The 91972-nt window shown below is 71.4% G+C and carries 86 protein-coding genes and 1 riboswitch (1 of these 87 cut by a window edge); of the genes, 58 read left to right on the top strand and 28 right to left on the bottom strand.

All coding sequences use genetic code 11. The annotated features are described in order from the left end of the window. From AC1DW8_RS01760 to AC1DW8_RS01750, 3 genes are all read left to right on the top strand, one after another. Window positions 1-954 (top strand): ABC transporter ATP-binding protein (locus tag AC1DW8_RS01760; RefSeq protein WP_478091419.1); only part of this gene is annotated, 954 nt, incomplete at its 5' end. Continuing rightward, window positions 944-1663, top strand: a complete 720-nt coding sequence (locus AC1DW8_RS01755) for an ABC transporter ATP-binding protein (RefSeq protein WP_056757316.1) — start codon at window positions 944-946, stop codon at window positions 1661-1663. The genes AC1DW8_RS01760 and AC1DW8_RS01755, both read left to right, overlap by 11 nt. A 192-nt stretch (window positions 1664-1855) precedes the next feature. Beyond that, on the top strand, window positions 1856-2437 hold the full coding sequence (locus tag AC1DW8_RS01750) for a GNAT family N-acetyltransferase (RefSeq protein WP_235508750.1): 582 nt from the start codon (window positions 1856-1858) through the stop codon (window positions 2435-2437). Window positions 2438-2465: 28 nt separating this feature from the next. Here AC1DW8_RS01750 and AC1DW8_RS01745 read toward each other — a convergent pair whose 3' ends face one another. Continuing rightward, on the bottom strand, window positions 2466-2903 hold the full coding sequence (locus AC1DW8_RS01745) for a hotdog fold thioesterase (RefSeq protein ID WP_478091416.1): 438 nt from the start codon (window positions 2901-2903) through the stop codon (window positions 2466-2468). Window positions 2904-2980: 77 nt separating this feature from the next. On the opposite strand from AC1DW8_RS01745, the gene polA reads away from it, so the two are divergent. The 3 genes from polA (at window position 2981) to AC1DW8_RS01730 (ending at window position 9153) form a co-directional block, all read left to right on the top strand. Then, window positions 2981-5656, top strand: a complete 2676-nt coding sequence (gene polA / locus AC1DW8_RS01740) for a DNA polymerase I (protein ID WP_056776605.1) — start codon at window positions 2981-2983, stop codon at window positions 5654-5656. Window positions 5657-5851: 195 nt separating this feature from the next. Further along, window positions 5852-6466 carry a hypothetical protein gene (locus AC1DW8_RS01735; protein ID WP_056776608.1) on the top strand — a complete coding sequence of 205 codons (615 nt, stop codon included), beginning with the start codon at window positions 5852-5854 and terminating at the stop codon, window positions 6464-6466. Next, complete coding sequence (locus AC1DW8_RS01730; RefSeq protein ID WP_478091413.1) at window positions 6463-9153, top strand: hypothetical protein; 2691 nt, start codon at window positions 6463-6465, stop codon at window positions 9151-9153. The genes AC1DW8_RS01735 and AC1DW8_RS01730 overlap by 4 nt, the downstream gene beginning before the upstream one ends. Before the next feature lie 98 nt (window positions 9154-9251). Here the strand turns inward: AC1DW8_RS01730 and AC1DW8_RS01725 are convergent, their stop codons facing one another. Further along, window positions 9252-10073: a class I SAM-dependent methyltransferase gene (locus tag AC1DW8_RS01725; protein WP_056776614.1), complete on the bottom strand. Its 822-nt coding sequence runs from the start codon at window positions 10071-10073 to the stop codon at window positions 9252-9254. A gap of 172 nt (window positions 10074-10245) precedes the next feature. Between AC1DW8_RS01725 and rpsA the strand changes: the two genes are divergently transcribed. The 24 genes from rpsA (at window position 10246) to AC1DW8_RS01605 (ending at window position 36006) form a co-directional block, all read left to right on the top strand. Further along, on the top strand, window positions 10246-11757 hold the full coding sequence (gene rpsA / locus AC1DW8_RS01720; protein ID WP_056776617.1) for a 30S ribosomal protein S1: 1512 nt from the start codon (window positions 10246-10248) through the stop codon (window positions 11755-11757). A 284-nt stretch (window positions 11758-12041) separates the two neighbouring features. Beyond that, a riboswitch (SAM riboswitch) is annotated at window positions 12042-12154 on the top strand. 33 nt (window positions 12155-12187) lie between these two features. Continuing rightward, complete coding sequence (locus AC1DW8_RS01715) at window positions 12188-12271, top strand: putative leader peptide (RefSeq protein WP_369791901.1); 84 nt, start codon at window positions 12188-12190, stop codon at window positions 12269-12271. Window positions 12272-12428: 157 nt separating this feature from the next. Continuing rightward, entirely contained in the window at window positions 12429-13508 is a 1080-nt protein-coding gene (locus AC1DW8_RS01710) for an amino acid ABC transporter permease (RefSeq protein WP_056776620.1), read from the top strand. Continuing rightward, window positions 13505-14266 (top strand): amino acid ABC transporter ATP-binding protein, encoded by a 762-nt coding sequence (locus tag AC1DW8_RS01705; protein ID WP_056776622.1) that lies wholly within the window; start codon window positions 13505-13507, stop codon window positions 14264-14266. Before AC1DW8_RS01710 ends, AC1DW8_RS01705 begins: the two co-directional genes overlap by 4 nt. A gap of 86 nt (window positions 14267-14352) precedes the next feature. Continuing rightward, window positions 14353-15357: an ABC transporter substrate-binding protein gene (locus tag AC1DW8_RS01700; protein WP_056776625.1), complete on the top strand. Its 1005-nt coding sequence runs from the start codon at window positions 14353-14355 to the stop codon at window positions 15355-15357. A gap of 30 nt (window positions 15358-15387) precedes the next feature. After that, window positions 15388-16419: an ABC transporter substrate-binding protein gene (locus tag AC1DW8_RS01695; RefSeq protein WP_056776628.1), complete on the top strand. Its 1032-nt coding sequence runs from the start codon at window positions 15388-15390 to the stop codon at window positions 16417-16419. Between the two features lie 9 nt (window positions 16420-16428). Then, window positions 16429-17601 carry an NADPH-dependent FMN reductase gene (ssuE, locus tag AC1DW8_RS01690; protein ID WP_478091406.1) on the top strand — a complete coding sequence of 391 codons (1173 nt, stop codon included), beginning with the start codon at window positions 16429-16431 and terminating at the stop codon, window positions 17599-17601. Beyond that, window positions 17598-19538: an FAD/NAD(P)-binding protein gene (locus AC1DW8_RS01685; RefSeq protein WP_478091404.1), complete on the top strand. Its 1941-nt coding sequence runs from the start codon at window positions 17598-17600 to the stop codon at window positions 19536-19538. The genes ssuE and AC1DW8_RS01685 overlap by 4 nt, the downstream gene beginning before the upstream one ends. Beyond that, window positions 19528-20664: an LLM class flavin-dependent oxidoreductase gene (locus tag AC1DW8_RS01680; RefSeq protein ID WP_478091402.1), complete on the top strand. Its 1137-nt coding sequence runs from the start codon at window positions 19528-19530 to the stop codon at window positions 20662-20664. The genes AC1DW8_RS01685 and AC1DW8_RS01680 overlap by 11 nt, the downstream gene beginning before the upstream one ends. Beyond that, window positions 20661-21431 carry a DUF1684 domain-containing protein gene (locus tag AC1DW8_RS01675; RefSeq protein ID WP_056826964.1) on the top strand — a complete coding sequence of 257 codons (771 nt, stop codon included), beginning with the start codon at window positions 20661-20663 and terminating at the stop codon, window positions 21429-21431. Before AC1DW8_RS01680 ends, AC1DW8_RS01675 begins: the two co-directional genes overlap by 4 nt. Beyond that, on the top strand, window positions 21428-22486 hold the full coding sequence (locus AC1DW8_RS01670; protein ID WP_478091399.1) for an LLM class flavin-dependent oxidoreductase: 1059 nt from the start codon (window positions 21428-21430) through the stop codon (window positions 22484-22486). Before AC1DW8_RS01675 ends, AC1DW8_RS01670 begins: the two co-directional genes overlap by 4 nt. Window positions 22487-22532: 46 nt before the next feature. Then, complete coding sequence (locus AC1DW8_RS01665) at window positions 22533-23495, top strand: carbohydrate ABC transporter permease (protein ID WP_442273621.1); 963 nt, start codon at window positions 22533-22535, stop codon at window positions 23493-23495. Then, entirely contained in the window at window positions 23492-24424 is a 933-nt protein-coding gene (locus AC1DW8_RS01660; RefSeq protein ID WP_056776650.1) for a carbohydrate ABC transporter permease, read from the top strand. The genes AC1DW8_RS01665 and AC1DW8_RS01660 overlap by 4 nt, the downstream gene beginning before the upstream one ends. 68 nt (window positions 24425-24492) lie before the next feature. Next, window positions 24493-25794 (top strand): ABC transporter substrate-binding protein, encoded by a 1302-nt coding sequence (locus tag AC1DW8_RS01655; protein WP_478091396.1) that lies wholly within the window; start codon window positions 24493-24495, stop codon window positions 25792-25794. Window positions 25795-25949: 155 nt separating this feature from the next. Further along, on the top strand, window positions 25950-27065 hold the full coding sequence (locus tag AC1DW8_RS01650) for an ABC transporter ATP-binding protein (protein WP_478091394.1): 1116 nt from the start codon (window positions 25950-25952) through the stop codon (window positions 27063-27065). Window positions 27066-27067: 2 nt separating this feature from the next. Then, window positions 27068-27949, top strand: coding sequence for a glycerophosphodiester phosphodiesterase family protein (locus AC1DW8_RS01645; RefSeq protein WP_478091392.1), 882 nt, complete (start codon window positions 27068-27070; stop codon window positions 27947-27949). A 249-nt stretch (window positions 27950-28198) separates the two neighbouring features. Further along, window positions 28199-28861 (top strand): TetR/AcrR family transcriptional regulator, encoded by a 663-nt coding sequence (locus tag AC1DW8_RS01640; RefSeq protein ID WP_082619829.1) that lies wholly within the window; start codon window positions 28199-28201, stop codon window positions 28859-28861. A 2-nt stretch (window positions 28862-28863) separates the two neighbouring features. Next, window positions 28864-29325: a PPOX class F420-dependent oxidoreductase gene (locus AC1DW8_RS01635; RefSeq protein WP_478091390.1), complete on the top strand. Its 462-nt coding sequence runs from the start codon at window positions 28864-28866 to the stop codon at window positions 29323-29325. A gap of 8 nt (window positions 29326-29333) precedes the next feature. Then, window positions 29334-30542 (top strand): dephospho-CoA kinase, encoded by a 1209-nt coding sequence (coaE, locus tag AC1DW8_RS01630; protein ID WP_478091388.1) that lies wholly within the window; start codon window positions 29334-29336, stop codon window positions 30540-30542. Between the two features lie 44 nt (window positions 30543-30586). Further along, a complete protein-coding gene (locus tag AC1DW8_RS01625) occupies window positions 30587-31636 on the top strand; it encodes a lipoate--protein ligase family protein (protein ID WP_056826970.1) in 1050 nt (349 codons plus the stop codon). 77 nt (window positions 31637-31713) lie between these two features. After that, window positions 31714-32097, top strand: coding sequence for a YciI family protein (locus AC1DW8_RS01620; RefSeq protein ID WP_056776671.1), 384 nt, complete (start codon window positions 31714-31716; stop codon window positions 32095-32097). A 40-nt stretch (window positions 32098-32137) separates the two neighbouring features. Next, window positions 32138-34252, top strand: coding sequence for an excinuclease ABC subunit UvrB (uvrB, locus tag AC1DW8_RS01615; RefSeq protein ID WP_056776673.1), 2115 nt, complete (start codon window positions 32138-32140; stop codon window positions 34250-34252). Window positions 34253-34323: 71 nt separating this feature from the next. Next, window positions 34324-34668 (top strand): MmcQ/YjbR family DNA-binding protein, encoded by a 345-nt coding sequence (locus AC1DW8_RS01610; protein WP_478091385.1) that lies wholly within the window; start codon window positions 34324-34326, stop codon window positions 34666-34668. A gap of 222 nt (window positions 34669-34890) precedes the next feature. After that, window positions 34891-36006 carry a TerC family protein gene (locus AC1DW8_RS01605; protein WP_478091383.1) on the top strand — a complete coding sequence of 372 codons (1116 nt, stop codon included), beginning with the start codon at window positions 34891-34893 and terminating at the stop codon, window positions 36004-36006. Window positions 36007-36127: 121 nt separating this feature from the next. Here AC1DW8_RS01605 and AC1DW8_RS01600 read toward each other — a convergent pair whose 3' ends face one another. Beyond that, window positions 36128-36574, bottom strand: coding sequence for a VOC family protein (locus AC1DW8_RS01600; protein ID WP_478091381.1), 447 nt, complete (start codon window positions 36572-36574; stop codon window positions 36128-36130). A gap of 150 nt (window positions 36575-36724) precedes the next feature. Here AC1DW8_RS01600 and AC1DW8_RS01595 point away from each other — a divergent pair, with 150 nt between their 5' ends. Next, window positions 36725-37654: an NHL repeat-containing protein gene (locus AC1DW8_RS01595; RefSeq protein WP_056776683.1), complete on the top strand. Its 930-nt coding sequence runs from the start codon at window positions 36725-36727 to the stop codon at window positions 37652-37654. Window positions 37655-37792: 138 nt separating this feature from the next. On the opposite strand, the gene AC1DW8_RS01590 is transcribed toward AC1DW8_RS01595, so the two are convergent. From AC1DW8_RS01590 to AC1DW8_RS01570, 5 genes are read right to left on the bottom strand one after another with little or no spacing between them, the layout of a single operon-like run. Then, window positions 37793-39166, bottom strand: a complete 1374-nt coding sequence (locus AC1DW8_RS01590; RefSeq protein WP_478091379.1) for an MFS transporter — start codon at window positions 39164-39166, stop codon at window positions 37793-37795. A gap of 57 nt (window positions 39167-39223) precedes the next feature. After that, entirely contained in the window at window positions 39224-40099 is an 876-nt protein-coding gene (locus AC1DW8_RS01585; protein WP_056776686.1) for an EamA family transporter, read from the bottom strand. Next, window positions 40096-40890, bottom strand: coding sequence for a C40 family peptidase (locus tag AC1DW8_RS01580; RefSeq protein WP_478091375.1), 795 nt, complete (start codon window positions 40888-40890; stop codon window positions 40096-40098). Before AC1DW8_RS01580 ends, AC1DW8_RS01585 begins: the two co-directional genes overlap by 4 nt. Window positions 40891-40924: 34 nt before the next feature. Then, window positions 40925-41488 (bottom strand): hypothetical protein, encoded by a 564-nt coding sequence (locus AC1DW8_RS01575; RefSeq protein WP_478091373.1) that lies wholly within the window; start codon window positions 41486-41488, stop codon window positions 40925-40927. Next, on the bottom strand, window positions 41488-42666 hold the full coding sequence (locus AC1DW8_RS01570; protein WP_478091368.1) for a C39 family peptidase: 1179 nt from the start codon (window positions 42664-42666) through the stop codon (window positions 41488-41490). The genes AC1DW8_RS01575 and AC1DW8_RS01570 overlap by 1 nt, the downstream gene beginning before the upstream one ends. Window positions 42667-42804: 138 nt before the next feature. On the opposite strand from AC1DW8_RS01570, the gene AC1DW8_RS01565 reads away from it, so the two are divergent. From AC1DW8_RS01565 to AC1DW8_RS01555, 3 genes are all read left to right on the top strand, one after another. Next, a complete protein-coding gene (locus AC1DW8_RS01565) occupies window positions 42805-43122 on the top strand; it encodes a hypothetical protein (protein ID WP_056776698.1) in 318 nt (105 codons plus the stop codon). A gap of 189 nt (window positions 43123-43311) precedes the next feature. Further along, complete coding sequence (locus AC1DW8_RS01560) at window positions 43312-44970, top strand: NAD(P)/FAD-dependent oxidoreductase (RefSeq protein WP_056777733.1); 1659 nt, start codon at window positions 43312-43314, stop codon at window positions 44968-44970. Between the two features lie 19 nt (window positions 44971-44989). Beyond that, a complete protein-coding gene (locus tag AC1DW8_RS01555) occupies window positions 44990-46393 on the top strand; it encodes an ATP-binding protein (RefSeq protein ID WP_056776701.1) in 1404 nt (467 codons plus the stop codon). An 85-nt stretch (window positions 46394-46478) separates the two neighbouring features. Here the strand turns inward: AC1DW8_RS01555 and AC1DW8_RS01550 are convergent, their stop codons facing one another. Genes AC1DW8_RS01550 through AC1DW8_RS01540 form a run of 3 tightly spaced genes read right to left on the bottom strand, consistent with a single transcriptional unit; the run spans window position 46479 to window position 49716 of the window. Next, on the bottom strand, window positions 46479-47165 hold the full coding sequence (locus tag AC1DW8_RS01550) for an MBL fold metallo-hydrolase (protein WP_478091364.1): 687 nt from the start codon (window positions 47163-47165) through the stop codon (window positions 46479-46481). Between the two features lie 2 nt (window positions 47166-47167). Beyond that, window positions 47168-47869: a maleylpyruvate isomerase family mycothiol-dependent enzyme gene (locus AC1DW8_RS01545; protein ID WP_478091362.1), complete on the bottom strand. Its 702-nt coding sequence runs from the start codon at window positions 47867-47869 to the stop codon at window positions 47168-47170. Further along, a complete protein-coding gene (locus tag AC1DW8_RS01540; RefSeq protein WP_056776710.1) occupies window positions 47866-49716 on the bottom strand; it encodes a glycoside hydrolase family 15 protein in 1851 nt (616 codons plus the stop codon). The genes AC1DW8_RS01545 and AC1DW8_RS01540 overlap by 4 nt, the downstream gene beginning before the upstream one ends. A 127-nt stretch (window positions 49717-49843) precedes the next feature. On the opposite strand from AC1DW8_RS01540, the gene uvrA reads away from it, so the two are divergent. From uvrA to AC1DW8_RS01485, 11 genes are all read left to right on the top strand, one after another. Continuing rightward, entirely contained in the window at window positions 49844-53011 is a 3168-nt protein-coding gene (gene uvrA, locus AC1DW8_RS01535; protein WP_478091359.1) for an excinuclease ABC subunit UvrA, read from the top strand. Then, window positions 53008-53607, top strand: coding sequence for a Rieske (2Fe-2S) protein (locus AC1DW8_RS01530; RefSeq protein WP_478091357.1), 600 nt, complete (start codon window positions 53008-53010; stop codon window positions 53605-53607). The genes uvrA and AC1DW8_RS01530 overlap by 4 nt, the downstream gene beginning before the upstream one ends. Window positions 53608-53771: 164 nt before the next feature. Continuing rightward, a complete protein-coding gene (gene uvrC, locus AC1DW8_RS01525) occupies window positions 53772-55823 on the top strand; it encodes an excinuclease ABC subunit UvrC (protein ID WP_442273594.1) in 2052 nt (683 codons plus the stop codon). Continuing rightward, entirely contained in the window at window positions 55820-56737 is a 918-nt protein-coding gene (gene rapZ / locus AC1DW8_RS01520) for an RNase adapter RapZ (RefSeq protein WP_056776719.1), read from the top strand. Before uvrC ends, rapZ begins: the two co-directional genes overlap by 4 nt. Window positions 56738-56751: 14 nt before the next feature. Further along, entirely contained in the window at window positions 56752-57720 is a 969-nt protein-coding gene (locus AC1DW8_RS01515; RefSeq protein WP_056777740.1) for a gluconeogenesis factor YvcK family protein, read from the top strand. Between the two features lie 78 nt (window positions 57721-57798). Then, window positions 57799-58779: a DNA-binding protein WhiA gene (whiA, locus tag AC1DW8_RS01510; protein WP_028785583.1), complete on the top strand. Its 981-nt coding sequence runs from the start codon at window positions 57799-57801 to the stop codon at window positions 58777-58779. A 201-nt stretch (window positions 58780-58980) separates the two neighbouring features. Further along, the gene (gap, locus tag AC1DW8_RS01505; RefSeq protein WP_056776721.1) at window positions 58981-59985 is read left to right on the top strand and encodes a type I glyceraldehyde-3-phosphate dehydrogenase; all 1005 of its coding nucleotides are present in this window, start codon (window positions 58981-58983) and stop codon (window positions 59983-59985) included. 105 nt (window positions 59986-60090) lie between these two features. Next, window positions 60091-61299, top strand: a complete 1209-nt coding sequence (locus tag AC1DW8_RS01500; protein WP_056826980.1) for a phosphoglycerate kinase — start codon at window positions 60091-60093, stop codon at window positions 61297-61299. After that, window positions 61299-62111, top strand: coding sequence for a triose-phosphate isomerase (gene tpiA, locus AC1DW8_RS01495; RefSeq protein ID WP_478091353.1), 813 nt, complete (start codon window positions 61299-61301; stop codon window positions 62109-62111). Before AC1DW8_RS01500 ends, tpiA begins: the two co-directional genes overlap by 1 nt. Window positions 62112-62257: 146 nt before the next feature. Continuing rightward, window positions 62258-62503 (top strand): preprotein translocase subunit SecG, encoded by a 246-nt coding sequence (gene secG, locus AC1DW8_RS01490; protein WP_020144105.1) that lies wholly within the window; start codon window positions 62258-62260, stop codon window positions 62501-62503. A gap of 12 nt (window positions 62504-62515) precedes the next feature. Beyond that, entirely contained in the window at window positions 62516-62866 is a 351-nt protein-coding gene (locus AC1DW8_RS01485; RefSeq protein WP_081633871.1) for an RNA polymerase-binding protein RbpA, read from the top strand. A gap of 107 nt (window positions 62867-62973) precedes the next feature. On the opposite strand, the gene pgl is transcribed toward AC1DW8_RS01485, so the two are convergent. From pgl to tkt, 6 genes are read right to left on the bottom strand one after another with little or no spacing between them, the layout of a single operon-like run. Next, window positions 62974-63708 (bottom strand): 6-phosphogluconolactonase, encoded by a 735-nt coding sequence (gene pgl / locus AC1DW8_RS01480; RefSeq protein WP_056826982.1) that lies wholly within the window; start codon window positions 63706-63708, stop codon window positions 62974-62976. After that, window positions 63705-65150 carry a glucose-6-phosphate dehydrogenase assembly protein OpcA gene (gene opcA, locus AC1DW8_RS01475; RefSeq protein ID WP_200959166.1) on the bottom strand — a complete coding sequence of 482 codons (1446 nt, stop codon included), beginning with the start codon at window positions 65148-65150 and terminating at the stop codon, window positions 63705-63707. The genes pgl and opcA overlap by 4 nt, the downstream gene beginning before the upstream one ends. Beyond that, entirely contained in the window at window positions 65147-66688 is a 1542-nt protein-coding gene (gene zwf / locus AC1DW8_RS01470) for a glucose-6-phosphate dehydrogenase (protein WP_478091350.1), read from the bottom strand. Before zwf ends, opcA begins: the two co-directional genes overlap by 4 nt. Then, complete coding sequence (locus tag AC1DW8_RS01465) at window positions 66685-68325, bottom strand: glucose-6-phosphate isomerase (RefSeq protein WP_478091348.1); 1641 nt, start codon at window positions 68323-68325, stop codon at window positions 66685-66687. Before AC1DW8_RS01465 ends, zwf begins: the two co-directional genes overlap by 4 nt. Then, on the bottom strand, window positions 68322-69434 hold the full coding sequence (gene tal / locus AC1DW8_RS01460) for a transaldolase (RefSeq protein ID WP_056827044.1): 1113 nt from the start codon (window positions 69432-69434) through the stop codon (window positions 68322-68324). Before tal ends, AC1DW8_RS01465 begins: the two co-directional genes overlap by 4 nt. A 5-nt stretch (window positions 69435-69439) precedes the next feature. Then, the gene (gene tkt / locus AC1DW8_RS01455) at window positions 69440-71803 is read right to left on the bottom strand and encodes a transketolase (RefSeq protein ID WP_056826984.1); all 2364 of its coding nucleotides are present in this window, start codon (window positions 71801-71803) and stop codon (window positions 69440-69442) included. A gap of 189 nt (window positions 71804-71992) precedes the next feature. Here tkt and AC1DW8_RS01450 point away from each other — a divergent pair, with 189 nt between their 5' ends. Continuing rightward, complete coding sequence (locus AC1DW8_RS01450; RefSeq protein ID WP_478091345.1) at window positions 71993-72967, top strand: heme o synthase; 975 nt, start codon at window positions 71993-71995, stop codon at window positions 72965-72967. A 40-nt stretch (window positions 72968-73007) separates the two neighbouring features. Here AC1DW8_RS01450 and AC1DW8_RS01445 read toward each other — a convergent pair whose 3' ends face one another. From AC1DW8_RS01445 to AC1DW8_RS01415, 7 genes are all read right to left on the bottom strand, one after another. Further along, entirely contained in the window at window positions 73008-74021 is a 1014-nt protein-coding gene (locus tag AC1DW8_RS01445) for an NUDIX hydrolase (protein WP_478091343.1), read from the bottom strand. Between the two features lie 9 nt (window positions 74022-74030). Then, on the bottom strand, window positions 74031-75071 hold the full coding sequence (locus AC1DW8_RS01440) for a sensor histidine kinase (protein WP_478091342.1): 1041 nt from the start codon (window positions 75069-75071) through the stop codon (window positions 74031-74033). Beyond that, window positions 75068-75775 carry a response regulator transcription factor gene (locus AC1DW8_RS01435; protein ID WP_478091341.1) on the bottom strand — a complete coding sequence of 236 codons (708 nt, stop codon included), beginning with the start codon at window positions 75773-75775 and terminating at the stop codon, window positions 75068-75070. The genes AC1DW8_RS01440 and AC1DW8_RS01435 overlap by 4 nt, the downstream gene beginning before the upstream one ends. A gap of 76 nt (window positions 75776-75851) precedes the next feature. Further along, window positions 75852-76781 (bottom strand): COX15/CtaA family protein, encoded by a 930-nt coding sequence (locus AC1DW8_RS01430; protein ID WP_056826988.1) that lies wholly within the window; start codon window positions 76779-76781, stop codon window positions 75852-75854. Between the two features lie 142 nt (window positions 76782-76923). Next, the gene (locus tag AC1DW8_RS01425) at window positions 76924-77406 is read right to left on the bottom strand and encodes a DUF2231 domain-containing protein (RefSeq protein WP_056776754.1); all 483 of its coding nucleotides are present in this window, start codon (window positions 77404-77406) and stop codon (window positions 76924-76926) included. 143 nt (window positions 77407-77549) lie between these two features. Further along, a complete protein-coding gene (locus tag AC1DW8_RS01420) occupies window positions 77550-78329 on the bottom strand; it encodes an ABC transporter permease (protein WP_478091339.1) in 780 nt (259 codons plus the stop codon). Beyond that, window positions 78326-79036, bottom strand: coding sequence for an ABC transporter ATP-binding protein (locus AC1DW8_RS01415; protein WP_478091336.1), 711 nt, complete (start codon window positions 79034-79036; stop codon window positions 78326-78328). The genes AC1DW8_RS01420 and AC1DW8_RS01415 overlap by 4 nt, the downstream gene beginning before the upstream one ends. Before the next feature lie 140 nt (window positions 79037-79176). Between AC1DW8_RS01415 and AC1DW8_RS01410 the strand changes: the two genes are divergently transcribed. Genes AC1DW8_RS01410 through AC1DW8_RS01365 form a run of 10 tightly spaced genes read left to right on the top strand, consistent with a single transcriptional unit; the run spans window position 79177 to window position 87900 of the window. Then, complete coding sequence (locus AC1DW8_RS01410; RefSeq protein WP_056776764.1) at window positions 79177-79842, top strand: phosphatidylserine decarboxylase; 666 nt, start codon at window positions 79177-79179, stop codon at window positions 79840-79842. Then, window positions 79839-80780 (top strand): CDP-alcohol phosphatidyltransferase family protein, encoded by a 942-nt coding sequence (locus tag AC1DW8_RS01405; protein ID WP_056826991.1) that lies wholly within the window; start codon window positions 79839-79841, stop codon window positions 80778-80780. Before AC1DW8_RS01410 ends, AC1DW8_RS01405 begins: the two co-directional genes overlap by 4 nt. A 44-nt stretch (window positions 80781-80824) precedes the next feature. Next, entirely contained in the window at window positions 80825-81649 is an 825-nt protein-coding gene (locus AC1DW8_RS01400; protein ID WP_478091333.1) for a helix-turn-helix transcriptional regulator, read from the top strand. Then, on the top strand, window positions 81646-83067 hold the full coding sequence (gene sufB / locus AC1DW8_RS01395) for a Fe-S cluster assembly protein SufB (RefSeq protein WP_020144124.1): 1422 nt from the start codon (window positions 81646-81648) through the stop codon (window positions 83065-83067). The genes AC1DW8_RS01400 and sufB overlap by 4 nt, the downstream gene beginning before the upstream one ends. Window positions 83068-83075: 8 nt before the next feature. Continuing rightward, window positions 83076-84359 (top strand): Fe-S cluster assembly protein SufD, encoded by a 1284-nt coding sequence (gene sufD, locus AC1DW8_RS01390; RefSeq protein WP_478091438.1) that lies wholly within the window; start codon window positions 83076-83078, stop codon window positions 84357-84359. 3 nt (window positions 84360-84362) lie between these two features. Next, window positions 84363-85139 (top strand): Fe-S cluster assembly ATPase SufC, encoded by a 777-nt coding sequence (gene sufC / locus AC1DW8_RS01385; RefSeq protein ID WP_478091330.1) that lies wholly within the window; start codon window positions 84363-84365, stop codon window positions 85137-85139. Between the two features lie 5 nt (window positions 85140-85144). After that, entirely contained in the window at window positions 85145-86449 is a 1305-nt protein-coding gene (locus AC1DW8_RS01380; RefSeq protein ID WP_478091328.1) for a SufS family cysteine desulfurase, read from the top strand. After that, the gene (gene sufU / locus AC1DW8_RS01375) at window positions 86449-86931 is read left to right on the top strand and encodes a Fe-S cluster assembly sulfur transfer protein SufU (protein WP_056776777.1); all 483 of its coding nucleotides are present in this window, start codon (window positions 86449-86451) and stop codon (window positions 86929-86931) included. The genes AC1DW8_RS01380 and sufU overlap by 1 nt, the downstream gene beginning before the upstream one ends. After that, on the top strand, window positions 86928-87254 hold the full coding sequence (locus tag AC1DW8_RS01370; protein WP_020144129.1) for a metal-sulfur cluster assembly factor: 327 nt from the start codon (window positions 86928-86930) through the stop codon (window positions 87252-87254). The genes sufU and AC1DW8_RS01370 overlap by 4 nt, the downstream gene beginning before the upstream one ends. A gap of 19 nt (window positions 87255-87273) precedes the next feature. Next, on the top strand, window positions 87274-87900 hold the full coding sequence (locus AC1DW8_RS01365) for an acVLRF1 family peptidyl-tRNA hydrolase (protein ID WP_056776780.1): 627 nt from the start codon (window positions 87274-87276) through the stop codon (window positions 87898-87900). Here the strand turns inward: AC1DW8_RS01365 and ypfJ are convergent. Beyond that, window positions 87893-88849, bottom strand: coding sequence for a KPN_02809 family neutral zinc metallopeptidase (gene ypfJ / locus AC1DW8_RS01360; protein ID WP_056826993.1), 957 nt, complete (start codon window positions 88847-88849; stop codon window positions 87893-87895). The genes AC1DW8_RS01365 and ypfJ overlap by 8 nt on opposite strands. Before the next feature lie 127 nt (window positions 88850-88976). Next, window positions 88977-89960, bottom strand: a complete 984-nt coding sequence (locus tag AC1DW8_RS01355; RefSeq protein WP_478091324.1) for a helix-turn-helix transcriptional regulator — start codon at window positions 89958-89960, stop codon at window positions 88977-88979. Window positions 89961-90109: 149 nt separating this feature from the next. Here AC1DW8_RS01355 and AC1DW8_RS01350 point away from each other — a divergent pair, with 149 nt between their 5' ends. Further along, window positions 90110-90868: a DinB family protein gene (locus AC1DW8_RS01350; protein ID WP_478091322.1), complete on the top strand. Its 759-nt coding sequence runs from the start codon at window positions 90110-90112 to the stop codon at window positions 90866-90868. A 19-nt stretch (window positions 90869-90887) separates the two neighbouring features. Here the strand turns inward: AC1DW8_RS01350 and AC1DW8_RS01345 are convergent, their stop codons facing one another. Then, window positions 90888-91241, bottom strand: coding sequence for a VOC family protein (locus AC1DW8_RS01345; RefSeq protein ID WP_056776794.1), 354 nt, complete (start codon window positions 91239-91241; stop codon window positions 90888-90890). A 41-nt stretch (window positions 91242-91282) separates the two neighbouring features. Beyond that, complete coding sequence (locus AC1DW8_RS01340; RefSeq protein ID WP_056776796.1) at window positions 91283-91585, bottom strand: helix-turn-helix domain-containing protein; 303 nt, start codon at window positions 91583-91585, stop codon at window positions 91283-91285. Window positions 91586-91660: 75 nt separating this feature from the next. Between AC1DW8_RS01340 and map the strand changes: the two genes are divergently transcribed. After that, a protein-coding gene (gene map, locus AC1DW8_RS01335; protein ID WP_478091318.1) for a type I methionyl aminopeptidase crosses the window boundary here: on the top strand, window positions 91661-91972 show its start. Its footprint extends 471 nt past the window's final position; the window shows 312 of its 783 coding nt (coding positions 1-312); its start codon is at window positions 91661-91663; its stop codon lies off the right edge, out of view.

The raw sequence follows: 91972 nt of genomic DNA, 5'->3' as shown, positions 1-91972 counted from the left end.
GCCCCGGCCGGCCCCGCCGGCCCGGCCGGCCCCGCCGGCACGAGTGCCGGCACGAGCTCTKGTCGAGCCGAACCGACGGGCGAGCGCACGCTCGCCGACCCGGCCGACGAGGTCACGGAGATCAACCCCGACGTCGACATCGCCCCCGAGGACATCGGCGTCCCCGTCGTGTCCGAGGGTGAGCGACTGCTCGAGGTCGACGAGGTCACCCTCCGCTTCGGCGGCGTCGTGGCCCTCAACGAGGTGAGCTTCCACATCAACAAGGGCGAGATCCTCGGTCTCATCGGTCCCAACGGTGCCGGCAAGACGACGTGCTTCAACGTCATGACCGGCGTCTACCAGCCCACCTCGGGTGGGGTCCGCTACCTCGGCAAGCCGCTGGGCAAGCGCAAGAAGTACCAGATCACCAAGCTGGGCATCGCGCGCACGTTCCAGAACATCCGTCTCTTCGCCAACATGACGGCGCTCGAGAACGTCCTCGTCGGGGTCGACGCGCACCACTCGACCGGTGTCGTCTCGGCGATGTTCCGGCTGCCGAAGCACCGCAGGGAGGAGGCGCAGGGCTACGCCCGCGCCCTCGAGCTGCTGACGTTCATGGGGCTCGACGGCAAGGCCGACGAGCTGGCCCGCAACCTCCCGTACGGCGACCAGCGTCGCCTCGAGATCGCGCGTGCCCTGGCCACGAGCCCGCAGCTGCTGTGCCTCGACGAGCCGGCGGCCGGCTTCAACCCGGCCGAGAAGGCCAAGCTCATGGAGCTGATCCGCACGATCCGCGACCAGGGCTACACGGTCCTGCTCATCGAGCACGACATGAAGCTCGTCATGGGCGTGACCGACCGGATCGTCGTGCTCGAGTTCGGCCGCAAGATCGCCGAGGGCTCGCCCGCGGAGATCCGCGACAACCCGGCGGTCATCGCCGCCTACCTGGGAGTTGATGAGGAAGATGCTTCTTGAGGTCAACGGCCTGTGCGTCAACTACGGACGCATCGAGGCCATCCGCGACATCAGCTTCACGGTCGAGGAGGGTGAGATCGTCACCCTCATCGGGGCCAACGGCGCCGGCAAGACGACGACCATGAAGACGGTCTCCGGGCTGCGCCCGGTGCGCGCCGGCTCGGTCGTCTTCGACGGCAAGGACATCACGCACATGCCGTCGCACGAGCGGCCGGTCCTCGGCATCTCGCAGTCGCCCGAGGGCCGTGGGTGCTTCGTCGGCATGACCGTCATGGAGAACCTCGAGATGGGCACCTACGCCCGTCCGGACCGCAAGAGCAAGGCCGTCAAGGACGACCTCGAGCGCGTCTTCGAGCTCTTCCCGCGGCTCAAGGAGCGCAGCAACCAGGCTGCCGGCTCGATGTCGGGTGGCGAGCAGCAGATGCTGGCCATGGGCCGGGCGCTCATGGCCAAGCCGAAGCTGCTGCTCCTCGACGAGCCGTCGATGGGTCTCGCGCCGAAGCTGATCAAGCAGATCTTCGACATCGTGACGGAGATCAACAGCCAGGGCACCACGGTGCTGCTCGTCGAGCAGAACGCCGCGCAGGCGCTCAAGCGGTCGCACCGCGCCTACATCCTCGAGACGGGCGAGATCGTCCGTGAGGGTACGGGCAAGGACCTCGCGGACGACCCGGCCGTCAAGGCTGCCTACCTCGGCGGCGACGTCTAGGGGAGCCTCCCGGCGACGGTCGGCACGGCGTTCCGCGGAGGGAGCGCCGGCCACGGAATCCGAAGGCGGGGCGTCACGACCACGGTCGTGGCGCCCCGTCCGCTTGCTGTGGACCTTCGCGTTGCTCTTCCGCCGCGACCTCGTTGGTCGTAGTGTCTGCCGGGTGACCTCGGGGCAGGAACGGGAGGGATGATGGGTCGAGCACTGGTCTCGGTGCAGCGGGTCGACGAGGGCCTGCACTCGCAGTTCATCGAGCTGTGGATCACGCACCGGATCGAGGGTGGCACCACCCCGGAAGCGGCCCAGCGGCTGGCGCTCGACGGAACCCTGCGAAATGCCTTGCAGCGCAATGACATCTGCACGTTCATCGCGTCCGTCGACGGACGGCCCGCCGGCTACGTCGTCCTCGCCGACTCGACGCGGAGCCTCCTCGTCGACTCTCCGTGCGTCTCGATCGACATGCTCTTCGTCCACCCCGACTTCCGCCGTCAGGGCGTCGGACGGTCGCTGCTCACGGCCGCGGGCCGCTACGCCGACCGCCAGGGCTGCGAGCACCTGGCCAGCTCGGTGCCTGCGGGGGACCGCGAGGCCAACCGCTTCTTCGCCCGGCTCGGGTTCGCGCCCGAGACCGTGCGACGCGTCGCGACGTCCGCGACGATGCAGCGCAAGCTGGCCGGGGAGCCGCGGCCCCAGCGGGTCTCGCTCGACCTGCTCCAGCGCCGTCGTGACCTGCGCGCGCGGGCGCCGCGGCACGACCCGAAGATCGCCGGCTGAGCCCTTCCCCGGGCGGGCGCGCCGGGCCTCAGGCCCCCGGCGCCGCGTCGCGCAGCAGGCAGGTGATGCGTGACGTGCAGACGCGCTTGCCCTTCTCGTCGGTGACGACGACGTCGTAGCTGACGAGGGTGCGGCCGGCGCTCAGCAGCGTCGCCGTCCCCGTCACGATGCCCGAGCGCGCGGCCCGGTGGTGCGTCGCGTTGATGTCGAGCCCGACGGCCACGCGGCCCGGGCCGGCGTGGATCTGTGCGCCGATGGAACCGAGGGTCTCGGCGAGCACGACGCTGGCGCCGCCGTGGAGCAGCCCGTACGGCTGGGTGTTGCCGGCGACGGGCATCGTCGCGACGAGGCGCTCGGGGGAGACCTCGGTCATCTCGATGTTCATCCGCTCGATGAGGGTCCCCTCGGCCATCGACCGCATGTCGTCGAGGGTCTGGCCGGGCGCCTGCGTCGAAGAGTCAGTCATGCCCGGATCGTATGCCGCCCTCCCGCGCACCCGGTGCCCCGGCTTACCCCGTCGGTGGCCGCCACTAGGGTTGCCGTGTGAGCCGACTTCTCCTCCTCGACGGACACTCGCTGGCCTACCGCGCGTTCTTCGCGCTCCCCGCCGAGAACTTCTCGACGAGCACGGGGCAGCACACGAACGCCGTCTACGGCTTCACCTCGATGCTCATCAACATGCTGCGCGACGAGGAGCCGACGCACGTCGTCGTGGCCTTCGACAAGGCCCGCCAGTCGTTCCGCACCGACGAGTACGCCGAGTACAAGGCGGGCCGGGCGCGCACGCCCGACGAGTTCCAGGGCCAGATCCCGCTCGTGAAGGAGATCCTCGACGCGCTCCGCATCCGCTACGTCGAGCTCGACGGCTACGAGGCCGACGACATCATCGCGACGTTCGCGACGCAGGCCGAGGCCCAGGACATCGACGTCCTCATCTGCTCGGGCGACCGCGACACCTTCCAGCTCGTCTCCGACAAGGTGACGATCCTCTACCCGATCCGCGGCGTGTCCGAGGTGTCGCGGATGGGCCCGACCCAGGTCGAGGAGAAGTACGGCGTCCCCCCGACCCGCTACAGCGACCTCGCCGCCATGGTCGGCGAGACCTCCGACAACCTCCCGGGCGTGCCCGGTGTCGGCCCCAAGACCGCGGCCAAGTGGATCACCCAGTACGGCGACCTCGACGGCATCGTCGCGAGCATCGACAAGATCCCGGGCAAGGCGGGGCAGTCGCTGCGCGACCACCTCGACCAGGTCCTGCGCAACCGCCGGCTCAACCAGCTCGTCAAGGACAGCCCCGTCGGGGTCGAGGTCGAGGACCTCCAGCGCTCCCAGTGGAGCCGCGAGGAGGTGCACACGGTCTTCGACGGGCTCGAGTTCCGCGTGCTGCGCGACCGCCTCTTCGCCACCGTCGAGGCCGCGGCCCCCGAGGCCGAGGAGGGTTTCGAGGTCGACGGTGAGGTCGTCGCGCCCGAGGCCGTGCCGGCCTGGGTGGCCGCGCACCTCGCGTCCGACCAGCGCGCGGGGCTCTCCGTGGCCGGCACGTGGGCCCGGGGGACCGGTGACGCGAGCGGCGTCGCGGTGGCCGCGCCCGACGGCAGCGCCGCATGGATCGACCTGCAGACCCTGACCCCCGAGGGCGAGGCCGCCCTCGGCGACTGGCTCGAGGACGCGGCCCGACCCAAGGCCATGCACGACGCCAAGGGGCCGATCGAGGCGCTCGGCGCCCGCGGCTGGACGCTCGGAGGGCTGACGAGCGACACCCAGCTCGCGGCATACCTCGTCAAGCCCGACCAGCGCACCTACCACCTCGACGACCTCGTGCTGCGCAACCTGCATCGTGAGCTGAGCGGTGCCGCGCCGACCGACGGCCAGGGCATGCTCGACTTCGGCGGCGACGCCGACGAGGTGGCCGCCCAGAAGGAGATGGTGCGCGCGACCGCCGTGCGCGACCTCGCCGAGGTCCTCGACGAGCAGGTCGCCGCCACCGGGGGCGAGCAGCTGCTCGCCGAGGTCGAGATCCCGCTCGTCGGGGTGCTCGCCGGCATGGAGCGCACCGGCATCGCCGTCGACGTGGCCGGGCTCGATTCCCTCGAGGGCGACTTCGCCGCCAAGGTCACCCAGGCGCAGGAGGACGCGTGGGACGCCATCGAGCGCCGTGACGTCAACCTCGGGTCGCCGAAGCAGCTGCAGGAGGTCCTCTTCGGCCAGCTCAACCTGCCCAAGACGAAGAAGACGAAGACCGGGTGGACGACCGACGCCGACGCGCTGTCCGACCTCTACGCCAAGACCGAGCACCCGTTCCTCGAGGCGCTGCTGCGCCACCGCGACGCCGCTCGCCTGCGGGTCACGGTCGAGGGCCTGCAGAAGTCGGTGGCCGACGACGGGCGCATCCACACGACCTACCTGCAGACCATCGCCGCCACGGGGCGGCTCAGCTCGACCGAGCCCAACCTCCAGAACGTCCCGATCCGCACCGAGGAGGGGCGGCGCATCCGCGAGCTCTTCGTCGTCGGTGAGGGCTACGAGGCGCTCATGTCGGCCGACTACTCCCAGATCGAGATGCGCGTCATGGCTCACCTCTCCGGCGACGAGGGCCTCATCGAGGCCTTCCGCACCGGCGAGGACCTCCACAACTTCGTCGGCTCCAAGGTGTTCGGGGTCGAGCCCGACGACGTCACGTCGGCCATGCGCTCCAAGGTCAAGGCCATGTCCTACGGCCTCGCCTACGGCCTGTCGGCCTTCGGGCTGTCCAAGCAGCTGACCATCAGCACCGAGGAGGCCCGCGGCCTCATGGACGGCTACTTCGAGCGGTTCGGCGGCGTCAGCGACTACCTCAAGGAGGTCGTCGCCGAGGCGCGCGGGACCGGCTACACCGCGACGATGTTCGGCCGCCGGCGCTACCTGCCCGACCTGACGTCCGACAACCGCCAGCGCCGCGAGATGGCCGAGCGGATGGCCCTCAACGCCCCGATCCAGGGCTCGGCCGCCGACATCATGAAGGTCGCCATGATCGGGGTCGACCGTGCGCTCACCGACGCGGGCGCGACGTCGCGGGTGCTGCTCCAGGTGCACGACGAGCTCGTCCTCGAGATCGCCGCGGGCGAGCGTGACGACGTCGAGAAGCTCGTGCGTCACGAGATGGGGCACGCCGCCGAGCTCGACGTGCCGCTCGACGTCAACGTCGGCGTCGGTCACTCCTGGCACGACGCGGCCCACTGACCACGCGGGCCCGAGCCGGCGTCGTCCGACGGGATTCGGGGACGTGTACCCACGTGGCGGTGTCCGTTAGGTCACGTTCTGGCAACGGGGACGTGGTGTCCACCACTTGACACACCACGGACCCCGCCGCGCCTGCATACTGCTCGGTAACTTGCACCCGTCATCGGAGACGGGTGCTTTTACTGTGAGGTGGACATGGTCAGAAGCCTGGTCACAGGTCTGTGTCTCGCCGTTTTTGCGGCGGTCATCATCGGACTGAGCAACCTGCTCGGTCTCGACCTCGAGCACGTCGCCCTTCTCGGCGCAGCTCTCGGCGGTGTTCTCGGGCTCGTCCCGCACCGTCCAGCCTGGGGCAAGGTGGCGGGTTTCCTCGCCGGCTTCCTCCTGGCCTGGCTCGGCTTCGCGCTGCGTGCCGCCGTCCTCCCGGACTCGTCCGCGGGGCGCGCCGTCGCGGCCTTCGTCGTCGTGGCGCTCATCGCCGTCGTCGCCGCTGTGAGCGGTGGCCGTCTCCCGCTGTGGAGCGGGCTGCTCGGGGCTGCCTCGATCGTCGGCGCCTACGAGTCGGTCTACACCAACGCACCCTCGCAGTTCCTCACCGAGTCGCCCGCGGCTGCCACCACGGTGCTCCTCGCCGTGGGCCTGGGCTATCTCGCCACGAACCTGCTTGCAGCACAGTCGGAACCGCACGCGTCCGCGCGGCCGCGTCCGGCCGTCGATGCGAGGCGTACGGAGCGGGCCCAGCGCGACCAGCGCGACGACTCCTCCAGCACCACAGACCTCGATGAACTCGTGACGGGAGCAGCACAGTGAGCAAGCGGACCCTCGCCACCATCGTCGCCGGCCTGGCGACCATGCCCACCCTGCTGCTGCTGGCAGCGTCGCCTGCGGCTGCCGCCGGGGACGGCTCGGTCCAGGTCTCCAATACCGAGACGGTGCAGGCCTACCTCGACGCGACGGGCAAGGTGGACGTCGCCCGTGTCTACGAACAGGTGGCCATGAAGGGCCGCGGCACCGTCGACCTGCAGAACCCCATCGAGACCCAGGGCCTGCGCAACCTCGACGGCTTCAGCGGGTTCGACGTCAAGGACGGCGTCATGGTCGGCAGCTACGACGTCGACGGCGAGCAGCAGCTGCGCACCGTCAGCGACTTCACGAAGAAGCTTCCGCTCGAGGTCCAGGCCACGTACACCCTGGACGGCCAGCCCGTCGAGCCCGGTGACCTCCTCGGCCGCAGCGGCCGTCTCGAGGTGCGCTACACGGTCAAGAACGTCACGGGCTCCTCCCAGGTCGTCACCTTCGACGACGGGACGGGCAAGCAGGCGTCGGCCACGGAAGACGTCGTCATCCCCATGGTGGGCTCGCTCACCACGACGCTGCCGGGCACCTTCACGAACGTCAGCTCGAAGGAGGCCAACCTCGCCGGTGACGGCCGCGGTGGCACCAAGCTGACCTTCACGATGACCTTGTTCGGACCCATCGGGACCCCGACCGCGACGTTCGGCTACGCCGCCGACATCGTCGACGGGACGCTGCCCAAGGCCTCCGTCTCGGCCCTCCCGGTCAGCCCGCTCGACAGCCCCTCCTTCAAGGGCGGCGCCGAGAGCTACAAGGGCGGTGCCACGACCGGTGCCACCCTGACGGCCGGTGCGACCGAGATCGACACGAACCTCCTCAAGCTCCGTGATGGCGCGGGCACGCTCCTCGCGGGGCTGATCCAGCTGCGCGATGGTGCCAAGAAGCTCGACGCGGGGATGGGCGCACAGGCGCTGCCCGGCTCGCGCGAGCTCGCCACAGGCGCAGGCCAGCTCAAGGACGGCACGTCCAAGCTGCGCTCGGGAGCGGGCGACGCGAAGGCAGGCTCGGCCAAGCTGGCCGACGGGGCGACCCAGGTCGCGGACGGCAACCAGCAGCTGGACGCTGGCGCGCAGAAGCTGAGCGGTGGCGCCGCTCAGGTCGACGACGGAGCCGGTCAGGTGGCCGGTGGTCTGCACCTCGTCGGCGAGAACGCGCCGGCCCTGCTCGACGGTCTCGCGCAGGTCGCTGACGGTCTCGACCAGGTCGATGCCGGTCTCACCCAGCTCTACGACGGCGTCGGTGCGCTGCCGGAGCAGGCGAAGCCGCTGCACGCGGGCATCGCGAAGCTGCGCGCCGGGCTGGGTGACAAGGGCCAGACCGGAACCCTCATCGACGGCGTCGACCAGATCCGCGGTGGCGTGGCTGAGGCCACCAAGGCCGGTGGGAGCCTCGACCAGCTCAAGGGCGGGGTCGACCAGTCCAAGGGCGGGGTCGACCAGTCCAAGGGTGGGGTCGACCAGTCCAAGGGCGGGGTCGACCAGGTCCGAGCCGGCCTCCAGGACGCCTTGAAGCCGGGCGGCGGCATCGACCAGCTGGACGGTGGAGTGGCGCTGGCCAAGACCACCGACTGTGGCGCGGTGTGCAAGGGGATCCTCGGCCAGGTGCAGGCAGGAATCGGAGACCTTCGGACGAAGACGACGGCCGCGTCCGGCGGGCTCGGCGCGGTGTCGGACGGTCTGGATCAGGTCTCCGGTGGCCTCGGTCAGGTGTCCACGGGCCTGGGACAGGTGTCGGGTGGTCTGGGTCTGCTCAAGGGCAAGCTGAGCGACGCGGCCCTCGGGCTCGCGAAGGTCGAGTGCGGCCTGAGCAACACGACGCTCAAGGGGATCTGTGACCCCAAGGTGCCGGGCCTGCTCGAGGGCGTCGACCTCGTCGACGCCGGCGTGTCGACGCTCGTCGACGGGGTTGTCACCAAGGTCCAGGGCGGCATCGGCAGCCCGACCGACACGGCCAAGAACAAGACGCTGCGTGGTGGTGTCAACGACCTCCAGTACGGCGTGGACCTCCTCGGTCTCGGTGGGCTCGACCTGCTCGATGCCATCGACCAGCTCACGGTCGGTGCCGACCAGGTGCACGGTGGCACGTCCCAGGTGGCCAAGGGCGCCAAGGACCTCGGTGCGGGCGCCTCGAAGCTCGCCGACGGATCGAGCCAGGTCGCCACGGGTGCGGGCCAGCTCGATGCCGGCGTCGGCAAGCTCGCGGACGGCGCGGGGCAGCTCGACGACGGTGCGGGCAAGCTCAGTGACGGTGCCGGCCAGCTCTCCGACGGTCTCGCCGACGCGGCGGACGGAACGAGCCAGCTCGCGGCCGGTCTGACCGACGCGGCGGCCGGTGCGCCCCAGCTCAAGGACGGCGCGCAGCGTCTCTCCGACGAGGGCACGAAGAAGCTCGTCGCTGCCGGCAAGGCCACGGCCGCCGACTACGGCGAGAAGTACGCCCTCATCGAGGTCGGTGCCCAGCGCGCCAAGGCCGAGGGGATGGCCTACGGCGCGCCCACAGGCGCCATGGGCGCCACGGCGTACTCGTACGAGCTCGCCGGTGTCGACGGGCAGGGCTCAGCGAACCTGGGTCGGGCCGCAGCGGCGGCCGGTGTGTTCGGTCTTGCCGGAGGCGCGGTTCTCCTGAGGCGCCGCTTCCTCTGACCGCAGAGCGACGACGGCGGCCACGGATCCCTTCGGGGTCCGTGGCCGTCGTCGTGCATCCGGTGCATCCGGTGCACGGTCGTCGCGGGTGGCCGTCGTCAGTCGGGCTTGCGGCAGACGAAGATCGCCGTGCCGGGGATGACGCGTCCGCGCAGGGGAGACCATCCGCCCCACGGCTCGTCGTGCCCCTCCGGCCACGCGGGCTCGACGAGGTCGACGAGGACGAGCCCGGCCGCCGTGATCTCCCGTACCCGGTCGCCCACCGTGCGGTGGTGCTCGACGTAGGTCGCGTGGCCCTCGTCGTCCTGCTCGACGTAGGGCGTGCGGTCGAAGTAGGAGTGGCGCGCCGTCAGCCCGGCCGGCCCCGGGTCGTCGGGGAAGGCCCACCGCACCGGGTGGGTCGTCGAGAAGACGAAGCGCCCACCGGGGCGCAGCACGCGGGCGGCCTCCGCCATGACGACGTCGGAGTCCGCGACGAAGGGCACGACGCCGTATGCCGTGAAGACGGTGTCGAAGGACGCGTCGGCGAAGGGGAGGGCGCGTCCGTCGCACTGGGCGAACGGCACGCGGGTGGCCGCGTCGGGGCTGTCGCCGAGCGCTGCGTTGACGGCCACGCCGGTGGCGACCATGCCGGCCGACAGGTCGGTGGCCACGACGGTCGCGCCGTGGGCCGCGAGCCAGCGGGAGCACTGCCCCGAGCCGGCGCCGATCTCGAGCACGACCTGGCCGGCCGGGTCGCCGAGGAGCCGCGCCTCCTCCTCGCGCAACCGCTCCGGCCCCCAGACGAAGTCCGTGTCGCCGAGGAACGACCCGTGCTCGACGTAGTACGACGCCGCCTCGCCGTCCCACCACGTGCGGTTCGCGGCGGCGGTCTCGTCCGGGGGAGCGGGACGGCGGGTGGCCTCGGTGGGCGTGCTCACGGCATACGTGCTCTCTTTTGACCGGCTGGTGACAGCGCGGATAGGATTGCCGAGCACACCCGTGTGCGCACGATCAATGTTGCACCTGTCCACAAGGCATCGAGGCGCGGGCCGTCAGGTCCACCGCCCCGAGGTCCCCAATCTAACTGTCCACAATCGGAGTTCCTACTACATGACTGCCAACACGGTCGAGAAGACCGCGCCTGAGATCGCCATCAACGACATCGGCTCTCAGGAAGACATCCTTGCGGCGATCGACGCCACCATCAAGGACTTCAACGACGGCGACATCGTCGAGGGTCGCATCGTCAAGGTCGACCGGGACGAGGTCCTGCTCGACATCGGCTACAAGACCGAGGGCGTCATCCCCTCGCGCGAGCTGTCCATCAAGCACGACGTCGACCCGGGCGAGATCGTCAAGGTCGGTGACGAGGTCGAGGCCCTCGTCCTCCAGAAGGAGGACAAGGAAGGCCGTCTGATCCTGTCCAAGAAGCGTGCGCAGTACGAGCGCGCCTGGGGCACGATCGAGAAGGTCAAGGAGGAGGACGGCGTCGTCACCGGCACCGTCATCGAGGTCGTCAAGGGTGGTCTCATCCTCGACATCGGCCTCCGCGGCTTCCTGCCCGCCTCGCTCGTCGAGATGCGTCGTGTCCGCGACCTCCAGCCGTACGTCGGCAAGGAGATCGAGGCCAAGATCATCGAGCTCGACAAGAACCGCAACAACGTGGTCCTGTCGCGCCGTGCCTGGCTCGAGCAGACGCAGTCCGAGGTGCGCACGACGTTCCTCAAGGAGCTCCAGAAGGGCCAGGTCCGTTCGGGCGTCGTGTCCTCCATCGTCAACTTCGGTGCGTTCGTGGACCTCGGCGGCGTCGACGGTCTCGTCCACGTCTCGGAGCTGTCGTGGAAGCACATCGACCACCCGTCCGAGGTCGTCGAGGTCGGCACCGAGGTCACCGTCGAGGTGCTCGACGTCGACATGGACCGTGAGCGTGTCTCCCTGTCGCTGAAGGCGACGCAGGAGGACCCGTGGCAGCACTTCGCTCGCACGCACGCCATCGGCCAGGTCGTCCCCGGCAAGGTCACCAAGCTCGTCCCCTTCGGTGCGTTCGTGCGCGTCGAGGACGGCATCGAGGGCCTCGTCCACATCTCCGAGCTGGCCGAGCGCCACGTGGAGCTGCCGGAGCAGGTCGTCAACGTCGGCGACGAGATCTTCGTCAAGGTCATCGACATCGACCTCGAGCGTCGTCGCATCTCGCTGTCGCTCAAGCAGGCCAACGACCAGGCCGTCGCGGCGTCGGAGTTCGACCCGACCCTCTACGGCATGGCCGCCGAGTACGACGAGCAGGGCAACTACAAGTACCCCGAGGGCTTCGACCCGGAGACGAACGAGTGGCTCGAGGGCTTCGACGCCCAGCGCGAGAAGTGGGAGCGTCAGTACGCCGACGCCCACGCTCGCTGGGAGGCCCACAAGGCCCAGGTCGACGCCGCGACGAAGGCCGACGCCGAGGCTGCGGCCAACGCCGGCTCCGCGACGTCGTACTCGTCCGCGACCGGTGACGTCGCCGAGGCCGGCGACGCCGACCGCAGCGAGCGCGCCCCGCGCAACGCCCCGGCCCCGGTCGAGGGCACGCTGGCTTCGGACGAGGCGCTTGCTGCGCTTCGTGAGAAGCTGACGGGCAACTGACGCCAGTCACTGCTTGGAGCGACACGCTCTGAAAGAGCCCCGGACCCTGTGGGTCCGGGGCTCTTTCGTGTCCGCTGTCTCAGGATGCAAGAAGGCTTCAGGTTTATTTCCGACTGAATTACTAGGAATTGATTGGCCGAAGCATCGCGGTGATCACACGAATGATGTTGTGGCACATGGCAATTCGCTCGACAGGCGGTGCGGGGTAGAAGCCCCAAGCAGGGGAGAATGCGCCCATATCGGCGATTGACGGGGCGTCGGCGGGCTTCGTAGTGTCATCGACAGGTCAAGAGTTCCAGTGCCAAGCCCCGGCTCGCTGGACAGCAACCCTCCACCGCGGCGGGGTGCTCCGGGTGAGGACCAGGCCGTCGCCAGCAGGCGACGGCAAGCGCGGACTCGAAGTGGTCGGGTCCAGGACCGAGGAGCCGACATGGCGCGCACGACGAGCACCCACCTCGTGCTCCGCCGCCACGTCGACCTGCTCCGCGTGTCCAGCGCGCTCTGTCGTCCCTGACGACGTCCTGGCCGCCGAGACCTCGGCCGGCCGGTCGGCGCCCGGCCCAACGGTGACCCCGGGGGGCCCGGACGCCAGCACGCACCCACGCGGCCGCCGCCGCTCCCCGCCACCCGTTCGGTGACGGGTGCCCGAGCCATCCCTCCAGGAGCCTCACGTGCCATCCCTCTCCACGGTCCGGCGCTCAGCGCCGCCGACCACCACATCGTCATCGTCGTCCTCGCCGCCTTCGCCGGCCGAGCCCACGGCGGGAGCGTCGACGTCCGCCCTCTCGGCCGCCCCGGCGCGGGCAACCCACTCGGTCCCGCCGTCCGGAGGCGGGCCGGTCCTCACCGTCGTCCCGCGCCGCAACCCGTGGACGTGGGTCGGCGTCGCCGGCGTCGGCCTGCTCCTGGCGATGTTCGTCAACGGCCTCGTCACCAACCCCGGCTGGGACTGGGCGACCTTCGGTCGCTACTTCGCCACCGAGACCGTCATCCGGGCTCTCGGCACGACGATCCAGCTCACCGTCCTCGGGACCGTGGCCGGCTTCGCCCTGGGGCTCGTCCTCGCGGCCATGCGACTGTCGTCCAACGCGTTCCTGCGGACCGTCGCGTGGGCCTACATCTGGGCGTTCCGGTCGATCCCGCTCATCGTCCAGCTGCTCTTCTGGTTCAACATCGCCTACCTCTACCAGACGATCAGCGTCGGGCTGCCGTTCGGGCCGTCCTTCGGCAGCGTCGAGACCAACGACCTCTTCGGGGCCCTCGGCGCCGCGGTGCTCGGGCTCGCCCTGCACCAGGCGGCCTACGCGGCCGAGATCATCCGCGGCGGCATCCTCTCCGTCGACGAGGGGCAACGCGAGGCGGCCTCGGCGCTCGGCATCCCGCGGCGCCGCCAGTTCGCGAGGATCGTCCTGCCGCAGGCGATGCGCTCGATCCTGCCCAACGCCGCCAACGAGGTGATCAGCCTCTTCAAGGGCACCTCGATCGTCTCCGTGCTCGCGATCCCGGAGCTCTTCTACCAGGTGCAGGTGATCTACGGCCGCAACTCCCGGGTCGTGCCGCTGCTCCTCGTGGCGACGGTCTGGTACATCATCCTCACGACGCTCCTGTCGATCGGGCAGTACTACGTCGAGCGGCACTTCGCCCGAGGCAGCGCCCGGTCGCTGCCGCCCACACCGCTCCAGCGGCTCCGGGCCCGGTGGGCCGGCATCGCGACCCAGGCAGCGCGTCGTCCCGAGGAGGTCGCCCGATGACCGCCGCCGTCGACCTCCGCGGCGTCACGAAGTCGTTCGGGGCCCACCGGGTGCTCGACGACGTCGACCTCGAGCTGGCGGAGGGCACCGTCACGGTCGTCCTCGGACCGTCGGGGTCGGGCAAGTCCACGCTGCTGCGCACCATCAACCACCTGGAGAAGATCGACCGGGGTCAGGTGCGCGTCAACGGGACGCTCATCGGCTACCGGCAGGTGGGTGACCGCCTCCACGAGCTGCCCGAGCGCGACATCCTGCGCCAGCGCAGCCGCATCGGCTTCGTCTTCCAGCAGTTCAACCTCTTCCCGCACCTCACCGTCCTCGAGAACGTCGTCGAGGCGCCGGTGTCGGCGCAGCGCCGCAAGCGCTCCGAGGTCGAGGTCGAGGCCAGGGCGCTGCTGGAGCGAGTCGGTCTGGCGGACAAGGCGGCTGCCTACCCACGTCAGCTCTCCGGTGGTCAGCAGCAGCGGGTCGCCATCGCCCGAGCCCTCGCGCTCCAGCCCGACGTCATCCTCTTCGACGAGCCGACGTCGGCTCTCGACCCGGAGCTCGTCGGCGAGGTCCTCGCCGTCATCAAGGAGCTCGCCCGCGACGGGGCCACTCTCGTCGTCGTCACGCACGAGGTCGGCTTCGCCCGCGAGGTCGCCGACACCGTCGTCTTCCTCGACGGCGGCCGCGTCGTCGAGCAGGGACCGCCCGAGCAGGTCATCGACCACCCTGCCCACGAACGCACGCGAGCCTTCCTCGACCGCGTCCTCTGACCGCACGCCACCACCCCACCCCCAACCCCTCCGGCCGTACCGGCCACCCATGACTCGCACCCCCCCGGGTGCCGAGAGGAGTCCTCATGCCCGCACGTCCCCACCCCGTCCACCGCCCGACGACGTATGCCGTCACGGTCGTCGCCGTCGCCGCCGCGGTCGCGCTCAGCGCCTGCTCCGGAGCCGCCGAGGCCAGCTCGGGCGCGGCGGCCGGCTCGATCGCGCCGGCGGGCCCGGCCGTCAACACCTCGCCGGACCAGAAGCGCATCACCGCCACCACGGACGAGAAGGCCGCGGCCCTGCTGCCCGCCGCCATCCGAGAGCGGGGCACGATCACGGCCGCCAACGCCGGGGCGGGTGGCGGCACGCCCCCGCTCGTCTTCACCGCCGACGACGACAAGACCGTCATCGGCGTCGAGGTCGACCTCGCGCACCTCTTCGCCGACAAGCTCGGCCTCGAGGTCGAGACGCCGGCGACGAGCTGGGAGAACGTCTTCCTCGGGATCGACTCGGGGCGCTACGACGTCGCCCTGACCAACGTCACGGTCACGGAGGAGCGCAAGGAGAAGTACGACTTCGCGACGTACCGCAAGGACGACCTCGCCTTCGAGGCGCCGAAGGGCGGCACGTGGAAGGTGACGAGCGGCAGGGACATCGCCGGCAAGACCATCGCCGTCGGGTCCGGCACCAACCAGGAGAAGATCCTGCTCGACTGGAACGAGGCCAACGTCAAGGCGGGCCTCGCGCCCGCCGAGGTGAAGTACTTCCAGTCGCAGACGGACTACTACCTGGCCCTGTCGTCGCACCGGATCGACGCGTACTTCGGCCCGAACCCGAGCGTCGCCTACCACGTCGCCACGGCCGGCCAGACCGAGGCCATCGGCCATTTCTCCGGTGCCGGTGACTCCCTCCAGGGACTCATCGCCGTGCTGACGAAGAAGGGCTCGGGTCTCGCCGCGCCCTACGCCGCCGCCATCAACTCGGCGATCGCCGACGGCAGCTACGCGAGGGTCCTCAAGCGCTGGAACCTGAGCACCGAGGGCCTCGAGAAGTCCGAGATCAACCCGCCCGGCCTGCCCAAGACCGACTGAGCCCCCAACCCAGCCAGGAGACGAATCACCATGCACCACAGCAAGACCCACGCGCCTGCTCGTCGCCGTGCGCTTGTCGTCGCGGCCGCCGTCCTGTCGACGGTCGGTGTGCTCGGAGCCTGCGCGGACCCGGTCAGCACCGGGACGACGCAGGTGGACCCCAAGGCTCTCGGCGACTCGAAGGTCCTCCCGGTCTCCTTCGACACCTCGGCCGGCGCCAAGCGCCCGGAGGGCACCCTGCACCCTGAGATCGCGGCGACCCTGCCGGCCGACGTCAGGGCCAGGGGCACCCTGGTCATCGGCAGCGGCGGCGCGGGCGGCGGCATACCTCCTCTGGCGTTCACGGCCGACGACAACAAGACCCCGATCGGGGTGGAGGTCGACGTGGCCCACCTCGTCGCGGACATCCTCGGCCTCAAGCCCGACGTGCAGACGACGAGCTGGGAGAACCTCTTCATCGGCATCGACTCGGGCAAGTACCAGGTCGCGATCTCCAACGTCGGCGTCTCGGAGGAGCGCAAGGAGAAGTACGACTTCGCGACGTACCGTCTCGGGCTGCACGCGTTCGAGGCCAGGAAGGCCTCGACGCTGCAGGTGCGGGGGCCTGCCGACGTCTCGGGCCAGAAGGTGGCCGTCGGGTCGGGCACCCTGCAGGAGGCGATCCTGCTGCGCTGGAACGAGGAGAACGAGAAGGCCGGACGGCCCCCCGCTGAGCTCGTCTACTACCAGGGCACGACGGAGTACTACCTCGCCCTCGACTCCGGACGCATCGACCTCTACCTCGGCCCGAACCCCACCGCGACGTACCACGTCGTCACGGCCGGCAAGACGCAGATCGTCGGCACCGTGTCGTCGAGCTTCCCGATCCCCGGGAAGGTCGGGGTCCTGACGAAGAAGGGCAACGGCCTGGCCACGCCCATCTCGGACGCCATCAACGCCGCCATCGCGGACGGCAGCTACAGCAAGGTCCTCGCCCGCTGGGGCCTCACCGCCGAGGCGGTGCCGGCCTCCGAGGTCAACCCGGCAGGGCTGCCCAAGCCGACCGAGACCTCGGACCAGTGAGGGACTGACATGGCCACCATCGTCACCCTCGCCTCGAGCCCGTCCGCGGCGTCCCGCACGGATGCCGTCCTCGGCCACATCGAACGCCGTCTCACGGTCCGCGGCCACGACGTCCAGCGCGTCGTCATCCGTGACCTGCCCGCCGAGGCGCTGCTGCGCGCCGACGTGGCTGATCCGCAGATCGCCGCCGTCGTGGCGCAGATCGAGGCGGCCGACGCGGTCGTCGTCACGACGCCCGTCTACAAGGCGGCCTACACCGGGCTGCTCAAGACGCTGCTCGACGTGCTCCCGCAGTACGCGTTGCGCGGCAAGTCGGTGCTCCCCGTCGCCACCGGCGGCAGCGCGGCCCACGTGCTCGCGGTCGACTACGCGCTTCGGCCGGTCCTCGTCTCGCTCGGCGCCGAGCACGTCACCCAGGGCTGGTTCGTGCTCGCCTCCGACGTGCAGGTCTTTCCCGCCGACGGGGGCGTGCTGCTCTCGGAGGCCGCCTCCCGAGCCCTGCACCAGGTGACGGAGTCGTTCCTGTCGCACGTCGCACGGCACCGACGCGGCGAGGTGCCCGCCCTCGACGACGACGTCGTGCTGCGGGTGTCCCCGCACGACGACGTCGCGGCCCCGCTGCTCGAGGACCTCGTCGTCGAGTACGGCACGCGCTACGGCCGGTCGACGCCGCACACGCAGCTGACGGAGGTCCCGGTCAGCGACTTCGAGGGACCCCACGGGGCCTTCGTCGTCATCCTGCGTGGCGGGCAGACGATCGCCGGCGGTGCGATCCGCCGCTACGACGACACCACGGCCGAGGTGAAGCGGGTCTGGACCAACTCCCAGTTCCGGCGGCAGGGGCTCGCCCGCCGCGTCCTTCTCGAGCTCGAGAAGGCCGCGGCGGGCCTGGGCTACCGGAGGATCCACCTCACCACGGGTCCGCGCCAGCCGGAGGCCCGTGCCCTCTACCTCGCGTCCGGCTACCTGCCGGCCTTTGACCTGCACGCCGACCCGGAGTCGATCGGCCCGCACGCCTTCGACAAGGAGCTGCCGGCCGGCACCGTCCGATCCGCCTCAGCCGCAGGCGGACCGGGCCCGGCGAGCGTCGACAGCGCCGCGCCGACCGCGCCCGACGGGGCGGCCGGGGCGGCCGGGGCGGCCGCGGGTCTGGGCTCCTACCGGGACTGGGGCGCGGCGTGACCGACCGACGGATCGTCGTCGTGGGCGCCGGACCACGGGCGCTCGGCCTCGTCGAGCGCATCGGCGCCAATGCCCGCGTGGTGGGCAGCCCGAGGGAGCGGGTGCAGGTGCACGTCGTCGACCCGCACCCGCCCGGCGGCGGCCGCATCTGGCGGTCGGCGCAGTCGCCCCTGCTCTGGATGAACTCCGAGGCGCAGGACGTCACGGTCTTCACCGACGCGTCCGTCACGTGCGAGGGCCCGGTCGTGCCCGGGCCGTCCCTCGCCGAGTGGGCGGCCGGCCCCGACGCGAGCGCAGCCGCCGGGGCCCTGTCGGCGCGTGACTTCGCGCCGCGCGTCGTCCAGGCCGACTACCTCGAGTGGGCATGGCGACGAGTCGTCTCGACCCTGCCGGAGCACGTCACCGTCCACGCCCATGCGGACCGGGCTGTCGAGCTGCACGGGACCGGCGCCGAGGGTGGACACCAGCAGGTCACCCTCGCTCGTGGTGCGGTGCTCGAGGGCGACATCGTCGTGCTCGCCCAGGGCTATCTCGACCAGGCGCCCGCACCGGACGAGCAGCGGCTGCTCGACGACGCCGCGTCACGGGGGCTCACCTACGTCCCGCCGGGTCACACGGCCGACCTCGAGCTCGAGGGCCTGCGCCCGGGCGAGCCCGTCGTCGTCCGCGGCATGGGTCTGGCCTTCATCGACCTCGTCGTCCTCCTCGGCGAGGGCCGCGGCGGCACCTTCACCGGCGAGGGCACGCAGCTGACCTACCACCCGAGCGGACGCGAGCCGGTCCTGCACGTCGGGTCCCGTCGTGGCGTGCCGTACCACGGCAAGCTCGGCTACGAGGTGCGAGCGGCCGCCTCCGGACCGGCGCCCTTGCGACACCTGACCCGTGAGCGCCTCACGGCCCTCGGTGCGGGCACGGCGGCCCTCGACTACCGCACCCAGGTCTGGCCCCTCGTCGTGCTCGAGCTCGCGGTGGCGCACTACCGCCGGCTCTTCGAGGCCCATCCCGAGCGCACACGGGGCACCTTCGACGCGCTCGAGCGCGCCCTGGTCACGGCCGACGTGACCAGCGGTGAGCTCACGGCCGTCGCCCTGACGCACCTCGCAGACCCCGAGGACGTCTTCGACATCGAGCGGATCGACCGCCCCCTCCGTGCTGTCATCGACCAGGCCACGCGGGCCGCCGACGTCGAGCGCGTCGTCGCCGAGCACATCCGCCGCGACGTCGTCCGGCGCGCCGACGCGTCGCGATCGAGCGACCGCGCCGTCTTCGACACGCTGCTCGGGGTGTATGCCGCCCTGGCGGAGCTCGTCGTGTCGGGTCGCCTCCTCGACGAGGACCGGGTGCGCCACGTCGAGGGCCACTTCCACGGGCTCTTCTCGTTCCTCGCGAGCGGTCCGCCGCCTCGCCGCCTCGCCGAGCTGCTCGCGCTGCACCGGGCCGGCGTCGTCCGCTTCCTCGGCCCCGACCTCGAGCTCACGATCGAGGAGGGTGCCTTCGTCGGGAGATCCGGAGAGCGCGTGGTGCGGGCGCGGGCCGCCGTGGACGCACGGCTGCCCCGCCCCGACAGCGCCCTCGTCACCGACCCCCTCGTCGCAGGCCTGCTGGCCGGGGGCGAGCTGCGCTCGCGACCCGTCACGGCCGCCGACGGAACAGCCCTCGGCGCGGGGCAGCTCGTCGCCGACGCCCGGGCGCGCGCCGTCCGCGCCGACGGCACCGTGCACCCACGCCGGTACCTCCTCGGGCCCGCCGTCTCTGGCTCCGCCGGCGCCGGAGGCTTCTCCCGGCCCCGCTTCAACGGCCCCGGCTTCCGCCAGAACGACGCCGTCGCCCGGGACCTGCTCACCGTCGCCGTGAGCGACCGAGCCACCGCCCGCCTCCGACTCGCCCCGCACCCCGTTCCCACCACGAGAGACAAGGACCACCGCCATGCCAGTTGAGTTCCTCGGCATCGCCGCCAACCACGACGGCACGGAGACGAGAGCCCGCAGCGCCGGCGCCCTCGACCTGCCGTATGCCGTCAAGCTCGCCCGAGCCCACGAGGACAACGGGTGGGACCGCGTCCTCTTCGCCTACCACTCCGGATCGCCCGACCCCGCCCAGGTCGCCGCGCACGTCGCGGCCCACACCGAGCGGCTCAACCTCGTCGTCGCGCACCGACCCAACACTGCCTACCCGACCCTGACGGCCAAGACCTTCGCCACGCTCGACCACATCAGCAACGGTCGGTTCGAGGTCCACGTCATCACCGGCGGCAGCACGGCGGACCAGTCCGCCGAGGGTGACCACCTCGACAAGGACGCCCGCTACGCCCGCACCCGGGAGTTCATCCGGATCCTCAAGCAGGCGTGGACGAGCAACGAGCCGTTCGACTTCGACGGCGAGCACTACCGGTTCGAGAACTTCCTCGCGGACATCAAGCCGCTCCAGACCCCGCGCCCACGGATCTCGTTCGGCGGGTCGAGCCCGGCGGCATACGCCGTCGGTGCGCAGGAGGCGGACGTCTTCGCCCTCTGGGGCGAGCCGCTCGCCGGGACGGCGGAGCAGATCGAGACGATCCGCGCCGCTGCCGCTGCCGCCGGGCGCGCGCTCCCGACGATCCAGGTCGCATTCCGACCGATCCTCGGTGCCACGGACGAGCTGGCCTGGGAGAAGGCCGAGCGCACGCTCGGCGACATCCACGCGCTCCAGGCCGAAGGAGCCTCCGTCTCGCGGGGCCGACTGCGCCGCAGCGGGTCCCGGCCCGAGAACGCCGGCTCGCAGCGGCTGCTCGCGGCCGCGGAGGCGGGGGAGCGCCACGACCGCGCCCTCTGGACCGCGACGTCTGCCGCGACCGCTGGCGGCGGCAACTCCACGGCCCTCGTCGGCACGCCCGAGACCGTTGCCGCGGCGCTGCTCGACTACTACGACCTCGGCGTGCGGATCTTCTCCGCCCGCGGCTACCACCTCTACGACGATGCCGTGGACGTCGGGCGGCACGTCATCCCGCTCGTGCGCGAGGAGGTCGCGCGTCGGGAGGCAGCGACCGCGGCGACGACGCCTGCCGACCACGAGGCCGTCGCGTGAGCGCCCGGGACGAGTGGCTCGCGTGGCGCGCCGCTCGCGAGGGCGACCTCGCCCAGGAGCACGGCTGGCTCTCGCTGACCGGCTTCGCGTGGCTGCCGGACCGGCCGACGAGCCTGCCCGGTCTCCCCGGCCTCTGGTGGACGGACGCCTCCGCTGCCCACGTCGAGGCGACCGCGAGCGAGGGGCTGCGCGTCGACGGCGAGCCCGTCGCCGGGCGGGCCACGACGGACGTCGAGGAGGCAGGGTCGCGGCTCTGGGTGCAGCACGGCGAGCGCGTCGTCGAGCTGCTCCGGAGGGGCGGGCGGCTCGCGGTGCGCACCCGGGACCCGCGGGCCACGACGCGCCGGGACTTCGCCGGTGTGCCGACGTGGGAGCACGATCCGGACTGGGTGCGCCCCGGACGGTTCACGGCCGCCGACCCCCCGGCGCGGGTGGAGGTGCGCACCGCCCGTGACGACCTCGTCCAGCACTCCACGGTCGTCGGCACCGTCGACGTCGACATCGACGGCGTGCGCCACCGGCTCAGCGCGGTCGGCGCCGGAGAGGGCCTCGGACTCCTCTTCCACGACACGACGAACGGCTCGCTCTCGGCGCCCTGGCGCACCGTCACGACGTCGTCCCCGGACCCCGACGGCAACGTCGTCGTCGACTTCAACCGGGCCGTCAACCTCCCCTTCGCCTTCACGGCGTACGGCACGTGTCCGGGGCCGGTCACGGGCAACCGGATCGCCGTGCCCGTCACAGCGGGTGAGAAGCGGCCGGCATGAGGTTCTGCACGTACACGTTGCTCGACACGAGCTCCGACCCCGTCACCGGGGTCGCCCGCTCCCAGACGGAGGCCTTCGAGCACGTCGCGCGCCAGGCCGAGTGGGCCGAGGAGCTCGGCTTCGACGCGTTCGGGGTGGGGGAGCGGCACGCCCAGCGCTTCGTCTCGTCCTCGCCGCCCGTCGTCCTCGCGCACGTCGCGGCGCGGACGTCCCGCATCCGACTCATGACGACCGTGACGGTGCTCTCGCTCGTCGACCCCGTCCGCGTCGCCGAGGACTACGCGACGCTCGACCACCTGAGCGGTGGGCGGCTCGACGTCGTCATCGGCAAGGGCAACGACCCCGACCAGAACGCCCTCTTCGGCTACGACCTCGACGGCCAGTGGGAGCGCAACGCCGAGAAGTACGAGCTGTTGCGACGGCTGTGGCGCGAGGACCGGGTCACGTGGTCGGGACGCTTCCGTCCCCCGCTCGTCGACGCGAGGACCCAGCCGCGGCCGCTCCAGCAGCCCATCCCCGTCTGGCACGGCTCGGCGAGCTCGACCGAGTCGACCGAGCTCGCCGCGCGCTGGGGCGACCCGCTCTTCTCCGCCAACGGCTTCCACCCCTTGGAGACCTACGCCGCCCTCGTGCGGCACTACCGCGAGCGGTGGGAGGTGCACGGCCACGACCCGGCCGACGCGGTCGTCGGTACCGGATTCCTCGGGCTCCTCGTCGCCGACACGACACAGGAGGCGCTGCGCCTCTACGAGCCGGCGTTCGAGGCGTTGCGGCGCTCGCCGGGTGCCGCGCACAACCGCCTGCCCTTCTCGACGCTGGAGGAGTACGCCCGCGACGGCTCCGCGTTGATCGGCTCGCCGGCCGAGGTCGTCGACAAGATCGGGCGCTACCGGGAGGCCTTCGGCCACGAGCTCTCCGGTGTCTCGCTCGACGTGCCGGGCCTGCCGGAGAGCGTGACCCGGCGCAGCGTCGAGCGGTTCTTCGCGGACGTGGCCCCGGTCGTGCGACGCGAGCACCCGTCGCGACAGGAGTTCAGACACGCGTTGAATGCCTGACGCACCAAAGCCGCAATCGGTGCACCTGCGCGGCTAGGTTTGCCGGGTGCAGTCATCGGTGACCCAACCCCAGAGCGCCACGCCCGGGTCCGGGGGACCCCCGCCCGAGGTGGGTCCACCCCCGCGACGGTCGAGCGGGCGGGCCTGGGAGTGGTCGCTCGCGGCGCTCCTGCTGCTGCCCAACCTCGTGCTGCTCATCGTCTTCACGTACCGCCCGCTGCTCGACAACATCAGGCTGTCGTTCACCGACTGGAACATCTCCTCGCCCATCGCCAACCCCGTGGGCCTGTCGAACTACATCGAGTGGTTCGGGCGTGACGACACGAAGATCATCCTGCGCAACACCCTCGTCTTCACCGTCGCCACCGTCGGCATCTCCATGGCGGTCGGGCTCGGCCTCGCCCTGCTGCTCGACCAGAAGCTCAAGGGGCGCAACATCGTCCGCTCGGTCGTCTTCGCGCCGTTCGTCATCTCGGGCGCCGCGATCGGCATCGCCTTCCAGTTCGTCTTCGACCCGCAGTTCGGCCTCGTCCGCGACCTGCTCGCGCGGATCGGTGTCGCCTCGCCCGACTTCTACCAGCAGCCCGGATGGGCGCTCTTCATGGTGACCGTCACCTACATCTGGAAGAACCTCGGCTACACCTTCGTCATCTACCTCGCCGCCCTGCAGGGGCGGCGCGCCGACCTCGACGAGGCGGCCGAGATCGACGGCGCCACTGCGTGGACCCGTTTCCGACGCGTCCTCATGCCCCAGCTGCGCCCGACGACGTTCTTCCTGTCGATCACGGTGCTGCTCAGCTCGGTCCAGGTCTTCGACATCATCAACGTCATGACCCGGGGCGGCCCGCAGGGCAACGGCACGACCACCCTCGTCTACCAGGTCTACCAGGAGACGTTCGTCAACCAGCGCGCCGGCTACGGCGCCACCGTCGCCACCGTCATGTTCGTCATCCTGCTCGCCGTCACGGTGGTCCAGGTGCGCTTCATGGACAGGGGGAAGCAGGCATGAGCACGTCCACCATCGTCGGGACCCGCGACGACGAGCAGGTCCCGCCGACCGGCGGGCAGCGACGGCGGCGACGCACGTCGCACCAAGTCGAGGCCTCGGCGCACCACCGCGGACCGATGTGGACCGCAGCGGGCTACGCCGGCATGGTCCTCGTCGTCCTCGTCATCGCCGTCCCGCTCTTCTGGATCCTGCTCACCTCGTTCAAGGAGCGCGGTGACATCTACGTCCGGCCGGCCCAGTGGTGGCCGGACCCGGCGACGGGCCAGAACTACAGCGAGCTGACGACCCGCATCCCGTTCTTCGACTACGTCCGCAACTCGGTCATCATCACGTCGGCGACCTCGGTCGCCAAGATCGTGCTCGGCGTCATCAGCGCGTACGCCCTGTCGCTGCTGCGCTTCCCGGGACGCTCGGTCGTCTTCCTCGTCGTCATCGCAGCACTCATGGTGCCCAACCAGATCACCGTGATCAGCAACTACGCCCTCGTGGCGCAGCTCGGCTGGCGCAACACCTTCCAGGGCATCATCATCCCGCTCGCGGGCGTCGCCTTCGGCACCTTCCTCATGCGCAACCAGTTCCTCAGCCTGCCCGGCGAGATCATCGAGGCCGCGCGCCTCGACGGCGCGGGACCGATGAAGCTGCTGTGGCGCGTCGTCATGCCGATGTCGTGGCCGACCCTCGTGGCCTTCGCGCTCATCACCGTGGTCAACGAGTGGAACGAGTACCTCTGGCCGTTCCTCATGTCCGACGACGAGACGACGGCGCCGTTGCCGGTCGGCCTGACGTTCCTCCAGAACAACGACGGCGTCACGAACTGGGGGCCGGTCATGGCGGGCACCGTCCTGGCCATGCTGCCGATCCTCGTCCTCTTCCTCTTCCTCCAGCGACAGATGATCAAGGGCCTCACGGCGGGGGCCGTGAAGAGCTGAACCCGGCTCTGCCGCATACCGATCCATCCCCACGACCCCACCCACCACCACAGGGAAAGGCACCATCCATGAACGAGTTCTCACGTCGAGGCTTCCTCGGCCTCGCCGGCGCAGCCGGCGTCGCCGGTCTCGCGGCCTGCGCGGGCACCGGCACGTCCCCGACGACGGGCGGCGGTGGCGGCTCGAGCAACACCATCGAGTTCTGGAGCAACCACCCGGGCAACAGCAAGCCGGTCGAGCAGGAGATCATCAAGGCCTTCGAGGCGGCCAACTCGGGCCTCAAGGTCAAGCTCGTCGACGCCGGCAAGAACTACGAGGAGGTCGCGCAGAAGTTCAACGCCTCGCTCGCCGGCGGCTCGCTGCCCGACGTCGTCGTCGTCTCGGACGTCACGTGGTTCAACTTCGCGCTCAACAAGCAGCTGAGCCCGCTCGACGAGCTGCTCTCGACGGCCAAGATCGAGACGAGCGACTACGTCGACGCGCTCTACAACGACTACAACCTCGACGACAAGCACTACGCGCTGCCGTTCTCCCGGTCGACCCCGCTCTTCTACTACAACAAGGACCTCTGGAAGGCGGCCGGTCTCGAGGACCGCGGCCCGAAGGACTGGGACGAGTTCCTCACGTGGGCACCGAAGCTCAAGGCGGCCGCCGGCTCGGACAAGATCGTCATGGAGCTGCCCGACGGCTCGAACTACCTCGACTGGGTCTTCCAGAACATCGTGTGGGGCTACGGCGGTGCCTACTCGAAGGAGTGGACGCCGACCTTCTCGGACCCCAACACGGTCAAGGCCGGCACCTACCTGCAGAACCTCGCCAAGGACGGCTACCTCAAGCTGTCCAAGGACCCCGCTCCCGACTTCACGGCCGGCATCGTCGGCTGCAGCATGATGTCGACCGGTTCGCTCGGCGGCGTGTCCAAGGACGCGAAGTTCTCGGTGGGCACGGCGTTCCTGCCCGGTGACGGCAACTGCCCGACGGGCGGTGCAGGCGTCGGCATCCCGGCCAACATCTCCGACGACCGCAAGAAGAACGCGCTGAAGTTCATCGAGTTCCTCACCAACGCCCAGAACACCGTCACCTTCACGCAGGCCACCGGCTACATGCCCGTGCGCAAGTCGGCCGTGGACCTGCCGGAGGAGAAGGCGTTCCTCGAGAAGAACCCCAACGCCAAGACGGCGATCGAGCAGCTGCCCAAGACGCGGTCGCAGGACAACGTCCGCGTGCTGCTGCCCGGCGGTGGCGCCCGGATCGGCAAGGGCCTCGACCAGATCGTCCAGGGCCAGGACGTCGCGACGATCTTCAAGGGCCTCGACGCCGAGAGCCAGCAGGTCTTCGACTCGCAGATCAAGAGCAAGCTCGGCGCCTGACGCGCTGCCGCACCACCCCGGTCGTATGCCGTCCGGCAGGCCCCGCACGGACCTGCCGGACGGATCCGGAGTGACGTGGGAGGTGGCGAGCACGCTCGCGCCCTCCCACGTCCCCGGCTCCGGACCCCGAACCAGAACGACCCGAGAGGCCACCGATGGCAACCGTGTACTTCGACGAGGCGACTCGTCGGTTCTCCAAGGACGACGCCGCCCCGGCGGTCGACGGCATCACGCTCGACATCGCCGACGGTGAGTTCCTCGTCCTCGTCGGCCCCTCGGGCTGCGGCAAGTCGACGACCCTGCGGATGCTCGCGGGTCTCGAGCCGGTCGACGGCGGGCGCATCCTCGTCGACGGTCACGACCAGAAGGGGGTGCGCCCGCGTGACCGGGACATCGCCATGGTCTTCCAGAGCTACGCGCTCTACCCGAACATGTCGGCTGCGCAGAACATGGCCTTCGCCCTCGACAACGCGAAGGTGAGCAAGGCCGAGACGAGGCAGCGGGTCGCCGAGGCCGCCAAGATCCTCGAGCTCGAGCCGCTCCTCGACCGCAAGCCCGGCCAGATGTCGGGCGGTCAGCGCCAGCGCGTCGCCATGGGACGCGCGATCGTGCGCAACCCCAAGGTCTTCTGCATGGACGAGCCGCTGTCCAACCTCGACGCCAAGCTGCGCGTCTCCACCCGCTCGCAGATCGCGGGTCTGCAGCGAAGGCTCGGCATCACGACGGTCTACGTCACCCACGACCAGGTCGAGGCGATGACGATGGGCCATCGGGTCGCGGTGCTGCGCGACGGGAGGCTCCAGCAGGTCGACACGCCGGAGCGGCTCTACGACCACCCGGTCAACACCTTCGTCGCGGCCTTCATCGGCTCGCCGGCCATCACGCTCGTCGAGTCCGAGGTGCGCGAGGGCGTGGCGCGGGTCCACGGCGTCCCGGTGCCCCTGGACCGTGCGGTCGCCGGTCGCGCGGGGGAGAAGGTCGTCGTCGGGCTGCGCCCGGAGTCGTGGCACGTCGTGGAGACGCCCGCCGGCGGAAGCCGGGACGGGGCCGACCCGTCCGCCCTCGGGCTCACCGTCGAGCTCGTCGAGTCGCTGGGCTCGGAGTCGTTCGTCTACGGCCGCCCGGTCGGCGCCGACGAGGGCGCCGACCGCGTCACCGTCCGCCTCGACAAGCGCACCCACCTGACGGTCGGTGACACCGTGCACGTCGAGCCCAACCGTGGCGAGGTCCACCTCTTCGATGCTGCCTCCGGCGAGCGGATCGAGGCCTGAGCATGGCGTCTGGCCCCGGTCCCTGGGCCTCGGGCCGCTTCGACGTCGAGGGGCATCGCGGCGCCAAGGGGCTCGTCGTCGAGAACACGCTGGCCAGCTTCGCCGCTGCCTACGACGCCGGGGTGACCGGCGTCGAGCTCGATGTCCGGCTCACCGCCGACGGGAAGGTCGTCGTCTGGCACGACCCGGTGCTGCTGCCGCCCAAGTGCCGGCCGACCGGTCCGGACCTCGTCGGCGCCCGGGTCGCCGAGCTGACCCTCGAGCAGCTGCGCACGGTGGACGTCGGCAGCCAGACGCTCGCCGGCTTCCCGGAGCAGCGACCGTCGCCGGGCGCCCACATCTCGACGTTGGACGAGGTGCTCGCCCACGGGATCGAGCGCGCGCCCGACGTGTGGTGGACCATCGAGCTCAAGGTCAACCCGCTCGACCCGGGGGAGTCCGCCGGACGGCGTCGACTCCTCGAGGGGGTCCTGGCGAGCGTCCACCAGGCCGGCCTCGAACGGCAGTGCTTCATGCACTCGTTCGACTGGGCCGTGCTCGAGCTCTCGGCAGAGCTCGCGCCCGACGTCATCCGCTCAGCCCTCGTCGAGGCCTCGGTGACGTGGGTCCCGGGCAGCCCGTGGACGGGCAGCGTCAGGGTGGGGGAGTCGCACGACGACGTGTGTGCCGGTGCCGCCGCCGTCGGGGCGGGCGTCATCTCGCCCGAGCACGTGCTCGTCGACGCGGACTTCGTCCAGCGCGCGCACGCCGCCGGACTCGCCGTGCTGCCGTGGACGGTCAACGAGCCGGCGCGGATGGTCGAGCTCGTCGAGGCGGGAGTCGACGGCCTCGTGTCGGACTACCCCGACCGCGCCGTCTCCGTGCTGGCGCCGACGCCTGCCTGACCGGGTGGGCCGACGCGGTCCGGCCACGTGCCGTAGCGAGGGGCCGGACCCCGTGGTCCGGCCCCTCGCTCCCCCTCCGGTGCCCCTCCGGGGCGGGAGCCGTGGCGCCCGTGGCACACTCGTGCGGTCGACAGGCGCCGATGTCGACGCTGTCACCGTCCGGTGCAGCAGCTGGGTGGGGACCCCTGGACCCCACCCATTCGCTAGAACGCCGTTCCAGCGAACTCATGATGCGTTCGAAGGGCTCCGATGTCAACAGACCGGGCGTACGACAACAGCTCGCGTGCGGAAGCAGCCCTGGCCACCCGGCGCCGGATCATCGAGGCCGCGGGCGAGATGCTCCTGCGCGACGGCTACCACGCCATGTCGGTGAGCGCGCTCGCCGCGAACGCCGGGGTCAGCGCGCAGACCGTCTACAACGCCATCGGCGGCAAGGCGGCCGTCGTCAAGGCGGTCTACGACGTGCTCCTCGTCGGTGACGACGCGCCCGTCGCGATGCAGGACCGGCCGGAGTTCCGCGCCATGTCGACGGCCCCCGACCGCGAGGGCTTCGTCCGGGCCTACGCCGCGTTGTGCGCGACGATCTACGAGCGGGTCGGACCGCTTCTCGGCGTGCTCCTGGCCCAGGGCGCCGGCGGCGACACGGGCTTGCAGGACTTCGTCGCGACGATCGACCGCGAGCGTCGGGCCGGCAACACGAACGCCCTCAACGCCCTCGAGGCGGCTCACGGGCTGCCGCCGCAGCTCGACCGCGAGCGGTTCATCGACATCGTCTGGACCGTGACCTCGCCGGAGATCTACGACCGTTTCGTGCGACGCTGCGGGTGGACCCACGCGATGTATGCCGCCTGGCTGGCCGAGGCGGTCGTCGCGATCTTCGACCGCGCCAGCAGCGCCGAGCAGGAGGACTGACGATGCCCCGCCAGATCGCGAGCAACACCGAGGTCGACCGCGACGCGATGCTCGACTTCGTCCGTCCGCGCCACTCGATGGTGCTCATGACGCAACGCGCCGACGGGCGGCCGCAGGCCTCGCCGGTCACGGGCGGCGTCGACGAGCAGGGACGCATCGTCATCTCGACCTACCCCGAGCGCGCCAAGACGACGAACGCCCGACGCCGACCGCAGGTCAGCGTCCTCGTCCTGTCCGACGACTTCGGCGGCGAGTGGGTGCAGGTCGACGGCGACTGCGAGGTCATCGACCTGCCGGACTCCGTCGAGCCCCTCGTCGACTACTTCCGCGCCATCTCGGGCGAGCACCCCGACTGGGACGAGTACTGCCAGGCGATGCGCGACCAGGGCAAGTCCCTGCTTCGAGTCACGCCCACCCGATGGGGTCCGGTCGCCAAGGGCGGCTTCCCCGCCCGCCTCGCCTGAGGTCGCCCGTGCTGCGCGTCGGAGTCACCGGAGGGATCGGGTCGGGCAAGTCCACGGTGTCGCGACGGCTGGCCGAGCTGGGCGCCCACGTCATCGACGCGGACGCGGTCGCCCGCGAGGTCGTCGAGCCGGGGGAGCCCACCCTGCAACGGATCCGGGCGCGCTTCGGGGACGCGGTCGTCCGTGACGACGGGAGCCTCGACCGGGCTGCCCTGGCCGCGATCGTCTTCCCCGACCGCGAGGCCCTCGACGCGCTCGACGCCATCACCGGACCCGCGATCGCGGCCCGCGTCGCAGAACGTCGGGCCGCCGCTCCTGACGACACCGTCTCCGTCTACGACATGCCCCTCCTCGTCGAGCGCGGGCTCTGGGTGCACGAGCACCTCACCGTCGTCGTCGAGACCGACGTCGAGACGCGGGTGCGCCGGCTCGTCGGAGAGCGTGGCCTGGACGAGACGGACGCCCGGCACCGCATCGCCGCCCAGGCGACCGACGCCCAGCGCCGTGCGGTCGCCGACGTCGTGCTCGACAACTCCGGCACGCCCGACGACCTCGCGCGCGCCGTGGACGCCCTCTGGCACGAGCGGCTCGTGCCCTACGAGGGCAACCTCGTGACCGGCACCCGGTCACGCCGGCCGGACCTCGCGCGCGAGTGCGTCGTCGACCCCCGCGCGGACTGGGAGCCACGCGCCGAGCGGGTCGTCGCCCGTCTCGCTGCGGCGCTCGCGCCCACCGGCGTCGCCACCGAGGTGTCGCACATCGGCTCCACGTCCGTGCCGGGACTCCTCGCCAAGGACGTCATCGACGTCCAGGTCGGGCTACGCCACCTCGCCGACGCCGACCGGGACGATGTGCTGCGGGCGCTCCGGGACGTCGGCTACGTCTTCTCCCACGGCATCCACAGCGACACGCCCCAGCCGGTCGGGTCCGACCCGGCCGGATGGACCAAGCGTTTCCTCGGCGGCTGCGACCCGGGCAGCCACGTCCACGTCCACGTGCGCGAGCACGGCTCCGCGGGCTGGCGATTCGCGCTCCTGTTCCGCGACTGGCTGCGCCACGAGCCCGCCGAGCGGGACGCGTATGCCACGGAGAAGCACCGGCTGCTCGGCCTGCACGAGGCCACCTCGGACTACGTCGTGGCCAAGGAGGCATGGTTCGAGGGCGCGTGGCAGCGCGCGACGGACTGGGCCGAGCGCACCGGCTGGCAGCCGCGGTAGGGAGCTACCGGCATACGCAGGGGGCGCTCGGTGTTGAGCGTGACATGCGTGGTGAGTACAAGGTCCCCGGTGGAAAGCTCGTGGCGGTCGACCTCGAGGAGGTGGACGGCAGACTCGCCCGGGTGAGCGTGTCCGGCGACTTCTTCCTCGAGCCCGACGAGGCGCTCGGCGACATCAACGCAGCGCTGACGGGCATGTCCGTGGACGCCGGTGTCGAGCAGCTGGCCGGCGCCGTCACGGGCGCCCTCGCCGCCGACGTGTCGCTCATCGGCTTCACGGCCGAGTCGATCGGCATCGCGATCCGCCGTGCCCTCGGCAAGGCGACGGGGTGGGACGACCACGCCTTCGACGTCATCCCGGCGCGCGTGCTCGACCCAGCGCTGCACGTCGCGCTCGACGAGGTCATCGCCCGCGAGGTCGCGGCGGGGGAGCGGCCGCCGACGCTGCGCTTCTGGGACTGGGACAGCCCACTCGTCGTCATCGGCTCGTTCCAGTCGGTCCGCAACGAGGTCGACCCCGACGGGGCCGAACGCCACGGCATCGACGTCGTGCGGCGCGTCTCCGGGGGCGGCGCCATGTTCATGGAGCCCGGCAACACCATCACGTACTCGCTCGTCGTGCCCACCTCCCTCGTCGAGGGACTGAGCTTCGAGCGGTCCTACTCCTTCCTCGACGAGTGGGTCATCGAGGCACTCGCCGACGTCGGCGTGACGGCCCACTTCGTGCCGCTCAACGACATCGCGAGCGACCACGGCAAGATCGGCGGCGCCGCGCAGAAGCGCTTCGCGTCGGGCGCGGTCCTGCACCACGTGACGATGGCCTACGACATCGACGCGGACAAGATGCTCGAGGTGCTGCGGATCGGCCGCGAGAAGATGAGCGACAAGGGCACGAAGTCGGCCAACAAGCGCGTCGACCCGATGCGCTCGCAGACCGGGATGACGCGGGACGCGATCCTCGAGTCGTTCGCGGCGTCGTTCGCCCGGCGCTACCGGACGACGGTCTCCGACTACACCGACGCCGAGCTCGCCGAGGCCCAGCGTCTCGTCGACGAGAAGTTCGCGACCCCGGGGTGGACCCACCGCGTCCCGTGATGTCGAGACCGGCGTGTCCGCTCCGACGTCCCTCCCGAGGCGGCAGACTGGCCGCCCGCGAACCGAAGGGACATCCCATGAAGTACGTCATCCTCATCCACTCCAACCCGCAGCCCTGGGGCCACCCGACGGGTGCCTTCATGCCCGAGGCGCTCGCCCGCCCGCAGGAGGAGCGCGACGCTGGTGGTGCGGCCTTCGACGCGATGCTCGAGGAGCTGTCGAAGAGCGGTGAGCTCAAGGGCGGTGAGGCGCTCGGCGCCCCCGCCTCGGCACGGATCTACCGCTGGTCGGAGAGCGGGACCGTCTCGACGGACGGGCCGTACGCCGAGAGCAAGGAGCACCTCGCGGGCTTCTTCCTGCTCGACGTGGCGTCCCGGGAGCGCGCGGAGGAGCTCGCCGTGAACTTCGCGGGGCCGGGCGACACCGTCGAGCTCCGCCCCGCCTACGTCTGGGAGGAGTAGGCGAGTGGGCGCTGTCGGTCGTGCGACGTACGGTTGAGCCATGCGTCCCACGACCGACCTCCAGCGCACGGTGGCACCCTTCGAGGTGATCTCCGAGTACACCCCGAGCGGTGACCAGCCCACGGCGATCGCCGAGCTCGCGAAGCGCGTCCGGGCCGGCGACACCGACACCGTGCTGCTCGGTGCCACCGGCACCGGCAAGTCGGCGACGACGGCCTGGCTCATCGAGCAGGTCCAGCGGCCGACCCTCGTCATGGCGCCCAACAAGACGCTCGCCGCGCAGCTGGCCAACGAGTTCCGCGAGCTGCTGCCCAACAACGCCGTCGAGTACTTCGTCAGCTACTACGACTACTACCAGCCCGAGGCGTACATCCCGCAGACGGACACCTACATCGAGAAGGACAGCTCGGTCAACGACGAGGTCGAGCGGCTGCGGCACTCGGCGACCAACTCGCTGCTGACCCGGCGTGACGTCATCGTCGTCGCCTCGGTGTCGTGCATCTACGGCCTCGGCACGCCCCAGGAGTACGTCGACCGGATGGCCCGGCTCAAGGTCGGCCAGGAGGTCGTGCGCGACGACCTGCTCCGGCGCTTCGTCGAGATGCAGTACACCCGCAACGACCTCGCCTTCACCCGCGGCACCTTCCGCGTCAGGGGCGACACCGTCGAGATCATCCCCGTCTACGAGGAGCTCGCGATCCGCATCGAGTTCTTCGGCGACGAGATCGAGCGCATCTACACCCTGCACCCCGTGACCGGCGAGGTTGTCAACGAGGAGCAGGAGATGTACGTCTTCCCGGCGTCGCACTACGTCGCCGGCCCCGAGCGGATGGAGCGGGCGATCCGCGGCATCGAGCTCGAGCTCGAGGACCAGCTGGCCCTCTTCGAGAAGCAGGGCAAGCTCCTCGAGGCCCAGCGCCTGCGCATGCGCACGACCTACGACCTCGAGATGATGCGGCAGGTCGGCTTCTGCAACGGCATCGAGAACTACAGCCGCCACATCGACGGCCGCACGTCCGGCTCCGCTCCCAACTGCCTCATCGACTACTTCCCGGAGGACTTCCTCCTCGTCCTCGACGAGTCGCACCAGACGGTGCCGCAGATCGGCGCGATGTACGAAGGCGACATGTCCCGCAAGCGGATGCTCGTCGAGCACGGCTTCCGTCTCCCGAGCGCCATGGACAACCGGCCGCTGAAGTGGGAGGAGTTCCTCGAGCGCATCGGGCAGACGGTCTACCTCTCGGCGACACCGGGGGAGTACGAGCTGGCCAAGTCCGGACCGCCGGTCGAGCAGATCATCCGACCCACCGGTCTCATCGACCCCGAGGTCGTGCTCAAGCCGACCAAGGGCCAGATCGACGACCTCATGCACGAGATCCAGGAGCGCACCAAGCGCAACGAGCGCGTCCTCGTCACGACCCTGACGAAGAAGATGGCCGAGGACCTCACCGACTACCTCCTCGACAAGGGCATCCGGGTCCGCTACCTCCACAGCGACATCGACACGCTGCGGCGGGTCGAGCTGCTCCGCGAGCTGCGCAGCGGCGTCTTCGACGTCCTCGTCGGCATCAACCTGCTCCGCGAGGGCCTCGACCTGCCCGAGGTCTCGCTCGTCTCGATCCTCGACGCGGACAAGGAGGGCTTCCTCCGCTCGGCCCGGTCCCTCATCCAGACGATCGGACGCGCGGCCCGAAACGTGTCCGGCCAGGTGCACATGTACGCCGACAAGATCACTCCGTCGATGGAGCAGGCCCTCGACGAGACCAACCGGCGCCGCGAGAAGCAGATCGCCTACAACACCGAGCACGGCATCGACCCGACGCCGCTGCGCAAGAAGATCGCCGACATCACCGACCTGCTCGAGCGTGAGGACGCCGACACGCAGGAGCTGCTCGGCTCCGGGCGCATGCAGTCCCGCGGCAAGAGCGGCGCCGGTCGTGGCGCCATGGCCGCCGACGTCGGGGTGTCCGCCGGTGGCACGACCAACCGCCCGGCCGACATGGCGGCGGCCGACCTCGCCGGGCTCATCCAGGAGCTCACGACCCAGATGCACCAGGCGGCGACCGAGCTGCACTTCGAGCTCGCCGCGCGCCTGCGCGACGAGATCGGCGACCTCAAGAAGGAGCTGCGGCAGATGAGTGCCGCGACGCGGTGATGTCCCGTGATGGCTCGGTGTCGGCTCGGTGACGGCTCGGTGACGGCCCCGTGGTGACCCAGGGTTCCGGCGTGGCGGCACGGCTCCGCGCGGCCGCCCTCGCGCTGCCCGGGGCGTGGGAGGACTCGCCGTGGGACGGCGACACCGTCGCCAAGGTCGGCTACAAGATCTTCGTCTTCCTCGGCGACGACTCGATCGGGGTCAAGAGCGCCCGCAGCCGCACCGAGGCCGACGAGTGGCTGCTCCGCTACCCCGACGACGCCTCGGTCATGGCCTACATCGGCCGGCACGGATGGAACACCCTGCGCACGACGGGGGCGATCGACCCCGACGAGCTCCTCGAGGCGATCGAGACCTCCTACGAGATCGTCGTCTCGGGCCTGCCGCGCGGCAGGCGCCCCGGGACGGTCGGCTGAGCGCCATGCGACCCGCCACCCGTCGTGCTCACGGGGCGGACCGATTTGAGGAGCGCCGCTCGGAGTGAAAGACTCAGGCGTTCACGGAGGGGAGTATCCCCGACACGACGGGCTCGTCATCACGGAGTGGGTCTCACCGCCGCTCCCGGTCCCGTCGGTCCGGCACCACGCCGGGCGGGAGAGACCTCCGGTTACTGCTCTGGTGACCGGAAGGTTGTGCCCATGAACGTTCCCGTGTGGGGTTGGTTCCTCACCATCGGTCTGATGACCGTGTTCCTCGCCGTCGACGTCTTCGTCATCGCACGACGACCCCACGTCCCGTCGATGGCCGAGGCCGGCAGGCACCTGGCCTTCTTCGTCGCCCTCGCCGTGCTCTTCGGACTCTTCATCTGGTTCGAGTGGGGCGGGCAGTACGCCGGGGAGTTCTACGCCGGTTGGCTCACCGAGTACTCGTTGTCCGTCGACAACCTCTTCGTCTTCCTGCTCATCATGGGCAGCTTCAAGGTGCCGAAGAAGCTCCAGCAGTCGGCGCTCATGGTCGGAATCGTCATCGCGATCATCCTGCGCGGCATCTTCATCGGGCTCGGCGCCGTCGTCATCAACGCGTACGCGTGGGTCTTCTACATCTTCGGCGCCTTCCTCGTCTACACGGCGATCAAGCTCGCGACCGGCGGGGAGAGCGACGACGACGAGTACCACGAGAACCGCTTCCTGCTCTGGGTCGAGAAGCGCTTCCCGGCGACCAAGGAGTGGCACGGCACGAGCCTGACGGTGATCGAGAACGGCAAGCGCCTCATCACCCCGATGCTCATCGTCATCCTGGCCCTGGGTACGACCGACCTGCTCTTCGCACTCGACTCGATCCCGGCGATCTACGGCCTGACCAACGAGCCGTACCTCGTCCTGACGGCCAACATCTTCGCCCTGATGGGACTGCGTCAGCTCTACTTCCTCATCGGCGGCCTGCTCAAGAAGCTCGTCTACCTCAGCATCGGCCTCGCGGTCCTGCTCGCCTTCATCGGCGTCAAGCTCGTCATGCACGCGATGCACGAGAACAATTTGCCGTTCATCAACGGCGGCCAGCCGATCGAGAGCGTCCCCGACATCCCGATCATCGTCTCGCTCGGTGCGATCGTCCTGATCCTCGGCGTCACCACCGTCGCGAGCCTCTGGAAGTCCAGCCGGGACGCGAAGCTCGAGGCCGCGAACTGCACTGCCGCCGTCGACGGCGTCGCGGAGGGCGACACCGAGGCTCCCGACGTGGCCCGGGACGCCTCCGCCGGGCGCCCGGCCGAGGAAGGCATGACCACTCCCCGCGCCAGGCACGACCAGCGCTGACGTATGCCGTCACGACGCGCCGTCGACCACCCGGCCGGCGGGCGCGTCACGTCGGGGCGCCCGGACGCCTCCTCCGTCGTGCATTGGCAGCGCCCCTGCGTCGACGGGAAGGACGCGGGCATCACGTGTCCTTGAGCTCCTGGGCCAGCATGACGATGATGCCGCTGGGTCCGCGGACGTAGGTCAGCGTGTAGACGTCCTCGTAGGTCGCCACGCCGCGCAGCGGATGGCACCCGTGCCGTGCAGCAATCGCGAGAGCCTCGTCGATGTCGTCGATGTCGTCGACCGAGAAGGCGACCCGGTGCATCCCGATCTCGTTGGGCAGGGTGGGCGTCGTCGCGATGGCGATGGGGTGGATGTACTCGAAGAGCTCGAGGCGACCATGCCCGTCCGGCGTCTGGAGCATGGCGATCCTGGCGTGGTTGCCATCGAGTCCCACGGCGGTGTCGGTCCACTCGCCGCTGACCGTGTCCCGACCGACCACCGTCAGTCCGAGGTCGGTGAAGAAGGCGATCGCCGCCTCCAGGTCGTCCACCGCGATGCCGACGTTCTCGAGCTTGATGGGCATGATGCGACGGTACCGAGGCGCGCTGTCGCGATCGTCGCGCCGAGCCCGCGATACCGAGATCGAGGCGTTCGTTCCCGCCCGTGGGCGTTGGCCGCGGGTAGGGTCCGAGCATCGGGGGAAGAGGTCCTCCGACGACGACAGGGGAACCTCATGAGGACACGACTGCGCACCGCCGCCGCTGGGCTCGCGCTGACGCTCGCATCGACGCTCGGCGTCGTCGCCGCATCGCCGGCCACGGCTGCCGACCCGGTCGGCTTCGCCAAGGTCAGCAGCTGCGCCGACCCGCAGCTCAACGCGTTCGACAACTGGTCGGGCCACACGCTCGGCGCCTACAAGGACACCAACTGGGTGCCGCAGGGGATGACGTACGACTCCGCCGGCGACTACCTGTACGTCTCGATGTACCACCGTGACGCCGCCGAGGTGCCGCGCGTCGTCGTCTACAAGCGCTCGACGTCCGCGTGGGTCAAGACCATCGAGCTGAGCGGCGTTCCCAAGACGGGACATGCAGGCGGTCTCACGATCGGGCGCGGCAACCTCTACGTCGCCGACAGCGTCGGCGGTGCGCGGATCTACCGCATCCCGATCGACCGCATCCGTGCCGTGCCCGCCGGCACGCGCAAGGCCGTCGGCTACGCCGCGCGATACACCTTGAACAGCCTGACGCGGGCGTCGTACGTCGACTACGACGGTGGCTCCCTCTTCGTCGGCGACTTCTACAACAACGTCATGCGTCGCTACCCGACGTCCGCCGCGGGCGTCGTGACGCTGACCCCCAACGCGTCCTACTCCACCCCGACCATCGTCCAGGGCGTGCAGGTCACGAGCAGCCGATTCGTCTTCAGCCGCTCGTGGGGTCGGGACAACCTGAGCAAGGTCACGACGCAGGTGCGGTCGACGGGTGCGCGCACGAGCCACAACACGCTGCCGATGATGGAAGGGATCGTCTGGGCGCCGCAGTCGGCGGGCTCCTCGGTCAACCGTCTCTACTCCGTCTTCGAGTCGACGTCCAAGGAGTACGCCGACTCCAACTGCCGCACCCACGCCATCTGGAGTGCCTCCAGCGGCTACATCCTCTGACCTGCGGCGCGTCCCCCCTGTCGCCGTCCGCACGTGTGACAGGGGGGAGGCGCCGGTTCCGGAGTCGGCCGAGGCCCCCAAGGACGACAGCCGTCCGACCGCTCCGACAGCCCCGACAGCCCCGACAGCCCGGAGTCGTCAGCGGACGCGGTGGGCGACGACCCAGCCGAGCAGGGCGGGGACGGCCATGACGGCGAAGACGGCGGCATACGCCCCGGGGACGGCCGAGCCGGCCCCGGCGAAGACGATGGCCGAGAGGGCGATCGCCGTCGCGGCCCCCGACGAGTCGCCGATCTGCAGGGCCGAGCTGACGAAACCCTGCTCGGTGGACCCGGCGCGCGAGAGAGCCTGGGCCGTCACGCGTGGGTAGAGGGTCCCGATCCCGAGGCCGACGACGGGGAAGAGCGCGATGACGACCCACGTCGGCGCGTCGAGCGCCACGGCACCAGCGAGGGCGAGGAGGGCGAGGGCGATCGCGGCGAGGGAGACGGCTGCCGTGCGACCGATCTCGAAACGGCGGTCCCACCGGCCCTGGACCCACGACCCGGCGAACCACGTGACACCCGTGACGGTGAGGGCGACGCCGGCGAGGCTGGGGCTGAGGCCGTCGCGTTCGGTCAGCAGGCGCGGCAGGTAGACCTCGGCGCCGCTGAACGCGGCGAAGGCGAGGGCACGCAGCGCGACATCGGTCGGCAGCCCCCGGGCGGCCCGCAACGTCCCGCGCGGCGTGAGCGGCAGCAGGGTGAGGCCCACGACGACGAGGGCGATCACGGCCAGGGTGATGCCCCACGGGTCGAGCCGGTCGGCGACCGCGTTGAGACCGAGCACGGCGACGGCGAGCACGACCGACGCGGCGATCGACCGCCACCGCCACGGCACGTCGACGACGTCCTGCCGCAGTCCCGTGATGATGCGGCCGAGCAGCACGGCTGCCACGACGAGGACGACGAGGGCCAGCCCGAAGACCCAGCGCCAGCCGATCGTCTGGGTGATGAGGCCGGCCACGAAGGGGCCGGCGATCGACGGCACGACCCAGGCGGCCGAGAAGCCGGCGAGGATCGCCGTGTGCAGCCGCTGCGGGTAGACCCGGGTCACGAGGACGTAGAGCGCGGTGCTCGTCATGCCTGCCCCGAGGCCCTGCACGACACGGGCGGCCACGAGCAGTCCCATCGACGGAGCCAGACCCGCGACGACGAGACCGGCGGCGAAGAGCACCAGCCCGATGAGCAGGGGCGGCCGGGGTCCGCGACGGTCGGCGAGGTTGCCGGACCACACGATGCTGACGATCCCCGATGCGAGCGTGGCCGTGAAGGCCATGGCATACAGGGACGCGCCGTCGAGCTCGCGGGCGATCGTCGGCATGACGGTCGTCAGGGCGAGTGCCTCGAAGGCGTGCAGGGAGACGAGGGCGATGACGCCGATGGTCGTGGCCCGCAGCGCGGGGGCCAGGATGCCGCCGCCTGCGTCGGGGACGGCCGCGTCGGTGTCAGGGCGCATCGTGCTCGAGGTCATCCGGCGACGGTAGGACCTCACGTGGACTTGAGGTCAAGCGGAAGGCGCCGTGGCGCATCAGCCCGGGCCCATCGCGGCGTCCGGTGACTCGGGACGCGACTGGGCGCCGAGGACGATGACGCTGGCGAGGACGACGAGCGCCATACCGGCCACCTGCCCTCGGTCGAGCACCTGGTCGAGGACGACGAACCCCGCGAGGGCTGCGACGACGGGCTCGAGGCTGAGCAGGATGCCGAACACCCGTTGCGCGAGATGGCGCAGGGCGACGAGCTCGAGGGAGTAGGGCAGCACGGAGGACAGGACGGCGATGCCGAGACCGAGCGCGACGTCCCGCGGCGTCCAGCGGTCGACCGACGTCAGCCCGAGCGGCGCGACCGCGACCGTCGACACGATGAGGGCGAGGGCGAGCCCGTCGAGCCCCCCGAAGGCCTTCCCGGTGCGCTGGCTGAGGACGATGTAGGCCGCCCAGAAGACGCCCGCGAGCGCCGCGAAACCGACGCCCACGAGGTCGAGCCGGTCCCACGACGTGTGCAGCACGCCGGAGACGAGCACGACGCCGAGGGCTGCCGCGGCGACCGCCAGGACGTCCCGCGGCCGACGGCTCAGCGCGGCCGCGAGGCCCAGCGGGCCGAGGAACTCGATCGTCACGGCCACGCCGATGGGAAGGTGGGCCAGGGAGGCGTAGAACGAGGTGTTCATCGCCGCGAGCGCCAGCCCGAAGAGCACGACGGTGCCCCAGTCGGACCGGCTGCGACCGCGCCACGCAGGCCGCGCGACGGCATACAGGATGACCATCGCGAAGAAGAGGCGAAGCAGCACCGAGCCGGGTGCCCCGATGCGGGGGACGAGCGTGGCGGCGAAGGCGCCACCGAACTGGACGGAGACGACACCGCCGAGGACGAGCAGGGGAGCGCTGCGGTGGTCGACGCTCACGGCATCGGCAGGCGCCCGGCGGCGACGAGGGTGGCGAGGCGGTCGGCGGGCAGGTCCTCCTCGACGAGCACGCCTCCGGTCTCCGAGGCGTGGACCATCCGCCCGGGTCGCACGACGATGCCCACGTGGTGGATCCGCCTGCCCGGCCGGGCGAAGAAGTAGAGGTCGCCCGCCTGCACGGCGTCGACCTCGACCGGCGTCGCGAGCTCCGCCTGGGCGTACGCGTCGCGGGCCACGACGACCCCGAGGAGGCGCCACGTGTGCAGCACGAGACCAGAGCAGTCGAAGCCGAGGGGGGACACGCCGGACCACAGGTAGGGCAGCCCGAGATGGCGGCGGGCCTCGGCGACGGACGGGTGCGTGTCGTCACGGTCCGCCCCGGCGGACGCGTCGATGACGGCCGTCGGCCCCTCCACGAGGGTCTCGGCCGCCGGCGTCAGGTGCGCCGAGGGCACCCACCCCGGGTAGCCGCGGTCGTCCTTGGGGGAGAGCTGCCACGGTGCCACGACGTGGGACCACGTGCCCGACTCGTTGGTCTCGGTCACGACGACGGGCTCCCCGGCCAGCAGCTGCGACTCGACCCGGCCGTGCAGGCCGAGCCTTCCGTCGCCGGACTCGTCGTCGGCGGGGCGTGCGTCGAGCGCGGCGAGCCACGCCGCGGCATCGGGCTCGTCGGCGACGACGGGCGCGTCGACGGGGCGCGGGCTCCCCGGGCTGGACCAGACCGTCGTCACGGGGACGCGGACGAGGTGGGTGGCGGTGACGGCGTGGACGGCGACGGACGAGCTCACGCCCGTCATCCTCGCACCCGGCTCCCGGCCTCGCTCACGCCGGCCAGGCGCTGGACCCCGCGACGTGAACGGGCCGACCGTCGACGGTCACCTCCCACACGAGGTGCTCCGGTGTCCGCTCCCACGTGAGGACCGGCTCGGCCGTGCGGGCGCCCTCGCCGGCACCGGTGGCAGCCATCGCCGTGGCGGTGATGGTCGTCGGGTCGGTCCAGAGGAGCGCCGGCGGGCACGACTCGAGGTCGCCCTCGTGACGCTGGAACGTCGACCACCGGCGTACGCGTGCAGCGGGCTCGCGGCCGTCGGCGCCTTCCGTGCGTGGCGGAGACGTCGCGACGTCGACGAGCGCGAAACCGACGAGGCGCTCGCCGGCGGTGACGGGCACGAACCAGCGCCCGACCTCGGCCACGGGGTCGGCCGACGCGCCTGGCGGAGCCGGTGCCCGGACCGACACCGGGCGGCCGATGACGCCCCGAAGGTGCACGAGTGGACCGACCCGGCTCGCGTCCGCGACGAGCTGCTGGGTCGCCGCCCGGGCGCGCTCGGCGAGACTCGACCCGTCGTCGGGTGTCTCGCCCGGCCGGTCGGCGTCGCGCTCCATCAGGCCAGTGTGACCTGCGCGGTGAAGGTGCGGCGGTAGGTCGTCACGTCGAAGTTCTCCCACCGCGTGACGACGCCGGAGCTCGGCGGCCACGGGTCGAAGACGGTGAGCCCACGGTCCGTGGCCGTCAGCAGCAGCCACCCCGTCTCGGAGTAGCCGACGACGGTGCGCGAGTGGCCCGGCACGAAGCTGACGAGCGGCCGGTTGGCGTTGATCTCGTTGACGAAACGCGAGAACGGGTTCGTCGTGAACATCGTCGCGTCGAGGGCGTTGCTGCTGAGCCGCTCGAGGACCGTGACGACGAGTGCGTCGTTCGCGTAGGGCAGACCCGTCGGGCTCGACGGCGTGCCGAGACCGAGCTCGGCGGCGACCCGCACCTGGTCGTACTCGTAGCGGTAGAAGTCGAGCAGCATCTGCACGCTCGCGGCGACGCACCACACGTTGGTCTGCTGGCCCCGCAGCTCGTAGCAGACCTGGTGGTCGCTGTTGCGCGTGGTGTAGTGCAGGTCCCGGCGCCGCGTGCGCAGCAGGATGTCGACGGTGTCGACGACGGAGATCGTGAAGCGGTCCCGGTCGAGGCGCTCGACGAGCCGCGACAGCTCGCCGACCGCGGTGTCGTAGCGCGCGGCCCGGGACTCGCGAGCCTTCGCGGTGAGGCTGCCGAGGAAGGACCAGCGCTCGAAGTCGGCCGGCGGCGCGCCGCGCTCGCGCTTGCTCGCCGGCGGCACGACCTCCCACGTGTGCAGCTCGAGCATCGCGACCTCGCGCCCCTCGCGCCGGAGCTGGAGGGCGAGCTTCGGGTGGCTGTAGTCCACGAAGCGCACCTCGTCGACCTCCACCTGCGTGCCGTCGTTCTGCTTGGCGAGCACCTCGAGGGCCTGTTCGACGAGGCGCTCGGGCTCCCAGACGGCATCGGGCGAGGCGGCGACGAGGACGGCGCCCATCGCGGGGCTCGCCGCGACGTCGAGGTAGCCGCGAGCCTTCCTGCCCCCGAGACGGGCCCGCCAGAAGAGGACGTCTCCCGACAGGTCGTGCACCGGGGTCGCTGCCGACTCGACCTCCGCGCCCGAGAGCGAGCGCGGGAGCGCGTCGACGCTGAGCAGCAGGCTGGCGTGGGTGGCGGCGAGCGCGACGTAGCGCTCGGACTCCTGGCTGACGACAGGGGTGGTGACGGACATGGGTGACTCCTTCGCACGGGTGCCGGTCAGTGGCCGGCGGTCCGCTGCCTGATACCTCCCTGTCTCTTCCCTCACGAATCGGTGTGGACCTCGGTGAGGTACTGGTCCGCGGGCTCCCGGAGCCGTACCGTCAGGAGTATGGAAGAGCGAATCACCCTGGAGGGATTCGATCCCCCGAAGAACCGCCGTCACGGCCCCGACGGCGACCTCGTCGACGTCCAGGGCTGGCTCCACGCCCCCGTCGACTGGATCGGTGGCCCGCGCCTGGAGCGAGCCTGGCGCGAACGCCACGGCCGCTCGCGCCTCGGCGTCGGCCTCTCCGTCGCGGGCAACCCGCGGCGCCACCTCCTGCTGACCAACGTCCCGCCGGACCTCGACTTCCTCCGGTCCGAGCTCGAGTCGCTCATCGCGGAGTTCGACCCCGACGCGACGTCGGACCTCGAGGACGCCCAGTAGCCGGACGGCCAGTAGCCGGACGGCCCGTGGCCGCGACCCGGGTGCCGCCCGAGGCCACTGGCCACCGGTTCGCGTGTGCCCGGTTCGTGACACCCTGCGCCGGTCCGCCCGTCTCGTCCCGCTCACCTCGACGGGGTGAACCGCCCCAACTCGCCCCCGCGCGCCGGATCCCGCTCGTACGCTGAGCGCGTGGCGAGACCCGCGATCATCACCGTGGACGACGACGCGCCGGTCTCGGCCGCGATCGCCAGGGACCTGCGGGCCCGCTACGGCGCCGAGCACCGCATCCTGCGCGCCTCCTCCGGGGCCGAGGCGCTCGACCTCGTGGCCCGCCTCGTCCTGCGCGGCCAGCCCCTCGCGCTCGTCGCGTCCGACCAGCGGATGCCCGGGATGACGGGCATCGAGCTGCTGGCCCGGGTGCGGGTCGACGTCCCGGACGCCAAGCTCCTGCTGCTCACGGCGTACGCCGACACGGACGTCGCGATCTCGGCCATCAACGACATCGGGCTCGACCACTACCTCCTCAAGCCGTGGGACCCGCCCGAGGACCGGCTCTACCCCGTCGTCGACGACCTGCTCTCCGACTGGCACAACGCCCACCCGGAGCGCGGGTTCGACGTCCGCGTCGTGGGCCACCGGTGGTCCGAGGCGAGCCACCTCGTCAAGACGTTCCTCGCCAACAACCACGTGCCGTACGTCTGGCTCGACGTGGAGCGCGACGAGGAGGGGGCTCACCTGCGCGACCTCGCGGGCGCCGGGCCGGAGGACCTCCCGCTCGTCCTCGTCCCCGACGGCGACACCCTCCGCGCCCCGACAACGGTCGCCGTCGCGTCGGCCTTGGGGCTGCGCACCCAGGCCGAGCGCGCCCTCTACGACCTCTGCATCGTCGGCGGCGGACCGGCAGGGCTCGCCGCCGCGGTCTACGCCGCGTCCGAGGGCCTGAGCACCGTGGTCGTCGAGCACGACGCCCCCGGCGGGCAGGCCGGGCAGAGCGCGGCGATCGAGAACTACCTCGGCTTCCCGCGTGGCCTCTCCGGTGCCGACCTCGCGCAGCGGGCGATCACCCAGGCCCGCCGCTTCGGCGCCGAGATGGTGCTCGCCCGGGACGTCATGGCGCTCGAGCAGCGCGGACCGGTCCGTGCCGTCCGCCTCGACGGAGCCGACGACATCGAGGCGCGCAGCGTCGTCCTCGCGACCGGCGTGTCCTACCGACGCCTCGACGCCCGTGGCATCGACGCCCTCTCGGGACGTGGCGTGCACTACGGGTCCAACGCCGGCCAGGCGGCGGCGTGTGCGGGGGACGAGGTCTACGTCGTCGGCGCCGCCAACTCGGCCGGCCAGGCGGTGCTCAACCTCGCCCGCCACGCCAGGCGCGTCACACTCGTCGTCCGCGGCGAGTCGCTCGAGGCGAGCATGTCGCAGTACCTCGTCACGCGGATCCGCGCCGACGAGCGCATCCGCGTCCTGTGTCGCACCGAGGTCGTCGGCGCGGACGGCGACGGCCACCTGGAGCGGCTGACCCTCTCGGACCGGCACACCGGCGCCACGACGGAGGTCGAGGCCGCCTGGCTCTTCGTCTACATCGGCGCTTCGCCGCGCACCGACTGGCTCGGCGCCGACGTCGCACGTGACGAGCACGGCTTCGTCGTCACCGGCCACGACCTCGTCACCGGGCAGCAGGCGCACGGCTGGCCGTTGTCCCGCCCACCGTTCGCCCTGGAGACGAGCCTGCCTGGGGTCTTCGCGGCGGGCGACGTGCGCTCGGACTCGATGAAGCGCGTCGCGTCCGCCGTCGGCGAGGGCTCGATGTCGGTCTACTTCGTCCACCGCTACCTCGCCACGATCTGACCGGCAGACGGGACCCGCGATGCTCGAGCTCTCCGACCTCCGCACGGTGCCGCTCTTCGACGGACTGGACGACGACCAGCTGCTGCAGCTGCTCGACGGCGGCGCCGAGGTGCCGATCGTCCCCGGCGAGGTGGTCTGGCTGGAGGGTGACCGGGCCGACTTCTGGTGGGTCGTCGTGGACGGGACGCTCGACCTCTCGCGTCACATCGGGCGAGAGGACGTCGTCGTCGGCCGCATGGACGTACCGGGTCGCTGGGCCGGTGGGTTCCGGGCCTGGGACGAGCACGGGGTCTACCTCGCGACGGCCCGTGGCGTCGCGCCCGGGCGGCTGTTGCGGGTCCCGGCCGAGCGCCTCCACGAGCTCGCGAACGTGTGGTTCCCCTTCGCCGCGCACCTCGTCGCCGGCCTCTACGGCACGGCGCGGTCGATCGAGGCGACGGCCCGCCAGCGCAGCGGGCTCGTCACGCTCGGGACGCTCGCGGCCGGGCTGGCCCACGAGATCAACAACCCCGCGGCTGCCGCGGCCCGGTCGTCCGCCGAGCTGGAGCACGCCTGCGACGGTCTGCTCGATGCCCTGCGCCAGATGGCGACGGCCGGCCTGACCGCGACCCAGTTCGGTGAGCTCGACGCGCTGCGCCGCGAGCTCGTGCCGCCGACGACGTTGCCCGACCCGCTCGAGACGGCCGACCGCGAGGAGGACCTGGGGGAGTGGCTCGACCGGGCCGGGGTCGAGCGGCCGTGGGAGCTCGCCGCGTCCCTCGTCTCCGCCGGCGCCGACGTCGGCTGGGTCGAGCGGGCCGCCGCCGCGGCACCGTCCCACGGGCTCGGCGCCTGTCTCGGCTGGGTGGCCCGCACCATCGACGTCTCATCGCTCCTCGGCGAGGTGCGCGAGTCGACCCGCCGCGTGTCCGAGCTCGTCGCCGGCATCAAGTCCTACTCGCAGATGGACCGCGCCTCGCACCAGCGGGTCGACGTCCGAGAGGGGCTCGAGAGCACCCTGCTCGTCATGGGTCCTCGGCTCCGTCCGGGCATCACGGTGGTGCGCGACTGGGGCGCTGACGTGCCGCTCGTCGACGGGATGCCGGGCGAGCTCAACCAGGTCTGGACCAACCTCGTCGACAACGCCGTCGACGCCATGGACGGCGTCGGCACCCTCACCGTCACGACGCGCCTCGACGCGGAGTCCGTCGTCGTCGAGGTCGCGGACACCGGCGCGGGGATGAGCCCGGAGGTGCAGCAGCGCGCGTTCGAGGCGTTCTACACGACCAAGGACGTCGGCCGCGGGACCGGCCTCGGCCTCGACATCGCCCACCGCATCGTCGTCGATCGCCACGGCGGGGCGATCGAGATCGAGTCACGGCCGGGCGACACCCGCATGCGCGTGCGCCTCCCGGTCCACGCCGCCCACGCTCCCGCGCCCTGACCACCGGGCCGGCGGGACGGCATACGCCATCGCGTCGTCAGCGTGTGGTCACCGATGGCGTATGCCGTCACGCCGCGTCAGGCGGTCACCAGCCGCGGGCGCGCCACTCGCCCAGGTGCGGCCGCTCCGCGCCGAGGGTGGAGTCGTCGCCGTGGCCGGGGTAGAACCACGTGTCGTCGTCGTAGACGTCGAAGACGCGGGTCGTGACGTCCTCGATGAGCGAGTCGAAGCTCTGCCCGGGGTTCTTCGTGTTGCCGATGCCGCCGGGGAACAGGCTGTCGCCGGTGAAGAGGTGGGTGCGCCCGCCCGGCGCGGGGTCGGCGTAGGCGAGCGCGATCGACCCCGGCGTGTGTCCCCGCAGGTGGACGACGTCGAGGGTCACGTCGCCGACGGACACGGTGTCGGCCTGGCCGACGCGCTCGTCGACCGGCACGGGCAGCGCGTCGGCGTCGTCGGCGCCGGCGACGGTGCGGGCGCCCGTCGCCGCGACGACCTCGGCGAGCGCACCGACGTGGTCGTGGTGCTGGTGCGTCGTGACGACGGTGTCGAGGCCGCCGCTTCCGGTGGACACGAGCTCGAGCAGTCGCTCGGGCTCCGCCGCCGCGTCGACGAGCAGCTGCGCCCCGGTGGCGCGACAGGTCAGCAGGTAGGCGTTGTTGCCGAAGCCGCCGACCTCGAGCTTGCGGATCGTGAGGTCGGGCAGCTCCCGGACGCCGGCCGGCCCGCCCGCGGTGACGTGACCGGAGTAGGCGTCAGGGGGCGTGTGCGTCATCGTCAGCCTCCGAAGGGCAGGGTCGGGACGGGGCCGTCGAAGGTCACGCCGTCGGTGTGTCCGCGGGCGAGCCACAGAAGCACGTCGGCGGCTGACCCGGTCACCCGCGTCACACCGTCACCGAGGACGTGCTCGTCGCCCTCGGCCGTCACGACGTGCAGCGACGGGGGAGCCTCGTCGTGCGCGAGGCGGTTGGCGGCGTCGCGCAGGAAGAGCGACACGACCTCCGGCGGGGCGCTCGCGAAGGTGTAGCCGGCGTCGAGGTCGACGTGGTGGTAGACGACCTCGCGCAGCCGCATGAACGGGACCATCCCGACCGGGATCGGGAAGCCGCCCGGGGTGCGCTCGACGCGGACCTCGGCGTGCTCGGGGCGGAGGGCCTCGAGCCGCTCGGCGAGGCGGGCCGCCGTGTCGCGGATGTCGGTCGCGTGGTCGTGCGCCGACCGTCGGGCGCCGCGCTCGATGTCGGTGTCACGCGACTCGACGTCGTCGTACATCGTGTCGGCGGTGCCGGTCAGCGCGACGTCGCACACGCGCGCGAGGGCGTCGGCGTTGCGAGCGAGGTGCGCGAGCACGTGGCCGCGCGACCAGCCCGCGCAGAGCGACGGCGCGAGCACCGCGTCGTTGCGGAAGGAGGCCGCCGTCGAGGCGACCCTGTCGGTCTCGGCCGCGACGAGCGCGGGTGTCACGTCGGCGTGCCTCATGCCGTGGCCCTCCCGGGTTGCTTCTCCGTCTCCGAGTCGGACGCCGCGCCCGAGGCCCTGGCGAGGGCGAGGGCGGCGCCGACGAGCGTCAGGTGCGAGAACGCCTGCGGGAAGTTGCCCACCATGCGCTTCGCGATCGGGTCGTACTCCTCGGAGAGCAGTCCGACGTCGTTGGTCAGGCCCACGAGCCGGTCCATCAGCTCGGTGGCCTCCGTCGTCATACCCGCCTTCGCGTAGGCGGTCACGAGCCAGAAGGAGCACGCCAGGAAGGGGTGCTCGTCGCCCGCGAGACCGTCGACCCCCGTGTCGGTGCGGTAGCGCATCACGAGTCCCTCGCGCAGCAGGTCGGACTCGACGGCGGCGATGGTGCCGAGCATCCGCGGGTCGTCACCGTCGACGAAGCCGATCGACGAGAGCGTGAGCAGGGACGCGTCGACCTCGGTGGTGTCGTAGTGCTGGACGAAGGTGTTGCGCTCGGTGTCGAAGCCCTTCGTCATGACCTCCTCGCGCACCTGGTCGCGCAGCTCGCGCCAGTGCTCGACGGGCCCCTCGACGCCGTGCTGCTCGACGGCGCGGATCGCACGGTCGAAGGCGGCCCACACCATGACGCGCGAGTGGGTGAAGTGCCGCAGCGGGCCCCGGATCTCCCAGAGGCCGTTGTCGGCCTCCTCCCAGTGCTGGGCGAGGTGGTTGACGAGCGCCCGCTGCAGGTGCCAGGAGTCGTCGTTCTCCTCGAGTCCCTTCGACCGCGCGTGGTCGAGCGAGATCATCACCTCGCCGAGCACGTCGGTCTGGCGCTGCTCGACGGCCGCGTTGCCGACGCGCACGGGGCGCGACCCGGCATACCCGGGCAGGTGCTCGAGCACCCGCTCGGGGAGGTCACGGCCGCCGTCGACGCGGTACATGATCTGCATGTCCTCGGGGTCACCGGCGACGGCGCGCAGCAACCACGCCCGCCACAGCTCGGTCTCCTCGACGTAGCCGCAGCCGAGGAGGGCCTCGAGCGTCAGCGCGGCGTCGCGCAGCCAGCAGAAGCGATAGTCCCAGTTGCGCTCGCCCCCGAACTCCTCCGGCAGCGACGTCGTGGCGGCGGCGACGATCCCACCGGTCGACTGGTGGGTCAGGCCGCGCAGCACGAGCAGCGAGCGCGTGACCGCGTCCTCGTAGGGGCCGGCGTAGTCGCTGCGGGAGGCGTACTCCTCGCTCAGCGCGATCGTCTCGTCGATCCGGGCGCGGACCCGCAGCGGCGGCGGAATCTCCTCGTGGCTGCGGAACCACGTCGTCGAGAAGGTGAACGTCTGCCCGGCGACGACGTCGAACTCGTCGACGTGGTGGCCGTCCTGGGCGTGGGGGAGCCGCGCGCCGCGCAGGACGAGCATGTCGGGGCCGGCGATGGCCGTGATGATCTCGTCGGTGTGGTCCTCGCGGTCCTCGGTGTGGCGCATCACCCACGGGCGGGTGCGGCCGTAGTTGAAGCGCACCGTCCACTCGTGGACCATCCGGACCGTGCCCTCGACGCCCTCGATGCGGCGCAGGAGGTCGGAGCGACCGTCGCCGAGCGGCATGACGTCGGTGACGCGGACCCGGCCGGTGGGCGTCTCGTGGATCGTCTCGAGGACGAACGAGTTGCCGACGTAGCGGCGGGTCGTGACCGCGTCCGGGTCGACCGGCGTGATGAGCCAGCGACCGTGGTCCGGCGTGCCGAGCAGCGCCGAGAAGCAGGCGCGCGAGTCGAAACGGGGGAGGCACAGCCAGTCGACGGAGCCCTTGCGGCTCACGAGGGCGGCGGTGCCGAGGTCGCCGAGCACGGCGTAGTCCTCGATCGGGGTGGGCACGGGCTCACTCATGACTGCGAGTATGCCGTCCTGCCGGGTCCGGCGCTCCCGTCGCCCGGGCGTGTGGCGGGGTGGGTACGTCCGAGTCATGTCCAGCCTTGAGCCGCCGATGGGGGGACTGTCGGTCACCCCACCTAGCATGTTGCGCGTGACTGCTACGCCCACCGGCAACGCCCATTCCCTCGTCGTCCGCGGCGCGCGCGAGCACAACCTGCGCGACGTGTCCGTCGACCTCCCACGCGACAGCCTCATCGTCTTCACCGGGCTCTCGGGGTCGGGCAAGTCGAGCCTCGCGTTCGACACGATCTTCGCGGAGGGGCAGCGTCGCTACGTCGAGTCGCTGTCGGCGTACGCCCGGCAGTTCCTCGGGCAGATGGACAAGCCCGACGTCGACTTCATCGAGGGCCTCTCGCCCGCGGTCTCCATCGACCAGAAGTCGACCAACCGCAACCCGCGCTCGACCGTCGGCACCATCACCGAGGTCTACGACTACCTGCGCCTGCTCTTCGCCCGCGCGGGCCGGCCGCACTGCCCCGTCTGCGGTGAGCCCGTCACCCGGCAGTCGCCGCAGCAGATCGTCGACCAGCTCCTGACCCTCGAGGACCGCACCCGCTTCCAGGTGCTCGCGCCCGTCGTGCAGGGCCGCAAGGGCGAGTTCGTCGACCTCTTCGCCGAGCTCCAGACGAAGGGCTTCTCGCGCGCCCGGGTCGACGGCGAGGTCGTGTCCCTCGCCGAGCCCCCCGCCCTCGAGAAGCAGAAGAAGCACACGATCGAGGTCGTCGTCGACCGCCTCGTCGCCAAGGGCGACGACGCCGGCTCGAAGCGTCGCCTCACCGACTCCGTCGAGACGGCCCTCGGCCTCGCCGGCGGCGTGGTCATCATCGACTTCGTCGACCGCGACGCCAAGGACAAGGACCGCGAGCGCCGCTTCTCCGAGAAGATGGCCTGCCCCAACAACCACCCGCTCGGCATGGACGAGATCCAGCCGCGCTCGTTCTCCTTCAACTCGCCGTTCGGCGCCTGCACCGAGTGCACCGGCATCGGCACCGAGCTCGAGGTCGACCCCGAGCTCGTCGTGCCCGACGACGACCTGTCGCTCGCCGAGGGCGCCATCGCCCCCTGGGCGCAGGGGTCGGGCTCGGCCGAGTACTTCCAGCGCGTCATGGGCGCGCTCGGCGAGGACATGAAGTTCTCGATGGACGCGCCGTTCCGGGCGCTGCCGGCCCGCGCCAAGGAGGCGCTGCTGCACGGCCAGAACTACAAGGTCCACGTCAAGTACAAGAACCGCTACGGCCGCGACCGCTCCTACACGACCGGCTTCGAGGGCGTCGTGCCCTTCATCAAGCGCCGCCACTCCGAGACCGACTCCGAGTGGAGCCGCGACCGCTACGAGGGCTTCATGCGCGAGGTCCCGTGCCCGGTCTGCAAGGGCGCGCGCCTCAAGCCCGAGTCCTTGGCCGTGCTCGTCGGTGGCAAGAACATCTCCGAGGTCTGCGGGCTCGCCATCAACGAGGCGGCCGGCTTCCTCGACACCGTCGACTTCACGGCGCGCGAGAAGCAGATCGCCGAGCGCGTCATCAAGGAGATCGACGCGCGGCTCGGCTTCCTGCTCGACGTCGGCCTCGACTACCTCTCGCTCGACCGCCCCGCCGGCACCCTGTCCGGTGGCGAGGCCCAGCGCATCCGGCTCGCGACCCAGATCGGCTCCGGCCTCGTCGGGGTGCTCTACGTCCTCGACGAGCCCTCGATCGGCCTGCACCAGCGCGACAACCACCGCCTCATCGAGACGCTGACGCGCCTGCGTGACCTCGGCAACACGCTCATCGTCGTCGAGCACGACGAGGACACCATCGCGACGGCCGACTGGGTCGTCGACATCGGCCCGGGTGCCGGTGAGCACGGCGGCCACGTCGTGCACTCCGGCACCGTCAAGGGACTGCTCGAGCATCCCGACTCGCTGACCGGCATGTACCTCTCGGGCCGTCGCGAGATCCCGTCTCCCGACGTGCGCCGCGGCCACGACGGACGCCAGATCACCGTCAACGGCGCCCGCGAGAACAACCTCCAGAACGTCTCGGTGAACTTCCCGCTCGGCAACCTCGTGGCCGTCACCGGCGTGTCGGGCTCCGGCAAGTCGACGCTCGTCAACGACATCCTCTACAACGTCCTCGCCAACAAGCTCAACGGTGCCCGCCACGTGCCCGGACGGCACAAGTCCGTCACGGGCCTCGACCATCTCGACAAGGTCGTGCACGTCGACCAGAGCCCGATCGGGCGCACCCCCCGGTCGAACCCCGCGACCTACACCGGCGTCTTCGACAACATGCGCAAGCTCTTTGCCGAGACGACGGAGGCCAAGGTGCGCGGCTACCAGCCGGGCCGGTTCTCCTTCAACGTCAAGGGCGGCCGCTGTGACGCGTGCTCCGGCGACGGCACGATCAAGATCGAGATGAACTTCCTGCCCGACGTCTACGTCCCGTGCGAGGTGTGCCACGGGGCCCGGTACAACCGGGAGACGCTCGAGGTGCACTTCAAGGGCAAGACGATCGCGGACGTGCTCGACATGCCGATCGAGGAGGCCGCCACGTTCTTCGAGGCGGTCCCCGCGATCGCGCGTCACCTCAAGACCCTCAACGACGTCGGCCTGGGCTACGTGCGCCTCGGCCAGCCGGCGCCGACCCTCTCCGGTGGTGAGGCCCAGCGCGTCAAGCTCGCCAGCGAGCTGCAGAAGCGCTCCACCGGACGCACCATCTACGTCCTCGACGAGCCGACCACCGGCCTGCACTTCGAGGACATCCGCAAGCTCCTCGACGTGCTCCAGGGCCTCGTCGACAAGGGCAACACCGTCATCGTCATCGAGCACAACCTCGACGTCATCAAGAACGCCGACTGGATCATCGACATGGGGCCCGAGGGCGGCTCCGGCGGTGGCATGGTCATCGCGGAGGGCACGCCCGAGGACGTCGCCGAGGTGGCCGCCAGCCACACCGGCCGGTTCCTCAAGCCGATCCTCGAGCGGACGGCCCGCACGACGAGCCGCGGCCCGGCACGCACCCGCGCGAAGAAGGCCCCGGCCTCTGCGGGCGCGGCGGGCTCGGCCGGCTCACAGCGCGCTGACGGCGCGGGCACATCGACGGCGCGCACCGTGAAGGCACAGACGACGACGAAGGCAACGAAGGCAGCCACGGCACCGAAGGCGAGCGGACGCGCAGGAGGAGGTGCCACCACCGCCGCTGCGAAGAAGACCACGTCGAGCACCACCGTGAGCAAGACGAGGTCGACCACGACCCGGAAGAGGAACGCATGACCGAGCGCACGCACTCCAGCACCACCGAGCCGACCAGCAGCACGAGCACCTCCGACACTCCGCCCACCACTCCGTCCGTCCTCCCAGCCGCCGGGCCATCCACCGGCCCGTCCACCGGCACCGCCGAGCCGAGCCTCGGCGACCGCATCTCCGTGCTCACCGACCGCCGCGGCGTCCTCCGGGTCGCCGGGGTCGTCGTCGGGGCCGGGGCGCTGGCTGCCTGCAGCAGCCCGCCCGTCCCGACGGCTCCGGCCGACTCGTCGTCGAGCAGCGCTGCGGCGGCTCCGTCCTCCGGGGCGAGCTCGGCCGCCGCCGGTGGCACCCCGACGTCCGAGATCCCCGTCGGCGGCGGCAAGATCTTCGCCGACACCAAGACCGTCGTCACCCAGCCGGCGGCCGGCACGTTCAAGGCGTTCGACGCGGTGTGCCCCCACCAGGGCTGCACCGTCGCCTCCGTCGAGGGCGGCCAGATCATCTGCCCCTGTCACCAGAGCCACTTCGACGCCACGACCGGCGACCGCGTGTCCGGCCCGGCACCCACCGGCCTGACCGCCAAGACCATCACCGTCACCGGTGACACGTTCACCGTCAGCTGAGCGTCACCTGCTGTCGTATGCCGCCCGGTCGGTGCCCCCTCGGCGCCCGGCCGGGCGTCGTGCGTCCGGGCCCAGCACCCTCCGGGCGCGGTCACGGATCCGCCGACACGGCATACGCGAGGACGCCCTGCGGCGGCGTCGGCGGGCCGACATAGGGTGGGAACGTGGCGGACCCGACGACCTACCGACCCAAGCCGGGAGAGATCCCGACCGACCCGGGCGTCTACCGTTTCCGCGACGCGCACGGCCGGGTCATCTACGTCGGCAAGGCCAAGTCGCTGCGCCCGCGGCTGTCGTCCTACTTCCAGGACATCACGGCCCTGCACCCGCGCACCGCGACGATGGTCACGACGGCGAGCTCGGTCGAGTGGACCGTCGTGCGCACCGAGGTCGAGGCCCTGCAGCTCGAGTACTCCTGGATCAAGGAGTTCGACCCGCGCTTCAACGTCAAGTACCGCGACGACAAGTCCTACCCCTTCCTCGCTGTGACGATGGGCGAGGAGTTCCCGCGGGCCCAGGTCATGCGCGGCGCCAAGCGCAAGGGCACTCGCTACTTCGGGCCCTACGGCCATGCCTGGGCGATCCGCGAGACCCTCGACCTGCTGCTGCGGGTCTTCCCCCTGCGCACGTGCTCGTCCGGCGTGTTCAAGCGCGCGACGGCGAGCGGTCGACCGTGCCTGCTCGGCTACATCGACAAGTGCTCGGCCCCGTGCGTCGGCCGCGTCACCCCCGAGGAGCACCGGGCCATCGCCGAGGACTTCTGCGACTTCATGGGCGGCAACACGACGCGCTTCGCGAAGCGCCTCGAGACGCGCATGAAGGAAGCGGCCGCGGAGCTCGACTTCGAGCAGGCCGCCCGGCTGCGCGACGACATCGGGGCCCTGACCAAGGCGCTCGAGAAGCAGGCCGTCGTCCTCGGTGACGCCACCGACGCCGACGTCTTCGCCCTCGCCGACGACGACCTCGAGGCCGCGGTCCAGGTCTTCCACGTCCGGGGTGGACGCATCCGCGGCCAGCGGGGCTGGGTCGTCGAGAAGGAGAGCGAGGACATCCCGACCCTCGTCGAGCACCTGCTGCTGCAGGTCTACGGCGACGCCGAGCGCGACGCGATCCCGCGCGAGGTGCTCGTCCCGAGCCTGCCGGCCGACCCCGAGGCCGTCACCGAGTGGCTGTCGTCGGTGCGCGGCTCCGCGGTCAGCGTCCGCGTGCCGCAACGCGGCGACAAGCGCACCTTGAGCGAGACGGTCCGGCGCAACGCCGAGCAGTCGCTGGCCCGGCACAAGGTGGCCCGCGCCGGCGACCTGACGCTGCGCAGCAAGGCGCTGCAGGAGCTGCAGGACTACCTCGGCCTCGACGACGCACCGCTGCGCATCGAGTGCTACGACGTCAGCCACGTCCAGGGCACCAACGTCGTCGCGTCGATGGTCGTCTTCGAGGACGGACTCGCCCGCAAGAGCGAGTACCGCCGCTTCATCGTCCGGGGCGCGGCCACCGAGGACGGCGAGCCGGTCACCGTCGACGACACCGCCGCGATGCGCGAGGTGCTGACCCGCCGGTTCCGGCGCTACCTCGAGGACGCCGAGGGAGCGGGCGACCTCGACCTCTCGACGGGGGTCGTCGGCGGGGCGACCGACGGCGCGGCCGGCCCCGACGCGACGGGTCCGTCGGACGACGACGGGCCGTCCGCCTCCGGTCCGATCGACCCTGAGACCGGACGGCCTCGACGGTTCGCCTACCCACCCAGCCTCGTCGTCGTCGACGGCGGCCTGCCGCAGGTCAACGCCGCCCAGGCCGTGCTCGACGAGCTCGGCATCGAGGAGGTCGCGCTCGTCGGGCTCGCCAAGCGCCTCGAGGAGGTGTGGGTCCCGCGCGACGACCACCCGGTCATCCTGCCCCGCACCAGCGAAGGGCTCTACCTGCTCCAGCGGCTGCGCGACGAGGCCCACCGCTTCGCGATCACCTTCCACCGGCAGCGGCGGTCCAAGGCGATGACGACCTCCCAGCTCGACGGCATACCCGGGCTCGGCGCGAGCCGTCAGAAGGCGCTGCTGCGCCACTTCGGTTCGGTCAAACGCCTTCGCGCGGCGGACACAACGGACATCATGGCCGTACCCGGCTTCGGCCGGTCGCTTGCTTCGGCCGTCGTCAACCACTTGGCTGAGGGAGCACCCCAGGAGCCAGCCGTGAACCTCACGACGGGAGAAGTGCTCGAATGACCGCCGACACCAGGCGCACACCGCAGACGCCCTTGGCCGATGCTCCGATCGTCATCGTCACCGGGATGAGCGGGGCCGGACGCAGCACGACCGCCAACGTCCTCGAGGACCTCGGGTGGCTCGTCGTCGACAACCTGCCACCGCAGCTGCTCACGCACCTCGCCGAGCTGCGCGACGAGGCCCGCGCCCAGCACCCCGAGGCCCACCTCCAGCAGGTCGCCGTCGTCGTCGACGTGCGCTCGCGTGGCTGGTTCGCCCAGCTCGAGGGCGCCATCGGTGCGGCCCGCGAGCGCGGCGAGCGTCCCAGCCTCGTCTTCCTCGACGCCACCGACGAGGCGCTCGTCCGCCGCTTCGAGAGCGTGCGCCGACCGCACCCGCTCCAGGGCGAGGGTCGGCTCCTCGACGGCATCCAGCGCGAGCGCGAGCTGCTCCTCGACCTGCGCTCGTCGGCTGACGTCGTCATCGACAGCTCGGGCCTCAACGTCCACCAGCTGAGCGCCAAGCTCTCCTCGCTCTTCGCGGGCGACCGGCGCGTCCAGCTGCGCATCGCGGTCATGTCGTTCGGCTTCAAGTACGGCCTGCCGCTCGACGCCGACGTCGTCTTCGACATGCGCTTCCTGCCCAACCCCTACTGGGTGCCCGAGCTGCGGGCGCTGACCGGGCGCGACACTCCCGTCAGCGAGTTCGTCATGAAGCAGGAGGGCGCCGACGAGTTCCTCGACCGCGCCGGTGACCTGCTCGACACGATGATCGACGGCTACGTCCGCGAGGGGCGCCGCTACGTCACCGTGGCCGTCGGCTGCACCGGCGGCAAGCACCGGTCCGTCGCGATCGCGGAGGCGCTGAGCGGGCGGCTCGGCGGCCGGGACCGCGTCGACACGTTCGTCGTCCACCGCGACCTGGGTCGGGAGTGACCGGGACGACTGCGGTGACGACCCAGCGACTGCCCCTCGGTTCCTCGCACCACCGGCGCATCGTCGCGCTCGGTGGTGGTCACGGCCTGGCCGCGGCGCTGACCGCGCTGCGGCTGCTCACCGACAACGTCACCGCCGTCGTCACCGTCGCCGACGACGGCGGGTCGAGCGGGCGGCTCCGCGAGGAGTTCGACGTGCTGCCCCCCGGCGACCTGCGGATGGCGCTCTCGGCGCTGTGCGACGACAGCGACTGGGGCCACACCTGGCGCGACGTGCTCCAGCACCGTTTCGCCGGCACGGGGGACCTCAAGGGCCACGCGCTCGGCAACCTCATGATCGTCTCGATCTGGGAGCTGCTCGGCGACACGGTGCAGGGGCTCGACCTCGTGGGGCGTCTGCTCGGCGCGCGGGGCCGGGTGCTGCCGATGGCGGCCGAGCCGCTCGAGATCGTGGCCGAGATCCGCGGCCACGACCCGGCCCGCCCCGATGCCACGGTCGACGTGCGCGGACAGCACCGCGTCGCGTCGTCGCCGGGCATCGTGTCGTCGATCGGCATCGTGCCGACGTGTCCGGAGCCCTGCCACGAGGCGCTCTCCGCCGTCCGCGACGCCGACTGGGTCATGCTCGGACCCGGGTCGTGGTTCACGTCCGTCATGCCGCACCTGCTCGTGCCCGACCTCGTCGACGCACTCGTCTCGACGCCGGCCAAGCGACTGCTCAACCTCAACCTCGAGGTGCACAAGGGGGAGACCCGCGACTTCCGGGCCGAGGACCACCTCGCGTCCTTCGCCGCCAACGCTCCCGACCTCCGGCTCGACGTCGTGCTCGCCGACCCGAGCGTCGTCCCCGACGGTGCGTCGCTGCGGGCGGCGGCCGCCGAGCTCGGGGCCGAGCTCGTCGTCGCGCCGGTGGCGGCCCGGGGCGAGCCCGGGGTCCACGACCCGCTGCGGCTCGCGGCGGCGCTGCGCGACGTCATCTCCTGAGCTCGTGGCGCTGCCGTTCGCAGAGCGGGCCGGGGCTCCGGCGCGAGGGTGCTTGATCAGGGTGGCAGGATGTCGCCCATGGCCATGACAGCAAAGGTGAAGGACGAGCTCTCACGCCTCGAGGTGACCAAACCCTGCTGTCGCAAGGCCGAGGTCTCGACGATGCTCCGCTTCGCCGGCGGGCTGCACATCATCGGGGGACAGATCGTCGTCGAGGCCGAGCTCGACACCGCGAACGCCGCACGTCGCCTGCGCCGCAACATCGCCGAGGTCTACGGGCACAAGAGCGACGTGCTCGTCCTCGCCGCCGGCGGTCTGCGTCGTGGCTCGCGCTACGTCGTCCGGGTCGTCGAGGAGGGCGCCACCCTCGCCCGGCAGACCGGGCTCATCGACACGCGCGGGCGTCCCGTCCGCGGCCTGCCGCCCAAGGTGGTCAGCGCCGCGACGTGCGACTCCGAGGCCGCTTGGCGGGGCGCGTTCCTCGCGCACGGCTCGCTCACCGAGCCGGGGCGCTCGTCGGCGCTCGAGGTGACGTGCCCCGGTCCCGAGGCCGCCCTCGCCCTCGTCGGCGCCGCACGCCGCCTCGGCATCCAGGCCAAGGCCCGCGAGGTCCGCGGCGTCGACCGGGTCGTCATCCGTGACGGCGACGCCATCGGCGCGATGCTGACGCGTCTCGGGGCCCACGACGCCGTCATGGCGTGGGAGGAGCGGCGGATGCGCCGCGAGGTGCGGGCCACGGCCAACCGCCTGGCCAACTTCGACGACGCCAACCTGCGCCGCTCCGCACGGGCCGCCGTCGCTGCCGGGGCCCGGGTCGAGCGCGCCATGGAGCTGCTCGGCGAGGAGATCCCCGACCACCTGCGTGAGGCCGGGGTGCTCCGTCTCGAGCACAAGCAGGCCAGCCTCGAGGAGCTCGGCCAGCTGGCCAAGCCGCCGATGACCAAGGACGCCGTGGCCGGTCGCATCCGGCGCCTGCTCGCCATGGCCGACAAGCGGGCCGAGGAGCTCGGGGTCGCCGGCACCGACGCCAACCTCACGGCCGACATGCTCGAGAGCTGAACCGGGGCGTCCGACGCCGTCGCTCGGGTGCCCGCGCGGCGGGGGCGGCGCGTGCTGAGCGCGTGCTCACCAAGCCCTGAGACTGCCGCTTCGGCGTCGCAGGCTACGCACTAGGGTGTGGTGTGATCGAGGTCGCAACGGGGCGGCCCAAGGTCTGGCATTTTCGTCCGACACACAGTCTCACCGAAGAGGTGCACAGCAGTGACCGTTCGCGTTGGTATCAACGGCTTTGGCCGCATCGGCCGCAACTTCTTCCGCGCCATCGTGGCGTCCGGAGCCGACATCGAGGTCGTGGCCACCAACGACCTCATGGACAACAAGACCCTCGCCCACCTGCTCAAGTACGACTCGATCCTGGGCCGTTTCCCCGGTGAGGTCACCTACGACGACACGTCGATCATCGTCGACGGCAAGGCCATCCGTGTCTTCGAGGAGCGCGACCCCGCCAACATCGACTGGGCCGGCGTCGGCGCCGACATCATCGTCGAGTCCACCGGCTTCTTCACCGACGCCCAGAAGGCCAAGGCCCACATCGACGGTGGCGCCAAGAAGGTCATCATCTCGGCCCCGGCCAAGAACGAGGACATCACGATCGTGATGGGCGTCAACCACGAGCTCTACGACCCCGCCGCACACACGGTGATCTCCAACGCCTCGTGCACGACGAACTGCCTCGCGCCGATGGCCAAGGCCCTCAACGACGAGTTCGGCATCGTCAAGGGCCTCATGACGACCATCCACGCCTACACGCAGGACCAGAACCTCCAGGACGCCCCGCACAAGGACCTCCGTCGGGCCCGCGCCGCCGCCCTCAACATCGTCCCGACCACGACCGGCGCTGCCAAGGCCGTCGCCCTCGTGCTGCCCGAGCTCAAGGGCAAGCTCGACGGCTACGCGCTCCGCGTGCCGGTGCCGACCGGCTCGGCCACCGACCTGACCTTCGAGGCCGGTCGCGAGACGACCGTCGAAGAGGTCAACGCCGCCGTCAAGGCGGCCGCCGAGGGCCCGATGAAGGGCTTCCTCGTCTACACCGAGGACGAGATCGTCTCCAAGGACATCGAGACCGACCCCGCCTCGTGCATCTTCGACGCCGGTCTCACCAAGGTCATCGGCAACCAGGTCAAGGTCGTCGGCTGGTACGACAACGAGTGGGGCTACTCCAACCGCCTCGTCGACCTCGTCGCGCTCGTCGGCTCGTCGCTCTGAGCCACTCGGCCACCGCCCCCGGCGCTCTCCCGAGCACCCCGGGCGGTGGCCGCACCCTTGTCACCCGTGCCCGCCCCATTCCCAACTGACGAAGAGGCATCCCGCGTGAAGACCACCAGCGATCTCGGGGACCTGCGCGGCAAGCGCGTCCTCGTCCGGTCCGACCTCAACGTGCCGCTCGACGGCGCGACGATCACCGACGACGGCCGCATCCGCGCCTCGGCCCCGACGATCAAGGGCCTGGCCGACGCCGGCGCCCGCGTCATCGTCTGCGCCCACCTCGGCCGCCCCAAGGGCGCCCCGGAGGCCAAGTACTCCCTCGCGCCGGTCGCGCAGCGACTCAGCGAGGTGCTCGGCACCGACGTCGTCTTCGCCGACGACACCGTCGGTGACGACGCCAAGGCCAAGGCGGCGGCGCTCCAGGACGGCCAGGTGCTGCTCCTCGAGAACCTCCGCTTCAACGCCGGCGAGACCGCCAAGACCGACGACGAGCGTGCCGGCTTCGCGGCCGAGCTCGCTTCTCTCGCCGACGTCTTCGTCTCCGACGGCTTCGGGGTCGTGCACCGCAAGCAGGCCTCCGTCTACGACGTCGCGCGCCTGCTGCCGCACGCCACGGGCGACCTCGTCTCCACCGAGGTCGACGTCCTGCGCCGCCTGACGAAGGACCCCGAGCGCCCGTATGCCGTCGTCCTCGGTGGCGCGAAGGTGTCCGACAAGCTCGGCGTCATCGGCAACCTCCTCGGCACGGCGGACCGTCTCCTCATCGGTGGCGGCATGGTCTTCACCTTCCTCGCCGCGCAGGGTCACGAGGTCGGCAAGAGCCTGCTCGAGGCCGACCAGATCGACACGGTCAAGGGCTACCTCGAGCGGGCCGCGAAGGAGGGCGTCGAGATCGTGCTTCCGGTCGACGTCGTCGCCGCCGACGCGTTCAGCGCCGACGCGGCCCACGAGGTCGTCTCGGCCGACGCCATCCCGGCCGACCGGATGGGCCTCGACATCGGGCCCGCGTCGAGCGCGCTCTTCGCCGAGAAGCTCGCCGACTGCCGCACCGTCTTCTGGAACGGCCCGATGGGCGCCTTCGAGATGGAGCCCTACGCGGCCGGCACCAAGGCGCTGGCCCAGGCGCTCGTCGAGATCACCGCCCAGGGCGCCCTCACCGTCGTCGGTGGCGGCGACTCCGCCGCGGCGGTGCGCCAGCTCGGCTTCGCCGACTCCGACTTCGGCCACATCTCCACCGGCGGCGGCGCCAGCCTCGAGTACCTCGAGGGCAAGGAGCTGCCCGGACTCACCGTGCTCGAGGAGGGAGACGCCTGATGGCCAAGGACACCAAGCAGGTCGGGCGCGTCCCGCTCATGGCCGGCAACTGGAAGATGAACCTCGACCACCTCCAGGCGACGCACCTCGTGCAGAAGCTCGACTGGACGCTGCGCGACGCGAAGCACGACCACGCGGCCGTCGAGGTCGCCGTGCTGCCGCCCTTCACCGACCTGCGCTCGGTCCAGACGCTCATCGAGGGCGACAAGCTCGACCTCAGGTACGGCGCGCAGGACCTGTCGCCGCACACCTCGGGTGCCTACACCGGTGACATCTCGGGCGCCTTCCTCGCCAAGCTCGGCTGCACGTACGTCACCGTCGGGCACAGCGAGCGGCGCGAGGGCCACGGCGAGACCGACGCCCTCGTCAACGCCAAGGTCAAGGCGGCCTACGCCCACGGCCTGACACCGATCCTCTGCTGCGGCGAGGCGCTCGACGTGCGCAAGGAGGGCCGCCAGGTCGAGCACGTCGTCGCCCAGCTGCGCGAGAACCTCGACGGGGTGACCAAGGAGCAGGCGTCATCGGTCGTCATCGCCTACGAGCCCATCTGGGCCATCGGCACGGGCGAGGTCGCCACGCCCGACGACGCGCAGGAGGTCTGCGCGGCCATCCGCACGCTGCTCGCCGAGCTCTACAGCGGCGACGTCGCCGACGGCGTACGCGTCCTCTACGGCGGCAGCGTCAAGTCGGGCAACGTCGCCGCGATCATGGCCCAGGAGGACGTCGACGGCGCCCTCGTCGGTGGTGCGTCGATCGACCCGACGGAGTTCGCGTCGATCTGTCGCTACCGCGACCACGTCGGCACGTCCTGATACCTTCCCTTCGGCCGGACGGATCCCACGGGGCCGTTCGGCCGAAGGGCCCTCGGGCAGGTATCCTTACCCGAGCCCCGGAACACGCGGGGGAGTGGCCGTCCGGCCCGACGACCCCCGAGATCCCGACGATTTGGAGTGACCACGTGGATGCGGTTCGCATCGTGCTTCAGGTCCTGCTGGTGCTGTCCAGCATGGTCCTGACCCTCTTCATCCTGCTGCACAAGGGCAAGGGTGGCGGCCTGTCCGACATGTTCGGCGGGGGCATGTCCACGTCGCTCGGTGGCTCATCGGTCGCCGAGCGCAACCTCGACCGCTTCACGGTGGCCGTGGCGCTCGTCTGGGCGACGGCGATCATCGGTCTGGGCCTCCTGGCCCGTTTCGCGAGCTGAGAGAAGGAACAGATGGCCAGCGGTAACGCCATTCGTGGAAGCCGGGTCGGCGCCGGCCCGATGGGCGAGGCGGAGCGCGGCGACGCCGCCCCTCGCGTCCACATCTCCTACTGGTGCTCCAACGGGCACGAGACCCGTCCGAGCTTCGCCGAGGAGCCCGGCATGGTCCTGCCCGAGACGTGGGACTGCCCGCGATGCGGGTTCCCGGCCGGCCAGGACAAGGACAACCCCCCGGCCCCGCCGAAGGTCGAGCCCTACAAGACGCACCTGGCCTACGTGAAGGAGCGTCGCAGCGACGCCGACGGCGCCGCCATCCTCGACGAGGCCCTGAGCACGCTGCGCGAACGCGGCCTCATCCAGTGACCCCTCGGGTCACCGGTGGGTGACCTGACGACGAAGGGCCCGGGAGATCCTCCCGGGCCCTTCGTCGTGTCGTATGCCGTCCGGTGCCGCGCGGACGGCCGCGTCGGTCAGTCGAGGGCCGAGGCCGCGTCGGCGTCGACGAGCCACAGGGTCGCGTCCGTGCCGGCAGGTCCGGCCGCGGGGACGTCCCAGCGGTCCGCACCCGGGACGAGCGCGGTCTCGACCGCCTCGGCCTTGTCGGCTCCGGACACGAGGAACCACACCTCGTGGGAGCGCTCGAAGCACTCGAAGGTGAGGCTCACCCGGTCCGGTGGCGGCTTCGGCGAGTCGTGCACGGCGATCGCGATCGCGTCGGTCACTCGCTGGGCCGGGTGGTGCGGGAAGAGCGAGGCGACGTGACCGTCCGGGCCGACGCCGAAGAGCACGACGTCCCACGCCTTCTGGCCGTGCTCGCGGATCGTGCGGGCGTAGGCCACGGCGCTGGCCTCGGCGCTCTCCGAGGCGTCGGGACCGGCCACCCGGTGCACCTTCGCCGGGTCGAGTCCCAGCGCGCTGAGACCCGCCTCGTCGTTCTGGGTGTCGTTGCGGTCGGGGTCACCCGCCGGCAGGTAGCGCTCGTCGCCCCACCACACGCGTACCCGTGACCAGTCGACGGCCGAGCGGCCCGGCGTCGTCAGGACGGAGGCGATGATCGCCGATCCCATGGACCCGCCGGTGAGAGCCACCTGGGCCTCGGGATTGCGGGTCTGGGCGTCGATCAACGCGGTGACGAACCGGGCCGCGGCGGCGTCGGCCAGGGACTGCTTGTCCGGGTGGACGACGACGCGCGGCTCGGCGGTCACGAGGTCGCCGTCCCGCTCGCCGCCTTCGTGGCCGTGGTGGCCTTGCGAGCCGTCGCCTTGCGGGTGCCCGCCGTCGTCCGCGACGCGGCCTTCGTCGTGCTCTGGGCCGCGCCCGTCTTCGACGCACCCTTCGTCGCGGCGCTCCGGGTGGCCGACGTCGCGGCCGCCTTCGTCGTCGCCCGCTTGGCGGTGGCTTGCTTGGCAGTGGCCCGCTTGGCAGTCGCTGGCTTGGTCGGGGACGCCGTCCTGGCCGCCGTCGTGGCCGGGCTCGTCGACTCGGTCCCGGCCGCCTTCTTCCGGTTCTTGGCGGCTTGCTTCTCGCGGGGCGTCCGCTTGCCGGCGAGCTTGCGGACGGTGGCCGCGTGCACGTCGGCGGTCTCGGCGTGCTCGGGCGCCGGGGGAGCGGTGATCATCGCGCTGGCCTCCTGCGCCGACTCGTCGCGGCCGAGGCGGGCCGCGAGGCGACGCGACTCGGCGGGATCCGGAGCCTTGCCTGCCTTGGCCGCTGCGGCCGCGGTGAGGCGCACCGGCTGGAGCGCCGGGATGCCGTGCAGGAGCGAGTCCTCGTAGGCGTCGTCGGGGTCGAGGCGGCGCAGCTCGTCGGCCAGGCACTCGGGTAGTTCGCGTCGCGGCAGGCTGATCCGCCGGTCGGGCTGACCGGTCTGCGAGAGGGTGGCGACGTCGTCGCCGGGACGCACGAGGTCGATCGGACCGCTCTTGCGCTCGAGCCGCACCGAGCTGATCCCCGAGCCACGCGGTGTCGAGACCCGGTGCACGGGCACCTTGAGCCGCCGCGAGAGCCAGCCCGCGAGGAGGTCGGACGACGGCGAGTCGGGCGCACCGCTCACGACGGCGCCGGTGATCGGCTCGTAGGGCGGCTGGTCGAGCGCGGCCGCGAGCAGACCGCGCCAGCGGGTCAGCCGCGTCCATGCGATGTCGGTGTCGCCCGGCGCGTAGTTCGCCGCACGCTTCTTGAGCATGAGTCGCGGGTTGTGGTGCTCGGCGGCGTCGGTGATCCGACGCTGGGCCATCGCCCCGATGGGGTCCTTGGCGACGTCCGCGGGCGCCTGACCGGGCCACCACGCCACGATGGGGGAGTCGGGCAGCAGCAGCGGCACGACGACGCTCGGGCCGTGGTTGGCGAGCGCGCCGTAGAGCCGGAGCACGACGATCTCGCTCGCGCCTGCGTCACCGCCGAGGCGGATCTGCGCGTCGAGGCGGTTCTTGCCCCGCCGGTCGCCGGGGATGACGACGATGATGCGGCAGGGGTGCTGGCGGCTCGCCTGGTTGGCGACCTCGATGGCGTGCCCGGCGTCGGTGTCCTCGACGACGACGACGAGCGTCAGCACCCGCCCCAGGGCCAGCGCGCCGACCTCGTTGCGCAGGCGCACGAGGGTCTTGCTGATCCCCGTTGTCGTGGTGTCGGTCAGGTCGCGGATCACGGCATCCTCCACGTTCGTCCGTCGCGTTCGAGCATGTGGTCCGCCGAGGGTGGACCCCAGGTGCCTGCGGGATACTGCTCCGGCTTGCCGGCCTTGGCCCAGTGCTTCATGAGCGGGTCGAGGATGCGCCAGGACGACTCGACCTCCTCGTGCCGTGGGAAGAGCGGCGGGTCACCGAGCAGCACGTCGAGGATGAGGCGTTCGTACGCCTCGGGCGAGGCCTCGGTGAACGACGAGCCGTAGCCGAAGTCCATCGTGACGTCGCGGACCTCCATCTGGGCGCCTGGCACCTTGGAACCGAAGCGGAGCGTGATCCCCTCGTCGGGCTGCACCCGGATGACGATGGCGTTCTGGCCGAGCTCCTCCGTGGCGGTGTGCTCGAAAGGCAGGTGCGGCGCCCGCTTGAAGACGACCGCGATCTCGGTCACGCGCTTGCCGAGACGCTTGCCCGTGCGGAGGTAGAACGGGACTCCGGCCCAGCGGCGGGTGTCGACCTCGAGCGTCACCGCGGCGAAGGTCTCGGTGACCGACTTCGGGTCGACGCCGTCCTCGTCGAGGTAGCCGACGACCTCTTCGGCCCCCTGCCAGCCACCGGCGTACTGCCCCCGAGCGGCGCCCTTGTCGAGGTCTGCAGGGAGGCGGACCGCCGAGAGCACCTTCTCCTTCTCGGCGCGAAGGTCCTTGGCGTCGAAGGAGACCGGCTCCTCCATGGCCGTGAGAGCCAGGAGCTGGAGCAGGTGGTTCTGGATGACGTCGCGAGCCGCGCCGATGCCGTCGTAGTAGCCAGCCCGACCCGCGATGCCGATGTCCTCGGCCATGGTGATCTGCACGTGGTCGACGTAGTTCGCGTTCCAGACCGGCTCGAAGAGCTGGTTGGCGAAGCGCAGGGCGAGGAGGTTCTGGACCGTCTCCTTGCCGAGGTAGTGGTCGATGCGGAACACGGAGTCGGCGGGGAAGACGCCCTCGACGATCTCGTTGAGCTGCTGGGCGCTCTTGAGGTCGTGACCGAACGGCTTCTCGATGATGACCCGTCGCCAGCTGTCGCCCTCGGCGGTCGTCAGGCCGCATCGCTGGAGCTGTTCGCAGACCGTCGCGAAGAAGCCCGGCGGGATCGAGAGGTAGAAGGCGTGGTTGCCGCCGGTGCCGCGGTCCTGGTCGAGCTCCTCGACCGTCTTGGCGAGAAGGTCGAACGCCGCAGGGTCATCGAACGTGCCTGGCACGAAACGGAATCCTTCGGACAGGTTGCGCCACACGTCCTCGCTGAAAGGGGTGCGGGCGTGCTGCTTGACGGCGTCGTGGACCACTTGGCCGAAGTCCTGGGCGGCCCAGTCGCGCCGCGCGAAGCCGATGAGCGAGAAGCCCGGCGGCAGCAGTCCGCGGTTGGCGAGGTCGTAGATCGCCGGCATCAGCTTCTTGCGGGCGAGGTCGCCGGTCACCCCGAACAGCACGAGACCGCACGGTCCCGCGATACGGGGGATGCGCTTGTCCTCGGCGGTGCGCAGCGGGTTGTTCCCGTGCGCGATGCGTGCCGGGCTCATCCGCGACCTCCCGCCAAGAGCACCGCGCGCAGCTGCGCGAGCCCTGCGTCGTGGTCGGTCAGGTGCAGCTGCAGCACGGGACGACCGTGGTCGGCGAGGACGGCGGCGTCGCCGCCCGCCTGCGAGGCGATGAAGTCACCGAAGGTGAACTCGCGTCCGGGGATCGCGAGGTCCTCCTTGGGTGCCGTCGTGATCTGGAGGTAGACGCCCACCGCCGGGCCGCCCTTGTGGAACTGGCCGGTCGAGTGCAGGAAGCGCGGGCCCCAGCCGAACGTCGTCGGACGCTCCGTACGACGGGCGAGCGGGACGCGGCACTCGGCGAGGTCGGCGTCGGCCAGCCGGTCGAGGTAGGCCATGACGGCGACGTAGCCGTGCTCCGGGTCGAGCTGCGCGAAGAGCGCGTCGAGGGCCGCGGGCACGGTCCGTGCGTCGCCGAGCCAGTCGCCCGACCCACCGAGCGTGCGGATCTCGATGGCGCCGTCCGTCGCGGCGGGGTCCGTGCTCGAGCCGGTTCCCTGGTCGAGCAGGGCGCGGGCGGCCTTCTTGGCGCTCTCGACGTCGGGCTGGTCGAAGGGGTTGATGCCGAGCAGGCGCCCGGCGACGGCGGTGGCCACCTCCCACAGGAGCAGCTGGGCACCCAGGGCGCCGCCCACGCGTACCTCCGACGCGACGTCGCCCGACGGGGCCGCCTCGCTGTCGGCGTCCACGAGACGAGCCACGGTGACGTCGGCCGCGGGCCAGGCCACCTCGGGGTCCTCGTCCCCACCGGCGACGACCGGCAGGACGCCGGTGCCGTTCTTGCCGGTGGACTCGGCGATGAGCTGCTCGGCCCAGTCGGCGAACCCGACGATGCCGGAGCCGTCGTCGACGAGAACGAGCTTGTCGCGCAGGGGGTCGGTGCCCCCCATGGCGGCGCCGAGGCGCAGACCGGGGTTGGCGTCGTCGTCGGCGGCCAGCAGGTCGGCGACGGACTCGGCCTCGTCGAGGAGGGCCTCGACGTCGACGCCGGCGAGGCCGCTCGGCACGAGACCGAAGGCGGTCAGCGCCGAGTAGCGGCCACCGACGTCGGGGTCGGCGTTGACGACGCGGTAGCCCTTGGCGCGGGACTCCTTGTCGAGCGGGCTGCCCGGGTCGGTGACGATGACGATGCGCGACGCGGGGTCGATGCCGGCGTCGGCGAACGCCTGCTCGTAGGCACGGCGCTGGGAGTCGGTCTCGACCGTGGAGCCGGACTTGCTCGAGACGACGACCACGGTGTGGTCGAGGTCGTCGCCGAGGGCACGCCGGACGTAGTCGGGGTCGGACGAGTCGAGCACGACGAGCGGCTTGCCGGCCGTGGCGCAGATGACCTCCGGCGCGAGCGAGGAGCCGCCCATGCCGCAGAGCACGACGTGGGTCAGGCCCTGCTCGGCAAAGGAGTCGCGCAACGCCGCGATCTCGCCGACGAGGGGGCGCGAGGATCGCGGGAGGCCCACCCAGGACAGGCGGACCCGCGACTCGGACTCGGCGTCAGGACCCCACAGCGTGGCGTCCCGGGCGAAGAGGCGGCTCGCGACGGAGTCGTCGACGAGGCTCGGCACGTGCCTCCCGATCGCGTCCGCCGCTGCTCCTGCTGCGCTGACGGACAGCGAGCTCATGCCGTCACCTTCTCCATCTCCGCGGTGACGCCGTCCAACAGCTCGCCCCACGCCTTCTCGAACTTGTCGACGCCCTCGGTCTCGAGCAGGTCGACGACCTCGTTGTACGAGACACCGACGCCCTCGAGGTCGTCGAGCACGTTGCCGGCCAGCTCGTAGCCGCCGGTCACCGTGTCGCCGTGGATGTCGCCGTGGTCGGCGGTCGCCTCGAGCGTCTTGCCGGGCATCGTGTTGACGACGTCGGCGGCGACGAGCTCGGTGACGTACATCGTGTCGGGGTAGGCCGGGTCCTTGACGCCGGTCGACGCCCAGAGCGGGCGCTGCACGTTGGCGCCGGCCTCGGCGAGCGAGCCCCAGCGCGGCGTCGAGAAGACCTCCTCGAAGGCCTGGTAGGCGAGGCGGGCGTTGGCGAGGCCGGCCTTGCCCTTGAGGGCGCGGGCCTCGTCGGTGCCGATGGCGTCGAGCCGCTTGTCGATCTCGGTGTCGACGCGGGAGACGAAGAACGAGGCGACCGAGTGGATCGTCGACAGGTCGTGCCCGTTGGCGTGCGCCTTCTCGAGGCCCTCGAGGTAGGCGTTCATGACGGCGCGGTAGCGCTCGAGGGAGAAGATCAGCGTCACGTTGACGCTGATGCCCTCGGCGATGGTGGCCGTGATCGCCGGGAGGCCGGCCTTCGTCGCGGGGATCTTGATGAGGACGTTCGGGCGGGCCACGTCACCGTGCATCTGCTTCGCCTGCTCGACCGTCTTGTCGGTGTCGTGTGCCAGGCGTGGGTCGACCTCGATCGAGACCCTGCCGTCGACGCCACGTGTCGACGTGTAGAGCGGCAGGAAGAGGTCGCACGCGTCGCGGACGTCCTCCGTCGTCAGCTCGTGGACGACCTCCTCGACGTCCTTGCCGGCCTTCGTCAGGGCGGCCAGGTCGTCGTTGTAGCGGTCGCCCTTCGACAGCGCCGCCTGGAAGATCGAGGGATTCGAGGTGACACCGACGACGTTGCGCTCGGTGATGAGCTCGGAGATCTTGCCGGTCTCGATGAGCTCGCGGGAGAGGTCGTCGAGCCAGATGGAGACGCCTGCTTCTGAGAGCGCCTGGGTGTTCGGGTTGGTCATGCTGGTCACTTCCCCTTGCTCGTAGCGGATGCGGCGGCCGCGTGGGCGGCCTTGCCGCTGCCGGTCTGCGCGTCGCCACCCATGACGTCGGTGGAGGCGCTCTGGGCGGCGCGGGCCGGGTTGGTCTCGGTGACCCCCGGGGCCTTCGTCGCGGAGCCCTTGGCTGCCTTGATGGAGTCCTTCGCGGCCTTGACGACGGCGTCGGCGGTGATGCCGAACTCGCGGTACAGGGTGGCCTGGTCGGCGGAGGCGCCGAAGTGCTCGATGCTGACGATGCGCCCGGCGTCGCCGACGACGTCGTGCCAGCCCATCGAGATCCCCGCCTCGACGCTGACGCGGGCCCGGACCGCCGGCGGCAGAACCTTGTCCTGGTAGGAACGGGTCTGCTTCTCGAACCATTCCCGGCAGGGCATCGAGACGACGCGCGTCGCGATGCGCGACTTCTCGAGGCGCTCGGCGGCCTGGACCGCGAGCTGCACCTCGGATCCGGTCGCGACGATGACGACGTCGGGGTCACCGGCACGCGACTCCTCGACGAGGACGTAGGCGCCCTTGGCGACGCCGCTCACCTTGCCGTACGTCGAGCGGTCCCACGTCGGGACCGGCTGGCGCGTGAGGCAGAGGGCGGCCGGGCCGTCGGTCTTCGTCAGGATCTGGGCCCAGGCGGCGGCGGTCTCGTTGGCGTCCGCGGGGCGGACGACGTCGAGGCCGGGGATGGCGCGCAGGGCCGCGAGGTGCTCGATCGGCTGGTGCGTCGGGCCGTCCTCACCGAGGCCGATGGAGTCGTGCGTCCAGACGTACGTGACGGGCGCCTGCTGGATCGCGGCGAGGCGCACGGCGGGGCGCATGTAGTCGGAGAAGACGAGGAAGGTGCCGCCGTAGGGACGGGTCAGGCCCTCGAGCGCGATCCCGTTGAGGATCATGCCCATGCCGTTCTCGCGGATGCCGAAGTGCAGCGTGCGGCCGAACGGGCCGCCCTTCCACGTCGACGTCTGCTTCGAGCTGGGGATGAAGGACGGCTGTCCCTCCATCGTCGTGTTGTTGGACTCGGCGAGGTCGGCGGAGCCGCCCCAGAGCTCGGGCATGACGTCGGCGATGGCCGTGAGGACCTTGCCGGAGGCGGCGCGGGTCGCCACGCCCTTCTCGTCGGCGGGGAAGGTCGGCATCGCCTTGGCGAGACCCGCCGGGGCCTGGCCCGCGAGGATGCGGTCGAGCAGGGCCGCGCGGTCGGGGTTGGCCTTGCGCCACGCCTTGTACGCCTTGTCCCACTCGCGGTGGGCCGCCTTGCCGCGCTTGACGACGTCGCGGGCGTGCTTGAGGACCGCGGGCTCGACGGCGAAGGTCTTCTTCGGGTCGAAGCCGAGCAGCTCCTTCGTGCCGCTGATCTCCTCGTCGCCGAGGGCCGAGCCGTGGGACTTGCCGGTGTTCTGCTTCGTCGGCGCGGGCCACGCGATGATCGTGTGCAGCACGACGAGGGTCGGCTTGTCCGTCACCTTGTCGCCGGAGCGGATCGCGGCGAGCAGCGCGTCGACGTCCTCGACGTAGGTCGCGCCGTCGGCGTCCTTGCGCCAGTCGACTCGGGCGACGTGCCAGCCGTAGGCCTCGAAGCGCGCCGCGACGTCCTCGCTGAACGCGATGTCGGTGTCGTCCTCGATGGAGATCTGGTTGGCGTCGTAGACGACGGTGAGGTTGCCGAGCTCCTGGTGGCCGGCCAGGGCGCAGGCCTCGTGGGAGACGCCCTCCTGCATGTCGCCGTCGGAGGCGATGACGTAGACGTGGTGGTCGAAGGGGCTCGTGCCCGGCTTGGCGTCGGGGTCGAAGAGGCCGCGCTGGCGACGCTGCGCCATGGCCATGCCGACGGCCGAGGCCAGGCCCGAGCCGAGCGGGCCGGTCGTGATCTCGACGCCGGGGGTGTGGTGGACCTCGGGGTGGCCGGGCGTCAGCGAGCCCCACGTGCGCAGCGACTTGAGGTCGTCGAGCGAGAGGCCGTAGCCGCTGAGGTAGAGCTGGATGTACTGCGTGAGGCTCGAGTGCCCGCAGGAGAGCACGAACCGGTCGCGCCCGAGCCAGGCCGGGTCGGACGGGTCGTGCGTCATGACGTTCTGGTAGAGCAGGTACGCGAGCGGCGCGAGCGACATGGCCGTGCCGGGGTGGCCGTTGCCGACCTTCTGCACGGCGTCGGCGGCGAGCAGTCGCGTGGTGTCGACCGCGCGGACGTCGAGATCGCTCCAGCCGGCCTTCTTCGCCACGGGCAGCGGCAGACCCGGGTCGCGCTGTGCCAGCAGGCCCTTCGTCTTCGCGGTCCGCGTGGTGCCGGATCGGGTGGGCTTCTTCGCCTTCGTGGCGGTGCTGGACGCAGCAGTGGGCACGGAACGGGTCTCCTTCAACAAGGGTTGATCACGTACGGCCACGAGCCTAGTGCCCGCGCTGTGAGGGACGACACCTCGCCCGGCGGTCGGAACGGCCATCTGCAGGTGCGGTGCCGGCCGTCGGCGGCGACGGTCTAGACTTGCGACGCAATGCTCACGTACCCAGCGGGTCGGAGCGACGTACCAGCGGTGAGGATCTCAGTGACAACGGTGGACCCCCGCGCCGACCTCTCGGCGCTGCACGGTCCCGACGGCAGTGGGCTGAAGTTCCTCCTCGGACAGTACGTCTCGCTGATGAAGCCGCGGATCATCGAGCTCCTCCTCATCACCACCATCCCCGTGATGTTCCTGGCGGAGCAGGGCGTGCCGGACCTCTGGCTCGTCGTCGTCACCGTCGTCGGTGGCACGCTGTCCGCCGGTGCGGCCAACACACTCAACTGCTACATCGACCGCGACATCGACGCCGTCATGCACCGCACGAGTCGTCGGCCTCTCGTCACCGGCACGGTCAGCCCACGGGGCGCCCTCGTGTTCGGGGTGGCGCTGGCGGTCGGATCGACCGTCTGGCTGGGCCTGCTCGTCAACTGGCTGAGCGCCTGGCTCGCCCTCGGTGCGCTGCTCTTCTACGTCTTCGGCTACACGCTGCTGCTCAAGCGCCGCACGGCCCAGAACATCGTCTGGGGCGGCGCCGCCGGCTGCATGCCGGTGCTCATCGGCTGGTCGGCCGTCACCGACTCGCTCAGCTGGTCGGCGTTCATCCTCTTCATGGTCATCTTCTTCTGGACGCCGCCGCACTACTGGCCGCTGTCGATGCGCTACAAGGACGACTACGCCACGGCGCACGTGCCGATGCTTCCGGTCGTCGAGCGCTTCGTCGTCGTCGCGCGCCAGATCGTCGCCTACTCGTGGGCCATGGTGCTGACGTCACTGGCGCTCGTGCCGCTCCAGCAGGTCGGCTGGGTCTACACCACCGCTGCCGTGGTCGCCGGGGCGCTCTTCCTCACCGAGGCGCACCGCCTCCTCGTCAGGGCGAAGGCCGGTGCGGCCGAGGACGTCCTCAAGCCGATGCGCCTGTTCCACTTCTCGATCACGTACCTCACGATCCTCTTCGTGGGAGTCGCGCTCGACCCCATCTGGCACCTGCCGCTGCCGTTCTTCTCCTGACCGGGGACGCCACACCCATGGCGTATGCGGTGTGGCGCGGTCAGAGGGTCGGCATGCCGTCCTCGAGGTAGAGCGTCCCGCCGTCGTGCGCGTGCAGCGCGTCGAGCAGCCGCTCGTTGTAGGCGGCGACCCGCCCCGCCCAGTCCCCGGGGCCGGCCCAGTGGACGCCGAGGATCTCGCGCTGCTGCAGGTGCGCCCGCTCGACGACGTCGGCGTCGACGGTGCCGAGGTCGAAGACGAAGACCGTCGCGTCGCCCCATCCGTGCAGGGCGGGGAGCCAGTTGACCGCGAGCAGCGGCCCGGCCGTGACGCTGATGTCGAGCTCCTCGCGGACCTCGCGGACGACGCACGCGGCGGGGGACTCGTGCCGGTCGACGACGCCGCCGGGGAGGTCCCACTCGCGCTTGTAGACGAGCTCGCACAGCAGCAGGTGGCCCGCAGGGGAGCGCAGCACGCCCTGGGCGATGGCGCGCTTGGTCGGGAGGGTCGAGTCGAGCATCGCCGTGAAGCCCTCACGGGTGTCCGGGTGCGCGTCGTCGCGCCGCCGCCCGAGCACGAGGGTGTCCTGGCGCACGCCGGCGAGGGTCGCGTTCCCGCGCAGCCGTCCCTCCCGGCGCAGCCCGGCTCGCAGGGCGGTGCGCACGGAGGCCCGGTTGTCGGGGTTGACGTGCGCCTCGACGCGCTCGAGGTCGAGTGCGTCGAAGGCCCACTCGACGAGGAGGCGCACGGCCCGCCACGCGAGACCCTGTCCGCGGTAGGGGGCGAAGACCGCCCAGGACAGGACACCGACACCGGGGTCCTGCACGCGGACGTCGACAATGCCGGCGGCCCGCCCGCGCCACTGCACGAGGTAGGTGACCTTGGACCGGTCGGACCACTCGGTGTGGGTGCGCTCGATCCAGGTCCGGTGCTCGTCGGCCGGTGGCTCGACGGCGGGGAAGTCGAACCACCGGGCGATCTCGCGGTCGTGGAGGGGCCGGGTCTCGTCGCTGTCGTCGATCGTCCACGGCCGCAGCACGAGCTCGCCCTCACGGAGCGTCGGCTGGTCGGTCACCTCCCCAGCCTAGGGATGACCGCCGGGCACGGGCTCGCCGAGGGGGCCGGCGAGGGGCAGGGCCAGCTCGAACCGGCACCCGGGACCCGCGTTGGCCACGGTCACGTCACCCCCGTGGGCCCGGGCGATCCCGCGCGCGACGGCGAGACCGAGGCCGGCGCCCACGCCCGCGGCCGGCGTCCGCGCACTCGTCCCGCGCCAGCCCGGGTCGAAGAGCCGGCCGAGCTCGTCGGGAGGTATGCCGCCGCAGCCGTCCGCGACACTGACGCGGGCCACGTCGTGGTCGGCGGTGAGGGAGATGTCGACCCGGCCGCCCGGGTCCGTGTGCCTCAGCGCGTTCGTCACGAGGTTGGCGAGAGCGCGTGAGAGCTCACCCGCGTCGGCCGAGGCCGTGACGGACTCGGCCGGGGCGGAGCCGCCCACGTGCACCCCCCGGCGATCCGCGAGGACGCGTGCTGACGCGAGGGCGTCGGAGACGAGGTCGCCGAGGTCGACGGGGGCGCGATCGAGTTTCAGCGTGCCGGACTGGAGCCGCGACAGCGCGAGGAGCCCACCGACCATGTCGGACATGCGGTCGGCCTCGGACCGGATGCGTGCGGGATAGCTGCCGTCGGCGGGCGCGTGGCCGTCCTCGATGGCCTCGGCCATCGCGCGGATGCCGGCGAGCGGGGTGCGCAGGTCGTGCGACACCCAGGCGACGAGCTCGCGGCGGCTCTCCTCGACCTGTCGGTCGCGGTCGCGCTCGGCGGCCTCCTCGGCGGAGGCGCGCATCAGCTCCTGCACGCGCCGGGCGATGAGCCAGCCGAAGACCGCCGCGATGGGCAGGGAGGTCGCCGTCACGACGAGGACGACGGCCTGGTCGTGCTCGTTGATGAACATCGCGTGCGCCGTCACGACCACGCCGAGGGCGACGCTGAGGATGACGACGACAGGTGCCAGCACGGCGGCGGCGACGAGCGAGCGGGCGGCGAGCGCCCGGACGACGAGCGCCCCGACCGTGCCGACGGCGACCGCCGCGAGCGCAGCGAGCAGGGCTGCCTCGGCGATCACGTCCCGGCCGCCGTCGCGGGGGCCGCGCCGTCCCACCGGTAGCCGACGCCCCACACGGTCTGGAGCCGGACGGGCCGCGCCGGGTCGGTCTCCACCTTCTCGCGCAGTCGGCGGACGTGGACCGTGACCGTCGACTCGTCGCCGTACTCCCAGCCCCACACCTGTTCCATCAGCTCGCGTCTGGAGAACGCGGTGCCCGGGTGGGCCATGAGGTGGGCGAGGAGGTCGAACTCGCGGCTGGTCAGGGCGAGCAGACCGTCCGCGAGCCAGGCCTGGTGGCGTCGGGTGTCGACGCGCAGGTCGTCGTCGACGAGCGTCGCGGCGGGCGGTGCGGCGGGCGGTGCGGCACGGCGCAGGATCGACTGGATGCGCAGCACGAGCTCACGGCTGCTGAACGGCTTGGTCACGTAGTCGTCCGCACCGATCTCGAGGCCGAGGACGCGGTCGGACTCCTCGCCCCGGGCGGTCAGCATGACGACCGGCAGGTCGCCGCGCTCGGCGCGGAGCCGGCGGAAGACCTCGAGACCGTCGAGACCGGGGAGGGTGAGGTCGAGCACGACGAGGTCGGGGGAGCGGTCGCGGGCCACGGACATCGCCGCATGGCCGTCCTGCGCCTCGAGGACGTCGAGCCCGGCACGGGTCAGGTAGCCGGACACGACCTCGCGCAGGGTGGGGTCGTCGTCGACGACGAGGACGGTGGGCACGTCCCCAGCCTAGGCAGCGACGGGCCGTCGGCGACGGCGAAAGTCCTTGCGGTCCGGTGACGTCGGCGGACGGTCGTCAGACCGGATGGCGCCTTGTCGCGAGGACGCCGAACGTCAGGGCGACGACGAGCAGGCTGGCCCCGAGCATGTGGAGCAGCACGAGCAGCTCGGGCAGCTTCGTGAAGTACTGGACGTAGCCGATGAGCCCCTGCGCGAGGGTGACGACGAGCACCACGGTCCAGGCGCGGCGGGCCTCGTCGGTGGTCGCCGTGATGCTCACGGCGACGAGGGTGGCGATGACGAGACCGCAGAAGAGCATGACGGCGTCGGCGTGCATCCACGAGACGAACCGCGGGTCGAAGCCCGTGCGCGCGGGCCGGTCGGCGTCGCCCGAGTGCGGCCCCGAGCCGGTGACGATCGTGCCGAGGAGCAGCACGACTGCGCCGACGGCGCTCGTGCCGAGGGCGAGCGTCCGTGCGAGCGGGTGCACGACGAGCTCACCCGGGCCCGAGACGTCGTCTCGGGCGCCGCGCACGAGCATGGTCGACAAGGAGACGAGGACCATCGAGAGGAGGAAGTGCGACATGACGGTCCACGGGTTGAGCCCCGTGAGGACGGTGATGCCGCCGAGCACGGCCTGCGCGGGGATGCCGGCGAGGACGCCGATGGCGACCCGGTGCAGCCGCCGGCGCTCCGGCCAGTGCGTGAGCACGACCCACAGCGAGGCGAGTGCGAGCACCGTGACGACGCTCGTCAGGGTGCGGTTGCCGAACTCGACGAGGTCGTGGAACTCGCTCTCGGGCGTCCGGACGGGGGTGAACGAGCCGGGCTGGCACTCCGGCCAGGTGCTGCACCCGAGACCGCTGCCCGTGAGGCGCACGATGCCGCCGGTGACGACGATGCCGACCTCGCCGACGAGGTTGGCGAGCAGCAGGGGCCGCACCCAGCTGGGCCGGACGGCGGGGAGGCGACCGGTGGCCCGGGCGAGACGGCTCGCGCCGGTCACGGGGGCGTCGTCGGTCACGGGAGGCGTGGAGGACACCCCGCAAGGGTATGCCGCCGAGCCGGGTCTCCCCGCATCGCCCCGTGTCGTCGGGACCCTGAGGACGGGCCGTGGCCCGGCCGGGGCCGGGGCACGCGTGGCCGGGTCAGGCCAGGCCGTTCCAGACCACCAGGGATCCCGCGTGACCGGCCAGCACGACGGTGATGATCGCGGCCACGGCGGAGAGCACGACGAGCGTGCCGATGAGCACGTCGAACGCGTGGCCTTGCGGTGACTCCTCCTCGGGCGGTCGGACGAACCACAGGGCCAGGAGGGTGAGGACCATGAAGAGCACGCAGATGAGCTTGGCGCGGTCGCCCCACTCGGTGTGGTTGCGCAGCAGGTCGAAGTCCGTCGTGCTGGCACGCACCTGCGACACCCGGCGCTGCAGGGCCTCACCGCTCTCGGCTGCGACGAACGCCGAGACACCCGAGATGACGGCACCGGCAGCCGTCGGCCAGCGCAGCAGCCGCCGCCACCCGGGGCGCACCACGTAGGCGATCGCGCACAGCGCGGAGAGGGGGACCAGGACGACGACCGCGTGGATCACGAGGGCGTGCATCGGAAGACCGAAGATGTAGTCGAACACGTCGCCTCCAGGCCGGTCGGGGTCGTGGGGTGTGGTGCGGCTTCGTCGTGCGGTCGTGCGGTCGTGCTGTCGTGCGGTCATGCGGTCGTGCGGTCGAGCGGTTGGGGAGATGGAGCGGTGGTGCTGCGGCCAGTCTCGTCCGCTCAGTCGTCGAAGCGGAAGAGACGCGCCGCGAGAACCGTTGCGACCACTCCCCACGCGAGGACGACCCCGAGCGCGAGCAGGTTCAGCGTCCCGTCCACCAGGGCCGACCTGAGCCCGTCCGCCAGACCCGCCGACGGCAGGAAGGCCACGACGTGCGACACCCCGGGCGGCAGCTCGCTCCGCGGGACGACGACACCGCCGACCGCGAGGAGCAGCACCCACACGAGGTTGGCGATCGCGAGCACCGCCTCCGCCCGCAGGGTGCCGGCGAGCAGGAGGGCGAGGGCCACGAAGGCCCACGTGCCGAGGACGACGAAGAGGACGGCATACGCGATCCCGGCGACCTCCGGTCGCCACCCGAGCGCGAGACCGAGCACGGCGATGACCGCGATCTGGATCGCCTCGACGGCCAGGGTCGCCGCCACCTTGGCTGCGACGAGCCCGCCGCGCCCGAGCGGGGTGACGCCGAGGTAGCGCAGCACGGCGTAGCGGCGGTCGAAGCCGGTCGAGATGGCCTGGGACGTGAACGCGGCCGAGATGACGCAGAGCGCGATGATGCCCGGTGTCGCCACGTCGATGCGCGTGCCCGGGCCGAGCGACGGCGACGTCGTGACGCTGAGACCGACGAGCGCCAGGGCGGGCAGGACGAGCGAGACGAGCAGCTGTTCACCATTGCGCAGCAGGCTGCCGACCTCGAAGCCGGCCTGGGCGAGGACCCGACGGCGCGGAGCGGCCGCTCCAGCGGCGGTCGGCGTCGTCGGGGTGGCTGAGGTGCTCACGCGGCTCCCTTGCGGGTCAGGCTGAAGTAGACGTCCTCGAGGGAGCGGCCGCCGGTCACCGAGGCCGGGGTCCCCTCGGCGACGGTGCGTCCCGCGTTCATGATGACGAGGTGGTCCGCGAGACGCTCGGCCTCCTCGAACGAGTGGGTGGTCACGACGACGGTCGTGCCGGCGTCACGCTGCTCGGCCACGAGCTCCCACACGTCGAGCCGTCCGTGCGGGTCGAGCCCGGCCGCCGGCTCGTCGAGGAAGAGCACCTCGGGGCGCCCGAGCAGCGACGCCGCGAGGGCGAGGCGCTGCTTCTGGCCACCTGAGAGGCGACGCACCGTCGTCGAGGCGAAGTCCGTGACGCCGAGCCGCCGCGCGACGGCGTCGACGTCGAGCGGGTCGGCGTAGAGGCGGGAGAGGTGGTGGAGCAGACGCAGCGGCTTCGTTCCGTTGGGCAGACCGCCCGCCTGGAGCATGACGCCGACGCGGGCGCGGTGGTCGGCGTCCGCCTGCCACGGGTCGGTGCCGAGGACGCGCACCGTGCCGCCGTCAGGCCGCCCGAGACCGACCGCGCACTCGATGGCGGTCGTCTTGCCCGCACCGTTGGGACCGAGCACCGCGGTGATGCGGCCGGCGGGGGCCGTCCACGTCAGGCCGTCGAGGGCACACACCTGACCGAAGGTGCGGTGGAGGTCGGACAGTGTCACCGCATCGGTCATGGCTCATGAGTCTAGGCTCGGTGCCGACGACCCCGGTCACCGCACCTCGGTCGCCACCGGCGTACCCCTCACGCCGTCTCTGCTCCGCCCGCCCCACTCGACCTGCTCACCACACTCGACCCTGACGGAGACCCCGACCCGTGAAGATCGACCCAGCCGCCAAGCCCTTCACCGCGATGGCCGCCGTGCCCACGGTGATCGCCGCGCTGGCCCGCCGACCGCGCACGACCGCCGCCCTCGGCCTGCTCACTGCGGGGGTGACCCTCTTCTTCCGCGACCCGGACCGCACCCCGGACCGTTCGCCCGTGTCCGACCCCGACGTAGTGCTGGCCCCGGCCGACGGGATCGTCATGCACGTGGGGGAGCCGCAGCCGGGCATCGCCCCGCCCGGTGAGTGGCAGCAGGTCAGCATCTTCCTGTCGCTGCTCGACGTGCACATGAACCGCTCGCCCTACGGCGGCCGCGTCATCGACGTCACCCACACGCCGGGCCGCTTCCTCGCCGCCTACCGCGCCGAGAGCGCCACGAAGAACGAGCGCAGCGAGATCATCGTGGAGCGCGTCGTCGCGGGCCGCCCGCGCCGCATCGTCTACCGCCAGCTCGTCGGCCAGCTCGCGCGCCGCATCGTCACCCGCATCGAGCCCGGTGACGAGATCGGCACCGGCGAGCGCATGGGCCTGATGAAGTTCGGTTCGCGCATGGACGTCTTCGTGCCGCCGGAGGTGCAGCTCGAGGTCAGCAAGGGCAAGCGCGCCATCGGTGGGGAGACCGTGCTGGGCCGCTTCCCCGCGGCGGACGCCTCGTGAGCGGCGACGCGGCCTCCGCCTCCGACGATCGGCCCCGCCGGCGCGACCGCGTGAGCCGGCGCATCCGGCTCGTGTCGGCCACCGGCGCCCGGGTCATCCCGCTCGACCGGCTCAACCCGCGCGTCCGTGCGCGGGCGACCCTTCCCAGCCTCTTCACGCTCGGCAACATGCTGTGCGGCTTCTCGTCGGTGCTCCTGTCGTTCCAGGGGCACTTCCGCGCGGCCGCGGTGCTCGTCGGCATCTCGATCGTCCTCGACATCTGCGACGGCGCGGTGGCCCGTGCCGTCGGTGCCATCACGCCGTTCGGCCTGCAGTTCGACTCCCTCGCCGACCTCATCTCGTTCGGGATCGCACCCGCCGTGCTCGTCTACACGTGGGCGCTGCCGGCCTACCCGGTCTGGGCCTGGGCCGGGGCGATGTTCTGGCTCGCCTGCGCGGCCTACCGACTGGCCCGCTTCAACGTCACCATCGACCCGCTGGCCGACAAGCGCTACTTCGTCGGTCTCGCGAGCCCCGGTGCCGCGGGCGTCGTCATCTCGACGGTGCTCGCCATCGGCGAGCCCCTCTACGACTGGGCGCCCCTCGTGCCGGTCGCGGCCGGGGTGGTCCCGGCCGCGCTCATGGCCTCGTCGTTCCGCTTCCGCTCCTTCCGCGACCTGCTGTCGCCGCGCCACCTGCGGATCACGATCCCCCTCGGCATCGTCATCGCGCTGGGGCTCGCGCTCTTCCCCGGCGCGACGGGCATGGCGCTCGCGTACGGCTACGTGCTCACCTGCCCCCTGGGCTGGGTCACGGCCCCGCTGCGGAGGCGCTGGTTCGGGGAGGACGCCGTCGCGCCGCCGCGCACGCGGATGCCATCGGTCATCATGCCGCCCGACCTGGATGACGACGACGATGACGACGGGGACGACGACGCCGATCGCGCTACCTGGCGGTAAGGACGACCTAACTGGAGTCGCAGCCCTAATTACGTCACAATGGTGTGGTGTTTATCGGAGCGCACGCCCCGCGTGAGACGAAGGACGGCGAGGACGGCCAGCACGTCTCGCCGCTCGAGTCGCGCACGCGCTCGCGGGTGCTCCACATGGTCTCTGCCGACGGCCCGATCTCGGCCGCCGAGCTCGGGCGTCATCTCGACCTGACACCGGCTGCCGTGCGTCGTCACCTCGACGCGCTCGTCGAGCAGGGCGCCGTCGTCCCGCACGAGCCCACCGGTGGTCGCCGCGGCCGTGGACGCCCTGCTCGCGCCTACGTCGTGTCCGACGCCGGCCACAACGCCCTCGAGGCCGACTACGACTCGCTCGCCGTCGAGGTGCTGCGCTACCTCCAGGAGCACGCGGGACCCGCTGCCGTCGGCGACTTCGCCCGCAGCCGCGTCGGCGCGCTCGAGGAGCGGTATGCCGCCCGGCTCGCCGCCGTCGGCGACGACCCCGCCGCGCGCACCGAGGCCCTCGTCGAGGCGCTGAGCGAGGACGGCTTCGCCGCCACCGCCCGGCCCGTCGGCGCCGGCGGCCTGACCGGCGTCCAGCTGTGCCAGGGCCACTGCCCGGTGCAGCACGTCGCCACCGAGTTCCCGGCCTTCTGCGAGGCCGAGACCGACGCGTTCTCCCGGTTGCTCGGGGTGCACGTCCAGCGCCTCGCGACCCTCGCGGGCGGACACCACGTCTGCACGACGTTCGTCCCGACCGGTGGGATCGGCTCCCGCCCCCGGAAGACCACGCAGCCCTCGGGTGTTGACCCGGAGGCTGCCCCACCTCGTTCGAGCACCACCGACACGCTCACGCACGTCAAGGAAGGTTCCTCATGACCACGCACATCGAAGAGCTGAACCCCGGCCTCAAGGGCATCGGCACCTACGAGTACGGCTGGGCCGACAGCGACGTGGCCGGGTCCACGGCGCGTCGAGGGCTCAACGAGGACGTCGTGCGCGACATCTCGGCCCGCAAGAGCGAGCCGGAGTGGATGACGAAGCTGCGCCTGAAGAGCCTCAGCCTCTTCGGCAAGAAGCCCATGCCCTCGTGGGGCTCGGACCTCACCGGCATCGACTTCCAGAACATCAAGTACTTCGTGAAGTCGACCGAGAAGCAGGCCGCCACGTGGGACGACCTGCCCGAGGACATCAAGAACACCTATGACCGTCTGGGCATCCCGGAGGCCGAGAAGCAGCGCCTCGTCTCCGGTGTCGCAGCCCAGTACGAGTCGGAGGTCGTCTACCACCAGATCCGTGAGGACCTCGAGGCCCAGGGCGTCATCTTCCTCGACACCGACACGGCCCTGAAGGAGCACGAGGACCTCTTCCGCGAGCACTTCGCGACCGTCATCCCGGCCGGCGACAACAAGTTCGCGGCGCTCAACACCGCCGTGTGGTCGGGGGGCTCGTTCATCTACGTCCCCAAGGGTGTCCACGTGGACATCCCGCTCCAGGCGTACTTCCGCATCAACACCGAGAACATGGGCCAGTTCGAGCGGACGCTGATCATCGCCGACGAGGGTTCCTACGTGCACTACGTCGAGGGCTGCACCGCCCCGATCTACAAGTCGGACTCGCTCCACTCGGCCGTCGTCGAGATCATCGTCAAGAAGAACGCCCGCGTGCGCTACACGACGATCCAGAACTGGTCCAACAACGTCTACAACCTCGTCACGAAGCGCGCGACCTGCGAGGCCGGCGCGACGATGGAGTGGGTCGACGGCAACATCGGCTCCAAGGTGACGATGAAGTACCCCGCCGTCTTCCTCATGGGCGAGCACGCCAAGGGCGAGACGCTCTCCATCGCCTTCGCCGGCGAGGGCCAGCACCAGGACACCGGCTCCAAGATGGTCCACGCGGCTCCCAACACGAAGAGCTCGATCATCAGCAAGTCGGTCGCCCGTGGCGGCGGCCGTGCGAGCTACCGCGGCCTCGTGCAGGTGCTCGAGGGCGCGTCGCACTCAGCCTCGACCGTGCGCTGTGACGCCCTGCTCGTCGACACGATCAGCCGATCCGACACCTACCCCTACGTCGACATCCGCGAGGACGACGTCTCGATGGGACACGAGGCCACGGTCTCGAAGGTGTCCGAGGACCAGCTCTTCTACCTCATGTCGCGCGGCATGGCCGAGGACGAGGCCATGGCGATGATCGTGCGCGGCTTCATCGAGCCCATCGCGCGCGAGCTGCCCATGGAGTACGCCCTCGAGCTCAACCGCCTCATCGAGCTGCAGATGGAAGGAGCCGTCGGCTGATGAGCCTTCTGGCTGACACGACCACCGACATCCCCGAGACCCAGCAGAGCGAGACCACGGTGCCCGACGCCGCCCCCACCACCACCGTCGCCGCCCCCGGCGCGGCCGCCCACACCGACTCCGCCGCGGCCTTCGTGCCCGACCAGTCGCGTGCCGAGCGCACGGCGTCCTTCGACGTCGCCGCCTTCCCGATCCCGTCGGGTCGCGAGGAGGACTGGCGCTTCACGCCCGTCAAGAAGCTCGCCGGCCTGCTGGCCGAGGGCGCGACGGGCAGCCTCGACTGGAGCACGTCGCTCCCCGAGGGCGTCACGACGTCGACGATCACCTCCGAGCAGGCCCAGGCCCTCGGCGTCCTGCCGCCGCAGGACCGCGCAGCCGTCGTGGCGGGCGCGGCCGCGGGCGGTGCCGTGCTGCTCGACATCCCGGCCGAGGCCGAGCTCGACGAGCCCGTACGCCTGTCGCTCGTCGGCCGTGGCGGTGAGCCCGTGCACGGTCACCTCGTCGTGCGCGCCGGCCGCTTCTCCAAGGCGACCGTCGTCGTCGAGCACACGGGCTCAGCCCGCTACGCGCAGCTCGTCTCGGTCGTCACCGGTGACGGGTCCGACCTCACCGTGGTGTCGGTGCAGCGCTGGGCCGACGACGCCCAGCACCTGGCCCAGCACGACGCCCTCGTCGGGCGCGACGCCCGCTTCAAGCACCTCTCGGTGTCGCTCGGCGGCGAGGTCGTCCGGGTCAACGCCAACGTGCGCTACGCCGGCCCGGGTGGCGACGCGACGCTGCTCGGCGTCTACTTCGCCGACGCCGGCCAGCACCTCGAGCACCGCTCGTACATCGACCACAACGCACCGCACTGCAAGAGCCGGGCCACCTACAAGGGTGCGCTCCAGGGTGAGACCGCGCGCACGGTGTGGGTCGGCGACGTGCTCATCCGCGCCGAGGCCGAGGGCACCGACACCTACGAGCTCAACCGCAACCTCGTGCTGACCGACGGCGCCCGCGCCGACTCGGTGCCGAACCTCGAGATCGAGACCGGCGAGATCGAGGGTGCCGGACACGCCTCTGCGACAGGCCGGTTCGACGACCTGCAGCTCTTCTACCTCCAGTCGCGCGGCATCAACGAGGACGAGGCGAAGCGCCTCGTCGTGCGCGGCTTCTTCGCCGACATCATCCGCGAGATCCCGCTCGCCGACCTGCGCGACGAGATCACCGCGGCGATCGAGGACGAGCTCGCGTCGACGGCCTACGCCGCTCCCACCCAGCACACGCCCAGCATCACGAACAAGGAGAACTGACCCATGAGCACGCTCGAGATCAAGGGACTGACGGTCTCGGTCGAGACCGAGGACGGCCCCAAGGAGATCCTGCGCGGGGTCGACCTCACCGTGAAGTCGGGGGAGACGCACGCGATCATGGGGCCCAACGGCTCCGGCAAGTCCACGCTGGCCTACAGCATCGCCGGACACCCGAAGTACACCGTCACCGGCGGCACCGTGACGCTCGACGGCGAGGACGTCCTCGCCATGAAGGTCGACGAGCGCGCCCGTGCCGGCCTCTTCCTCGCGATGCAGTACCCCGTCGAGGTCTCCGGCGTCACGGTGAGCAACTTCCTCCGCACCGCCAAGACGGCCATCGACGGCGAGGCGCCCAAGCTGCGCACGTGGGTCAAGGACGTCAAGGCCGCCATGGGCAACCTGCGCATGGACCCCGCGTTCGCCGAGCGCAACGTCAACGAGGGCTTCTCCGGTGGCGAGAAGAAGCGCCACGAGATCCTCCAGATGGAGCTGCTGCGCCCGAAGGTGGCCATCCTCGACGAGACCGACTCCGGCCTCGACGTCGACGCGCTCAAGATCGTCTCCGAGGGCGTCAACCGGGCCAAGGACTCGAGCGACCTCGGCGTCCTGCTCATCACGCACTACACGCGCATCCTGCGCTACATCAAGCCCGACTTCGTGCACGTCTTCGTCGACGGCAAGGTCGTCGAGGAGGGTGGCCCGGAGCTGGCCGACCGCCTCGAGGACGAGGGCTACGACCGCTACCTCACCGCGGCCCCGGCCGCGGCGGTCGAGGCCTGAGCCGAATGGCCGACGTCCTGCCCTTCACGGACGGGGAGCTCGCCGCGATCCGCGGCGACTTCCCGATCCTGACGCGCACGGTGCGCGACGGCAGGCCGCTCGTCTACCTCGACTCGGGGGCGACGTCGCACAAGCCGACGCCGGTCCTCGACGCCGAGCGCGCGTTCTACGAGCAGCACAACGCCGCGGTCCACCGCGGCGCGCACCAGCTCGCGGAGGAGGCGACCGACGACTTCGAGGCCGCCCGCGCGACCGTCGCGTCGTTCATCGGGGCGCCTGCTGACGAGGTCGTCTTCACGAAGAACGCCACCGAGGCGCTCAACCTCGTCGCGTACGCCTTCTCCAACGCGGCCCCGACCGACGACCCCAAGGACGAGCGGTTCGTGCTCGGAGCCGGTGACGAGATCCTCGTCACCGAGATGGAGCACCACGCCAACCTCGTGCCCTGGCAGGAGCTCGCCCGTCGCACGGGTGCGACCCTGCGCTGGGTCCCGGTGGACGCGGACGGCGCACTCGACCTGTCCGGGCTCGACGAGCTGCTCACCGAGCGCACCAAGGTCTTCGCGTTCACGCACGTGTCCAACGTGCTGGGCACGGTCAACCCGGTCGCCGACCTCGCCGCCCGCGCACACGCCGTGGGAGCGCTCGTCGTCGTCGACGCGTGCCAGTCGGTGCCGCACCTCGCGGTCGACGTGGCCACGCTCGGCGCGGACTTCATCGCTTTCAGCGGCCACAAGATGTACGGCCCGATGGGGGTCGGCGTCCTCTGGGGTCGCGGCGAGCTGCTCGAGGTCATGCCACCGTTCCTCACGGGCGGCTCGATGATCGAGCTCGTCACGATGGAACGGTCGACCTACGCCCCGGCGCCGCAGAAGTTCGAGGCCGGCGTGCCCAACGCCGCCCAGGCGGTCGGCCTAGCGGCCGCCGTCCGGTGGATCGAGGGTCTCGGCATCGACCGCATCCACGCGCACGAGGCCGCTCTCGTCGACCTGCTCCAGCGCGGTCTGTCCGAGCGCCCGTGGGTGCGTGTCGTGGGTCCTGCGGTCGGCACGCCACGCGGCGGTGCCGTCGCGTTCGTCGTCGACGGCGTGCACGCCCACGACGTGGGCCAGGTGCTCGACGACGCCGGGGTGGCCGTACGCGTGGGCCACCACTGCGCGTGGCCGCTGCACCGGGCTCTCGGGGCCACCGCGACCACCCGTGCGTCGTTCGCCGTCCACAACACCGTCGCCGAGGTCGAGGCGCTGCTCGCGGCGCTCGACCGGGTGCCCGTCGTCTTCGGGCTCGACACCGAGAGGGAGGCGAGCTGATGGACCTCTACCAGGAGCTCATCCTCGAGCACTCCAAGCGCCCGCACCACGCGGGCCTGCGCGACCCGTTCGACGCCGAGGTGCACCACATCAACCCGACGTGCGGCGACGAGGTGACCCTTCGGGTCGACGTCTCCGGCACGGGTGCCGAGGCGGTCGTGACCGACGTCTCCTACGAGGCGCAGGGCTGCTCGATCTCCGTCGCGAGCGCGTCCGTCCTCGCCGAGGAGGTCATCGGCCACCGCGTCGACGAGGCCCTCGAGACCTTCGAGGCGATGCGCGCCATGCTGACCTCCCGAGGCCAGGTGGCCGGTGACGAGACCGTCATCGGTGACGGCGTCGCCTTCGCCGGCGTCTCGAAGTACCCCGCGCGCGTCAAGTGCGCCCTGCTCGGCTGGTCCGCTTTCACCGATGCCCTCGCCCGAGCCGGTGTCGACATCTCTTCCACGAGTTCCACCTCCCCCCAAGGAGTTTCGTCATGACCCAGACCACCACCCCGCCCAACGTGGCCGACGTCGAGGAGGCCATGCGCGACGTCGTCGACCCCGAGCTCGGCATCAACGTCGTCGACCTCGGCCTCGTCTACGGCATCACCGTCGACGCCCAGTCGCACGCCGTCATCGACATGACGCTGACGTCTGCCGCGTGCCCCCTCACCGACGTCATCGAGGACCAGACCGCTCAGGCGCTGGAGGGGCTCGTCACCACGCACCGCATCAACTGGGTGTGGATGCCGCCGTGGGGTCCCGACAAGATCACCGAGGACGGCCGCGAGCAGCTGCGCGCCCTCGGCTTCAACCTCTGAGCCAGCAGCACCCGCGCTCGTGACGACGCGCGTCATCGAGGTCGACCCCGTGCGGTTCGACCGCTGGATGGCGGGCTTCGCCGAGCGGCACGGCACCTACGACGCCGCCGAGGAGTCCACTCCCGGCGGCGTCGTCGTGTCCGCCCGCGCCGCCGACGGATCCACCGTCGTGGCAACGCCGTTCGCCCACGAGCCCCTCGGTGTCATCCTCGTCAGGCGCGGTGGGTATGCCGTGGGGCTGGCCTCCGCCGGTGCCTTCACCGCCTCGAAGGTCGGGACGCGCCACGTGCAGTCACGCACCGCAGCGGGTGGGTGGTCGCAGCAGCGCTTCGCCCGCCGACGGGGGAAGCAGGCCGACGAGCTCGTCGATGCCGTTGTCGGCCACGCGCGACGGGTGCTCCTCGGGGACGACGAGTCACCCGCGACGGGAGCAGACGGCATACCTCATGCTCTGGTCGTCGGCGGGGACCGCACGCTCGTGCGCGAGGTCCTCGACGCCGGAGCCCTGCGGGCCCTGGCGGGGCTGCCGATGCGGGAGCTCTACGACCTGCCCGACCCGAAGCGCGACGTGCTCGAGACCGCGCTGCGCCGTGGGCGAGCCGTGCGCATCGAGCTGGACGAGGCGCCGCCGGGTGGCGTCAGCTGACGGTGTCGACGCCGAAGGTGTTGCACTGGTTGAGGTCGCCGGTCTGGTAGCCCTGCAGGAACCACTTCTGGCGGGCCTCCGACGAGCCGTGCGTCCAGTTCTCGGGAGTGACGCGACCCTGCATCTTCTTCTGGATGCGGTCGTCTCCGACGGCTGACGCGGCCGAGAGCGCGGACGTGATGTCCTGCTCGGTGATGGGCTTGAGCAGTGGGGTGCCGTCGGCGTCGGTCGTCTCGGTCGCGTGCTTGACCCACGTGCCGGCGAGGCAGTCGGCCATGAGCTCGATGCGGACGGCGCCGGAGTTGGGGCCCTGGGGGTCCTGCTGCGCCCGGTCGAGGATGCCGAGGAGGTCCTGCACGTGGTGGCCGTACTCGTGCGCGATGACGTACTCCTTGGCGAGCTGGCCGCCGTCGGCGCCGAACTTGCTCTGCAGCTCCTCGAAGAAGCTCGCGTCGACGTAGACCTTGGCGTCGAGCGGGCAGTAGAACGGGCCGACCTGCGAGTTGGCGGTGCCGCAGCCCGACGGGGTCTGGCCCTGGTAGATGACGGTCTTCACCGGCTCGTAGTTCATCTGATATTTCGGCAGCGTCTTGCCCCAGTAGTCCTGGACGCTGTTGACCGTCGCGATGATGAGGCAGACGTCGTTCTTGTTGGCGTCGGCGCCGGTCTTGCACTGGGAGAACTCGCCCTGGTCGACCTGGCCCGCGGCCGCGACCTGGCTGCTCTCGAGCTGCTGGGACGGGAGGCCACCGGCGCCGGTGCCGGAGTCACCGCCGCCACCGAGGATCTTGCCTCCGCCGAAGATGAGCATCAGCACGAGCAGGATGAGGCCGCCGATGCCTCCGCCGACCTGGATGCCGCCGGGGAAGCCTCCGCCTCCGCCGCCACCTCCGCTGCCGCCGCTCTGCACCTGGGAGGTGTCGAGCTGGGCGCTGTCGTTGAAGCTCATCTGCCGCTCCTCGGGTCGGGACCGGGGGCCTCCCCGGTCCGGTCGAGATCACCCTAGTGCGCGGGGACCTGTGGACGTCGGCTGCTGCACAGGCCGCCGTGACGGTGTCGTACCCGCTGGGGGCGGGTCAGCGATCGGCGGGATCGTTGGGGGTGGCGTCGACGGCGCCCGCCGACTTCACGAGCCGCGCGGCGAGGTCCTCGGTGGCCTGGACGAGCGCGGGGGACCCGACCACCTCGAAGGTCAGCGGGGTGACGGCGAGCTGGCGGGCGTACCACTCGGGCTCGTCGGTCGTGGCCCTCAGCCGGACCCCGCCCTCGACCGGCTCGAGCCGTCCGAGGCTGCGCGGGATCCATCGCGTGGCCTCGTCGAGGTCGGCCCGGAGGAGGACGTCGACGTCGTGGCGCCAGCCCTGGGAGAGGTGCTCCTCCAGCGTCCGCAGGGCGTCCAGGTCCTCCGGGGGGTCGAAGGTCACCGACGTCGTGAAGACCGACCGGACCCGGTCGACGCGCAGGGCGCGCTGGGCGTCGCTCGTCTGCGACCAGCCGAGGAGGTACCACCGGCTGTGACGCAGGACGACGGCCCACGGATCGATCTCCATGGGCCGCTGCCGGCCGTCCTCGAGGCGGTAGTCGAGGCGCACCCGGCGCGACCTCGTGCACGCCTCGACGAGCTGGGCCGTCACGGCAGGGTCGACGCGCAGGCTCGGGTCCGGAGGGGGCCCGGTGACCCGGCGGACCGCCCGCACCGGTTCGGCGACCTGCTGGGGGAGCACGCGCAGGATCTTGGACAGGGCGGCCCCGACGAGCTCGGTCGGGTCAGCGGCGCCGCGGTGGCCCTCGAGCACGGCCATGACGAGGCCGAGCGCCTCGGCGGCCGTGAACATCAGTGGCGGCAGACGGAGCCCACGGCCGACCCGGTAGCCGCCGTGCGGGCCGGTCACCGACTCGATGGGCAGGCCGGCCTCGCGGAGGATCGCGACGTAGCGGCGGGCGGCGCGCTCGGAGACCCCGAGGTGGTCGCCGACCCGCTCCGCCGTGATGCCGGGGCTGTCCTGGATGGCCTCGAGGGCGAGAAGGGCCCGTGCCGTGGGACTCGTGTCGTACCGCACACCTCTCACCTCCCGGACGCCGACCGTCCGGGACGACGATATCGCCCGGCGGTGACGGTCGAGCTCGTCGACGTGGGTCCGATCCCGACCCGAGCCGTGCTCGATCGGTAGTCTGAGCCGTCCTGCGCGGCGTACGACGAGGAGACGTCATGGCAACCTTCGGCTCGACCGACGACCTGCACGGAGCGGAGTTCGTCGACACGGACCTGCGCGGCGCGCGCTTCGTCGGCGCCGACATCTCCGGCGTCGTCATGCGCGGCGTGCAGGCGGAGGGCGTGCAGATCGATGCGCCGTGGCTCTTCGACGGCGAGAACGTCCTGCTCGTCAACGGCGTCGACGTGGTCCCGCTCGTCGATGCCGAGCTCAACCGTCGTTTCCCCGGACGTGCCGACCGGCGGGCGACCGATCCGGAGGGACTCGCCACTGCCTGGGACCGGCTGGAGCACACCTGGGCCGCCACGCTCGCGCGTGTCGACACCATGCCGTCCGGCACGGTGGACGTGTCGGTGGCCGGCGAGTGGTCGTTCGCCCAGACGCTGCGGCACCTCGTGCTGGCGACGGACACGTGGCTGCGCAAGGCGATCCTCGGGGAGGAGCAGCCCTACCACCCCTACGGGTTGATCGACGTTGCGACCGCGGACGACGGCTTCGACGTGACGGTGCTCGCGCAGGACGCACCGTCCTACGGCGAGGTCCTCGAGGCGCGGGCAGGCCGCGTCGCGATGGTGCGCGACGTCATCGCGGGCGTCACGCCCGAGCTGCTCGCGTCGTCCCGACCGAACCCGCACGACCCCGCCCACCCCGAGACGGTGCTCTCGTGCCTGCACACGATCCTCGAGGAGGAGTGGGAGCACCACCGCTACGCCGTGCGCGACCTCGACGTCATCGAGGGGAGCGAGGGCGCCTGACCTGTGGCCCGAGCCGTCGTCAGCTGGGCTGCCACAGCTCGATCCTGTTGCCCTCCGGGTCCGTCACCCAGCCGAACCGCCCGACGCCCGCCAGGTCCTGGCTCTCGGCGTCGACCTCCGCCCCGGCGGCGCGCAGCTGGGCGAGCATGGCGTCCAGGTCGCCGACCCGGACGTTGAGCATGACCTGCTGGGTGCGGGCGCCGAGGTAGTCCGTGTCGGCCGGGAACGCGGCGAACACGGTCGGCCCGGCCTCCTGCTGCCACAGTCCGTTGGCGTCGAAGTCCAGTCCCAGGACCTCGCGGTACCAGGTGCTGAGGGCCGTGGGGTCCGCAGCCCTGAGGAAGTAGCCGCCGATGCCGAGGACGCGTTCCATGCCGACAGCATGGCAGGGCCGGCGGTCGTCGGCCCGAGGGCCTACGAGGCGATGCGGTCCCGACGGTCGGGACCGGAGCCCCTTGGGGCCGCGCCGGCCTCGGGCGGGCTGATCTCGGCCCACACGGCATCGAGGGACAGGCCGAGGACCTCGGCGATCGCTGCGATCGTCGGGAAGGCCGGGGTGGCCACGCGGCCGGACTCGATCTTGCGGAGGGTCTCGGGGGAGATCCGTGCCTCGAGGGCGGTCTCGAGCATCGTGCGATCCCCGCGGGCCCGACGCAGCAGGGCGCCGAGGCGCTGTCCGCGCTCGACCTCCGCGGGCGTGAGCGGCAACCTGACCATGACCACGATCCTAGACCGGGATAACATGGCCGGGATAGTTATTGGTCGCACCGCAGCCGCATCGAAAGGCGCCGCATGATCGAGATCCTCAGCCCCTCCGAGCTGCCCCGCGCGAGGGCCGCCGGAGCTCTCGTCGCCGACATCCTGCAAGACCTCAAGGGCCGCGCTGCCGTGGGCACGAACCTCCTGGACATCGACGGCTGGACGAAGGCCATGATCCGCGAGGCGGGAGCCGCGTCCTGCTACGTCGACTACGCGCCGTCCTTCGGGCGGGGCCCGTTCGGCCACTACATCTGCACCTCGGTCAACGACGCCGTGCTCCACGGGCTGCCTCACGACCGGTCGCTCGCCGACGGCGACCTGCTGTCGCTCGACCTCGCCGTGAAC

The organism is Terrabacter sp. P2_E3 (assembly GCF_056403915.1).
Note: the sequence above shows the minus strand (reverse complement) of the source record. Positions and strands in the feature narration are given on the sequence as shown.

Coding starts and splice junctions, on each gene's coding strand:
- sufU (WP_056776777.1), top strand. CDS start 86,449: ATGGACCTCTACCAGGAGCTCATCCTCGAGCACTCCAAGCGCCCGCAC.
- AC1DW8_RS01540 (WP_056776710.1), bottom strand. CDS start 49,716: ATGAGTGAGCCCGTGCCCACCCCGATCGAGGACTACGCCGTGCTCGGC.
- AC1DW8_RS01485 (WP_081633871.1), top strand. CDS start 62,516: ATGGCCAGCGGTAACGCCATTCGTGGAAGCCGGGTCGGCGCCGGCCCG.
- AC1DW8_RS01655 (WP_478091396.1), top strand. CDS start 24,493: ATGAACGAGTTCTCACGTCGAGGCTTCCTCGGCCTCGCCGGCGCAGCC.
- AC1DW8_RS01650 (WP_478091394.1), top strand. CDS start 25,950: ATGGCAACCGTGTACTTCGACGAGGCGACTCGTCGGTTCTCCAAGGAC.
- AC1DW8_RS01715 (WP_369791901.1), top strand. CDS start 12,188: ATGGCGCGCACGACGAGCACCCACCTCGTGCTCCGCCGCCACGTCGAC.
- AC1DW8_RS01575 (WP_478091373.1), bottom strand. CDS start 41,488: ATGGAGCGCGACGCCGACCGGCCGGGCGAGACACCCGACGACGGGTCG.
- AC1DW8_RS01380 (WP_478091328.1), top strand. CDS start 85,145: ATGGCCGACGTCCTGCCCTTCACGGACGGGGAGCTCGCCGCGATCCGC.
- AC1DW8_RS01590 (WP_478091379.1), bottom strand. CDS start 39,166: ATGACCTCGAGCACGATGCGCCCTGACACCGACGCGGCCGTCCCCGAC.
- AC1DW8_RS01700 (WP_056776625.1), top strand. CDS start 14,353: ATGCCCGCACGTCCCCACCCCGTCCACCGCCCGACGACGTATGCCGTC.
- sufB (WP_020144124.1), top strand. CDS start 81,646: ATGACCACGCACATCGAAGAGCTGAACCCCGGCCTCAAGGGCATCGGC.
- AC1DW8_RS01695 (WP_056776628.1), top strand. CDS start 15,388: ATGCACCACAGCAAGACCCACGCGCCTGCTCGTCGCCGTGCGCTTGTC.
- AC1DW8_RS01705 (WP_056776622.1), top strand. CDS start 13,505: ATGACCGCCGCCGTCGACCTCCGCGGCGTCACGAAGTCGTTCGGGGCC.
- AC1DW8_RS01350 (WP_478091322.1), top strand. CDS start 90,110: ATGGCAACCTTCGGCTCGACCGACGACCTGCACGGAGCGGAGTTCGTC.
- AC1DW8_RS01345 (WP_056776794.1), bottom strand. CDS start 91,241: ATGGAACGCGTCCTCGGCATCGGCGGCTACTTCCTCAGGGCTGCGGAC.
- rpsA (WP_056776617.1), top strand. CDS start 10,246: ATGACTGCCAACACGGTCGAGAAGACCGCGCCTGAGATCGCCATCAAC.
- tpiA (WP_478091353.1), top strand. CDS start 61,299: ATGGCCAAGGACACCAAGCAGGTCGGGCGCGTCCCGCTCATGGCCGGC.
- AC1DW8_RS01555 (WP_056776701.1), top strand. CDS start 44,990: ATGCTCGAGCTCTCCGACCTCCGCACGGTGCCGCTCTTCGACGGACTG.
- AC1DW8_RS01545 (WP_478091362.1), bottom strand. CDS start 47,869: ATGAGGCACGCCGACGTGACACCCGCGCTCGTCGCGGCCGAGACCGAC.
- whiA (WP_028785583.1), top strand. CDS start 57,799: ATGGCCATGACAGCAAAGGTGAAGGACGAGCTCTCACGCCTCGAGGTG.
- AC1DW8_RS01735 (WP_056776608.1), top strand. CDS start 5,852: ATGGTCAGAAGCCTGGTCACAGGTCTGTGTCTCGCCGTTTTTGCGGCG.
- AC1DW8_RS01745 (WP_478091416.1), bottom strand. CDS start 2,903: ATGACTGACTCTTCGACGCAGGCGCCCGGCCAGACCCTCGACGACATG.
- AC1DW8_RS01670 (WP_478091399.1), top strand. CDS start 21,428: ATGAGGTTCTGCACGTACACGTTGCTCGACACGAGCTCCGACCCCGTC.
- AC1DW8_RS01750 (WP_235508750.1), top strand. CDS start 1,856: ATGGGTCGAGCACTGGTCTCGGTGCAGCGGGTCGACGAGGGCCTGCAC.
- AC1DW8_RS01550 (WP_478091364.1), bottom strand. CDS start 47,165: ATGACGCACACGCCCCCTGACGCCTACTCCGGTCACGTCACCGCGGGC.
- uvrB (WP_056776673.1), top strand. CDS start 32,138: ATGCGTCCCACGACCGACCTCCAGCGCACGGTGGCACCCTTCGAGGTG.
- AC1DW8_RS01340 (WP_056776796.1), bottom strand. CDS start 91,585: ATGGTCAGGTTGCCGCTCACGCCCGCGGAGGTCGAGCGCGGACAGCGC.
- AC1DW8_RS01640 (WP_082619829.1), top strand. CDS start 28,199: ATGTCAACAGACCGGGCGTACGACAACAGCTCGCGTGCGGAAGCAGCC.
- AC1DW8_RS01620 (WP_056776671.1), top strand. CDS start 31,714: ATGAAGTACGTCATCCTCATCCACTCCAACCCGCAGCCCTGGGGCCAC.
- tal (WP_056827044.1), bottom strand. CDS start 69,434: ATGACCAACCCGAACACCCAGGCGCTCTCAGAAGCAGGCGTCTCCATC.
- AC1DW8_RS01530 (WP_478091357.1), top strand. CDS start 53,008: ATGACCGAGCGCACGCACTCCAGCACCACCGAGCCGACCAGCAGCACG.
- AC1DW8_RS01565 (WP_056776698.1), top strand. CDS start 42,805: ATGGAAGAGCGAATCACCCTGGAGGGATTCGATCCCCCGAAGAACCGC.
- AC1DW8_RS01595 (WP_056776683.1), top strand. CDS start 36,725: ATGAGGACACGACTGCGCACCGCCGCCGCTGGGCTCGCGCTGACGCTC.
- ssuE (WP_478091406.1), top strand. CDS start 16,429: ATGGCCACCATCGTCACCCTCGCCTCGAGCCCGTCCGCGGCGTCCCGC.
- AC1DW8_RS01415 (WP_478091336.1), bottom strand. CDS start 79,036: ATGACCGATGCGGTGACACTGTCCGACCTCCACCGCACCTTCGGTCAG.
- AC1DW8_RS01680 (WP_478091402.1), top strand. CDS start 19,528: ATGCCAGTTGAGTTCCTCGGCATCGCCGCCAACCACGACGGCACGGAG.
- AC1DW8_RS01605 (WP_478091383.1), top strand. CDS start 34,891: ATGAACGTTCCCGTGTGGGGTTGGTTCCTCACCATCGGTCTGATGACC.
- AC1DW8_RS01645 (WP_478091392.1), top strand. CDS start 27,068: ATGGCGTCTGGCCCCGGTCCCTGGGCCTCGGGCCGCTTCGACGTCGAG.
- zwf (WP_478091350.1), bottom strand. CDS start 66,688: ATGAGCCCGGCACGCATCGCGCACGGGAACAACCCGCTGCGCACCGCC.
- AC1DW8_RS01465 (WP_478091348.1), bottom strand. CDS start 68,325: ATGAGCTCGCTGTCCGTCAGCGCAGCAGGAGCAGCGGCGGACGCGATC.
- AC1DW8_RS01370 (WP_020144129.1), top strand. CDS start 86,928: ATGACCCAGACCACCACCCCGCCCAACGTGGCCGACGTCGAGGAGGCC.
- ypfJ (WP_056826993.1), bottom strand. CDS start 88,849: ATGAGCTTCAACGACAGCGCCCAGCTCGACACCTCCCAGGTGCAGAGC.
- AC1DW8_RS01660 (WP_056776650.1), top strand. CDS start 23,492: ATGAGCACGTCCACCATCGTCGGGACCCGCGACGACGAGCAGGTCCCG.
- AC1DW8_RS01755 (WP_056757316.1), top strand. CDS start 944: ATGCTTCTTGAGGTCAACGGCCTGTGCGTCAACTACGGACGCATCGAG.
- AC1DW8_RS01635 (WP_478091390.1), top strand. CDS start 28,864: ATGCCCCGCCAGATCGCGAGCAACACCGAGGTCGACCGCGACGCGATG.
- rapZ (WP_056776719.1), top strand. CDS start 55,820: ATGACCGCCGACACCAGGCGCACACCGCAGACGCCCTTGGCCGATGCT.
- uvrA (WP_478091359.1), top strand. CDS start 49,844: ATGTTGCGCGTGACTGCTACGCCCACCGGCAACGCCCATTCCCTCGTC.
- AC1DW8_RS01625 (WP_056826970.1), top strand. CDS start 30,587: ATGCGTGGTGAGTACAAGGTCCCCGGTGGAAAGCTCGTGGCGGTCGAC.
- AC1DW8_RS01570 (WP_478091368.1), bottom strand. CDS start 42,666: ATGTCCGTCACCACCCCTGTCGTCAGCCAGGAGTCCGAGCGCTACGTC.
- sufC (WP_478091330.1), top strand. CDS start 84,363: ATGAGCACGCTCGAGATCAAGGGACTGACGGTCTCGGTCGAGACCGAG.
- AC1DW8_RS01600 (WP_478091381.1), bottom strand. CDS start 36,574: ATGCCCATCAAGCTCGAGAACGTCGGCATCGCGGTGGACGACCTGGAG.